The organism is Paenibacillus germinis (genome assembly GCF_013141785.1).
Classification (GTDB): Bacteria; Bacillota; Bacilli; order Paenibacillales; family NBRC-103111; genus Paenibacillus_E; species Paenibacillus_E phytorum.
In genome coordinates, this window is record NZ_WHOC01000045.1 from 1 (window position 1) to 115,343 (window position 115,343).

Here is a 115,343-nt window from a genome sequence, read left to right on the forward strand (position 1 = left end):
ATCCCGCGCGTTCGTTCTGAATAAGCGCGAAAAACGCGCTTATTCAGGAACGCCCGAGCCAATAAGCGCGTTTTCCGCGCTTACAGCGAGAGCTCTGCGAGCCGAAGCTCGTTGGCGGAGTCTGAGAAGCCGAAAACCGACTTCTCAGCAGACTATCCCGCGCGTTCGTTCTGAATAAGCGCGGAAAACGCGCTTATTCAGGAGCGCCGATCCTATAAGCGCACTAGCAAATAAGCGCGAAAAACGCGCTTAAGCTGGAGCGGTCAAATAAAAAAAGGGAAGCTTTCCATCGGTACAACAAAAGCAGCACGCCCTCTGACAAGGAACGCACTGCTTTTTAAATAGCAATCTTGTTCTATCTTCTTGAAGCACCACCCGTATTAAATCAATTAAAGAGATCAGTTAATATAAACACGTATATGCTGTATCGCATTATAGCCATAACCTTTTACGTTCCAATCTGCCATTTCACTCTGAATGTTACCTGCTGCATCCTTAGCCCTGACCTTAATGTCGTACGTTCCGGATTCAGTTACCGTCCATTTCCAACACCAACGCCTCCAAGAATACGCTTCTTGTTGTTCCAACCAAGTTGCAGCATGCCAGGTGTTTCCATTGTCCGTACTTATCTCTACCAGAACGACTGGATCACTACCAGATATTGCTGTCCCCAATACCCAATTCTCTCCTTTTGCCAATACCTCCTGGTCTGTTGGTCGAGCAATAGTCGAATTTAGGCGAATGGTAGTAACCGGTTCAGGGGAGGTTGGAGTTAATTCTTTTCGATCAAACACATAATCTACGACTTGGAAAGGTCCTTGAAAGTGTTCCTCTATCACGACGATACGGTGTAGCCATTTGACTGAAGCCATACCATACCATCCTGGAACAATCAATCTAGCTGGATAACCATGACGGAAGGGCAGCGGTTTGTCATTCATGTATAGGGCTACAATCGTATCGGGATGCAAAGCCTGTTCCAGAGATAAACTTCTTGTATAGGAAAACACGCCTGGCATATCCGTTCGAATTCCCTTATCCATGCCCTCGAACGTCACTTCACGTGCATTCCTTTGAACGTCGGTTACATGCAATAAATCTTGAAGACGAACCCCTGTCCAAACCGCATGACTAATTGCTCCTAGTCCCCACTGCTCGCCGCGAGTTTTCGGTTCAAAAAATGACCTCTTATCTCCAACACACTCAAGTGTTGCAGGTAGTGAAACTTGAGTCATTTTTAAGAGATCATAATACCGAAAATACCTTGGTTTGTTTACACATCCTTCGATAGAAAGTCCCCAAGTACGCATGTCCACATTCGGATAGGGAAAATGGTTTCGGATATAAAACAGATGTTCCGGTGTGATTCGACTGGATAGTGACAGCATGGGGAATTCTTGATTTTCTGGCATGATTCTTCGTGTAATCAAATGAGGTGAATACAACAATTTAACCATCCTTTCGTAAGAACAAGATCTTACTAAAAGATATGGATCACATGTTGAATTGAGACTCCGACAGGCTTTAATAAAAGTCCCACAATTTTAGGGAAAGATAGGAAATATGAAAGCCATTTTAATAAAATAATACCGACAATCTAAAATAGTAAGAATTGTCGGCATCCCCAATAAAGAAATTAGTTTACAACAAATTCGATTACAATTGGAGTCGCAGGATCGAGTGCGTCACCGTTTGGGATGGTAATAGCAGTAGTGGTAGCGGTGGAAGTATCGGCTGCTTGAATCTGGGCATTAATGTAAAGATTATAATACGCAGGTGCAGTTGGAAATGCTGTGGCAGCAACACCAGCGTCATTAGTGGTGGCTGTTGCAAGAATATTATATGCAGCACCGACTCCAGTTCCATCCCCTGCTGTAGCCGTAAATCTTCTGGCAGCCATAAAGGGTTTTGTAATTGGCATTTATATCACCTCGCTTCTCTCAACTAGATTATGCTAATAATAGTAAAAGGGAAGGGCTAAGTAATTGAGTATCATAGATCATTTCAAAGAATTATTTGAGCTGAGAATCTAACGATTTCAAGAATAACTGGTGTACCTGAGTATAAAGTTTGATTGTTGAGATTTATGGTCAAGGCACTTTCATTTAAGCTATATATACTGCTTTCTTGTAATATCCCATTGATGTAAAGATTACTATAGCTATTTTGCCCATAGTCTGTAAATTTGGTTATGAATGATCCCTCATCATTGGTAAATTCATTAACTGGAATAATTACAAGGGACTGAGTATCTGAGTTCATAATATAAAAATATCTTTGAGCAGTTGGCAAAATGATGATGTCAGGGATGATGACAAGTCCTGGAGGGCCTGGAGGGCCTGGAATCCCTTGAATCCCTTGCAATCCTGGAGGTCCTTTATTGCCTTGCGGACCCGGTGGTCCCTGCATTCCCTGTAAACCGGTAACCTTAGGTTTTCTTTTGAAAATAATAACCTTTTTATGTTTTTTTCTTCTTTTTTGAGGGCAAACAGTAAATGTTTTCTTTTTACAATGTTTTGTTCGGCCATTTTTCGAGCACCCCAATTTCAATCTGGTTGTTCTAAGTAATTTCTTTTTAAGTAGTTGTTTTCTTGGCACTGTATTCTTCACCTCCCAGTGAAACATTCTATAATATGATATGGTCTATTAGAGGTATGGACTATAAACCAATAACTATTAGACTGCAACCTATTTTTAATAAAAATAGGTATAAAACTACTCCCCCCTAATTCTTTTTTCTTCCCAAATCCAAGGCTTTCCTCATACATTTTAAAAATAGACTTTAATCTGTAAACTCCGTTACCCGCCATGACGTCTTATTAATAAGGGGGTTAGCAATGAAAATAAAATGGACTGCTGCGACTTTGATCTGTTTGCTTCTGCTATCGGGGTGCCGCTTTGGAACAGTAAGTCATTCCAGTATCGATTGGGTAGATTTTCTTAAGCTTAATGGCATCATTTATCAGGGAACTAGTAATGCTGTGCTAATCGATCCCAGCAAAATCGGCAAAGAGATCGGTAAAGTGCGTTTTAAAGTAGAAGGAAATGTCCTTGACAGTGGATACATTATCAAGGATAGAGATGCTGCTTTTTTAGAAAAAGGAACGGCGATTTTTGAATTGATTGGGTACCCGAATTGGGAAGTGGTCGCTGTCGTGGATCTGTTTGGGGTTAATGGATATCGTATTTTTGTAGAACAAAATAAACAGTTTAACTTTGGTCAACCGGCTGAGGAGAAAGTAAAGAAGGTCCAAATTGCAGAAGTAGACCAACAGGGCAAAGAAGGGAAAGTCATAGCCGATCTTAGCTGGGGGAGCGCGTCTTTTTTTATGTCGGTATTGAACCGAAGCGTCCAATCAGATTCTTTTATACCTAGCCGAGTTCTTGGGGATTCGAAGAGTTATCAGTTATTGCTCGATACAGGAGAAGTGATTGGATACAAAAGCTATATTTATTTTGATGGAGATCACTACTATATGCAGGAGGGCAATCCGGTGATGTTGCCGAACGAAATTGCGTATTATTTCACGGGTGAACGAGATATTATTTTCAGAACAAATGAGATGGAATTTACTGTGCCTGGCAATGCAGTGACTGTTGCAAGCGGAGAAAAGATTAAGCGAGACGGCTCTTCTGATAACATTACGTTGGTCTCAAAGGATGGCAGCGAGGAACGATCATTGCTCTCAATAGTAGAAATTGCTAACCTTTGGGAGCGAATTCGCAAGGAAAAACCAGGTTCCGGCGAAGCCAAAACACTCTTGTATGCGGCAAGCCGTCCTACACCGATAAACGATGGGCACCTAATTGCTTTTGAGTCGAATAAAAATACAATCATGGATACTAAAAATTACTTTGATGTACTACTCATCGATTTAGACGGTCAGGGTGAAAAAGTGTTGATTCCAGGATCCAAATATGGATATTCCATGATCCTTGATGCTTTTGGTGATCGGCTTATAGCTTCGACAGAGAAACGTTCTTTATTGGATGTGAATGTGCAATCGGGAGTGATTCGAGAATATTCGATTAATGCTTATTTAGTAGCGTTGTCCAATGACGGACGGTACGTTCTGTATCGGAACATGGAGAATGACGCTATGGTTGGGAATGAACTATGGGCCTTTGACCTGGAGAAGGTGCAGAAGATTCCGTTAGGCCAAGTTCCTCAAGATTTTATCTACAACAAGGGAATTAAATAGTGCTGCAACGCATTTTCTGTTTCGACAAGTATTGAAAAAGGCCATCCTTTGCAGGATGGCCTTTTTCACACCTTCGATATTACTACTTAAACAAGAATTTTAGTCCGAATATGTCCATACATTAGATTATGCCCTCACTTGAAAGGAGTCCTTCTATGTGCAATTATCCAGTTAATAAGTCGGCCTCTTTTTCCCATTATAAAAGCCCACATACAATAGAAGTCCTAGGTACGGGAACAGCGGCTGCAGCTCCCGACAGGGCGGTAGTGGTGCTGGGAGCCATAACCGAAGGTCCTGTCTTACCTGCTGTCCAAACCGAAAACGCAAAGATCGTAACCACGATCATTCAGTCCTTATTAAAACTAAACATCCCCCGGGAAAAGATACAAACGTACGATTTTGGAATTGAAATTCAGTATGATTATCAAGAAGGGAAGCAAATTTTTCGAGGCTATAAAGTAACCCATCTCTTACAAATCACTAACGATAGAGTAGAACTGACAGGAATTATCGTTGACACTGCCGTTTCCAGTGGTGCCAATAACATCACCGACATTAAGTTTACGACTTCACAACCAGGATTTTACGAAAATCAGGCATTATCGCTTGCCATTCGAAATGCCCATCAAAAGGCAGTGACCATTGCAAATACACTGGGAGTTACTCTTGTCACAGTCCCCAGTCAAATCCAAGAAATTACCGGAACCGCTGAACCTATCCCTTATGCAGCTACCATGCTTTCCAAAAGTACCGTTACCCCGATCCAACCGGGACAATTAACGATTTATGCCAAAGTACGCGTGTGGTATCAGTTCGCAGACCGATAAATTAATCTCAAGATTAACTTACTTGAACTTGTCACTTCGATCCATCTCGCTACAACTTCTGCAAGCTTCTCTCTCTTATCCTCCACATTGCTCATATGACCGGATGGTTTCACTGATTCCACAACCTATCAACAAGCTTTAATTCCTTTTCTTCAAATTCTAGTCTATAAATATCAGGTTTAGAGGTCTGTTTCCAAAATTCGAATCCGTAACTAGAATCAAAATATTTCAATATGATCGTCATGATATTTCCGTGCGTGCCAATAGCGATTTTCTTGCCTTTAAAGTCGGACAGTAATTTCATAATTAATGGAATAGCCCGTTCCTGCGCCTGTCTTGTTGTTTCTCCTTCAGGCAGGCAAAAATCAATATCGACAAAAGATTGTTCAATTCCAATTAATAATTCCTCTTCGGATACTGCGTAATTCAAGCTAGCGATTGGTCTCTCGATAAGCTCTATGTATGGAATAATTTCTTTCTTTATTAGCTCTGCCAATGGACTAACCGTTTCTAATGCTCGAAAATAAGAACTTGAAACAATAACATCAATGTCTTCGTTACTTAATAACTCTGCCACTCTCTTAGCGTCTAATACTCCTTGTTCAGAAAGACTAGTGCCTCCTGATCTTTCATGTTCAATTGAAAATGGGGCTATCCCATGCCGAATAAAATAAATATAGGTTTTCATTACTTCTCCTTTCACTTGCATCTTTTCCCCGTAAATCTAATATTTTAAATCATAAGGAGGTGCCTAACGAAGTGGATAAAAAGAGTACTTGTCGACTTATCCGTTCGTCTCGAACTTATCATGGAAAACAAGGGCTTGATTATGCCGAAGCCATATCAAAGGAAAGCGTTGATGCTCAAGGGATCTGCATGCATTTATTGACTATTCCACCAGGAATAAGAGCGAAGGCTCACCTTCATCAAGATCATGAGACAGCCATTTATATGCTTCAAGGAAAATCCGCAATGTGGTATGGTGAGCAGCTTGAACTGCATATGGAATTGGATACGGGGGACTTTCTTTACATCCCAGCAGGGATGCCCCATCTCCCATATAATCCGAGTGAAACTGAGTCCTGCACGGCTCTGATTGCCCGTACTGATCCTAATGAACAGGAGAGCGTCCTCCTTCTTCCCGAACTCGAAGCAGCATTACAAAAGAAAGGAAAGGATTATTAGCTGATTAGCGATAGAGGCAGCAGATTTGTTAATCTACAATAAATAATTTGGCTCCAGTTTTCGTATAAGATCTGTGTGGATTTGCTTCATCAGCCACTTGATAACTGACTCCTGGCGTGAGTTTAAATTCTCTTCCATCTGAAAGTTCGGTATACAATTCACCTTCTAGTACTAACAGAACGTGACCTCTACTACACCAATGGTCAGCTATATAACCAGGCGTATATTCTACCATTCGCACCCTTATGTTTCCCATTTCAAATGTACGCCAATAAGCATTACCTTCAATTCCAGGATGTTGAGTAGCGCTTATTTCACTCCAGTCAATTGTGCAAAATGGAACATCCGTTATTTTCATAAAATGGTCCCCCTATCCTATATTAAAAATAAGGTTGAACACGACTTGTGTCCAGCCTTATTTCCATTTTTTCCAATAAGCTTTTTAATCAATTACTGTGTAACGGTAATAACCATAGCGGTTAATCCCCTACTATTTATAGAAGCATCAGTTATACCGTTAGCTGAACCTGTAATTGTAAACGAGTAATTATAGGTTCCTGGACCCGGATTATCCACCCAAGTTAGAGAAGTCGTTACAGCTGCTTGCGGAAAAAAGGGCTGACCCTGATTTTGGATCATTACAGCATGATCCGTTGTAACGATGTCTCCTTGATTTCTGGAAATGGCGCTATCCACTGAATAATTTTGAACGATGATAAAATTAATATTCGCAAATGCATCTAATTTGACCATCTGATTAGTCAGCAATGTAATTGGGGGTAAAATTAACTCTGTCGTAGCGTCTCCCGACCCTTGGATAATGATAAATGGGACAGGTGTATTGCTTCCTGCAAATCGAACATCGACAATTCCAGAAGGTCCTGGCATCCCAGTAGGGCCTTCCTCTCCTTGTGGACCCGTTAACCCTTGGACTCCCGCTGGCCCTTGGAGCCCAATCGGTCCCTGGGGACCGGCAGCATCACCTGCTTGACTAGCAGCTGCTGCTACGTTTAATGCACTAGCACCAATCAATTGCACAATGTTCGATGTAATATTGTTGACGACGCTGGGAGCAAGTTTGTCTAGTGTGATGGCCCTCCTTGCTATCTTGGATCCATTAACAGATCTTTGAGCAAGTTCCCTACTCGTTACCGCCCTCCTTCCTAATCTGTCGGATGTTATGGGCTGTTCAAGCTTCTTAACATCTCTCCTCAAAGCTTGCATGTCATTATCTACGCTTGATAACGTCCGTCTTCGGGCCAATGCCATCATCCTTTCTCATATCCTTTAAGGTATAACAAACTACCCACATTATATGAGGAAGGCGATAAGACACGGCACGATGTTTGTCTTGGTTCATTCATCTAATGTTCAAGTCGTTAATTTAGCATATACCCCAAAGAACAGCATCACTTCTCCAATAATCATGTAATTGGGTAAAAGAAAAAACATATCCACCGTGAAAAAAATCCCAAGTAACCCTACCAATAACACTAAGTGATATATACCAAGTCTTTGATGTGCGTGTCGATATTTATGGAAAACCAACGTGGTTGAGAAAAAGTAAAGCAGTACAGATCCAAAAATAAAACTTAGCATAAATGAATAATTTAATTGTTTCAAAAACAACAATTGGATCGATGCTGCAATCATACACATGGATAAATAAATGAATAAATGGCCATAAATGATGGTTTGCCCGGCAGTTTCTAATGTCTTATTCACTTTCTTTTCAACATTATCAAAATACTGCCACCATATAGCAATAATTAATAAAAAAGTGATTGACGCAAATACAATAGATTGCCACGTCCAGTCACTAGACTGCAAGACTGCAAGTATACTGATTACGGATTCACCAAGAAGAATGAGTGTAAACAAAGAGAAGCGCTCTAATAGATGATGCGTATTTATAGGGCTTTTCACCAAGTAGTGCCGACCGATTAATGGGAGCAAAATGTCTACTGTAATTCCCGCATACAATACTGCATAACGAATCCATGAGTCGAAGAAAAGTGAGCAAGAAGATATCACCAATCCAATCCAAAAGCGACTCCCTAAATAACGGGCAGTGATCTTTCGATGTGATTCTTCTTTTTTATGTACGGAAAGATATTGGATCGCCGTCATCGCTCTTAAACCAATATAGCCTATTAAGAAGGGAACATAGTATTGGTCAAAATTAACCGATAGACTGGCCGTCATGATGAGTACAAAAAATAATTGTAGAATCAGAAATATTCGGTGAGATAAGATGTCTCGTCCAAATCGGTTCACAAAGAGGGATTGCCCAACCCAAGCCCACCAAATCGGAACAAATATGAGGACGAATTTGGCTAAATATTCAACTGGAATGGCTCCATTTTCGACATGTAATAAGACATGACTTGCCTTTGAAACTGCCGCTACAAAAAGCAGATCATAGAAAAGTTCCAGCCAGGTAACTTTCTTCTCAGCAAATGCTTTGATTTGTTTCATCATTCTGCTCCTTTGGTTTGGATGTGATTTAATAAAACGCTATCCACATTTTAGCATATAGGCTTATCAAATGATGAAACTTTCTGGTGTTTCAATGTATTTCACGTCATTAAGGTTCCCACAAATTGGAAAGCAACTAACACCCACGCAGATGCGTCTATATATTATCAAAGAAAACTTAGTAAGGGTGTATAAACATGAAAATTAGAACAAGTTTCCTTACAGGCACAGCTATTACGCTGCTGTCTATGATGTTACTCCAGACAACATCAGCACAAGCCGCGGTGAATCCGTCGCCTTCTGTATTTCTAGATGGGCATCCGATGTCATTCCAGACTCCTCCCGTTATCGAAAACGGCTATAGCCTCGTCCCAATGCGTGCCATTTTTGAGGCTGAGGGTGCAAAAATTTCTTGGGATGAGAACACTAGAACAGTTACTGCCAATAAAGATGGCATTCTCCTTACATACCGAATCGGAGAAACATCTGCATATAAAAACCAAGAACGGCTGGAGATACCCGTGCCAGGCAAAATTATAGACGGGTTTACTATGGTTCCGGTGCGATTTATTAGCGAAACGTTAGGCAATCTCGTGAAATGGCATGAATATTCCCGTTCGATTACGATTTCATCAGCTCATGACTATGAAACCACTATCGAATATGGCGTCAACCTACGTGACTCTCCAGGTAAAGATACGGATACCCGCGTCCTCCGTATGCTTCCGAAAAGCGAGAAAGTCCACGTAATCCGAGAAATCGACGGAAATTGGCTGGAGGTACAGACCAAAGACAATACAATTGGCTTCATCTCGGCCACACCGATGTATTCCGATTACACAAGCCCGGCGTTGGCCGAGAAGAAAGCGGATGAGTTGATCACTTTCGGGTCCAAATTTTTGGGAACCCCTTACGAGTTCGGTGCCGCTTCCGGCCAAACTAATACGTTCGATTGCTCTTCATTCGTCCGACATGTTTTTAACGAAGTTCTGTCCATCGATCTGCCACGAGTCTCTTACGACCAAGCCCAGAAAGGAAAAGAAATCGAAATCGACCAAATACGCAAAGGCGATCTGCTGTTCTTCAGCGCTCGTGGGCTCGATATCGGTCACGTAGGCATCTATGCGGGAGACGGGAAAATCCTTCAAACTTATTCGAAAGAGCTCGGCGTTCACATCACTAACTTCGATGAAAAATGGAAAAAGCGTTTTGTTACGGCCAGGAGATTATTCTAAATGAGGGTGAGTCAAGATTAGCTAAGATTGATGCGATTATCATGAACAGCAAAAGTCTTCACCTCATCTCAAAGTAATACCCTCATCCTTGATGGAGATAGTCCATTCATCGCGAGAAATTAGTTACGAAAATAAGCCTAGTTAGTTCAGCAAATTCTGAACTAATTAGGCTTATCTTTTTCACGAAATCATATCGGTGTTTTTATTATTTCGGTACTGAGAGAAGGTTTGGTTGCTTTTTCTTGGCAAAGATCGATTGGTAATCGGCCTGCATGCCCTCCATCGGTAGAACAGAAAAGTGTACAATGTCGAATACTTCACTTACTTTTCTCTGAATGTGCTCATCTTCGTAGAAGGCGAAAAAGCGCTGAGGTCTATACGTGTCATTCTCCCATATCCCTTCGCTTTCGTACCCGCCATACAGGCCCAAGTACAAGAAACCGTTTGGCTTCAGGACTCGCTCCATATTGGTTAGAACTTGCAGGAAACTATCCTTCGGTACATGAAGCAGAGCATTCATCGTCCATATAGCGTCAAACGACTCTGGCTCCACATCCAAGGTGTAGAAATCCATGGCAAAGGCTTCAAGTCCTTTTTGAAGGCAAATGTTCACCATCTCATCGGATAAATCAACGCAAGTGACTTGGCATCCATGATTTTTCAAATAAATCGCTTGATGGCCAGGACCACTTCCAAGATCCAAAATCCGTTGCCCACTTCCCTTAGCAACTGCCTGCAGCCTAGCCAAAAAACGATCCATCTCATCTACTTTCCACGACTGAACTGTATCCCCATCCCGCAATCGAGCCTGTTGATCATAGCTCATCTTGAGCGTTGCCTTTACCTCAGGATCCATCGGCGTTTTCTCCTATCCAAACGATCGATATGTAAGCTGAATGTTTTACATTACAATGGTTTTTTGAGCTGCATCCACGAGCATATCAAACCACTCGTCGTCTTCCAGCAAGTCTTCAACAGCTTCAATATCCTCTTCTTTTCCTGATTCCTGTAAAAAGTGAAGGGCGTAGCTCCAGTCATCTTTACCTCGTTTGCTTTGCAGGGTAATTTCGTACGGATGTTCATGGCCTTCCACCTTGAATTGAACTTGCCCAAGGTAGCCTTCTTCTTTGCTGTGTTCCATGCTCGCTTTAAGTATTTCAATCATGTTCATCATCCTTTTCTATTCGTTGTAACCAAGTCCAAATCGTATTCATCGTGGTCTGCAGGTTCGTTGCTTCATTCCATATATAGGGATTGTGATCTCTGAAATAATCGGCATGTCCACCTATTAACGGTAAAGTTTGTCGATGAGATGGAGCATGTTTCATGCCATTCCAACGGCGTAATCCCAAGCGTATTCTCATCCAGCCACCCCATGTGCCCAGTCTAGGAACTGGATCATTGGATTTATCCAACTGATTAGCAGCATCAAGATAAAGAACACGGCTCTTTAACGATGGAGGAATCGCACATTTCGGCGAGCCAATTTGGACCACACCGAGGATGGAAACCCCCTCTTTCATAAGGGCATCGGCCGCCAGAATAGAAGCCACAGCCCCTGCACTATGTCCGATTAGCAGCAATTGCTGTTTAGGGACCTGGTTGTCTTTGATCAACTTCAACAAGCTTTTGCCACCATAATGAGACCTTTTCCGATGTGCATTGTTCCATAGATCACTGGTAATTTCTCGGAGCTGCACTTGCTTTCGCCGCGTCCAATCGCCATACGGATAATGGATAACGACTTGGACACGTGAACCTGCTTGTTCAAAACGAGCAGCTAGTTCCGCGGCGAAAGCATCGAGGAAATAAGGCGCTGTGGCAAAACCAGCAGATACATAAATGACGAATTCCTCCGGTTCGGAGTGGATTGTCATGGCTTGCTCAGTTCCCTTCTCGTGCAAATTAGGTTAGGAACGCGGTTTAGCTCGATTTGTCGGCATCGCCGCCATCGGATCGTCCGGCCAATAATGCTTGGGGTACCGGCCTTTGAGATCTTTTTTGACTTCGAAATAAGCATCCCGCCAGAAGCTCGCCAAATCCTTCGTCACCTGAACAGGACGCTGAGCAGGCGATAATAAGTGTAAGGTCACAGGTACCCTACCCTTTGCGATCCGAGGGGTATCGGCTAAACCAAACATTTCTTGCAATCGAACCGATAAAGCAGGCGACTCACTGACGCTATAATCAACGGGAATTCGGGAACCGCTAGGTACCTGAATGTGCGTTGGCGCCCATTCTTCTAACCATCGACGCTGCTCCCATGTTAGCATTTCTTCTAATATACTTGTCAAGTTAAGACGCCCTAAAGCCCCCTTGCTTTTCAAACCGTAAAGATGGGGCCCCAGCCAGTCCTCTAAGGAAGCAAGCAAATTGGCATCCCCCATATCTGGCCATTCTACATCAAATCGATGTAAAAACATAACTCGCTGTTGAAGCTGCCTCGCACTACGAGTCCAAGGCAGCAGCTCCAAAGATTCTGCCTGAATTCCGGATATCAAAGCTTGCAGCACCAAGTCTGGGTTTGGATCCTGCAATGGGTTTTCTTTGAGGATAATCGCACCTAACCGAAGGCGCTCTCTTGCTTTAACGGAACCCGTTGCCTGTTCCCATATCACTTCTTGCTCTTTCAGCAAGCGGTCCTCAAAGGCTTCAAGCAGCTCGTCCTCCTGTATCGGAGCAGCCAAATAAATACGGCTCTCCGCTCCGTTATCGTCCAGCTCAGCGGCGACGAGATAACGCTCGTTCGAGAGCGACTGCAGCTCGGGCAGCACAGCACCGCGCCCGCTGCTGAGCAAGAACCGACCTGTCGACCGCCGCTGCGCGACGCGGTCGGGATAAGCGAATGCGAGCAGCAATCCGCTCGCATTCGCTTTATTCCCGCTCGGCCGGATCCCGAGCTGCTGCATGAGCACTTTGGCTTCCGCCGCGATGCGGCGGCATAAGCCAAAGTCAACGTCTGCGCGCTGCTCGCCCTGCGCAGCGCGCCAGAGCACTTCGATGCGGGTGCGAATATCCGCATCTCGACCCTCAGCAGCGCGCATGAAATCGCGCTCGCTCAGCATTACGGCGAGCTCGCACGCTAGCGCGCCGAGCTCAAGCGGTATGGCTTGCAGCACCATGTGCGCAAGCCGCGGGTGCAGCGGGAGCGACGCTAGGCGTTTGCCGTGCGCGCTCAAGCCCCCGTCCTCGTGCAGCGCGCCCAGCTGCACGAGCAGTTCCCGCGCCTGCTGATAAGCAGCAGCAGGCGGCGGGTCTAGCCAGACCAGCGAAGCTGGGTCTGGCACGCCCCAGGCAGCCAGCTCCAGCGCGAGCGGCGCCAGATCCGCTTCGCGGATCTCTGGCGTGCTGCTCAGCGGGAGCTGCCGCTGCTCGGTCTCGGTCCACAGGCGGTAACACACGCCTGGACCGAGCCGACCGGCACGGCCTCTGCGCTGATCCGCAGAGGCGACAGACACAGGCACCGTCGTCAGACGGGTCATGCCGGTGCGTGGCGAGAAGCGGGGCACTCGCATGAGCCCGCTGTCGATAACGACCGTGACGCCTTCGACGGTCAAGCTTGTCTCGGCAATTGAAGTGGCCAGCACAACCTTCCTGTGCCCTGGCGAACATACTGCCAGCGCTTGATCCTGCGCCTCTTGGGAGAGATTACCATAAAGAGGTGCGATCTCTATCTCTTTTCCTAATTTAAGCGCAGCAAGATTGTTAGCAACACGATGAATTTCAGCTGCTCCCGGGAGAAAAACAAGCAAGCTGCCTTCATTCATTTGCAAGGCCCGTTGGATGCTAGTTACTACCACCTGTTCTATTCTACTCGTCATTTTCGCATCCAGATAATGAGTGACAACAGGATACGTTCGTCCTTCACTTTGAATAATCGGTGCATGATCCAGCATGGCCGAAACCGAGTTCGCCTCAATCGTAGCCGACATAATCAGAATTCGCAGATCCTCACGCAAAAGGGTTTGTGATTGCCTGCTAAGCGCCAACCCCAAATCTGCATGTAAGCTGCGTTCATGAAACTCATCAAAAATAACAGCCCCCACCCCTTCCAAGGCAGGATCTGTTTGAAGCATGCGCGTAAGCACACCTTCCGTTATCACTTCAATTCGCGTGTTCGGTCCAACCCTCGAGTCATTTTTCACCCGATAACCAATGGTCTGCCCAACTTCTTCACCACGAAGCTTAGACATATATCGAGCAGCCGCACGAGCTGCAAGTCTTCTAGGCTCAAGCATGAGTATCTTTTGGTTTTGCAACCAAGTCTCTTGCAGAATAGCAAGCGGTACTTGCGTTGTTTTGCCCGCACCAGGCTGAGCGACCAATATTGTGCATGGATTTGTTCGTATGGCTTCTTTCAATTGAGGAAGCACGGTTTCAATCGGTAACGAGTTCATTAGTTTTCACTCCGAGGCTTCTGTCAGTCTTGTTATCGCTTGTTCCATGCGTTTCGTGCGGGTTTCCGTCATTTCAAGTCTGGACTCATTTAATTAACGACATTAATTATAAATGAGGTGAAGTTTATAATGTCGAATATTGTTCGGATTTCTCCTTGCAAAAACTGTTCCTCATCAATTCAATCGTGTATACTAGATTAGAAACTGGTCACTAAAGGAGAACTTTAAGATGAATGTACATGAAGCGATATCCAAACATTCGAATGCACAGCACCTACATCTCGTTAGGTTTGCAGAGCTAGATGCACAGCGTGAGCAAGCTATTGACGCTGCTGTTGATCTGTGCAGAAGCGGGCTCCCTTTTAACGTTGATGCGATCAACGCCGTAACAGCCCAAATCATCGCCCATGCCAAAGAAGGTATTTCTCCGCTCCGTTCTTATGTAACTGAAGATATGGTGCGTGATTACGTAAACAAAGGTTAAGGAGATAAGTATCCGATGGGTGTTCTAACTTTTATTTCAATGCTAATTATGGGATCGGCATTCAGTGCCGGATTCTTGCTTTTGTTTAAGCGAAAAATAGCTCTTGGTATTGTCTGTATCGGACTCTCCATTGTCTGTTATATCGCATATGCTTACATAGCGAACAAGTATTTCGTCTAAAAAATGATATGTACGCTAATAGAGAACCGATTGGGTCACCCGATACGGTTCTTTTTCATTCAGACCATCCATTTTCCCTTAGTGTACGAAACACAAGATCAAAATAAGCGACTGGATGCGGCACCAAATGATCTAGGGTCAGAAGCAGATTTGTTTGATCTAGCTCGCTTTCGATCCCCATTTTATAACCACTTGCCATTATTTCTTTTGTTTCTTGATGAACTAAGCGCTCAAGGTCAACGACACTTACTGCGAACAGACCGCTTACCTCATCTGGCTGAAGAATATAACGATTCAGTGGTTGGTCGCAGCGATATATAAACACATGACAAAACTCACGATCAATCAGTTGATCCGAAATCAGATCTTCTTCTGCAAATACCCCGCAAGGGATTAAATCACTGAAATCGACCTTCAGCCCAAGCTCCTCCTCAAGCTCCCTCACACCGTCTTCTGTGGTTTCTCCGGCTGCAAGATGTCCGGCGCTAGAAATGTCCAGCAAGTTCGGAAACAGATCCTTCTCTGGATGTCTTAACTGGAGTAAGAGACTAGGTTCTTTCCCTTCTAGGCTAACAATCCAACACTGAAAAGTGCGATGCCACAGCCCCTTCGCGTGCACTTCTGAGCGCGGAGCAACCCCAAGCTTATTCATCTTTTCATCATAGATATCAAACAGCTCTTCGGACTTGTTCAAATGACTCATGTTCTCCCCTCAGAACCTTCTATGTACCGCTACCTGCGTGTTATTTTTTTCGTCATTTTCATGGCATAGAGGTCTTCTTCCAATGAACTCATTCTTTCCATCAAGGTCTTGCCTGCATCTTCTATGGCCTGGTTATAAATAGGTGCAGCCAATTGTTGAAGCATATAATCGATTAATTGTTCCGTGGCCAAACGTCCTAATTCAATATTATGGTCCAACTCCAGATGGCCTTGCAAATCCTCAATCAACAATTCCTTCTCTTCTTTCGCTAATTTCAATGGTTTCATAAGAGCACCTCACTCAAAAATAGACAAATCGATTTCTTGAAACCGGCTTACTTCTTTTACCCAACGCTCCGCAACATAATGGGTATGCACCGGATGAACATTGTAAGCTTCATAAGCTGCTTTATCTGCAAATACCATTGAAAATCCGAAATCATAATCTGTCTTTGTGCTAACTTGACGAAACACTTCAAATTGCTCAACCCCAGGTATTGCCGCAAGTTCTTGAGCACTGCTTTTTAGAAATTGTTCGGCTTCCAGCGTATCTTTACCTGCGTGTAAATTAAATATCACCATATGTTTGATACTTGCCTGATTCATAGGTCTCTCTTCTCCTTTTTTCTCCATCTTTCTATCCATTATAGCGGATTTTGTATCAACGAACTATATAACCTCTTTGCTTCTTCCATGCTCGACTCCGACTTGCTTAAAGCTTGCTCTAACTCGTTACATAATCGATTCACTTCCATCGCTTTATCTTCTACTTGTTTTGAAGTTTCGTGAATCTTACCTTGAACCAACCAATCCGTTAATAATCCGTCAAAGAAGTAATCTGAGAATTTGAGAAATTCGCTAATATGGCTATCTATAGATAACGTCATATGGACATCCTTAAGTTCCTTCTCAAAACGGCTTAGTCTACTCTGAGCAGTGTGTACATGATCCATTGCTTCATCAATTTTTCCGTGTTTGATATGCGTTGACAGCATGCCGCCGCCGAGCATATCATAAGTGCCCCAATTGCGTGCAGAACGAAGTGATTCAGCTGCTAATTGCAAATATTTCAGGACTGAGTCTCCTGCGCTTAACGCTTCTTTAAGCTCTTTGATTTGTAATTGAAATTCCGCTATCCGTTCAGAGAGCTCCCGCAGCTGTCCGCTCTTCCCCGAGTCATTAGCATGAATATAGGATTCAATTCGGAGAGTCAGATCTTCCACTTCTAGGTCCCAAAATCGCACGGAATGGAGCTTGTTCCGAATCTCTTGTATCTCTTGCTCAAGATGATCCCTTCGACGAACAGCTTCATTATATCTAAATTTCAATTCCAGCAGTTCTTGTTCCTCAACAGCCAGCTTCTCTGCTTTCTTGTTCATTAAATCATACAGAAAGCTGGTAAAGCTGTGAGTTTTCAATTTTTCTACATCTCTTTTTTCTTTGATGAGCTGTTCTTCCCAAATGACAATATGATCTTTAGAGTTACTCCATTCTCTTTCTAAATCCGCTAAACGAACCGACCAAATGGCTTGCAACCGGCCATTTTCTTTGGCTGCTGCCAATCTTTGCACAAGCTCTCGAATCATATTCCACCATCCCTTACGCGATTCATCTACTCTAATAGACGACGTCCAGCTTTCATTGGTTTCATCAACTTTCCTTTTTATGGAGAATAAAAACAACCATAAGTGTACACGTTAAAGCTGAACGTTAAACTGCCCTTGAAAGGATGAACGACATGGAAAACGAGAAGCATAGAGGCAAATACAAAGGCACAACGAATATGAATGCGAAAAATCAAGATATGGCTTTCGTGAACGACACATTAGAAAATGCACCCAATACAACACCTGTCAACATAGCGGAAGACGACATCAGTGAAGGTAACGAAGAGCGGCAATTGAATCAGAAATAAGGAGACATTCTTCCATGTTGAGCAGTCTGCTATTCCTAAAGTTAGGGATAGCCGTCTGCTTTTTTTGCTTTGTGCAACTTGGCATCTCCCTCAGCTTACGATACTATGGAATGAGTATTTAGTCTTGGGGAGGTTGTTACATTGGAGGAAGTCATCATTATAGGTGCGGGTCCTTGCGGTTTGTCAGCCGCTATCGCCTTGCAGCGCGAAGGCCTTTCACCTTTACTTATAGAAAAAAGCTGCATCGTAAATGCCATTTATTTATATCCTACCTATTTACAGTTTTTCAGCACACCCGAGCTGTTGGAAATTGGCGGTTATCCGTTCACAACACCTCATGAAAAACCTTATCGCCAAGAAGCTTTGGTCTACTACAGAGAGGTTGCGCGCAGAGAACAGCTGCGAATTCGTTCTTATGAGGAAGTTGTTTCTATCGAACAATTAGAGACGGGATTTATGGTGCATACGGAGGATCAATTTGGGAAAAAGGCAGCCTATAACACTCGCAATGTCATCGTAGCTACCGGCTACTTTGATCATCCTAATTTGCTCGGTATTCCTGGTGAAGAACTGCCAAAGACAACGCATTATTATAAAGAAGCCCATCCTTATGCAGGGGCAAAAGTAGCCGTTATTGGCGGAAACAACTCCGCTGTCGATGCTGCCATGGATTTGCTCAGAGTTGGCGCTGAAGTTACGGTGGTTTACCGCGGCAAGGACTTCTCAGCCAACATTAAACCGTGGGTTCGTCCGATTTTTGAAAGTATGGTGAAAAAAGGTCGTATTCGCATGTGGTTCGATTCCCAAGTGGAACGTATTGATGAGCATACCATTGCCGTGCGAAAAGCAACCGAACACGTCACTTTAGACAATGACTTCGTTCTTGCCCTAACCGGATTTCGGCCGGATCGTGGACTTCTGACCTCCATCGGTGTACAATTCCACGAAGAAACCAACGCTCCTCTTGTTCAACCTGACACGATGGAAACGAACATCCCTGGTTTATATGTAGCTGGTGTTGTCGCTTCATCTAAATATGATGCGAACGAAATTTTCATTGAAACAGGCCGTATGCATGGTCTGGCAATCACGAAGCATATCGTTTCCAGAACGAACCTCCAATCCAATTGATTGGAGGTTTTTTTCTCCACATAAGAAAGTAATAGATTTCGGCATTCCGAAAGCAACTTTCTTATTGGCGAATAAACCTTCCTCTAAGCGCGGTCGCTCATCTTCGAATGACTACGATAAAGGTTTATCTCATATGAAAATATTTCCCACTTTTCATAGATTCCTCTTCCATTACGAACACTTGTTTGCTATAATGTAAATAAGAACAAATGTTCCAATTAGATGAGGAGGTAGTTAACATGATGAACACCAGTCACAATTTCCGTTTTATCGAGAGAGATTATTGGTACCACAAGGCATTGTGTGACACTGACCATCTTCTTCCCGGACAGATTGACGCCATGCTTGACGAAGCACACACCCACTACGCCGATTATACGTTCAAGTTTTATGACGATGGTTCGGTGACAATCATAGATAACGACACAAATAATCGCATTAAACCTCGCGAACTAACTGGAGCCGTATATGACTTCTACATTCGCAAGCGTATTTATTTAATTAAAACCAATCTAATGGAGAAGCAACTCCAATACGCCTGATTGAAGCACAAAAAGGCCATCTGATTTGGACAATCGTCCTATCAGATGGCCTTTTCTCTACACTTTATTTATATCGAAAGCAGGTTTGGTTGTGATCGTTCACCATGCCAACCGCTTGCATATAAGCATAACAAATCGTCGAACCTACAAACTTGAAACCACGCTTCTTTAAGTCTTTACTCATGGCATCGGAGATTTCTGATGTAGCAGGAACTTGACTCATATCCGTCCATTGATTGTTGATCGGCTTTCCACCAACGAACCCCCAGATATAGGAATCAAACGTGCCAAACTCTGCTTGCACCTTTAGAAAGGCTTTCGCATTCTGAACAACAGACGCTATTTTCAAGCGATTGCGTACGATCCCTGTATTCTCAAGAAGTTCATTAAGCTTCTTATCGTCATAGTTGACAATAATGTGTGGATCAAACCCGTCGAACGCTTCACGGTAGCCCTCTCTCTTCTTCAGAATCGTATACCAGCTCAGTCCCGCTTGTGCGCCTTCCAGATTAAGCATCTCGAACAAATGGCGATCATCATGGACAGGAACCCCCCATTCATGATCATGGTAATCGATATATAACGGATCTTCATTAACCCAACCGCATCTAGTAGTCATTTAAACACTCACCTTATATAGAAATCGAACATGTGTTCTATATCATTATAAAACCTATACGAATAGATGTCCAGTTAGATTTAATTAGAAAAAGCGAGATGAAGGAATACTGTAGAATTGTTTGGTATTATTCAAAAGCGTTTGTGCCGCTTTTTCCGCTGGCAGTCCTTTTAGAAGAGCTATCTGTTCAATGACAGCATGGATCATGCGTGGATGCGTCTGCTGCCCCTCAAAGGGGCCTTCGAAAGGCCATGGACCATCCGTTTCGACCATTAACAGCGCAATCGGATAATCACGAACAAGTGTACGTATTTCCTCTTCGTACAGAACGTCCGGTGTTATGGAGATAAAGTAGCCAGCTTGAATCATTCGCTCCACCGTTGAATGTGATCCTTTGAACCAGTGAAAATGAGCCTTTTTAATGCCATGCTTCTCAAGTAAGTCGCACACAACATCAGCATCCTCGTACACAGCGTGCAAGACGACCGGTTTATCCAAATCCGCTGCCAGCTTCAAGAAACTCTCAAGCAGCGCAATGTAAGGCGTTAATTCAAAAACACGTCCCTTTGCTTCAGCATCAAGCCTCATATAATAAGGCAAACCAATTTCACCAACAGCGATCATCCTAGACGAATGCTCACGAATCCATCCGATTAAATCTTTCAACTGATCTTCTGTAGGCAATTCTTGTTCAGGATGGAAACCATAGGCTGCAAAAACTTGCTCTGGGGCTTGCTTCAGAAGACGCTCCGTTGCCTTACAAGATTCCAGGTGCCTCGACACTGCTATCAGTGCTTCGATGTGGTGCTCTGCTAATTCCGCTATCAGACTCGTTGCAGCTGTTTCCGTGTACATATCAAGATGAATATGAGCATCAATGGCTTTTATCATACGTAATCTCCTGACGCAAAAGCCCTTGTATATACTGCCGGAGCTCTTGAAATTTCGATTCAAGCATGACGGACTCTTGACGCGGCCTTGCAAACGGAATAACCAACTCTTCTATGATTTTGGCAGGTTTGTTAGACAGTACATAGATACGATCTGATAGAAACAGTGCTTCTTCAATACTATGCGTTACAAATAAAATGGAGTGCTTATTCTGTTCCCATATATTAAGCAGCCACGCCTGCATGTCTTGCCGGGTGAGTGCGTCTAATGAGCCGAACGGCTCGTCCAGACACATGAGTTCCTGTGGACTAAGCAAAGCTCTCAGAAAAGAGACACGCTGCTGCATCCCTCCAGAAAGTACATGCGGAAGCTCTTGCTCATAGCCGCCTAATCCAACCTTTGGCAACCACTCTCTTGCTTTGGCTAACGCGTCTGTTCGCGTTTCTCCTGCAACTTCCTGAGCAAGTGCTACGTTGGACTCAATAGAACGCCAAGGGAACAAGGCAGGCTGCTGCGGCATGTAAGAGATTAGGCCTTTTGAGCCGGTCACATTCACGCCATCCAGCCACACTTCCCCTGAAGTAGGATTTACTAGTCCGCCGATAATGTGAAAAAGGGTGCTCTTTCCGCTACCTGATGGGCCGATAAGTGAAACGAACTCACCCTCTTTGACATGTAAAGAAATATCTGCAAGCACGGATACGCGCTGTTTTTTACCAGGGAACGTTTGATGAATGCCTCTAAGTTCTAATTTACTCATGAACTCATCTCCCCTTTCTTAAGACGACCGTTTCGCGTTCCATCGGATGACGAGCTTCTCAAGCCCTGCGATGAGCCAGAAGAAGAGTAAGCTGAGCGTGACAATCATCAGAATAGCAACAAATTCACGGTCAGCGCGGAACGCCGATTTTTGCAAAATCATATAATAGCCCAATCCAACGCCTCCACCAAGCCACTCGGCAATTACGGCCCCCATCACACTGTATGTAGCCGATATTTTGAGTCCCGTGAAGAGAAATGGCAAAGCATGCGGCAGCTCTAATTTATAAAAGATTTGCTGTTTGCTGGCGCCGATCATCTGCATGTAGTTGTACATACTGCGGTCCGTTTGCATAAAGCCGTCCAAGGTAGACATCGTTACAGGAAAAAAGCAAACAAGTGAGATTAATAGAATTTTAGGTAAAATGCCAAAACCAAATAAAATGATGAGCAGCGGCCCCAGCGCAATAGTCGGGACATTTTGAGATAAAATAAGGAGCGGGTAAAAACCAGCCTTTAACGCAGGCACCCGATGTAAGCAGCTAGCAACAATTATGCCGCCTGTTACACCAACACTAAACCCAATCAACATCAAACGCAGTGTGGCGAATGTGTGCATCCATACTCTTGGCATATCCGTCGTGCCGTCTTTCCATATTTTAAGCGGACTAGGCAGCAGCCAGCTTGCTGTACCTCCCCAAGTCACGGCAAGCTGCCATAAAAGCAGCAGAAGGATGACCACAACAATTGGTGGCCACCCCGCTTTGAACCAGCGATGCTGTTTCATTATCTATATTTCTCCGTCAGCTTGTCCATAGAAGCACCCGACGGATTGAAGTAAATTTTCACCTGCGAAATTACGTTAGGACTGCCCATCTCAATCATCGCGGCATTCATATCTTGAATGATCGCCAGAAGTTGGTCAAGCTCCCCTTCCATCGTCGTTTCCAGCGGAGATACGAAATACTTCACGCCAGACTTGGCAATGACTTCAATTGCACGATCTACATAGGGGATGACATCTTCATTGTTTTTCGTTTTCGGGATGATTTGAATACTGACAAGTGCATTAGCCACTATAAGTGCCTCCTCCAACTAATCGTGTTATTTTGAGTTTTCCGGTAAGAATTTGTTCGTGAATGCAGCATCTGCATCGATATTTTTCTCGAGCAGCTTATGATCTAGCATCCAATTCGCATAGTTTTCCCATACGGATTTTTTTTGTTCTCCCCAACGAGCAGCATCATCTTGATAACGTGGGCTGAGCCATTTTTGACTGGCAAGCACAAGTTTTTTATCTAGATCAGGAACCGCTTTGATCAAAATATTAGCAGCGTCTTCAGGCTTGCTGATAGCAAATTGGTACCCTTTTGATGCGGCAGCCATGAAGGCTTTCACGAGCTCAGGCTTCTCTTTGATCATTTTCTCATTCGTCGCAAGAACCGGTGTATAGTAATCCAGTTTATCCGAATATTTGTTCAAATAAATCATGTTCATCGGCTCGCCGCGCAGCTCGGCATCTACACCTGTCCAAGCATAGTAAATCCAAGCGAAATCAATATCCCGTTTCACGGCTGTGAAATAATCCGCATCACCGATGTTCACAATCTTAACTTTGCTCGGATCCGCTTTCTCGGTTTGCATAAGCGAGTCGATCATTGAACTTTCTACCGGTGCGCCCCAACCGCCATACGTTTTTCCCTCGAAATCCTTAGGTGACTTGATGTTTTTCGCTACCGGCGATGCAAAACCGGATGTGTTATGTTGAATCACCGCAGCAATGGAAACCAACGGCACTCCTTGAATTCGTCCTTGTGTAATGCTTTCTTGGTAGCTGACACCGAATTCCGCAGCACCTGAAGCAACCATCGCATCGGCTCCGCCTTCGCCGGGAGCAATAATTTCTACATTCAGTCCCTCTTTTTCAAAAAAGCCTTGATCCTTTGCGACGTATAACCCTGTATGGTTCGTATTTGGTGTCCAGTCCAGAACGACCTTCACGTTCGTTAACGGCTTGGCCGTTTGTTTTGCTGGCTGTTCTGCCATCTTATTGCCGCAACCTGCCAAGGCGACCGTTAAGCTTACTAGCATAAGTGGTGCAATTTTCTTCCATTTCATTCTTTGTTTCCCCTCTCCACATCTCTTTTTAACCACAAGAAAAAGCCCCCGTTTTCCGGGAGCGCCATGAGTAGAAAATGATAAACCCATTCGATACAGATCGAATGAACGTGCATTTATGTGAGTTCTCTACGCTGGCATTACCCAGATCAGATTAACGGTGAGTGACAATGACGGTCACAATCTCAGCCTGACTTCTCAAGCTCCCGTGGGTTCTTATTGGTTTGTTTATACCATACCTCATGTTCGTACTTATTGCAAACAGAAATGATAACTACCTAACGGTATTATGATGCATGTACAGCTTTTATGAGGTTTTACGAATATTCTTATTTTGTTCAAAAAATGCATGTTGCATTGAAGTTGTTCAAAGTCTATATACATGTAAGTGAGTATCCGTGGTTACCGAAGTTGTATTTTCTGCAACAATTTCCACTCCCAAAGAGTATTTTTTAGTAAAAGTTGTAGTTTGTACAACACTTCTAACCCATTTACTGGAAAATGACCATTATTGGGTCCAAATTGTTGCACTTTATACAATAATCGTTAAGGAAAGGCGCTATATCGGCAGCAATTGTTGTACTTTCTACAACATCATCCATCGAGAGTCTGGATCCAGTCCTTCACCAACCATTAAAACAAGAAAACCGCCATTCACCTTATGAATGCACCCCCCCAGAATTTTCATCGGTTTAACCCAGAGGTTTTTCCAATGTCTATTCTAAGGAGCGCGCTTTAAAGGAACAGTGATCTTTATTAATATGTCTAATTTTTGGCAAGAGTCAATTGCCATGTGACTCCAAAACGATCACCAACCCAACCAAACTTTTCACTAAATGGGTAGGCTCCTAATGGCATGAGCACGGTGCCGTCTTGCGCTAACTTCTCATACACACGATCAATTTCCTCTTCACTATCACATGTGACATACAATGAAATCGCAGGTGTAAAAGTGAAATCATGCTTCACATAGCTATCTATGCACATAAATACCTGTCCATGAAGTGAAAATGTGGCGTGCAGAACACTTCCCTCGGGGCCAGCCTCACCCGCTCCATAGCGCTTTATGGTCAATATCTCAGATTGGTCAAATAAAGAGGTATAGAAATTCATGGCTTCCTCAGCTTGCCCGGTAAACATTAAAAACGTAGTAATTTTTTGATTCGATTTTTCCACGTATACAGCTCCTTACAGTCAATTAAGTAACCATTCTTTCATCTGTGATCCCATTCGTTTCGCATCCTGATACCCAAGCTCGTGCAACGCTTCTAGTTTCTTAGGATCCTTTTCCATACGGCCTACTACTACTTTAGACGAAGGTCGTATAACGATCGCACTTCCATCTGCTTCCATTCGTTCAATGGTTTCTAAGGTTCCATTATAGATTTCACTTCGATTGACAAGTACATTTACAAGTCCGTTATAAGCCGGATAGAAGCTTTTAGCTAGCCACCGTTGTTTAAATGGAGTCTTACGATACCCCTGTTCCTTGGTCAGTACGATGATATGCTTTTTGTTCCCGTCAGCGAGCGACTTCTTCACAGGAATCGGATCTACTAAGCCACCGTCAAACAAGGTCCGACCATCATAATGAATGGGTGTGGCTACAAATGGCAATGAACTTGAAGCTTGAACAATCGGCATGGTCTGCTGCATGAGCTGATGCTTCGTGTAATAAATGGGTTCGCCCGTATGTGCATCGGTTGTACCGATGGCGAACTGCTGCGGCGAGTTATAGAAAGCATCGTAATCAAACGGCACCAACTTATTTGGCAGCTCATTAAAAATGAAATCCATCCCAAATATGCTTTTATGACGGAATAAATTGCGATAGCTTAAATATCGGTGATCCCTAATATAACCAATCGTTACTTTTTTATTACGCCCAGGTTGTTTGGAAATATACGAAACGGCGTTGCATGCCCCTGCGGATACACCAACCACATAAGGAAAATATAAATCCTGTTCCATAAAGTATTCCAAGACTCCTGCGGTGTATACGCCTCGCATACCTCCGCCTTCCAGTACGAGTCCAATTCCTTCCATGGTCACACCTTCTTTCTCTTTCTCTCTGTCTCTAGCCCCTTTCTAGCATACAGGAAATGTCAATTAAAAGAAAAGCTCCTCCATCTCCGTAAAAGAGACAAAGAAGCAGATTTCATACCACTTTATTAGACGGATTCAGGAATTACCCCTGATAATCCACGTTTTTGGCGAATTTTACGGATGATGCCGTTAACGCTGTTCCTTATAGAACTCTTTAATGACCAAGAACTCATCCAAATGCTTAATGAAGAGATCTACGATTACAGGATCGAAATGACGACCTCGTTCCGTTTTAAGCAATTCCATCACACGATCAAGTTCCCAAGCCTTTTTATAAACACGATCACTGCACAGAGCGTCAAAGACATCAGCTAATGCGGTTATACGACCATAGAGATGGATCTCGTCGCCGCGAAGTCCTTGGGGATACCCTGTTCCATCGTAACGCTCATGATGCTGTTGGGCGATGATAGCTGCGGCATTTAGGACTTGCTTGTTCGAATGCTTAAGCATTTCGTACCCAAGATTCGAATGGGTTTTCATAACGTCGAATTCTTCACTTGTAAGCGATCCAGGCTTATTCAAAATCGCATCTGGTATGCCAACTTTACCCACATCATGCATCGGTGAAGCTAAGCGAATGACTTCGGCTTCCTGCTCGGATAATCCATATTTGATGGCCAGTAAACGGGAGTATTCAGCAACTCTTTTTACATGGTGTCCCGTTTCCTTGGATCTCGTTTCTGTGATTTCGCCCATCGTATAAATAATTTCTTGCTGTGTGCTTTCCAGCTCTTCATTCAAATAGATATTTTCGAAAGCCACAGAAACATTCGCACAATAAATATCAACTAAATAATGCTCCCACTCGCTGAGTGCTTTGAATCCATTCATATAGATGACATTTTCCATCCCCATCTTACTTTGAAAATAAATCACAAAGCGATCTGACGCGAAGCTGCTTTTTTTGGAATGAAAGGCATGTTCAATCTCATCCAGTACATCTGCAGGAACAACATCCCTTGCTCGTTCATCTTGATTGGATGCATAATCCCCGCTCGCTGCTAGGATATAAATATCCTCAACACCTTTGGTAACAGCAAAGCTGCAATGAAGCGCATTTTTATGTAAATTAACGATCGATGTCATTTGTGTTAAAACACCAGAAGCGAATTTCTTCATAGATTGCAGCTCGAATAGCGAAGCAGATGATTTAATAATCTCCTCCAGGCCTGATCTGCTTTTCTCAATTGTTTTAATATCACGATAGGAACGCAGCGCCGTTACCACTGTGGTGAACAGCTTCTGTGTTGTGAGTTCTGTCTTTTCTTTATAATCATTAATGTCATAATCCATGATGACCGTGCGTTCAGGCGCTTGACCTGGCTGACCTGTCCTCAAAATAATACGTAGCGCCTGATTATTCAATTCTTCGCGTATGTACTTAACAATTTGCAGCCCCGCATCATCTTGCTCCATGACAACATCTAAAAGAACTAAAGAGGCATTCGGTTGTTGTTTCAATAACTGTTTGGCTTCTAAAGCCGAATAAGCACTATGGAATTCCAGCTTCTTTCCATCAAATTCGAAATCTTGCAGAACCATTTTCGTCACTTGATGGATTTGTTTCTCATCATCAACAATAAGTACGACCCAAGGGTCTTGTTCGATCGTTACTTCCTTAGCTGAATCGGTCTCTTCTTCCTCAGCAAAAAGAAGCTCATCCTGGTCCATTAACCCATCTTGTCCTGTCATTGCACGGCTTCCTCCTCTTTCGGAATTGTAATAGTAAATAAACTTCCTTGTCCCAAGGTACTGGAACCATCGATGGTTCCATTCAGTGATTGTGTAACGAGATTATAGACAATATTCATCCCTAACCCAGTTCCGCCTTTGCCGCGGCTCGTCGTGAAGAATGGATCAAAAATTTGATCTAGAACTTCTTGCGTCATCCCTTTACCGTCATCTGTATAGGAAAGAATTATATAGTCTCGATGATCTTCAACTCGTATGGTTAAACTGCCTTCTTCCTCTAACGCATAGGCATGGTTCAAAGAATTCATAACTAAATTCGTAATAATTTGTGATAAAGCGCCTGGGTATGTGTAAAGCATCAGCTCATTATCGCAATATACATCTACTCGGAGCCTTGTTTTCTTAAGCGTAGGTTTCAAACTTGAAATGATTCCCTCTAAATACTCTTTCAAGTGAAACGTGCGCTTTACTTCAACACTTTGATCAACAGAAATTTGTTTAAAACTGCGCACCAAGGAAGAAGCGCGTTCCAAATTGGCCTGCACCATGGCATTCGTCTCTTGGGTAATGGAAAGGAACTGTTCAAGGTCAGACTTTTTCATTTTCCCTGTCTCATACAGGCTCTTAAATTCCTTCGTCTTTTGATCCAAATAACTAATTGCTGTTACACCGATCCCGATTGGTGTATTGATTTCGTGTGAAACACCGGCTACCAGATTGCCTAAAGCTCCCATTTTCTCCGATTGGACAAGATGGTCCTGTGTCACCTGCAACGTTTTTAGTACCTGTTGAAGCTCTTGGTAACGTTCATCTAAATTTTTGACCATGTCATTAAAAGCTTCAGACACTTCCGCGATTTCGGGGGAAGCTTTGAACTGCAGCGTAGGAAGGTCTCCTCCTTGCTTCACAATAAGGGCGGCTTCACGAAGCCGACTTAACGGACGAATAACAATCCTTCGCAAAATAAGCCATAGCAATGTTGACATAACAATAGCAACGCTAAAGCCCACAATCAGAATAAGTTTCGTTCGTTTTGTCAGCAGCGCGGCTTCCTCGGAGGAATCAAATATAACTTCTACCGCACCTACAACAAGGCCATCTTCCTGAAGAGGTGCCGTTAGACGGACAACCGGTTTATCCGTTTCCGCCATAGGCACTCGGTCAACAATGGTTTGATCTTGCTTAGGAACGACTACCATAGAAAGAGGCATATGATTACCAACTTCAGAACGATTGGAAGCCGCGAGAACAATGCCTTGTTTATCGTATAACTTCATCTCTAGAACACGCGTATTTTTGTATTGAATATAATCAAATATTTGCTGCACATCGGTAACGGAACGAGATTCTTCATAGCGTCCATTAATGGCAATTGTCATGCCGCTTATTTGACTCACATAGGCTTCTCTAATGGATTGATTTAAACTTATAGTATCGAAGATCAACATGGTAGAGAGCATACTCACCGTAACAGCAGTTACGACGAAAACAATTCTTTTCTGTAAGCTCAATCTCTTTTTAAGAAATGGCATGGGATGCTCCTACTTCACTTCAAACGTGATCGTCTTGCTTACATCGTAAGGCGTATGATCGTTATTATGTAAGGAAACTTTTAATTCGTGAGGTCCTTTGCTTAAATGCTCATATTTTTTTTCAGTAGACGTCATGATTTCTTTTTCTGCTTTGTCCAATGAAACATGAACATGCCCTTCTCCTTGCTTGCGCTGCTGATCATAATGCTCTTTGGAAAGCTTAAGGTCAGTTGTAATTCGAAGGGTTGCTGCATCTCCGTTAACTATGGTACTTGCCTCTAAGGTAGGCGTGAACGAATTTGCCGGTGCAGTATTGGTTTTGGATGATCCACATCCGGAAATACTTAGTGAAACAGCTGCAATTATACAAAAACCTTTCCATGTTCTCATCAATTCATCCCCTATTTAGACCCTAATTGTCTAATCATGTCAAAAAAAAGCTATCTTCTCTAGCTTATGAATATTCAAGCGGTTTGTCCACTTTTATTTTGGAAACAATAACCTTTTTGCGCAATTGATTTTGTATTCGAAATTTTCTGACTTTTCATGTCGAATTATCATAAGTGCGCTCACATTTTGCGCTTCCCCAGGAAATAATTTCATTTCCCAAACGAAGAATGATTTCCCCAGCTTTGGAGCAATGTAGTAAAGTCGCTGTTCTTTTTTACCCATAACAATTATCCTTAGGAGGAACTCCCCTATGACAGAAACCCATCAGCATCAGCAGCCGCTTCAGCACGCCATTGACGCAGCAGATCATGCTATACTCCAAGCTCAAGACGCTGAGCATCAACTGCAAGTAGCTATTACACAGGCTAACCCTCGATCTATACAATCCGCACAAGCGGCGCTTACAGAGGCTAAGCAGCAAGTTCACGAAGCACATGAGCAGCTTCAAGCTTTTAATAACGATGAGTATGGGCAGCAGATACAGCAAACCATGGAACAATTGACGCAAGCTTCACAAGATATCGAGGCCAATCAAGAGAAGTTCCATACCCCGAAGCAAATTCGATAAGACTATTATCTAGGTAAAAAGTGATCGAAATTCGATCGCTTTTTCTTTTTATACGAACATTATGTTAAACTACGGAGGAAGGTTTTCAAGTTATTTGGGGAGGCACTACATTTCATGCTCGTTATCGGAATTGCCGGTGGTACCGGTTCAGGAAAAACTACAGTAGCTCGATCCATCATTACCAAGCTAGGGTCCACGAACGTGACTTTAATTTCACAAGATAATTATTATCTTCATCATAGTGGTCTTACTTTTGAAGAACGGGAACGTATCAATTATGATCATCCCCGTGCCTTCGAGAACGCCTTGCTGCTCAAGCATTTAAATGAATTGAAAAGCGGCAATGCCGTGGACATTCCTGTGTACGATTTCTCGCAGCATGCGCGCTCAGAAGAAACGATTCGTATCGAGGTAAAGCCGATTGTGCTGCTCGAAGGCATTCATGTCTTAACAGACGAAGAGCTGCGCGGCGCTTTGAACATCAAGGTGTTCGTTGATACAGACCCGGACGTCCGTATTCTGCGCCGCTTATCCCGAGATATTAATGAACGAGGACGTACACTGCAATCTGTCTTTGATCAATATTTGACGACGGTTAAGCCGATGCATGACGCATTTATTGAGCCATCCAAGAAATATGCTGACATTATTATTCCTGAGGGCGGAGAAAATCAAATTGGCATTTCGATGTTGACTATTTTGACAGAGCGGTATATGACGGATCAAGCTGCGAGCTATGAAATAGGCTAAATGAAAAAGGACACCAAACCTTGTTTTAGGTTTAGTGTCTTTTTTCATACAGTTTGACGTCGAAAAGTAAACCCAGATAAGGCAAATAAGACATAGATAAAGCTTATCAAGTAAAAAATACTGGCTGTGCTTATATAGCGTATAGCTATTCCTCCCATTAAAGGGCCAGCTATACTCCCTAAACTGTACTGGATTGAAGCAAGAACATTCGCAGTAGGTACTAAATGTCTGGGTAGTATGTCAGCTGCATAGGCCAAACCTAGTGAAAAAAACGAGCCCACCATGCCCCCGGCAACGCCGAAACAGAGCCCAATCAACCAAAGATTCGAACCTGCAAACGGAATACATAGAAATGCGATGGAGCCAATGAGGCCACTCACAATAAGGATACTTCTCCGCCCTACACGATCACTCCAAATCCCTAGCGGCAGCTGCATGATGAGACCCCCTACCCCCATGATGGGCAGCAGAACACCAATATTAGATTCCGTGAGACCTGCACGAAGCCCATAAATCGGAAAGTTACTGTTCATCGAAGCTTCCATATAGCCATAGAGTAGGGATGTAATGAGCGGGAACCAAGCGATTGCCAACACCTTTGAAGCACGCTTATGCACCGCCTCCACTTTGTCCAGTTGCTCTGGCTTCTCATTGGTCAACTGCAGTACAAGAGTCAGAACGATCAAGAAAAAGCAGCCGGTTGTCAAAAAGGGAACCCAACTGCCTGCTTTGAGCAAGGTAATTCCTATAGGTCCTAAGCTAAAACCAACGCCATAAGCCATACCGTACAAAGAGATATTACGTCCTCTACGCTCTTTAGGGCTTGATGTAACGATCCATAACTGCGTCGCATAATGCAGGGCGCTATCCCCAATCCCTACAAGCAAACGAAGTACAAACCAGAAACCAATCTGCTGCCATAACGGGAACAAACAAGTTGCCATGATGACCAGTCCCATCCCGACCATGATGACCGGCTTATATCCGTATCTTCGTACTGGCCTCTCTATGAAGAACATCGTGGAGAAAATACCAATATAAAGCGCTGCCGCATTCAGACCATTGGCTTCCGTCGAGACACCCGAACGATCCAAAAGGATCGTTAGCAGCGGCAGGAGCATACCTTGACTCATCCCTGCCACGATAACGACCATAATTAATATGATTAATTTGTTACTAGCGATCCGTTGTTTAAGAGCCATTTCCAAAATCCACAACTTCCCATCTCTCCGCGTATTCATTCAGCTTACCATGGAGAGGGACATGGAATTGGTTGATGATGACGAGTCTTACTTTTTTTATCCATTCCTTGAAGGAAGGATACGTAACGAATAGATTCGCATACCGGTCACTCATGCACACAAAATGAGGAGTGGGCGTTTTATCCGTCAAAAATTTCAAAGATGTATCTATCGGTGTGTACTTCTTACGCTTCCCTTCCCACTTATCCAAGTCCAATTGAAGGGTAGTATCCACTTGTTCCAGAAGGCTTTCCAAATGCTTCACACGGGCATAATAGGGCTGCTGACAAGGGATATCCATTCTCCTAAGCGTTTCCTCATGCTGGGGATAAAAGATAGCTCGAACGAACTTCCTTTCCTCCGCCCATCTGGTAAAAGCGTGCACTTCTGTCTCCGTCCAGTCCTCAAATGTTTCAAATAATAAGACGGTTCCTTTATGAGTCTCCGCCGGAGGTTCGTACCCGAATGGTACTTTAATCTGATCTCTTGCCATTGCGTCCTCCTCTAGTTGTAATTTTCTGTTGTCTGTCATTCCTTGATATATTGTAGCATACCCCACTAAGTTCCACGAAATCATTAGTCATTATTGGCTTAAGAACGCCTGTTGCGATATAATTTGTAAGTACCTATATTCAATTAAGGGAGACCTATAGAATGAGAGATCCAAGACTTCAAACTTTTGCCCGAAATATTATACGTTATTCGGTTAGCCTTAAACCTGGAGAAAACATTCTGATTGAAATGATTGGAGTCAAAGACCCCGAACTCGCCAAATGCTTCATTGAAGAAGTGCATGCCGTAGGCGGCAAACCATTCATCGAGCTGCGTGATCCAGCAATTACTAGAAGCTTACAGTTGACCGGTACGCAAGAGCTGTTTAGCCAATGGTCCGAATTCGAGCTTGCGCGGATGAAGCAGATGGATGCTTATGTAGCCGTCCGCAGTGGTGATAATATTACCGAATCGTCCGATGTACCCGATGATCAAATGAGGCTATATCTGAAATACTTCCAGCGTCCTCTCTTCGACGAACGCATTAATAATACAAAATGGTGCGTCATGCGTTATCCGAATCCTTCCATGGCTCAGCTGGCCGGCAAAAGCACCGAGGCTTTCGAAGATTTCTACTTTAATGTATGTAATCTCGATTACAGCAAAATGGCTGTCGCTATGGAATCGCTTGTCGACCTGATGAACCGTACAGACCGCGTTCGCCTCGTTGCCAAAGGGACTGATATTAGCTTCTCGATCAAAAATATTGGCGCCGTTCCTTGCTCTGGTCTGAGAAACATACCTGATGGTGAAGTATACACAGCGCCTGTGAAGGACTCCGTTAATGGTGTAATCAGCTATAACACTCCTACGATATATTCTGGCACTTCTTTTGAAAACATTGTATTACGATTCGAAAATGGACGTATTATTGAAGCTACCAGCAATGACACGAAGAAATTGAATGATATCCTGGATACCGATGACGGTGCTCGATATATTGGTGAATTTGCAATTGGCGTAAACCCGTACATCCAACATCCAATGAAAGATATTTTATTTGATGAGAAAATTGATGGCAGCATTCACTTCACGCCAGGTCAAGCTTATGAGACAGCGGATAATACGAACCGCTCCTCTGTTCACTGGGATATGGTGCTTATCCAACGTCCCGAATATGGTGGCGGCGAAATCTACTTTGATGATGTTCTCATTCGTAAAGACGGACGCTTCGTCATCCCTGAACTGGAAAAACTCAACCCAGAAAACTTAATGTAGTTAATTTAAAAAAGCAGCTGCTGCTTCCGACTAATCATCGGTAAGCCTTAGCTGCTTTTTTATCCAGTTCGCAAGAAAAATAGGTAATGTCATTAACAAGTGTGATTAACCAAGCCAATGAAACACCTGTTCAGGCGATTCATCAAGGGATGGCAGCTTAATTGGAATTAGCAATAACGTATCCTTCACTTGCTCATTATGGACTGTAGCCCATTTAGCAGGATTTATTTGAACCTCTGTGCCCTTAGGAACAAATTGAAATAATTGCTGCACATCCGGATTCGTCAGTCGTATACAACCCAACGATTGATCCATGCCGATTGAGCTCTCATCGAATGTACCATGAAGCGCGATCGCTCCAAGTCCCAAACCGGCCTCCCCATAAACCTGTGCATGTTTCCCTTTGGGCTGCTGTACACGATCCATCACCCGGAAATCTCCTTGGGGTGTGCTTCCGTTGGCGCCAAGACCAATATCTTTAACCCACAGTAAATAGCTGCCGCTAACCAGTTTCAATTGATGTTCAGCCTTGTTGATTTCAATATGTACAGGCTCATAGGGGACTCGACCAATGCCTTCTGCATTCGCATAAAACATCTGCTCGACATCAGCCGCACTGGAATCATAGACCCATCCCCCTCGTCCGTTATAGTCCGTGGAAATGTCATTTGAACTTGTGACCGCTTCTAATGGAATGAAGCTCAAATAATTATTCGGATAATCTTGTAGGAGAGCATTCAGATTAACGGGGGCCCTTCCATGATCTATGCGGTACGATTCCAAAGCTGTACGAACTAAATTAGCACCAATCGCACTAAGCGGTTGGTGCTTTTCAAATTCAGAATTCAGAAAGCGAATTCTCACTGTGCGATCCGTCGCGGGATGATATTGAGCGATAACAATGGCGCTCTTCGTCAATTCATCATTCGTGAGAAGCATCGTTTTCCCTTTGTTCACGTTATCTTGTGAAACGATGCCATAAATAAGAATGCTGGAATTCGGCATCTCCTTGGCTAATTCCAAAGCTTGCTTATGCAGCGCCGTTTCAATATCTTCATTTTGGGTGTCAGGATCAAGATACATGATAAATGGGACATCCATCGTCTCATACGTAATCTCACTTCCAACGCCCCAGACTTTCATTTTCGAAATCGCTTTATAGATCGGGGCATCTCCAACAAACAAGAAGACTAACATCAAATTAAGTACAAAGAGCACGATAAGCATTGTTTTCATAAAAGGAGGTAACAGCCGCTTCTCCGTCTCTGGGAAAGCCTTTTCCATACTTGCTGCATGTTCCGCTTGTTGCTGATCCAATTCACGAATAGCTCGATTAGCAGCCGAATAAAATGGCGATGGATACGTTCGAAGAACTTCTTTGTAATGAAAAATCGCCCTTTTCAAATTCCCTTTTAAGTGAAATTTTTGCCCGATCTTATAATGAGCTTCCGGTGAATTAGCATCAATATATCGGATCACTTTCTCATAATATTGTGGATCTGAAGGGCTAATGAACAAGTTCTTATGCAGATGAATTAGATTATCGTCGAGATGGTTACGAAATCGTTGGCTTCTGCGTATCATTCGGCTCCTCTCCGTTCAATAGAATAGCTTGTCCATTCTAGATGAATGATACAATTAGTATCTCTGATACATAATGTATCACGCTAAAGATAGAAAGACAACTATTTATTACCACACTGAATGAACGATAATCATTTAGCAAAAGCTGAATCGACGGAGGTGATAAATCATGAGTGGAAGAAATAGTAAACCTAAAAACAATGGACCTGCAGGCAGCCCTTCTCGTTTAGATCAATTCGGAGAAAAAGCGGTACAACAAGAGAAACGAGAAGCTAAGGAACGAAACAGACCGACATGCTAGAGTGATGAAATTCATCGTCTCAGCTAGTATCTTCAGATGATTAGGCTGAGACGGTGTCTTTAAGCATGTTTTTCATCGTTATGGATTCAATTTCAGGTACTACGTGAACTGTAATGATGAATTTCATCGTTTCAGCTGACATCTCTGGTGGATTTAAGCTGATACGGCTTCTATAAGTATGTTTTTCATCGTTACAGAGACTATGTCAGCTACTCCCTGTACATTAGCGATGAATTTCATCGTTTCAGCTGCATCTCCTAAGTTTTGACTCGCCCGAGGAACTGTTGCGGTCAAATACAACAAAAAAAGACGTTCCCACCACGCCAAACGTGGTGAAAACGTCTTTCCTTTTCTTAATGAGCCACTTGATTATAAGTCATAATCCAAATCGAACCGGCCACGATCGTCAGCAAGATCACAAGCCCAAAAATCAGCGCCATGATATTCCAGCGTGCATTCTCGCCCTCTTTCACATGCATGAAGAAGAACAATTGAACACCGAATTGTAGCACAGCCATGAAGAGGATCAAGACGAGCGTGCCTGTTTTGGTTAACATATGGTTCATGACAGCAACGAGTGGAATGATGGTCAGAATGATCGAGAGCGCAAAGCCAATGATATAAGATTTCAATGAACCATGAGCGTCATGGTTTTCATGTGAACCTGTATGCAGTTGACTCATCTTACATCACCCCCATCAAATAAACGACTGTAAATACGAAGATCCAAACAACGTCAAGGAAATGCCAGTACAATGAAATGACAGCCACTTTGCGTTTGGTTACTGCTGTGATGCCGCGGCGTTTTAATTGCAGCATCAAACCGACCATCCAGATCAAACCAACCGAAACGTGCAAGCCGTGTGTTCCTACTAATGCAAAGAAAGCTGATAAAAATGCACTCGTACTAATTGTTGCACCTTCATGATTTACCATGTTAATGAATTCATTTAGCTCGAGTCCAACGAATGACGCTCCCAGAAGCACGGTTACGGCGAGCCAGCCGATTAACTGTTTCATGTTCCCTTTGTGCATGCCAAGCACGGCTAAACCGCTCGTGAAGCTGCTAGTAAGCAAGATAAAGGTTTCCGCAATGATACCTGGCATCTTGAACAATTCTTCCGGGGTTGGTCCCCCGTTCGTATTTTGATGAAGAACCATGTACGTAGCAAATAAAGATCCAAATAATATACAGTCCGTGATTAGAAAAATCCAGAATCCGAACGTTTTGAGCGACTCGTGATCATGTTCATGATCGTGTTCGTGGGCGTGATGCCCACCTTGCGCGGCTGCTTGTGCCATTATACTTTCGCCCCTTTCAATGCGGCTTCCGTACGTTTCACTTCATCAGCAGGAATATAATAATCCGTATCATAGCTGAACGAACGTGCAATCATCGTGATCGCGACACCAATTAAGGCCGGAATCGTTAGCCACATCCAATTAAATACAAAACCAAATCCAGCGAAAAACCAGAGAGCGGACATTAGGAATGGAATGGAAGAGTTCTTAGGCATGTGAATCGGTTCATACTCAATCTTGGCTGGTTGCTTGGTAGATAAGTTTTGCTTCTGCTTTTGTTCCCACCATGCATCTGCCTCATTTACTACTGGCAATACAGCAAAGTTATAAATTGGAGCTGGCGATGGAATCGACCATTCTAATGTTCGGCCATCCCATGGATCCCCGGATACATCCGGTTCTCTGAATTTAATCGAGTGGGCAATTTGCCATACTTGGAAAATGAACCCGACACCCATAAGGAAACCACCAACGGTTGATACGAGATTTAACGGTCCCCAGCCCATATCGAAATCGTACGTGTACGTACGACGTGTCATACCATCTAAGCCTAAGAAATATTGCGGCATGAAACAAACATAGAATCCAATGTTCCACAGCCAGAATGCCCATTTACCTAAGTGTTCGTTCAGCTTAAAGCCGAACATTTTCGGCCACCAGTAGTAAAGTCCAGCGAAGTAACCGAAAGCTACACCACCAATTAAGACTTGATGGAAATGCGCAATTAGGAAGTAGCTGTTATGGAATTGAAAATCAGCTGGCGCAACAGATAACAATACCCCTGTCATACCCCCAACTACGAAACATGGAATGAAAGCAATCGTCCACATCATCGGTGTCGTAAAACGAATCTTACCGCGGAACATAGTGAATAACCAGTTAAATACTTTTGCACCGGTAGGTATCGCAATCAACATCGTACTAATGGCGAAAAAGGCGTTAACATTCGCGCCGGACCCCATCGTAAAGAAGTGATGCGCCCATGTGAAGAAGGACAATAAACTAATGATCAGCATAGCGAATACCATCGATTTATAGCCAAACAATTTCTTTTTGGAGAATGTAGCAACAATTTCCGAGAAAATCCCGAAAGCTGGAACGACAACAATGTAGACCTCAGGGTGACCCCACATCCAGATCAAATTGATGTACATCATCGGATTCCCGCCGCCATCCAACGTGAAGAAATGTGCGCCAAGGAAACGGTCAAGGAATAATAAGGCTAACGTCACTGTTAAGATCGGGAAAGCAAAGATAATCATAATGCAACTTGAAAATACGGACCATGTAAACATCGGCATCTTCATCAACTTCATGCCAGGCGCACGCATTTTCAAAATGGTCACGATAAAGTTAATCCCTGTTGCCAAACTACCGATACCGGATATTTGAATCCCCCAGATATAGAAGTTCTGTCCAACACCGGGACTGTGTGACATTTCCGAAAGCGGCGGATAGCTCAGCCATCCTGCATCCGGTGATCCACCGATGACGAACGATACGTTGAAAAGCATAGCTCCCCAGAAGAACATCCAGAAGCTAAGTGAGTTCAAGAACGGATATGCTACGTCTCGAGCTCCAATTTGCAGAGGGACTACGATATTAAATAAACCGAACATCAATGGCATAGCCATGAATAAAATCATGATCACGCCATGCGTTGTGAAGATTTGATTATAGTGTTCTGCTTGTAAAAATTCGCTGTTTGGCATGGCTAACTGCAAACGCATTAGAAGCGCATCCACACCGCCGCGGAACAGCATCATGATCGAACAAATGATATACATGATTCCGATTCGTTTATGGTCTACACTTGTTAACCATTCACGCCAGAGCCAGCCCCACTTTCTGAAATAAGACAGCACGAATATCATAGCGATCATCGAGAGTCCGATACTAACCTGAGCACCCAGGATGAGTGGATCGCCCGTTACGAAAAACTCAGATGCGAATTGCTTTATTTTATCCAACATGAGCAGATCTCCCTTTCTCAAAAGCTTTGATCGATCATTTTGTCATTTTCATTTGACTATGATCATTATGGTTCATAGGGGCATTTTTGTCCGTTGATTGAGGCTTACTCGTCTCTTTCACGGATTCTGTACTGCCATGACCACTATGAATGGATTGACCATTCGTATATTTCGTTACTATCTTTTCGAAAAGTCCATCTGGCACTGAGGAGAAATATTGCACATCCGATTTACCAGGCTTTGCTAATGCTTCATAGCTTTCCATCGTAAGTTTTGTCGGAACCTTTTTCGTTTTGGCTACGAAAGCATCGAAATCACTCTGCGATGTCGCATTCACATCGAACGTCATATCCGCGAAATGCGCACCGCTGAAATTCGCTCCCGTCCCGAAGTAATGCCCGATCTCATCGGCTTGCAAATAAAGTGTCATCGCCATACCTGACATCGTATAGATCTGTCCACCCAATTGCGGGACCCAGAACGAGTTCATCGGAGCATCAGAGGTCAGCTCAAACTTAATTGGTGTATCCTCTGGAATTTGCAAATAGTTGACTGTTGCTATGCCCTGCTCCGGATACGTGAACAACCATTTCCAATCCAGCGATGTCACTTGAATGGTGACGGGTGGTTTATTGGATTTCAACGGTTTAGAAGGCTCTAGGGCGTGCGTATAACGAATAGTTATAACAGCCAAGGCTGCAATAATAATGATGGGAACTGACCACCAAACGATTTCTAAGGTCGTGCTGTGCGCCCAATTTGGCTTATATGATGCTTTATTGCCTTCTTTATCACGATACCGCCATACGATCCATGCAGTTAGCGCAAGAACCGGAACGAGGATTACCGTGCATAAAATAGTGGAAATCACAATCAAATCTTTCTGTTCTGCACCCACAGGTCCTTTGGGATCCAGTACCATAGCTTGATTACTGCAGCCTGCCAATAAAACAATGATGGCGACCATCATGAAGGGCAGCATAGCTTGTACGAGTGTTCTCTTCTTCATCCTACTTAACCTCCCTATCAACAAATCTGATCTATTATCAAGATATCATCTCGCTGATAAAAGTACACTGTCGCAAACGCAACTTAACAAATACGTCAAAGGATCGACGTTTTACTGTAAAACAAATGTCACAGAACGTTTGTTGACTATTATAAAAATGTATGAAAACTCATGAAAATGAAAAAGCCCTTCAAGTTGTCACTTGAAAGGCTTTTTAACTGCTCATAATACGTTGTACTTATTCGGTCTTTGAAGCTGCACGTGAATGCACCAGGTGGATAGCAGTCCGAATGACATAAATATGAACACTACCTACCATGAAGCCAATTCCAACCATCAAAGAGGCATTGCGATCACTAAAATGATCCATATTCAACAAGCTTAACAGTAATCCTATGCCTAGCAAAGCCCATGCCGCTATTGTCATCATCTTTACTAATGGCATCACATCGCGCTCACTGCGCTCATTACTACTGATTAAAACGGCTCTATTTGCCATAATTATCACTCCAAACCCCAATGTAAGTGCTTTATAAACATAGTATATCACAAATCCGCGATTTGTTCATATTTTATTCACACGTTGATCAAAATTTGGACAAAAATAAATACGTCGAGTTCACAAATAGAAATATATTGACTTTTATTAATTTTTATGTTATAATAAAATATTTGTTTGACAAACATCCAACCTCCTAGGTATGATAGCACTGTTCTTTCACTATCATTTCTCTATGGAGGGATTCGAATGCAGATTGCGAACGGTATTTATATGCTTGAACTGTCAGTTCCTGTTATGGGGCGTATCGATGTCATACACCCAACGCTTTTTTCCGATGATGGAGGCGCCATCTTGGTGGACACTGGATATCCTGGTTTATTACCGCTTATTCAGAAAGCCATGGAGGAACATAACGTTCCATTCCGTCACTTGAAGACGATTATTATTACCCATCAAGATATAGATCATATTGGAAGCTTACCAGATTTCATAAGCAAATCTCCGCATAAGCTTGATATCCTTGCCAGTGAAATTGAGAAACCTTATATTCAAGGCGAGAAGATGTTGATCAAAATTACCCCAGAATCGATCGAACAAGCGGTCGCTAGCTTACCTGCGGATATTTCACCGGAATGGCGAAAAGCTTTTCGATCGGCTTTGGAGAATCCGCCTAAAGGTCCGGTCAATGACATTCTTGATGATGGACTCGAACTTGCGGGCTGTGGAGGGATTGTCGTCATACATACCCCAGGTCATACTCCGGGACATGTCAGTCTGTACCACAAACAGAGCAAAACATTGATTGCGGCTGATGCCTTGGTTGTTTCAGATGGTCAACTTCTCGGACCCATACCGGAATACTCTGTTAACTATGAGTTAGCAATGCAATCACTTAAGAAGTTCAGCGAATACGACATAGAAGCTGTTATTTGTTATCACGGCGGGTTGTACACAGACAACGTAAATCAACGTATTGCTGAATTGGCAGCTTCTTCTATCTAAATCATCACCGTTTCGTTTAAAATCGAAAAAGCAGGCTGCCACAATTGGCAACCTGCTTCTCATATGTATGTCCTGCTACTTCAATAATGTGTAGCCTCCGATAAACGGAAGTGGTTTTACTTGGCCTTGAGCCGCAGCAACAATACCTAGAATGGCTAAAACAAACACGGCCAAATTCGCTAAAGGCAATAGAATCCAACCAATAACCGGAATGATACCCAAAACAACATTCACGATGACAGCGGCCAGTAATAACGTAAGACCTTGGTTAGCGTGATACCATGCAAACTTTGAGTCCTTTGCAGCGATGAGCGGGATAAAAAACAAGATGTATGCAATGATAGCCATTCCCTTATTACTTTGAATATCCGAAGAATCATACATAGACAGCACCTCTTTCATTTTCTCAAAGTATACTATTCCATTATATTCGGTGTTTTCCATCTATTCTATTGAATTTCACACATTTCGAAAAATTATTTTCCAATTTTACACGCGATAACCCAGAAGCCAATCCAATTGCTTCATTTGGACATCATCAGGAAGAAGTCTAAGCACCTGATTACGCAGCATAATAGCAGCCGGATTACTCATTTGCACGATGCGTGCCATTCGTCTAGATTGACGCACAACTTGATTGGCTCGGGGTTTTCGATTACTTTCATAAGAATGAAATGCAGCTGCCACGCTGCTTATTGAGAACATTGAAATTCCCTCAAGAAATCTAGCTAATACTAGAGCATCCTCCATCGCCTGTGCGCCTCCTTGCCCGAGATTAGGCAGCATAGGATGTGCCGCATCACCAAGGAGTGTTACTCTCCCTCGGCTCCATCTTTCAAGTGGTTTACGATCATGAATGTCATGCGTTAATATGGACCCCTCATCGGTTGACTGGATAGCCTGCTCAATCGGATTATGCCAGCCCTCAAATTGCTTAAGAACGTAGTCCTTCTTACGATCCACACCTGCCCCTGAGGCTCCGTTGATTGCAGCGAACCAAAAAACTTGTCCCTCGCCAATCTGGGAAAAGCCGAACCGTCGTCCTCTACCCCATGCCTCAAATCCTCCACCGATCTCAGGAATATATCGCTTATCCAAGAACGCAGTAATACCTCGGAAAGCTCTAAAACCTGAATATCGCAGCTTTTCTAAGCCAAATAATAGATGAGCCACTCGTGAATGAATGCCATCTGCACCGACTAAGATATGTCCGGTATCTTCTGTTCCATCATCAAAATGGACAACAACCTGATGCGGATCCTGTTCAAACGTTTTCAGTTTTTTATTCATATAAACGGTAGTTCGTTCATTTAGTTGTTGAAATAAAATCATTTGAAGCTTAGCTCGATGAATAAGGTAGCTATAAGTTCCATATTGAGCGGCTTGCTTCGAAACAGGAACTGAAGTAATCGGTTTTCCATCCCATGAGCGAATTTCAGCCATGCCAACTTTAGCGCCGGCTACCCTTACCTGTTCGGCCAAGCCAAGCTCCGTTAATACATGCATGGCATTCGCAGCTAATACAATTCCGGCACCGAATTCGGATAGCTCTTTCTTTTTCTCGTAGATGACAACTTCCCAACCTTGCTTTTGTAAGAAAAGCGCTGTCGTTAATCCACCAATTCCAGCTCCAATGACAATGGCTTTCCTAGTAGTAGGTAAGATATTATTCACGCTGCCCTCCATAACCAACAACCATTTCCATCTACTGTAACATAATCCAGTCAAGACAAAAACCTCCTAAAACCACTGGTTAAGGAGGTGCGTTATTATGAGGGTATGAAGTTTATATTATGTTATGTTGCAACTAATTGTTGTTTAACCTCAACGATCTCAAGATTCGAGAAAAATCGGCTTAACTTCATCATTTTCTCATTTGCTGCCAATTTAGAAAGTGGCGGGCACATAGGCTTTCCTCTGTAACATACGATAAATAACAAACTCATCACCTACTCTTCCATTGAAGAATTCACATCTTTGTCTGATACATAATGTATCATACAATAATTTTACTTGAGACACAACAAATAAAGATAAATACCGTCATATTTCGATAGTATATGTAATTTCACAGGACTTTATAACCAAATGAAAGTAAAAAGGAAAGATCTAGAACAACTTCAATTTCTAAACTCAATTAAACTCCTACATAATTCGAAAGACCCCCTAGGTATGAGGGGGTCTTTCGATATTTCCATATTAAACGATGACTAATTCGGAAAGCTTGGCACGTACCTGCTCAACTAATTCAATCGCATCTTCTGAACGATTCACAACATCAACACGATCCATATCTACAATCAACACTTCAGAGGCATGATAATGATTCATCACCCAATCATCATAACCTGACCAAAGCTGCCGATAATAATCAACTAAAGATTGATCTTGCTCGAAGCTTCGTCCCCGCAGTCCGATGCGGTACATAACCGTTTCGAAGGAAGCTTTTAGATAAACCATAAGGTCCGGTGCTTTCTTAGGAAGCTCGGCAAGCTCAGACATCATATTGTCCGCAAGCCCCTCATAAACATCAAATTCCAGTTGTGAAATACGACCTAACTCCCGATTCACTTTGGCAAAGTACCAATCCTCATAGATACTTCTATCCAGTACATTCCGATTATGTACTAACGCTTGTTTAATTGCCTTAAATCTTGTATTCAAGAAGTGTAATTGAAGTAAAAACGGATATCGCTTCTTCTCAATTTCTTCCGGAGTTGCCGTATAAAAAAGCGGAAGTATCGGATTATCATCGACACTTTCATAATAAACATTTGAATTTAATTCTTGTCCAAGCAAAGTCGATACCGATGTTTTACCTAGACCAATCATTCCCCCAACCACGATCACAGCCATTGACCCCTTTCTCCTTCTGCCCATTCCTAATTAACCGTCAGTCAATTCTTGCAAAGCTTCCCTATTATACAAGGAATTCATAGTGGTGGGAACCCTATTTTTTTTAGCTTTATCTATCGTTTTCTTCTTCTCTTGTAATCCGCTCAATGACAGCATGAAGATCATCTGGTCTTAGTAATTCTACTGGTGATACGCCTTTTTCAAAGTGTAAATAATCGCCTTCAATCAGGATGACATACCGTTCACCTTGTCGGGCAATGTGAACCTTGCGCCCATAATCGGCAAGCTGCGCCTTCACACTGATATGATCAAGCTTGATGCGCATTTCCAGATCTGGCTTCTGCTGGGCCAAATAATTGGCGGCATCCATGACCTGAGTCGGTGTCCACTTCTCCTGAAGCTCGCGCTTTTAACTGGCTGCCCAGATTTCCAAATCCTTTTCTTCCTGCTCACGTTCCTCAGGTTTATGCTCATAGTCTCTCTCTAACTGCTGCTGAACGAGCCCTAGAACTTGATGATGCAATATTTCTGGCATGGACTGCTCATATTCTACATATTTTAGGAAATCCTCAAAGTAACGAGCATGTGAAGCCTGGTGAATTTTGAGCTCTGAAGGTTCTAACATGCCTTCCTCAGGCATAAACGGATATTGGATCGATTTCATGTTTTTCGCATTGATCGCCATTTCCACTTGATTCAATAAGCTCTTTTCGTCCTGTCAATCGTATTCAAAATTGAACAACTTTGATTGTACTTGGTATAAAACCGAAACGCTACAAAAAAATAGGAACAGTTTGTGATTATTTGTAAGTTCATGCTGTCACTAGTAATAAGCGCTGCTATTTCAAAATAATAAGACAGAGGTGTGAAGATGATTTACGGAACCAAACTACTGGAAACAGATACAGAAATTTTCATTGCCGCTCTTACAAAAACACCTGTTTATGTTTGGTCATTAGATTCATTAGGCGTTTATTATCAGGTAAATTCGGGTTTTATCGTAAAATATACACCTGATGAAGTACAAATTCATTGTGAACAGGACTCCTCGATGACGAAATGGCATTCTAGAGAATCGAATGAATTTAGTATCCGTTTTTAGAAATGAATAAACCGCCCGTTCCTGTCACCGTACAGGTCTGGCGGTTTTTACATTCATGCTATTCGAATTCACTTATGTCCTTACTTATCGGCTGCGTCGGCAAAAACACATCAATAATAGTTCCTTCTCCAATTTGGCTCTGAATCGACATTGTGCCTTTGTGCGCTTCAACGATCTTGAAACACATCATTAGACCGAGTCCTGTGCCCTTTTCCTTCGTTGTATAGAAAGGTTCACCTAATTGCTTAACCCGCTCCTCTGGGATGCCGCATCCATTATCCTGAGTCCTCACTCGGATCATCTCACTGCCCTGCATGGAAACGGTAATCTTAATTTGTCCATCCTTCGTTATGGCTTCAATCGCATTTTTCACCAAATTAATAAACAATTGCTTAAGATGCATCTCGGAACAAATGAACTCCGGAATATCAGACTCAAACTCGAGCAAAAGCTGAACATTGCAAAGATTAGCCTGTGTATCAAGCAGCGCTATTACGGTTTGTAATATATTTATCAAATCACTTCTTTTGTATTGAATAGCTTCCGGTTTCGCAATGACGAGGAATTCGCTAACGATGAAATTAATCCGATCCAGTTCGGACAGCATGATGTCAAAATAGTGCTGTTTCCCCTTCATATCGTTCTGCAGCAGCTGTAAGAAGCCTCGGAGTGACGTGAGCGGATTTCTTATTTCATGAGCAAGACCTGCGGCTAACTGGCCTGCGACAGAGAGCTTATCCGATTTACGCAACAATTCCTCTGTTCGTTTCCGTTCCGTAATATCTCGCGTAATACCAGCGAACCCGATAATCTCGCCCTTCTCATTCTTAATTGGCGTTTTGGTCACACTTACATGAATGAGTTGTCCATCTTTGCGAACCCGAACAGTCTCTAACCCCGAAATTTGATTACCTGCTTTCAATATGTCATGAATTTCTTTATGATGCTCTTCCAAAAAAACTGGATATATGGGCAATGGTTGATTTAGAAGCTCATCCTGATTCCAACCAAATACTTTCTCATAGGCTGAATTGACAGAAATAACCTTAAACCGTTGATCGAGTACGCAGATGGCATCTGTTGTATTATTAATAAAAGATTCCAGCAGCTCCTTCGTATCTCTAAGCTCCGTTTCCATATGTTTACGTTCCGTAATGTCCACACAAGAGCCGATCACTTCAACCACGCGGCCATTTTCAAAAATGGGACGTAAAGATGTCAAATACGTAATCCCTCGGAATGTGGCTTCATACATGACATTTTCTTCCCCGCTCCATGCCCTGCGGTAATACTTATCGATATTGATAGCCATATAAAATGGCCATATCTCGTATAAGCCGTTGCCAAGGATATGCGATGGCTTATAGCCGAGTCTATACAGAAGTTCACCGTCACATAAGGTATGAATGAATTTCCCTCGCATTTGTCTGAACTTTATGGTCATTCCTTGCTGTCTGCGAACTGTGTCATGCAGGTCCTGCTGCGCAACTCTCAAGGACTCACGGTCTTTATTATGCTGGGTGATATCTCTAGCGATAATATAAACGCCTTCCGTTATCCCATTCACAATAATCGGCACATTTTTTAAGCCTAATTCAATCTTTTCACCACTCTTATGCGTAACCCGAAGCATATAATTATCCGTTTGCAAGAGCGCACTATCGGTCGGGTATTCTGCTTGATCCTCTTGTTCCCAGAAATGATGGATGGACCGTCCCACCATATCCGTCTTCGTGTAACCCAAAATCCGTTCCATAGCAGGATTCACACTTAAGATCAAACCATTCAAATCACTTGTCAAGATCCCCGCTGGATTATGCTCAATTAATGAATTATACCGCTGTTCACTCTCCGCAAGTTTACGTTCCATCTCGGACTTTATCGAGAGATCTTTCATTTGGGCCATATAATAAAGAGGTTCATTATCAGAGTTTCTAATTAGCGAAATCCCGCATTCCACCCTTATAATTGTCCCCTCTTTTGACTTCATTCTTTGTTCGATCTGAAAGGAGCGTAAATCCCCGGACAACAATTGCTCTAAATGTCGAAGCAGTTTGTCGGTCTCTTCGGACAAAAAGATCGCAGTTATATCCGTATATAATAATTCTTCTTCCGAATATCCAGTTATCGCGCTTAGGCTGTTATTCATTTTCATCCACTGTCCATTGAGTGAAATAATCGCCATGCCCATCGTTGTGAATTCGAATACCGTGGCAAATGACGGTTCCGTTCTCGAAAGCATATCCATTCCTTATCCTCCATCTTAAAAATACATGGATGGTTTCCATCACCAAATGTTTGAATTCGACGATGTAAAGATTATTCCTCCCGCAACAGCTCTTGGTTGATCAAATAGTTCATGAAATGTGCCCTTGAAATTCCTCTTTATGATAAAATAAAATGGTTCTTTCATATGTTCGTACATCACTAATTAGGAGGAGCACAATTGCCTAACATCTGGACACATCTGATTTTCGGTCAAGAATCAATGAACCAATTGGGGCATGCCAATATGCTTAGTGATAAGCAGCTGCGACATGTTTTCTCCTTGGGCTGCCAAGGACCCGATTTCTTGTTCTATCATAACTTCTTACCTTGGGAAAAAGACAAGAAACTCAATCAATTGGGAAGTCTCATGCATACGAAAGCATGCGGTCCGTTCTTGATGGATCTACTTTCCCATATGCAAGGCAGGGGCTTGTATAATCCCGCTGTTGTTTATGCACTTGGATTCCTTACACACCATATTCTCGACCGCAACATGCATCCCTACGTTTTTTACAAATCAGGCTTCAAGAAATGGGATCACCAACGATTTGAGATTATCATGGACACACTCATTGTTCGTCGCAAACTTGGACTACAGACATGGAATACGCCTGTATGGAAAGAAATATATGTTGGAGAAACTCTGCCCCTCGGTATTGTTCCAGCGCTTGCCCACGCTGCTGCCATTCACTATCCTGACCATGCATCGCAGGTTTCTGAGAAGGATTGGAACGATGCTTACATCGACATGATTCGAGCTCAACGCTTGTTCCACGATCCGAAAGGAATCAAACGGTTATTCACCTTCGGTCAAATCTCGCCGTTGGTCTATACCAAGCATCCGGCTCCGCTTGATTATTTAAACGAAGCCAAGACGGTTTGGAATTGTCCTACATCATTAGATGAAACATACACATACAGCATTTGGGACTTATGGGATATTGCGATGGAAGATGGACAAATCGTTCTCCAGGCAGCCATACAAGCCTTACAACGAGGTTCTTCGGCTGATTACCAAGCCTTAGAAGAAGTTCTCGGTAATCGCTCCTATGAAACTGGCAAGGACTGTGACAGCGGACTGCAAATCACTCATGTCCAGCCTATGATTTAAAGCTTTGCATCATCAACCTGATCAAGCCATGAATCGATATGACCAATTACCGATGCCACACAGCCTTCTTTGAAGGGCGAGATTAGCTTCGCGACTTGAACAAGCTCTGTGAAATTCAGACTTCCGCCTTGCTGACAAAGTCTTAAGTAATCCTCCCAAGCTAATTCTGGATTTTCATTAGCTCGTTTCCAGAATTGAAACGCACACACTTGCGCAAGTGTGTAATCAATGTAGTAAAACGGGCTTTTGTAAATGTGGGCTTGCTGCTGCCAAAAGCCCCCTCTATCCAAATAGTCGTTATCCTCGTAGACACGATGAGGCAAATATTTGCGCTCAACCTCGCGCCAAACTAGCTTACGCTCAGCGGGTGTCAGTTCCGGCTGCTCATAGATCCGATGTTGAAATTCATCAACCGCAACACCGTATGGAATAAATAAGAGCGATTCACTTAGATGCTTGAATTTATACTTATCTGTATCTTCCTCGAAGAACAACGACATCCAAGGCCAAGCGAGAAACTCCATGCTCATGGAGTGAATTTCACAGGCTTCCAAGGTCGGAAATATGTATTCAGGTACTTGAAACTCTCGGCTGCTATATCCCTGGAAAGCATGACCTACTTCATGCGTTAAGACATCAATGTCACCTGAAGTTCCGTTAAAGTTAGAGAAAATGTACGGTGCTTTGTATGTACTAATATAAGAGCAATAACCACCTACGCGTTTTCCCTTCTTAGCCACTAGATCCATCAAACCGTTATCGATCATAAAGGTAAAGAACTCATCCGTTTCGGGGGATAGCTTTGCATACATCTTACGAGCTTGTTCCACAATCCAATCCGCATCGCCTTTTGGCGTCGCATTCCCTGAGGCGAAACCAAACTTGTCATCATAATAGTGCAGCGAGTCTACCCCGATTCTAGCCTTCTGCCGTTCCTTTAGTTTGGATGCCACCGGTACAATGTGTTCAAGAACTTGATTCCTAAATACTTCCACGTCTTTGGCATTATAATCAGAGCGGTTCAAACGAGCGTACGCGAGTTCAACAAAATTGCTGTATCCGAGCTTCTTAGCGATGAGCGCACGAATCTTCACTAACTGGTCATACAGTTCATCCAATTTCGCTTCATTCTCTATAAAAAAGCTATATTTCACATCATTCGCTTCTTTACGGACTTTTCGGTCTGTTGATAATTGAAAAGGCACGAGTTGGGATAAATTTCGTTCTTCCCCTGCATAAATGAGCTTCGCAGAAGCAAGCAGCTTCGAATATTCACTGGCCAGTTTGTTTTCTTGTACGAGATCTTCAACAATTTCCGGCGAAAACGTTCTCAATGATAAGGAGGCAATCGTAAACAGCTGCTTCCCCCATTTGACTTCTAACTCTGAACGATAAGAGGATTCAATGAGTGCTTTATAAAACTCTGTAATCAACCCTTGATATAGAGGCTCAATTTCATCGAAATACTCTTGCTCAGCTTTGTAAAATTCATCATTTGTATCCACACTGTGACGAATCCGGGCAATAGATTCCATAGATTCCAACTCACTTCGCAGACTAACGATCGCTTCCATCGCTTGGTCTTGATCGCCAAACGAATTTGCTCGTTTAAACGCCTCTAAAAGCTCTTTAAATTTAATTTCAAAAGCGCTAAAATCGGGTCTTTCGTACTTAAATTCTTGAAATTTCATTGGATTCACTCCTTTGATTTTTCGCCAGAAAAACTGGCAGACTAATTACATAACTGCAATACTGTAGGGAAACAATTCACTGGTCATAAGTTGATTAGCAACAGCAGGGTCTTGTTCCATGATCAGTGTAGCTTCTAACTCATTATCCACCCTCAGGATAACAATGCCAAATGTTTTTTCGTCAAAAGTTTGTGTTCTTCCTGCTAAAATGAGTTCCCCCTCCTCTTTCAACTGTAAAAGGTATTGAAAGTGCTCTTCAACAATTTTATCTTCTTTTTCTGTCCAAACACTGCGGTCTAGAAAAGCAGGTTTTAATCGTAAGACATAAATGAATTCTTTATTGTCGCTCATGACTCCCGCTCCTTCACAAATAAATTTGGTATTTGCCAATCAATTTCCGAACTCCCAAGATCTCTAAGATACGCATTCGCTTGCGAAAAAGGCTTACTGCCAAAAAATCCGCGATACGAAGAGAGCGGACTTGGATGAACTGATTTTATGATAACATGCCTCGTTGTATGGATGAGACGCTCTTTGGCCTGTGCATGACTTCCCCAAAGCACAAAAATGATCGGCTTCTCCCGATCACTTAGCGTCGTTATGATTTTGTCTGTAAAACGTTCCCACCCTTTTCCCTTATGCGAATTCGGAATATCTGCTCTTACCGTTAGAACCGTGTTCAATAGCAGCACGCCTTGTTCTGCCCAAGCCTTCAGGTAGCCGTTATCAGGGATAAAGCAGCCAAGGTCAGACTGTAATTCTTTATACATATTTTGCAAAGATGGCGGTGTCGCTATACCCGGTTTAACGGAAAAACTGAGGCCATGGGCTTGGCCTCTACCGTGATAGGGATCTTGTCCTAAAATAACGACTTTGGTATTCGCATAAGATGTTAAATGAAGTGCACTATAAATCTCATCTTGCTCAGGAAAAATGGTTTGTGACGTATATTCATCATTGAGAAATTTTTGCAAAGCATGGAAATAGGGCTCTTGAAACTCTGACCCCAATAAAGAAGCCCAGTCGTTCGTTAAATGTCTCACCATTCTTCCTCCTATCACTCCGTTTCCGTACCGAGCTCACCCGTATCGATGTTTCTCAGCACGATTCGTCCATCCGCAGCTGTACCATCAGCAAGTACGAGCTTCAGCTTCGTCGTTTTCCCTTTATTTACGAGCGCTTGAACTTGAGCGTCCGTTAGATTTCGGCCAAAGCTTTCTTTCCAGATGACGAATTTGCAGCCTTCCTTATAATGCGAGCAGCCGTAACCTTTACGTCCCATGAAAAGGGAGCCTCCGCACCCTGGTCTTGGACAAGTAGCTAGGAACGTACTAGCTCCATCTGTTTGTTTAGCAGGAGCCGCTTTCTTAGCTGCAGCTGCTGTTTTGGTGCCACCTGTTGACGCCGCACTCGATCGTGCAGAACCGCGTTTCGGTGCAGCTGCAGGAGGCGTCTCGCCTTCGAAAGCTGTTTTGGAAGCTCTAGCCTGCACGCGAACCTTATCAACGATAAGCGTTGCGAATCTTTTGACGTTATGCATAAACTGCTCGTCCGAAGCTGTTCCTCGGGAAATTTCGTTCAGCCTGCGCTCCCATTGCCCAGTCATCTCAGGTGAAGTCAACAGCTCAATGCCTGCGCCGCGAATTAATTCAACAACCGTTCGCCCTTTCTGGGTCAGGACGATTTTCTTGCCCTGCATATCGATGTAACCAACCTTCTTGAGACGCTCGATGGTCGCTGCACGAGTTGCCGGAGTCCCGAGTCCCGAATCCTTCATCGCATCGCGGAGCTCCTCATCCTCAATCTGCTTGCCTGCGCTTTCCATGGCTTTGAGCAGCGTTCCTTCATTAAAATGCTTAGGCGGCTGCGTATCTTTTTCCTTCACGATCGCGTCATGGCAAAGGACATTCCCCTGCGGATCGATGGAGAAAGGCTCGTTTACTTCAACCTCTTCGTCTTCTTCCTCTTCCTTCTCCTTGCCCTTCGTGCTCTTCGCCTTTTCCTTTTTCTGATCGGCGTAAATGACCTTCCAACCTAATTGGAGTAGTTCTTTGACCGTTGTTTTAAACATTTCTTGTTCAACTTCAGTCATAACTGTATGAACTTTATACTCAGCCGGTGGGTAGAACTGGGACAAGAAACGCCTTACAATCAAATCGTACAATTTCTGTTCATCCGGACTCAGTCCTGAAGCTTTGCGATTCGTCGGAAGAATCGCATGGTGATCTTCAACTTTGCTCGGATTGCAAATAAACTTGTTATTTTTGTGCACCAGATTTCGGTTTGCCCCTTGCACAAGCTCGTGGTAAGCCGTTCCTTGTAAAGCGGATAAGGACTTGTGCATTTCCGGAATATTTTGCTCAGTCACATAGTTGGAATTGGTTCTAGGATAAGAAATGACCTTATGCTTCTCATAAAGTGCCTGAGCCGTATCCAGCGTCTTCTTCGCCGAGAAGGAGTATTTCCCATTTGCCTCACGCTGCAGCAGCGTCAAATCATACAATTTGAACGGGTATTCCTTCGTCTCTTTCACTTCATAGGAAATAATCCGTGCTGGTTTCCCTTTGACCTTGGCAGCAAGCGCCTCGACCTTCGGTCCGTCCGTCATGCGCTCTCCCTGCCACATGCCTCTATACGTCGTCTCGCCTTGTGTAAAGTGCCCCTCCAGTTCATAAAATTTGAGCGAAGAGAAGGCTTCAATCTGCTTCTGGCGGTCATAAATAAGCGCAAGCACGGGCGTTTGAACTCGGCCAACGGAAAGCAGCACGTTATGCTTCGTTGTGAATGCACGTGAGCCATTCATGCCGATTAGCCAATCCGCTTCACTGCGTGAGCGTGCGGCGCGCGTTAAATTTTCGTATTCAGCACCGTCTTTTAATGTAGCGAAGCCATTTCGAATCGTCTCCGAGGTTAAATCAGAAATCCAGAGTCGCTTAACAGGCTGATTCAGTTTAAGATGCCGCTGAATAAGCGAGAAGATGTGCTGCCCTTCTCTCCCAGCATCGCACGCATTAACAAGCATATCGCATTTCTTCGCAAGCTCAGCAATCACTTTAAGCTGATCGTAAGTCCTTGGGTTTGGAATCAACTTAAATTCATCAGGAATAATCGGCAAGTGATTAATATTCCATTTTTTATATTTATCATCATATTGATCAGGTTCAGCCAACTCAATTAAGTGTCCGATCGCCCAGGTGATGATGTACTGCTCACCCTCTAGATGGGACCTGAGATTTTTGGCTTTGGGTTCTATTGCGGCGGCTATATTACGTCCCATATCGGGTTTTTCCGCAATAATTAATGTCTTCAAGAGAGTATCGCTCCTTAATTGAACTTTCTAAGTAGATCAGAATCTGTCGCCTCAGTGTATCCCACTTTATAAATGGCTGCAATATGGTAACGATCGAAAAATTTTATTTTAACAAGTAGACTTTACTCCAAGTCCCTTCACTTCCTTTGAATATGATAACTAGAAACGTCAAATGAAGCCAAGAGGTGAAGGTTCTTATTATGCATATTCTGATTATTGCTCCTGAACAAATCCCCGTCCCTCCTCCCGTAGGAGGCTCTGTGGAGCATTGTATATACCAAATCGCCAAAAAAATATCTTCCAAGCATAAAGTGACCATAATAAGTCGGTTGCGCTCCAACTACCCAAAGACAAGCAGATTAGGTCATATTACGATTATTCGAGTACCCGGTGCTAATAAAAAAGCTTATTTATCTAATGTACTGAAGACTGTCAAAGGGCATCATTACGATAGGATTCAAATCGATAACCGCCCTAGATTTGTGCATGCCGTGAGAAAAGTATTCCCACATACGCCTATCTCTGTTTTTTTACATTCAACGACATTTATATCCTCGCCGATGACATCCAGAAAGCAAGCAGCAAGCGATCTCAGTGGGGCTAATCGCATCATTGGCAACAGTCTTTCGCTGCAAAATCACCTGAAACGAACCTTCCCAAATATCAGTCATAAGGTTCGTTACGTTCATCTTGGCGTCGATCTCGCTCAATTCCGTCCTCGTAAAGAGAAAAAGTATTCAACTGGCGGTCGCCGGCCATTTGTCATTCTATTTGCAGGCAGGTTGATTCCGAGGAAAGGAATTCCCGTCCTGATGAAAGCTACACAAATCGTTAGAAAATCCATCCCTTCAGCGAGGCTTCACATAGCCGGCGGGACTGGTAAGCCAAGCTACAAGCAATATTTGAAAAAATTAGCTTCCTCACTTCGAATCCCAGTAACGTTCAAGGGTTACGTTTCACGCAGTCAAATGCCTCGTTTCTATCAGTCCGGGGATTGTTTCGTGTGCCCGTCTCAAGGTCATGAAGCGTTTGGCTTAGTGAATGTGGAGGCGATGGCATCCGGCATTCCAGCGATTGCCTCCAGAAATGGCGGGATTCCTGAAATTATTCGGCATGAGCATAACGGACTTTTAGTGGCGAATTATCGAAGCCCAAAGGCTTTTGCCAAAGAAATTATTAAACTAGCCAAAGACCCTTCTAAGGCCAAAAGACTGACCAAGCAAGCCCGACTAGATGTAACGAGAAAATTTAGTTGGCGAGCCACTGCAAGCAAATTAGAAAAGATTTATACGACGAAAAATTCCACGTAGAGGGGCTGTTATGTCCATGAATCGAGCTAGAACAGTAGGCAGCAAATGGGTCAAGACGAAAGTTCTTTTATTAAACAAAGAACTTCGCAAATTTGTTCCGGAAACAAGAATCTATAGTCAAAAGAACCTGCTTGATATGCTAAATAAACATAAGATGGTTTATGTCAAACCAATCAATGGCTCCTTCGGGCAGGGCGTTATTCGTGTAGAGAAAAATGTGACTTATCGATATCAGTCCGGTAAAGTAGCTAAATCCTTTGGAACTTTTTCAGGTTTATTCAGTGCCCTAAACAAAGCCAAGTTAGCTAGATCCTATTTGGTTCAGCAAGGCATTCATCTCTTAACCCATCAAAAGAGAATTTTCGACACACGTATAATGGTACAAAAAAGCCCTAAGAAAGCTTGGGAAGCTACTGGTTATATTGGTCGAGTTGCTCATCCGCAAAAAATAGTAACGAACTTTCATAATAGCGGCAAACCGCTGCCATTAGAATTATTACTTGCTCCTTATTTAAAGAATCCGAAAAAATATAATTATATCAAAAGCTTGCGACATCTAGGATATCAAATCGCAACGCATTACCAGAAGGTTTATCCGGGATTTAAAGAACTTGGTGTTGATATTGGTATCGATAAAAATTTAAAACCATGGGTACTAGAAGTAAATACAGCGCCTGACCCCTTTATATTTAACCAATTAAATGATAAAAAAATGTTTTTCAAAGTACTGCGTTATTCGCGAGCGAACGGCCGATTCTTACCCAAAAAACGTAAGTAACTCTTGTTTCCTAATGTTAGTAAAAACCTCCAATCCCACTTGAATGGGGCTGGAGGTTTATTTGCTTTATGAGGTTAGACGGCGTTGGCGAACCATTATCTTAGTTAACAAGCCAAGACCTATAATAAGAGCCGCGACAATAATCCATATTGGATGATGGAATTGTGTATAGATGTGGTGCCACGCTTTTCCAAGCTTTTGACCAAGAAGAACAATAACCAAAATCCAAGCCAATGCGCCAAAGTATGAGATACTCATAAATTTGGTGAACCGCATTCTCGTAGCCCCTGCAATGAAAGGAGCGGCATGTCTTAGCCCAGCTACATAATAGCCAACTAAAAGTAAAATGGCACCATGCTTTTTAAAAAGTTCTGCCCAATTTTCTAATCTGTTCTCGGAAAGCTTAATCCACTTGGTAACCTTGCTGATACGCTTCAAACCAATGCTTTGTCCAAGCAGGTAATTAAGTGTCATCCCTGCACAAGCACCAAGCCAAGCAAAGCCGATGATGCCACCTATGTGTAAATTAGCTTTTAATGCTATATATCCTGCTCCTAGCAGAATAATCTCAACCGGAAGCGGTATGCCAATAATGCCAATGAAAAGTAACAAAAATATACCCGGATAGCCATAATGGGTGATTAAATTGATCATAGTATGATGATTCATTTTGTTCACCTGCCTCGTAATAATCGTACCATAGGAATGTGAGAAGAGCATGAGAGTAAAATGAGAAGTGGAAAAGACCTTGTCTTTTTCTTGTCAAGGTTTTTGGCCTCATTGGATTCTCATGGTTTTCTAATAAACCTCGTATCCTCCTGATTTGACCTAGTATTCCCCTATCGTTGGTAATCTATAGGTCATTCTGGATGTGTTAAGGTTATCCCAGGTGGAAGCCTAAAACACGATCCTGAAGGAGGACATCAATCATGAACAACATGAGAAAGAACCGCCTAAGTAAATCGCTATTAGGAATTTCACTTAGTGTATCCTTATTTGCAACAGCTAATCTAATAGCGGCGCCACAATCAGCACATGCTGCAAGCGCAGCTTCTATAACAGCAGCTTCAACAGCGATGTCTGGGAAAGCAAATAGTATTATCTCTACAGGTCAACAGTACCTTGACGTGAGATACAAGTTCGGAGCACAGAAAAGCACTACAAGTTCATTTGACTGCTCGTCATTTACGCAATATGTATATGGGAAGAATGGGATTAGTTTGCCCCGTTCATCCAAGCAGCAATCACAGGTAGGTACATTCGTTCCTAGAAATCAGCTACAGCCAGGAGACCTTGTCTTCTTCTATTCACCCATTCATCACGTCGGTATTTATATGGGTAATGGTAAGGTTCTTCACACGTACGGCAAGCCTGGCGTAACAATTTCAGATATGAACTCCGGTTGGTGGAGCAAAAATTACAAAACAGCTCGCCGCGTGTTGAATTAAGCCTTACTTTTGAATTGCTTAACTGAAGCTCTTGATCAATATCCGCTAAGTACGCTGAATCGGCTAGGATAGACGGATTTTTCTCCGAGGAACGTTTCATATCTTTAAGCGTATGTTCCACATTCTGATTCTCGAATAGTCCGATACCAGATCCATATTGATCGCGGATACTTTGGAAATCGCCTTTAAAAACAACGACCAATAGAATAGCTGTAATCATCATCATAACAAGTGGAATTAGCAGCATCGCCGCATAGGATAGCAATAACTTCAGACGAATGGACATGAGTAGATTCCCCGTTTTTATACTTCTTTTCTATCAAATTTATAGTAACCAAGTGCCAAAAACAACATACAACTGGAAATCAGGAGCAGAGACGTAGTCAATAGCTTACCCATGGAAACGGTTTGACTGAGCCATAACATATGCCAATCCGTATAGGAGGCAGGTGAAAACGCAGCAATAGAGCTCATCAAGAATGGAGCAATTTTAGCAGCCGCGTATAGCACGATTGAAAAGACCAAGAAGCTGCTGGCACTTTTGAAGAACTGAGAAACGAATACAAACAAGGCTGCCAAAGCAATCATGGAGACAAATGCAGCGATGTAAGCTTTCAACATATGGAACGAATCCGTGAAACTGGCTGATGTCCCGGCAAATAGGTTGCAGATAAAGGTAACAATGCCGAGTAGAATCAGAATTCCAGCAATACCTGTACCAAGAGCTGCGACTTTTGTTCCATAAACTTGAAAGCGTGAATTCGGACGAAGTAACGCAAGCTTCAGCGTTCTTGATGCCACTTCATTTGGAAATAAATCGCCAGTAACCGTTAAGATAAACAGTGGAATCCATATACTTGTATAAATCGTTAACATCTCAATCGGAAAGGACTGGCTTACAGCAATAAGCCCGAGAATTGGCTGTAAGGCATTGAGAGAAATGGCAAGCAGAACAGGAAGAATCGCTGAAAAGATAGCGAACATAACTACTTTCTTCCGATACAACAACAAGTAAAGTTCATTTAAGTATCCAGCGCGCCATCTATGCACAATCTTTGTCCTCCTTGGAAAGTTGAAGTTCGTCTATATAGAATTGCTCTAAAGATTGATTGCTTTGCAGCAGTTCGGATACATACCCTTCTTTCTTCAAATGTCCTTCTACAACAATCCCCACCCGATTACATAGCTGCTCTAGCTCGTGAATCATATGGCTTGAGATTAAGAAAGACGTTCCCTTCTCATCGGACAGCTGCTTAATCAACTTTCGAAACATTACCGTACCTTCGATATCCAGCCCGTTCGTAGGCTCATCCAGGATGACAAGCTTAGGTTCCGGCAGGATAGCCGCTGCAAGTGCTAGCTTTTGTTTCATACCTGTTGAATAGCCTTTGATTTTCTCCTTACGAACTTTAAACAAGCCCACAAGATCCAAGACTTCTTCTATTCGTTTTGGCGTGACATTCGGATAGAACCGGGCGACAAGTTGTAAGTACTGCCATGCGCTAAGAAAGTCATGAAAATCTGCCGATTCAATCATGCTGCCTACATGCTGCATACCTTGTTCGAATTGTTCTACGAGATTGGCATTAAACAATGTGATCATCCCTTGATCTGGACGAATTAAACCTGTTATCAACTTTAGAAACGTTGTTTTTCCAGCGCCATTTGGCCCCAGTAATCCATATACATCTCCTGCATGCAGCTGGAGACTCATATTACGAATTCCCCGGTCATTGCCATATACTTTGCTTAAATGAGCCGTCTCTAATATGGTGTTCACTAAGATTCCCCTTTTCTTATAAGATAAAGTAGATAGGCTCGGACAGGGAAGCCTATCTACTGTTACCTAATAGGTTTACAAATGCTGATAATTATTCGTTATCGCCTTGTTTACCTTTGTGATCATGTTTTAATGTTTGTACGGTTTTACCAGCCAAATCAATGGTTTCAGGTGCTGTGCTGTTATAACCGGACAGATCCGCTTGAAGGTGAAGGGTAACTTGGTGCACCGCACCACTATCATCTTTACCAGAGACCGTTAAATCTGCTTCTTGATGAGAGATATAATTATTAGCATTTACGGTTGCCTTAATGGATACTTTATCGATTTTGATATCTTGTGTCAGCTGTGGAGCCGCGTTTTTCAAGAAATCTTCTTTGAACGGCAGCTCATTTACTTTTACAGCGTCATCATTAGTCTCACCGTCATTCTCTTCTTTGGTTGCTTCTTTAATAGCAATCGGTGCAAGAGCGTTGACTACAGTAGGAATCTGAGCGTTGTCAAGTTGAATGGCGATCTCTTTAGACCCATCCGCTTTCGTATCAACGGCCACATAGTCCTTCAGATTACCAACTAAAGCGTCGATGACGGTCTCTACTTGCTGAGGAATGTCAGTTTCATTCAGCTTTTTCTCGGGTTTGTGTTTCTTTCCGCCTTCTTGTTTCACGAAATACACATCGCTAGCGTTTGATTTAAATACGGTTTGATCATTTTGCTTATAGAAGCTGAGCGATTGTTGGGTGCCATTCGCTAACACATCTGCACTTCCGCTTGCCGTTTTCGTATCCAGGCTCACTTTGAAGCTTCCATTTGCACTTGCAAGCACATTACCGTTATCTTGTAAGGCTGCTGACGCTTGTACAGCTACATTTTGAACGGTTTTGGTGTTTTTCAGAGCAGATTTATAGGCATCATACCCAGATGTACTCGCCAATGCACTAAACCCAGTCGTCACCATGACAATACTGCTGATTCCAACAGCGCTACCTAACATTAACCATTTCTTTTTCATTTTTTCCTCCTAATATAGGGATCTTTGAGTGGAGCTCAAAGTCTCTCCGCTTTCGGATCTTTGAGTGGAGCTCAAAGTCTGGGCTTACAACTACATCTTAGTCAGCAAAAGTGAAGTGCTTGTGAAGCATTTCTTAAATCTTTCTTAACTCTCTGTCCACAAAAAGAAAAGGGGCTGTCCCAAAAGTAGATAAATCTCTACTTGAGGACAACCCTAAAAGCCTAATGACCTTCTGGGACATTCGAATCTGTATTCAGAACAAAATTCATAGTTCCATTGGATTTTTCCAATGGAATCGACTCTCAGGCTTCGAAATTCGTAATTCTATTGGAATAATCCAATGGAATTGACTTTTAAGGCGCCAAATCCCTACTTCTATTGGATTAATCCAATGGAAGTAGCAGGCAGACTGCGAAATTCCAAAGTGGAGCTGAATTTTCCAAATATGACTATTGGGACAGCCCCTTCCAAACAGCTTCACCAATGGCGGTGAGTTAATTGGTTTTATCTTTACTTCCAAATACCTTGAATAGTAGTAACATCAGCTGTACCGCCCAAATAAGGCAGTTTATACATCTCTTCTAACGTACGTAATACATTCAAATGCGTAATATGCTGATCATATTTGGCAGGTTTGATCATAGGTCCTACAAAGATTGTAGGGATATGATTGTCTTTGGAATTATCATCTTCGTCCCACGTTAGAATGAGCAAGCTGTTATGGCTTTGAGCCCAGGTTACATAAGGACCTATATGTTTTTTCAGCCAATCATCTGCGCCTAGAATGGTCCCGTCATGCATGTCATTATCCAAATTAGGGATGATGAATGAAACCGTTGGCAGTTTGCTAAAGTCTTTTGGGAATTGGTCAAAAGGTTGATTACTCTCTTTGGCAACATTGGAGAAACTCACCCATGGACTGTGTTTTCGGCCATATTGGTGATTCGTACAAGCGGTTGAACCCATCTCAGGTAAATCCTCCGAGTAGCCTGCAAACGAATAGCCTGCCTTAACCAATTCACTTGCCAAATTAGCTGTTTTAAAAGCATGGCCGCAAGAATTATCTTTAACACCTTGGTCTGAACCGGAAAATAGGACGAAATAATTAGGCTGACTTGGATGTGTTACCGCATAGGAATGCGTGAAGAATGCACCTTGTCCAGCCAACGTATTGATATAAGGAGCTGAGGCATTGCCAATCAATTTCTCATAGGAATGATTCTCTTCTACAACTATAACAACATGGTCGGGTTTACCCCCTTCGGAAACTGCCGGATTAGGCACTTTCAATGGAGCTGAAGCCGTGGACGATGGACTAGGTGAAGGTGTTAAGGTCGGTATTGGTACTTCCTGTGCAACAGGTTTATTCGTATTTACAGGGGAAGCCTTTGGCGATGCAGCGGGAGTCGCTGTTTGAGTTTGTGGTTGGGTTGATGTCGCTACATGACCTTGATCCGGATTGGAACAAGCTGTCACCACTAGCATGAGAAGCGATACTGCCATATATGTTTTTTTCAATTGGTGTCCTCCCTTCATTCCCCTCTTATCAAAGGAATGCATGAATCAAAAATAAAACAGCGAAGATTAGCCCTAATCGCAAATGCCATTTCCGATCAAGACCTCGGGATCGAAATACCCCTGCAATCGGTACAGGCAATAGGGCAAGTCCTGCGAGCAGTCCACTGATATTAGCAAAGTCTAGCTTGATACCATATAGAAAAGCACCCACGATATGCAAAAAAATGACACCGATTGCAAGAATGGCGATAGGCGTATGGAATTTCCGAGTTATTCTCAAAAGGGTAATACTACTTCTTTTCAGTATAAGCCATTGTTCTACCCATCGTCTCTGTATAATAGTTTTGAGCACATAATACGCCAGAACGGCAAATAACAAAATTCTTGCTTGTGATCCATAATTTTTGTATAAACCTTTGAAAGCGCGATCGTGCCACTGTGAAGAAGGCGTATGGAACATTGTCCAAACGCCATAAAGTACGATTAACAGTGTAATTCCAAGACTAAGAATCACCCATTTGCGGTCTTTCACCCAGAATGTATTCATCATTTGTTTACCGAAGATTGCGGCGCTTCGTTCCTGCGCCAAATCCTGGACTCAACAGCTTCATACCAATAGATGAAATTCGTCAACCATTTCAGTGCCAGCGACGAACGCTTAAATAACTGATTTATGAGAACCGCGGCAGCAATTCCAATTACAGCACCTGCTATGACATCAGATGGATAATGAACCCCTGTCCATATTCTTGAGAAAGCAATGCCTGCTGCTAATACAAGCCATAACTTCCCATCTTTTCTCCGGTGTATCCAAATGGATGTAGCTATTACGAAAGCGCCGATTGCATGGTCACTTGGGAAGGAGGCATTGGCCGGATGAGATATCAGTTGAATGACATGATGTGTGACAAACGGGCGATCCCGGTAGAAGAAATGCGCAAGTAGACCGCTGAAAGAAACTGCCACACATGCGGATAGAAGGGATTCAGCGACCATTCTACGCTTGTCATCATGCCTAGTAAACCAATAAATGACAATCCCGATGTAAAACACGTACTCCGCATAAGAAGCTAACAAACGCATAATTGGGTTTAGAATGGGTAGGGTACTCCCGTATTGATTAATAAGTTGAAACCAATGATAATCCAACTGAGTAAAGCTCATCTTCATCATTCCTTTATTTATACTGAATGCTCTAAAAAAAGCATTTACATTGACTTTACATGATGAAGATGAGAACTAAATGAGAAATGTACTATTTCATAATTTGATTAATAGGTAATTTAATTATAACTGTGGTCCCTTCGTTTTCCTTGCTTCGGATGTTTATTTCCCCCTGATACTTGTATACGAATTGCTTGGCAATGGACAACCCCAGCCCTGAACCCGCAATCTCTCGATTTCTTGCTTTATCAACACGATAGAACCGATCAAACACATAAGGCAATTCGTCTTGCGGAATGCCTATTCCATGATCTTCTATGGTAATTTGCACTTCATTTATTAATCGTTGTCCCACAATAACGATCCTTCTATCTTGCATGGTGTATTTAACCGCGTTATCCAGAATGATCAGAAGGATTTGCTCCAGGTGCAGCGGACTTATGGATACCAGGGCATCCCTCATTTTCTCCGTATTCACTTGAAATAAAAATTCAGGATTGAGAACCTCAAATCTTTTGAGCGTCTCTTGGATAACGGGTTCTATTTGAATTGGCTCATTGATTTCAGAATCGAGGTGCGTTTCTACCCTTGTTAGGGTCAGAAGCTCTTCGACGATCCCTTTCAAGCGCCTTGTTTCTTGTAGTGAAGCTTGCAAGGATTCATCTAAGACTTCAGGATCCGATTTACCCCAGCGATTTAAGAGGGACAAGTGACCTTCTAATATCGTGATCGGTGTTCTCAGCTCATGCGAAGCATCCTCAACAAATTGCTTTTGTTGGCGAAAGGAGACTTCCAGCTGATTCATCAATTCATTAAATAGCTGCGCTAAACTGGATATTTCATCTCCATTTTCTATGTTGCTAACGCGCTCTGTCAGCCCTTTCTCCTTCACACTTCGAATGGTAGCTGCCAATGCTCGAATAGGGCGCATCAATTGCCTCGCAATAGCTAGACCACTAATTGCACTTATGAAAACAGCCAACACCCCGCCGATCAGCATAACCCAGAATAACGTATGACTAAAATGATCGAACGTTTCTAGATTACTTGCGAACTCTAATGTTCCAACATACTTTGTCGTTATGAATGGACTCCTATAAATGAGAATGTGATCTTCCTGGTGGGTAGTATCAAATAATTCTGGTGCTTCCACTGTCCTAGGTGTAACCCAATTTTCATCAAAATGATTCGATACCGTCAGGAGCGGCTCTCCATTCTTTCCGATAATGCGTACTAATTGATTTTTTCCAATCATTTTTTCTATGTAAGGTCGAGCTTCCGTTATCAGCAAGGTATCCATTGTATTGGATTTTTCATTTAAAAAATCTTGAAGCTGCGCCATACTAACTTGAATTTTGTCTTTCTCTTGATTCATCATCCACTGCTTGAGAACTAAATATTGGGAGAAATTATAGGTTGCAAATAAAAGGAACATGAGTGTTGTTGCTCCTAACATGAGCTTCCATTTGATGGGGAGTTGTCGAATTAAACGAGTTAATCGTTCCATCATCGCATCACGTATCCGATTCCCCGAACCGTTTGAATACAGCTATTCTCGCCAGCTTGATCTAACTTATTCCTCAAATACCTTACATAAACATCGACTACATTCGTCTCCACTAACGAATCATATCCCCATACATGATCCAAAAGCATATCGCGCGTCAGCACGAGATTAAGGTTTTTCATGAACATCACTAATAAGTCGAACTCACGTTTAGTAAGCTCAACGATTTGCTTGTCTTTATAAACCATACGGGCATCCATATCGACATCAATATGTTGAAAAGAAAGCAAAGCATGCGGGTCTTTTCCATCGAGTTCGATACGACGGAAAATAGCCCTTATCCTAGCCAATAATTCCTCAATGGCAAAAGGTTTGGGCATATAATCATCGGCACCACTATCTAAGCCTGATACACGATCGACAACACTATCTCTGGCTGTCAGCATAAGGATTGGGGTCTTTTTCGCTGCACGAATACGGCGGCAAACCTCAATTCCGTTCAGCTCTGGCAGCATAATATCTAACAATATCAAGTCCCATTGATCTTGAAGGGCTAATGCTAATCCGGTTTTCCCATCATAAGCTGTCTGTACTTCAAACGATTCGTGCTCCAGTTCCAGTTGAATAAAACGAACTAGGTTTTTTTCGTCTTCTATGAGTAATACCCGTTTCATCGATATCTCCCTTGTCTCGTTAATCCTCTAAGTATAAGTTATGTAGATGAGAAATGAATGAGAATTTCCCTGTAAACCAGTCACAACCTAGTTTGAAGAACTGGATATTTTCTTATTCAAAAGCCCCAGAATACTGGGGCAAATTAATCATGCAATTAAGTTGATTGATTCAAGAGAAACTTTGCATATCGCATTGGTGTTTCATAAGTACGATAAAAAGTCGTTTCTAAGCCTGCTTTTTTAAAGGTATAGCGTTGGTCTCTGCCGTTTACTTCGATCAATTTGATACGGCCATCCCGATCAACGCCAACATCTAATCCGATGTCAGCCATATGAGGCAATTTAACGCCAATCTGTTGGGCAATTGCCAGAGATACTTGCTGTAACTCTTGCTTCATTTGGGCGGAATTAAAACTACTGGACTCAAACAGCTGCTCGCACCGTTTAACTTTCCCTCCCTTTGCCACATTAGTCACATGGCGGCCTGAAGCTGCGACTTTCCCAATCATACCGGTAACTTGCCATTGCCCACTACCTCCACGCTGCACCGATACACGTAGATCATAAGGCCTTTCCTTATAAGTTGCTAACTGGATTGCTTCCTGAATCATATAGGTTTGTTTACCCACTTTCTTCGCAATGAAAGAAATTACCTGCTTCTTGGATACAAGCTTTGGTTTCCCTTTCATCCAATACAGATTCCAACCCCCACTCTCCTGCCTGGATATTTTAATAATCCCGTCACCTATACTGCTGTTTGTTGGCTTGATGAACAGCGAGGAGTACTTCTTCATGGACTCCTCTAATTTTTCCCGCGAATATTTAATAGAATCAGGAAGATACTTACGCAACGAATGATTGGCGTATAAGAGTTGATGTATGCGATGTTTGTCGTAACGATTTTGCCTATTGAAAACGATGCTCGATTGGGAAAGCTCTTTTAACTTTTTTCTTAAATAGGGAGATAAGCTAATGGCTCGGTTATGTGTCACACGAGGAATAGAACGTCTAACAAGCCTATACGCATTATTTTCATAGTAATAACCCAAAGCAGATTTACCGTTTACACGCTGTAAACACATATAAAAAGGCCTTAATCCATGCATCTTTCCTGCTTTGTTATACAGGGCTAAGCGTTCATTTCCTGTTCTTCCTTTTGCTATACCCAAATAAGTTTCCAAGTCCAATAGGACACCTACCGTAGTACGCATCGAATCACCGCCATTCGAATAATAGAACTATGATAATGTATGTCCCTCTTACTCTAGCAAACACGGTGAACACCTAAGGAAAATGACACATTATAAGAGAAGGAATTATTTGCCATATGTCGAACTTATCCAAGGAGTATGATTATAGGAGGGCACTTATGTCAAAGCGCGTTCAACTGCTCGTCGGCACCAATAAAGGCATTTTCATTTATTCCTCAACGACTGAAAGACGGAACTGGTCCATGCAAGGACCTTTTTTACCAGGATGGGAAGCTTATAGTGTTCTTGGAGATACACGATCAGCAAGTAAATTGTATGCCGGGACTTCTCATGCCGCTTATGGAGCGACCATACGTGTGTCCAGCAATGGCGGTGAAACGTGGGAACAGATTGCGGCTAGTCCAAGGTACTCTGAGGAGAGCAGTTTTTCACTAAACCGTATTTGGCAGTTGGTGCCTGGTCTTGCGTCTCAGCCCGAAACTCTCTTTGCGGGTGTGGAAGAAGCGGGGTTATTCGTTAGCCGTGATAGCGGTCAGACATGGCAAGAGTTAGATGGTTTAACGAAGCACCCCACACGTCCGGAGTGGTTTCCAGGAGCCGGCGGTATGTGCTTGCATACCATTCTCATCGATCCAAGGAATTCGCAGCGCATGTGGATCGGAATATCCGCTGTCGGTGTCTTCCGTACACTTGATGGAGGGATTAGCTGGAAGCCCTGTAACAACGGACTGAACCGAATACCAACAGGTCAACCTGATGAGCGTGTCGGATACTGTGTGCACAAGATGGTGCTCGACCCGGAAAACTCCGATGTTCTCTATATGCAGGAGCATAGTGGGGTGTTCAAATCCATCGACGGCGCTGACAGCTGGCATCCTATCGAGGATGGCCTTACACTACGTGACGGCGATGCCCCGTTTGGTTTCCCGATTAGCATTTCACCAACAGGTGATTTATTTCTTATCCCGCTGGAAAGCAGCGAACAACGCTCTATGCGTGACGGCAAGTTAATTGTTTACAGAATGGCACGCGGTGAAAATACCTGGAAGCCTATTGGGGATGTTCTCCCAGAAGAAGAACGACATGTCAGCGTACTGAGAGATGCAATGGCTGTGGATGCTCTTGAGCCTTATGGACTTTATTTTGGAACAACCTCAGGTGAAATTTACTGCTCATTGGATCGTGGAGAAAGCTGGGAACGCCTGCCAGGACAATTATCACGAATCCTAACTGTGAAGCCAATGATTTTGGAGGACTAGCATGCTTATTACCGTCAGCGTCCCCTCCTTGCTGCGTGATTGCACAGGGGGAAACGTCAAATTTCAATTGGATGCGCTTACGTTACAGGAAGCTCTAAATCAACTTATATCAAGCTATCCCCTGCTGCGCGTTCATCTTTGGACCGAAACCGGACAAGTCCGAAAGCATGTCCTGCTCTATTACAATGATACGAATATCGCATGGCTTGATGACTTAAATATAACGCTGCAGCAAGGTGATCAGCTTATCGTTTTCCAGGCTGTCTCCGGCGGGTAAAGCAGGACTTGGCCAAGTCAAAGGTTAAGCTTTACTGTCATAATAGAAATGCTTCGCATGAATGCTATCACCGAGCTCGATGATGCCGTAGGAATATTGCGGCTGCCTTCTTTTATCCGTAGGCGAGCCTGGGTTAAACATGAGAATTCCGTTAATCTTTTGCTGGTATGGAACATGGGAATGTCCGAAGATGACGATATCCGGCCGCTCGGCCTGAAACGCTTCTCGGGCTCTTTCCTCTGTCGTTTTGCGAAAGCCGTCTCCATGTATAAGACCAATTCGGTAGTCGCCGAGTGTCAGTATTTTCCTCAAGCCGAATCGTTCAATGATGTCAGATCCGTCATTGTTACCGGCTACAGATTCACAGGGTGCGATTCGCTCAACCAATTCAACAACGTGCTCACTCACCCAATCTCCGGCATGAATAATAAGATCTACACCTTGTAAACCTGCAATTAACGCATCAGGTAATTTTTGAACCCGAGGTGATAAATGAGTATCCGAAATCACACCAATCCGCATATGGACCACTCCTTCGTAAAATCTGTTAGCTATGAAATTGCTCAAATTAACTTCCCGTTCCAATAGTAGCTGTCCTCCCGGTATACCCGAAAAGCGATCTCCACCTCAGGAATGCCTAGCGAAAGAACATGTTTGGTCAGCACGCTAGCATACTCGTCTCGTGTTTCTTGCCCTCTCTCGAACCAACCTACTTCAATAAAAGGGTATGTATTGACTTGCTTTCCTTCAAATATAGAGACTGTAGGGAGACATTCCAGCATAAAATTGTCCGTTCCGCACGAGCATACTTGAGCTAGTTCTTCAATTAACGCCGTACTAATGGATTGAATTTGAGGAACACTAATTCCTCTAACGATCATTTGGGGCATAGGTAACGCTCCTTTGTATTTTCTTAGAAGACTGTTAGCTGCAGGCGCAGAGTTTAAAGTATTATAGACACTACAGGTCTTATTGTAGCATATTCGATGTTTACCGGGCAGTTTGATACAATATAATCATACGAGCTTTGATTACGCCAAGGGGGACAACAATGTGAAAGAACCCATCGTCATACAGAACAAATTAAGAGAAGCTATGGGTCATCTCGAAAAACGGTTCATGGAACGGGAAGAGCTCATTCGTGTCTTACTGCTCGCTATCATGAGCGGCGAACATGTCTTATTGGTTGGACCTCCCGGTTCAGCCAAATCTCAATTAGCACGTGCCGCTGCCGAACTATTCGGTAACGAGCCTTATTATGATTATTTATTGACCCGATTCACAACACCAGACGAATTATTCGGGCCTGTCTCCTTACAAAAGCTTAAAAATGATGAGTATGTAAGGCTCACAGACGGCTACTTACCAAGCGCTCGCTTCGCTTTCCTCGATGAAATATTCAAAGCGAACAGCGCCATACTTAATGCGCTTCTTTCTGTCTTGAACGAACGTGTCTTCTTCAATGGACGGCAGAAGCAGCAGTCTCCCCTTCTATTTTTAATGGCAGCATCCAATGAATTACCCGAAGATAACGAACAATTAGCAGCACTGTACGACCGTTTCCTGTACCGATTTGAAGTCGAATATGTCAAGCAAATATCCAGCTTTGAACTCATGTTTCAGGCACCAAACACACCTTTACCTACTCTTTTATCAACGGATTTAGTGAAACAATTAAAATCACAAGCGTCCGAGGTTCAATTGCCAGATGCGCTGGTATACATGCTATTTCAATTGAAGACAGCTCTTGAAGAGAAAGAATATGTACTTTCGGATCGACGCTACCACAAGATTGGCCATTCGTGGAAGATTTCAGCAGCTATCCATGGGCGCAGCGCTGTCAATGTGTGGGATACCGTACTAACCCCGCATATGCTGTGGGATTTCCCAGAAGATTTGGTAGAGCTCAAAGCCATCTTCGACACCTTATTCCAGGACATGCTCAAACGAGAAATGGAACAAGAACTCCCGCTGCTTCAATATAACTTGACGGTTAAGAAATGGTTGGAAAAAGAAGATGAATTACATGCCTTCCAATTCAAAAAAGAAATCGGCGGCGCTTTAAACAAGGATGCAGCCGAGCGATTGAAAGCGACTTTGGAAGAATGCCGAACGGAGCTGGAAGAAACAGCCAGAAGCCTACGCGGCAGACTTGTCTCCTGGCAGGAGAAAGAAAAGAAACTGCCGGAATGGATTGCTTCCCAATCTATCTTTCTGCAGCACCCTGAGCAGTATGCCGTTAAATTTACGCACCTGCGTATTCAGGGAGAGCGTATTTTACAATCCATCCAAGGCTTATATCGCACACTGTTTGACCGGGAAATCCCGGGAATCATATATGACTATACGTTATAAGAGGTTACCTATATGATCATACGCTGCACTCGGGTTGACAGATATGTGTTCGAGGGCTACGTACACTCATCGCGTGTCGCACAAGAATGGATGCGCGAGGCCGTGAGGCAGGCCCCTTGGTTTACGCTTGAACTTTTTGCTGATTTTTTCATGTGCTTCTATTTAACGAAGCCTGAAGTGGACGGCACCGTAGAGGAAACCCCCTTCCACCGCTGGATGGTCTTAACACTGCGCAAACAGTACTTTTATGTGTCCATTCACCCACGTACAATCGGACAAGTGAATGCCTCATTCAAAACAGCGCTTAAGGCGCTGATGTGGCTTACCGAGTCCTATGAGAAAGAAGTCAAACGAAGACAAAAGGAACAGAAAATGAGCGGCTTCGGCTTCGAGAAGAAGCAGCAGATGAGCGGACAAGAGGAGAAGAGCGTCAGTGAGCGACTCACCGAGAAGCAAATCGAGAAGCTGAGGCTCGTTGGCTACACGCTGCAGCAAGGGAAGCGCGCCGTCGAAGACAAGCAGAAAGCCGTCGATTCGCGTCCGCTCATCGCGGAGGAGATACGCGCGCTGAAGCAGCGCATTACAGAGCTGCAAAGCGAGATGCGCACAGAGTTCATGAAGCGCGATAAGCTGAAGGCGAAGCTGCGCAAGGCGGAAGAGGAACTCGAGCGCCGCGAGCGGCAGCTGGACCGCATGAGCGCACGCGACCTCGCGGCCATGAAGGAGATTGAGGCCGAGCTCGGCGACTGGCTCGGACAGGCTTTGAAAGAGACGCTGTCCCTCGAAGAGGCGGACAGCTTCAATGTGCACGAGCTCGTGCAAGCAAGTCAAAGGCTCGCGAACCGGCGCTGGGGCAGCGAGCTGGGGAAATTGCGGCGGCAGACGTTCGAGCACTACGTGCAGTGGATTGAGAAACTGAAGCGCAGCAAGGATCTGGTGTCTTTCCTTCAGGAGGTGGGACGGAACATCCATCACCTTCGGGTGCAGCGTAAGAAGCTGCGCTCGCCTTACGTCCCGGAAGCCTACGATGATTTACGCCAGTCTGGCGACATCGCTCATTTGCTTCCGAGCGAAGCCAGCCTGCTTGCTGATGAAGATTTTGAGCCTTATTTTCTCGTCAAATGGATGGAAAATAAGCTCATGACCTACAACTACACCGGCTCTGTTGAAGAGCCGCAGAAAGGTCCTGTTATCTGCATGCTCGATACCTCCCACTCTATGCGGGGCAGTAAGCTGCGGCTTGCGCAGCTGTTTACGGCGACCTTCGCCTCCTTCTCCCTCCTCGAGCGGCGGGACTTCGTCCTGCTTCTGTTCGGGGCGAAGGGCGAGCTCATCGAGCATGTGCTGTCTTATAAGCGGCCGGATTGGGACCGCTTCTATGGTCTGGCTCAGCTCGCATTCGGTGGCGGCACGAACTTCGACGCACCGCTGAGCAGAGGCATGGACATCGTACAGCACGAGCGGCAGTTTCACGATGCCGACTTCGTGATGGTCACCGATGGTGTCGGCCAAATCTCCAAAGCAACGCTGCAGAAGCTTGGCGCTCTTGGTCAGAAGAAGCAGCTGCGGCTGCATTCGCTCATTATTGGCTCCGCGCGCCAACATCTCGTTCAGAAGTACGAAATTGTCGGCGTTTCTCACCAAGTTAGATTCGCTACAGCCTGGGATGTTCAAGATCCTGTGAAGGATGAGCTTCTGCTGAATGTGTTTGCTAAGCGATAGTGAAAGCTTCAAAATAGCGTAAAAGCCTTCAATCCCACTTGGGAATTGAAGGCTTTTACTTAGGCACAGCCATATAATCCCACATAAAAAACCATGATGATCTTATCTAAGATCATCATGGTTTTTCATTTTCTATGTATTCAAGCTCTCATAAGTTCTTTTATCGTTTTTAAAGATACACCCGTTTGGTGGTAAACCTCAATAAGTGTGGCACGCGGATGGGCCCTAACGAAATCCTTCACTTTGTGCGACTCTTTCAATTGAAGCTGGGAGCAAAATTTACAATGCTTTTCAAATTTCGAAATATAAACTTGTCCGCATGTTTCACAGTTGCAAAGTGACATTTCTCCACACCTTCCTGATCCAATTCTCTATGATAAAGCTCTCTAATATAGATTTCGAGAAGAGGCGCACACTTCTGGGGGTACCTTAAAAAAATAAATATAATTAAATTTGAATCTCGACCAAGTCACCTGGTTTTATTTCGCCTGGACGTTCCACGTAAGCAACAATCCCTCTGCTTTGCCCAGCATGTTTGATAAATTGTTGCGTTAGGCTTCTGTCTCCGTAGTAATTGGCAATCTGCTTACCAGGACCTGCACAGGGCTCGTTCTCACCTTCACACACAATTCCGCCGCCACTTGGAAGGATCATTCGGATTCCCATAGGAAGCTTGGTTAATTCAGGAACGCCGCTCACTACAATATTTGCACCCAACCACTCAGGTTTAATTGTTTCCACACCCAGTCGCTGCGCAATGCCTTGCAGTTCCTCAACGGATACAATGCTAAGTTGGCGACGATTCATAATCTCTTGGCCTCTCTTGTACATGGGCTGCCGCGAGTCCGCCTTGGCGAATAACCCGAAGTGACGGTCGCCTTCAATGCCCCCAAAACTTAATTCAACGCCGTCGATTTCTCTCGTTACAAACGTTGAAGCGTCATCCGCGATAAGTACAGCTTCAATTTTAGCCATAATTGCCATGAAGTCATTCACCAGCCTTGTCCCATATTATACCACTTTACGACCTTATTCTTCCAGTACGTTCGTCAGGTCCTGCTCTGGCCACATCGTACCATCCTGCCAGCCTAGCACAAAAGCTTCCCATCGACGATCTTCCGGAAAAACATCAAGGTCACCGAAATATTTGGCAATAGCCACATGTTGAGTTGCATGAGCCCGCAAGGCTGCTGCCTTTATCGGCCAATCAGCCTCTGTATCTAGTTCTATCGAAGGCTTGTGTCCTTTAGCTCGTAATGAAGCCGCTGCTGCATAATATAACTTACGTACACTCGGACACTTCCCGCTCAATACTGCCGCCGTTGTCGCCTTGGAGATGGTGATATGATCGGGGTGACCATTGCCCCCATCCTCAGGAAATGTGAATAGTACCTCAACCTCATGCCGCTGAATAAAAGTGTTAACACCTGCAACTAGTGCATCGAAATCAATCTCTGCGAGCTCACCATCTGGCCAACCCAGGTGCTCCACGTGAGATAAGCCCAGTACTTTGGCGGCTTCATCCATCTCTTTCTCTCGCAGTTTAGCGAGTTCTGATCTATTGGTTGCCCGCTCTAACCCTTGTCTACCCGCATCACCTCGTGTTGCCAACAACAAAACAGGATTTTCCCCTTGATCGGCAAGCTTTCGAATAATGCACGCACTAAGAAACGTCTCATCATCCGGATGTGCATATATAAATCCATATTGGTTCTTCATCTCTTCACTCCACTCTTCATTATGTAAAAGCTGCTGGCGGATAAATCTTTTCGATGCAATAAATGGCTTGATCCATCGGCATCACTTTCTCATGCAGATCTAGCATATCCATTAACTTCACTTCGTCAGTCGAGCTGTCTGCTAAGCCTACACAGATGATAAAGCGAATTCCAAGCTTTGTCGCAGTAGTTAGCTGCATATCCACATCCAAATTCTCATCAACCATCTTTATACCTATACCAGCTAGTTTCAACTCATTTGTCATTCGACATGCAGCTTCAGAAGCTTTAGGGTCAAGAAGGATTACCATAGCTTGTTCTTCTAACTGCTTTTCATTCGAACTTTCTGATTCCCATCCTACATTTGAGCCTTCCGCGTTTCGCATACCATCCACCCTTCCCTTTCTTAACGAGATAAAAAAACGCGCCGGACCTATGGTCCTGCGCGAATTGCTATCTCGCAGGGAGGCCAACGCGAAATGCGTTAGCCCACCCTGATATGTACAGGTGTGTGCTAACGCCTATAAAAATAATGAATTTGTACGAACCAAGCTGTATTTTTCATATGATTCGTCTCCTTCAACTTCATGATTATTATGATTATAGCGAGCCTCTGTCGTAGATGCAACAGCTTTTTTATTTATCCTATGCTAAAATTGTTTCAATATCCGGAGCGATAGTCGCAGGATCCGTACTAGCGCTGTACTGTTTAACAACAATACCGCTGGCATCAACTAGGAATTTCACGAAATTCCATTCGATTTCTCCTGTACGATACGGTTCAGGTGTATGGCTTAATAAGTAAGTATATAACGGATGAGCATTTTCACCCTTCACATCGATTTTATCAAATAACGGGAATGTCACTTTGTAGTTAAGTTCGCAGAAGTTTTGGATTTCTTCATTCGTGCCTGGTTCTTGACCGCCAAACTGATTACAAGGGAATCCCAGAACAACCAATCCTTTATCCTGATACTGCTCATATAAGCTTTGGAGCCCTTTATAATGCGGTGTAAGCCCACATGCACTTGCTGTATTTACAATAAGCAGCACTTTTCCTTTATATTCGGAAAGTGACTTCGTTTCGCCTGAGATCGTTTGAACCTCAATATTATAGATGGACATAGCTCCGCACTCCTTCAAATTATAATAAGTTCCTATCCATTATAACATTCTTTCCCAGTGAGCCCAAATCACAAGCTTGACAGTTTAGCTTCCCATATACTGACAGGTGTGATATATTGTTTACCTGTTTATTTCATAAAATAGACAACATCTGATCTTAGGAGGTAACTGATCTTGGACACAAAGACTCAAAGTGCCTATCAAGAAGAATTGCAACAACTTGAACAAACGAATGCGGAAATTGACAAACAGCTTGAGCGGCTTAGGTCGACTCCTGTTTATTACGGTCCGGATTTAACGGAGCAAGCGTTGGAGGCAGCACGCGAGAATGGCCGACACAATTTAGCTAAAGCCGTCGATGAACCGTATTTCGGCCGCCTTGACTTCCAAGAGACTGGATCGGCTTCCGCTCTTCCCCTTTATATTGGTAAATCAGGCGTCGAGGACGAGCGAACAGGCCAATTACTTGTCATTGACTGGCGGGCACCAGTAGCTAGCCTTTTCTATTCATTCACCGGCGGACTGGACGCTGCTTCTTACGATTCACCAGACGGCCTTATCGATGGCCTCGTTTATCTCAAGCGCAACCTTGTTGTTCGTAAACAAATTCTCCAGCGAGTCGTTGATACCTATGACCGCAATGAAGACTCTCTTGCCGTCGGCGATGAGTTCTTACTCTACAGACTTGGCGAAAATAAAGACAATAAGCTGCGCGACATTGTATCTACAATCCAAGCTGAGCAAGACCGCATTATCCGCGCAGCTAAGAATACAGCACTGATTATTCAAGGGGTCGCAGGAAGCGGTAAAACAACTGTCGCCCTGCATCGACTTGCATTCTTACTCTATCAATACCGCGAACAGGTTCGTGCAGAACGGATGATCATTTTTGCACCCAACTCCATGTTCCTCGACTACATATCCGGCGTACTGCCTGAACTTGGAGTCGGAAATATCCAGCAAAGCACATTCACGGATTGGGCAATTGATGTGCTCGACCAAGAAGTAAAGCTAGCGGATCAAGCACTTGTTCTTCAAACCTGGTTCTCGCTTGGCAGCAAAAGACCGCCGGTCGATGATCAAGCTCCAGGACGATTTAAAGGGTCCATTGCTTTTAAACAATACCTAGATCACTGTCTCACAAGGTTCGAGGAGTCTTATGTACCTAATTCGGATTTCATCCCGTGGGAGGGTGTCAAGCTTCCAATTGCATCCATTCGCGAATGGTTTTTCGTAGAGAACAAGCATTATCCGCTTATCAAAAGGCGCGAGCGTGTCATTGCTCGGATCAAACGTTGGATGGAAATTCAGCTCGACAAGATTTGGGAGCAAAGTCGGAAGAAAGAGCTGAAAAAGAAAGCTTCTCAGCGCCTGCGCACATATCTGACGGGATGGCCCGATCACTCGGCATTCAGCTTCTACAAAATGCTCTTCACAGACAAAGGTCGTCCGGACAGCTTGCCCGTTGACCTACTGAACCAAATACCAGAACCAATTGTCGCTGCTTCGCTGAAGCTTTTCAAGAAAAAAGAAGTGCAGCTCGAGGATCTCGCTCCACTCCTTTATATTCATACACGCCTTTTCGGCATACCTTCTGATCGGTTATTCGACCATGTCGTAATCGATGAGGCGCAGGACTTTTCACCTTTCCAAGTGGCAGTCCTTGATTCTTACACACGAAATAGCTCGTTTACAATACTTGGTGATTTATCACAAGGAATCCACGCTTATCAAGGCATTACGGATTGGAAGGAATTTTCCAGCTTGTTTGAGGTAGAAGAAACTGGTTATTTCGAACTTGAACGTAGTTATCGTTCCACCATGGAAATCATCTTGTTTGCCAATCAGGTCTTGAAACGAGGCGTTGAGAATCCCCTTCTAGCTGTTCCTGTGTTCCGCAGCGGAAACAAAGTCCGTGTCTTACAGACGGATATCAAAGGTCGATTGCCTCTGCTGCAGCGTGCCATCGCAACCTTGAAACAAGGGAGCTCGAGTACAATCGCTGTTGTTGCCCGTACGGAGAAGCAAGCACAGGAGCTGCATGATGCGTTGACGGATGCTGGTATCGAAACGAATCTTATAACTTCCAAGCAGCGGGTATACCGCGGTGGCATCTCGGTCCTTCCCGTCTTTTTGACCAAGGGACTTGAATTTGATGCCGTTCTACTCATGGATGTTACTGCCGGGCATTACGAAGCCACTTTTATGGATGCCAAACTGCTGTATGTAGGCTGTACACGCGCCCTTCATGAATTATGGCTAATGGCTCCAGGCGAGCTGTCTCCTCTGGTATCAACGGAAGATACAGAGATTGTGGAAACCCATTACCCTGGATAGTTTTAAGCAATATTGTACGTTGTACAACATGCATAAAGACACCTATTCACCGATCATAAGGATCGAGTAAATAGGTGTCTTTTGTCACGTCTCGCCTCACTTTTTTAGTAAGCGATCAACACGCCGCCTTCACCAGCGTAGGTACCAATAACCGTGCCCATGTTAGAGAACAGCACTTTGCGGAACGGATATTTCTCAAGTAGTTGGTTCAAGACTTCACGCGCTCTTTCCTCACAATTACTATGTGCGATGGCAATCACATCTTTATCGAAATCGTGGTGAGTCTCCCCTATTTTGGTGATTAATCGTTTCAAAGCTTGCTGGGTGCCGCGGATTTTCTCTATCACTTCTACGGCACCTTCTTCACTGGCTTTCATCAGAAGCTTAATATTCAAAACAGATGCAACAGCTCCCCGCACTCGGTCGAGCCTGCCACCTTTTATTACATTTTCTAACGTGTCTAGAAAGAAAAAAGTACCTGAAGTCGTTACGGATTGTCCTATCACTTCTACAATTTGTTCAAACGGAACATTCTCTTCCGCCATTTTGGCTGCCTTATAGACGAGAACACCAAGTCCAAGTGAAGTTGTTTTCGAATCAATGACCTCGATACGACCAGCATAACCTTCTTCGAACAGCATCTCTTTAGCCATGACTGCATGATGGTAGGTACTGCTAAGAGCAGATGAAAGACTAATCACAAGAATATCTTGATCCACTTGGGCCTTATGATACTCAGCGAGGAATAGCTGCGGAGCCGGACTTGACGTCTTCGGCAGGACGCTCTCTTTTTTCATTCTCGCATAAAAATCAGCTAGCTCCATGTCAGGTGGCATGCATTCCTCTCCAAAATGTACGGATAATGGAACAATCGCAATCCCTAACTCATTTACGATCATTTCGGGAAGGTCGCAACTGCTATCTGTGATAATCTTGATTGTCGTCATGGTGTCCACTCATTTCTTATTTTTTGGCGAAAACAATACCTACTGTATGCGGTCCGCAATGGCTGGCAACAACGCAGCCCGTTTCAGTTATATAAACTTGTTTCACATTCGTTTGTTGTTCAATTAGTTCTTTGATGTAAGCGGCTTCTTCTGCTGCCGAGGAGTGAGTGATAAACAGGAATTCCGTGTCCATATCATTCTTTTGCGCTAAAGCATTATCCAGAAGCTGATGGAGTGCTTTTTCCCGTTTACCTCTTACCTTATCCGTCGATATCATAGCCCCGTCAATGACTTTAACGATCGGTCTAATTTTCAACAGACTCCTTATAAAATGCTGAACACTTGAACATCTGCCGCCTTTGTGCAAATATTCCAATGTGTCGATGATGAATTCAACTTCCATTCGGGTGATTAAAGGTTCAATCAATGATTTTATTTCAGCGCTGCTCCGACCATCTATTGCCGCTTGCGCAGCTTTTAAAACTAGTAAACCTATTCCTGTTGATAAATTTCTAGAATCAATGACCGTTACCCTACCTTCTGGAAAACTCGCTGCGGCAATGGTCGCATTTTGAATCGTAGATGAGAGCACAGAGGATAGCCCAATAAAGACAATGTCTTCTCAGCTTTGAATAATGGGTTCAAACGCTTGTTCGAAATCAATTGGCGATGGAGCAGCGGTCTTGGGCAGCTTGCCGGTTTCGTTAACTAATTCATAGAGTCTATCAGGTTTTATCGTAATGCCATGAACCCGCAACAACTCTATTAAGATTGTGTAAAGTATAATTGAACTAGTCGGAAAGCTCAATCCTACAAAATTAAACAGCGCCAATTAGAAGCCGTAAATGGTCATCCCACCATCAACGAACAGGGTCTGACCTGTCACATAATTCGCCGCATCCGAAGCGAAAAATACAGCTGGCCCTACCAACTCTTCAAGTTCACCCACGCGCCCTAATGGTGTACGCGCAATAATTTCGGCTAGGTAATCTGGATTAACAAGGATTTTCTCTGTCAAAGGCGTTTTGAAATACCATGGTCCAATACTATTCACATTGATCCCATATTTGCCCCATTCAAGTGCTAACACCTTCGTCATTTGGATCATCGCAGCTTTGGTAGCTGCGTATACAACACCTGTTCGAAGGGCAACCTGTCCTGCAACAGAAGCGATATTGATAATTCTTCCATATTCTTTTTGCTGCATGTGACGACCTGCGATTTGAGAGCACAAGAAAGCAGATTTAAGATTCGTCTGCATGATCGTGTCCCATTCCTCATCCGTAACAGCCAGCGCTTGACTGCGAATATTCATGCCCGCATTGTTCACTAGAATATCCAGTCGACCCGTCTGTTCAATGATTTGTTGGACAGCTTCCTCGATCTGTTCTCTATTCGTGACATCAACCGTAAACGGGTATGCCTTTCGTCCCAAGGCACGAATTTCATGAGCTACTTCCTCTATATCACTAGCTGTACGAGCGAAAAGAGCTACGTCAGCCCCCGCCTCAGCAAGGCCTATTGCTAGCGCTCTGCCAATGCCTCTTCCTGCTCCTGTAACTAAGGCAACTTTATTAATTAATTGAAATGAAGGTAAAAACATCTTTTCATCGTCCAATCTATAAGGTAGTAGGATATTTATGAGTGAAAGAAGGGTTATCTATGGACTATTCCGTTCGGGAAGAGAAGGCCAACGCCATTAGCCACGGCGTAGGCGTGTTGTTAAGCATCGCAGCGCTTGTCCTGCTCATCGTGCAGGCTTCCTTACATGGTACTGTTTGGCACATTGTCAGCTTCAGCATTTTTGGTGTAGCATTAGTCATACTTTATACCTGTTCCACGCTGCTTCACAGTGTGAGCCATCCGCGTTTGAAGGATGTGTTTGAGCTTCTCGATCATTCCGCCATTTATTTGTTAATTGCAGGCAGCTATACACCTTATTTACTCGTCACATTGCGAGGACCTTTGGGCTGGACCTTCTTGGGTGTGATTTGGGGCTTAGCGCTTGCCGGGATCGTCTTGAAAGTTTTCTACGTAAAACGATTCATCTTGGTTTCAACCCTTTGTTATATACTCATGGGTTGGCTGATTGTTTTCGCCTTTAAACCACTGTACTTAAGCCTGCCATTTGGCGGTATCGTGTGGCTCGTCGTAGGCGGACTGTTCTATACGTTTGGTTCCATCTTTTATGTATGGCGGCGCATCCCTTATCACCATGCCATATGGCATGTTTTCGTGCTTGCTGGTAGCGCCTGTCATTTCTTCTCAATATTCTGGTATGTCATACCAGCTTAATTATTGGATCAATTGCTGGAGGTGTTGGAGAGAAACCGCTTTCTCCACTTGACGCGCCAGTTCTTCATAACCAATTTCGTTTGGATGAATGGCGTCTTCTGATAAATAACGGCTATCTTGACCTACGAAAGCATCATACACTTGAACCACAAGAATATGCGGCTGTTCTAATTTGCGAAGAAATAAATTAAAGCGCTGCACCCAATATGCGGCATCCGGCACCTGCGGCAGAGGATTGTAGAGTCCGACTAAAACGATTAAGAAAGGCTCTTCAACCCCTTTCCGCAGCGCCTCAATTTCTCCGATCAATTTCTTATAGTTGGATTCATACATTTGAAGCGCAGATTTTAAGTAAGCAGGATCCCCCTGATAAAAGAAAGGAATTGCCGCCTGGATTAAGTCATTGCCGCCAGCTGTGATCGTGATGAGATTCGCTTCTCTTATATCCCTTTGGATCTGTGGATCTAACTCAATTGTTTGAAGTAATTGACTAGTTGTAGCACCATTCTTGCCTGCAGGCTTTAAGTGAATAGGAACCTTCAGCAATTGCTCCAACTTTTGCCGATAGATAGATACGAATCCGTGACCTTCCGGAGCTCCAAAACCAACCGTTAGTGAATCTCCAAATGCCAAATAATTGATCGTCTTTTCCATTGCTATCCTCTCCCTAAAGCCTGACGTATAATACTATATGCGCCAGCGCCCAGTTTGGGAAGGGACACTCTCACCAGTTCTTTCGTCGTTTTTTTATATGTTTACATGCTGCTTAACATAATTTTCGATTTGTGCCTTTTCCGAAAATGTAAATTGGAACTCACAATCACAGCCCTCGTCGTGAAGGACAATTTGAACAATTTCTCCATCCAGATTACAGATGACGAGTATAGATGGATCGATTAAATCCTCCGGAAACTCCTCGCCAACCTCTTTATGTATCCCTAAGAAAATGTCGCGCCATTGCCCTCTTACCTCTGATTCCGTGAAAGATAATGTAAATCGGTGTTCTTCGTGTTCGGCTCCATATTTCATCATGTGAGAGTCCCCCTAAATATTTCGCAAAAAAACTTGTTTGGTAAGATTGCGTTTATTATCTCTTTTTGTTCATTAATTGTAACCCAGTGAGCTGTAAAGTGGTAGTTCGCCTTCCTTTATACTACAATGGAGCTAAGAACCATTCAACAAAGGAGCCTTCCATTATGAAAACAACCATTACGCAAACCATTGATAACCATGCGGACAGATTCATAGCCATATCCAGCTTTATTGGGGCAAACCCGGAACTTGGGCATGAAGAATTTCAAGCTTCCGATCGTTTAACTGAGGAATTGGTTTATCATGGCTTCCACGTTGAACGCGGTGTATTAGATATTGCAACCTCTTTTATAGCTACCTATGATTCTGGCAAAGCCGGTCCTATCGTGGCCTTCTTAGCTGAATATGACGCATTGCCCGACCTGGGTCACGCTTGCGGTCACCATCTCATCTGCATGATGAGCATTGGTGCAGCCATAGGTCTTAAGTCGGTCATCGATGAAACAGGCGGCAGTATCCGTGTATATGGAACGCCTGCAGAGGAAACCAAGGGCGCCAAAGTCCCCATGGCCGCGGCTGGACTTTTCAAAGATGTGGATATTGCTCTGATGGCTCACCCGTACTATACATATGAGAAGTCAGGCGAATCGCTAGCTATGGACGCTATCCAGTATGAATTCTTTGGTCGTTCCGCTCATGCAGCTGCTCAACCTTATGAAGGCGTCAACGCACTTGATGCTGTTCTTCAACTGTTCAATTCCATAAATGCACTGCGCCAACAAACCAAGTCAGATGCGCGTATTCACGGTATTATTAGCGAGGGCGGCAAAGCTCCAAATATTATTCCGGACTATGCTGTCGCTCAGTTCTATGTCCGTTCAGCATCCCGCACGTATACGAATGAGCTCGTCCAGAAAGTACTTCACTGCGCTGAGGGCGCTGCCCTGCAAACCGGCTGCACGTTGAAAACTTCCTTTTATGAGTATTCGTATGACGAACTTCGAACCAATGAGACACTATCAGCCGTCTTCACTGATCAGTTATTAGCGATGGGAATTGATCCGAAAGAAATCGAAGTTGGCAAGGATCACGGTTCCCTCGACCTAGGCAACGTGTCTACCCAATGCCCGACGATTCACCCTTTCGTCAAAGTTGTAGACGAGAGACATATGCTCCATACCAAGGAGTTCCGTGATCTCGCACTACAGGAACCCGCTCTTAATGCCATGATTTTCGCGGCAAAGCTGCTGGCTTTCACGGCATATGAAGTACTCGCCAGCCCAGAGCTGTTAAGTAGAATCAAAGCGGAGTTTGCTGCAGCGAAGAAATAACTCTTCCCCATACGAAAGACCAGCCGCATGAAACAGAACTCCTGCTCTGTTAATGCGGCTGTTTCATTTGCAGATTATTTGATACTTCGTTTTACATGCTAATCTGAGGGTTACGTGAATGAATTCTTCATTCAGTAGTATGCATGCCTTTACGCCGAAACGCTTGCAGAAGAAGCCTGGTAGCTAACCTCCGCCTTCACTTTACGCTCTTCTAATTGAGCTAGAATCGCATAGAACATGATCATGCCAACGAAGCCGCTAAGCGCGATAAGAGATGCCATCATCCACGAGGGGATCAATCCGCCAAGCATGACACCGAAACCTCCTAAAAGCATGGCCCCTTTATACACCATTCCGAATAATGCCATATAAGAGCTTCTTGCATGATCAGGGGCAATATTGCCCAGATAGGCTTGTTTAATCGGTACATACATGAGCTCTCCAACCGTTGCGATGAACATCGAGACTAGCAGCAGCCCAGGTTGATTGCTATAAGCCAGATAGCTGTACCCCAATATGTAACAAGCGTACCCGATGAACAGTACTTTGCTATCTGAGAACCTTCGCATCATAACGCCCATGAGGACGGAAAGTACAACGACAAGCACCGTATTTTCGGTACGGATAAAGCCTAACATTTTCAATCCGTCAATACGCCAAGATTGTTCATTCCATGGGAAGAATGGCATATTCACCATCTCTTTTACCAGCCTTACACCCACGTAATTACCAAGATGAAACTCAACAGATACAAGCAGCAGAGAAGCTAGTGTAAAAATCAGGAAGGTTTTATCACGCAGAACCATCCGATAATTGGCCCACATCGACGGACTTCCTTTTCGGCTACCTTTACTCTCACTAGCGGCTTGTGGTTGATACACTTCGTCAATAAAGAAATAAGTCACGATCAGAGTGACCAAGCCAATGACGGACAAGCCAATGAACAGTTCGAACAAGTAAGATTTGAATAAGAAAGCGCCCGCAAGTCCTGCAATTGCAAAAGATAAATTGTTCATCCAGTACATGATGGCATACATAAATTTCCGTACATCCGGAGCTGTTACATCGAGCAGCATGGCTTCATTAGCAGGACCATGAATTCCCCAGAACATACTAACAAATATCATCAGAACAAAGGTCATCCCCGGAGATTCAAGCCAAGACGAATTGGCCAGCGCCATTCCAACGAAACAGAGCATCCAACCTAATTCTGCAGTGAGCATCAGCTTTTTGCGCCCAATTCGATCTGCATAGTAGCCGCCTATTATCCCCGCGATGACACCAGCAAGAATACCAAGAATTACGACTAGACCAGCACTGGTATCTCCTAATTTTCCAGAAAAATAAATCGACATGAAGGGAAGCACCATATTATTGGCGGTTCCGGATAAGAAGGAAAGCCCGATTCTTAGTTTGACATTACGATGAAAATCACGAAATCTCACGATATACCTCCGCGTAAGCATGCTTTTGACAATGTTTTATTTAACCTTTGTTCAATAAATAGCAAAAAAAATTACTTCTTTTCATTACTGCGCAAAAACATGCCCACGCCAACTAACAGCAAACAACCGGCTAACAATTGAATCGTTGTGATCGTTTCCCCAAGCAAGAAGTACGCTAATAAAGTGGAACCGAGCGGTTCCCCTAAGACGGTCATTGACACGGAAGAAGCCTTCATATATTTAAGCAGCCAATTAAATACATAATGACCAAATACCGTAGGAACAATCGCCAAAAGCAAGAATATCCCCCACTCTTTCGTTGGGTAAGCTGTAAACGACACACCTGTGAACACATTGGTGATAGCAAGTACCAGCCCTGCAAACAAAAACACGAAAAAACTATAAACAAAAGCTGATATATGTTCTCTCAAGCTTTTGCCTAAGAGCATATGTAAGGCTACAGCAATCGTTCCGACCAAAGATAACAAATCCCCTTTAAGCGCTTTACCGGAAAATTGAAAATCTCCCCATCCGATACAAATAGCACCCACAATTGCAATGCACATAGCAATCAAAGCCGCTCGACTAGTCCGATGTCCATAAAGAAGAAACGCTCCGAGCAGCACAAAAATGGGCTCTAACGTTAGAATAGCCGTCGAACTCGCTACTGTCGTAAAATGAAGGGAATCCATCCAAAATAAGAAATGCAAACCAAGTGATATACCGGATATGGCTGTTCTCAGCCAATCTCTTAGTCGAATTCTAGCAATCTCTTTCCTATAATTCCACAGAAAAGGCAGCATTAAGGCATTCGTCATGAGAAGACGGTACATCGCGATGACAGCTGCTGGCGCATCTGACCACCGAACAAAAATCGCTGAGAATGAAATGGCAATAATGCCGATCAACAGAAATATGGAGATAGGTATTTTGGTCTTATTCATAGCATTCATGATGTGAAACTCCTTGAGATGTTATATCTTACAGTTGCCAAATAAGTATATAGGAGGAAGAACGGCTTGCCAATCTTTTTAAACTTTGTTCAATTATTTGTAAAATATATACAACAAATAAAACGTATAAAAACCCTTAGGTCACCTAAATGAATATAGGCAGTAACCAAGGGTTTCTATTTGCGTTAGGTTATAGGATTAATCTAAAACAGCTGTGATATGTTTGTTTGTAACGGACCAGTGAGATGTATTCCAGATGGATTCTTTATCTTTAAAATAAAGGATTTGCGGGGACGCATGTTTGATTCCTAAGTCCTCTGCAATTTGATTCGATACCGGACGTGATTCGATAACTTTCACTAAGAAATAATCCACATCCGCATTTGGTTTACCGGACAGATATTCCTCATATTCATCGAGTGCGCTTGCACTTACCGGACATGTTGTGCTGTGCTTAAGAATGACAGTGGGTTTCTCGGAGGAGCGATTCAGTACTTCCTGCCACTCTTCAACTGTAGTTAATTCTTTCCATGCTGACATATGAACATCTCCTTCCTATCTAGTTAATAATGATTATAAAGTAAGCTACAATCATATGCAAATCACACAACTCGCAACCCCCTCTATCTTACTGGTATAATAAAATTGTAAATATTCCTAAGGAAGAACAGGAGGAACGTATGCAATCACCACCCCCGATCTCAAGACGCTCTTTTCTCAAGAAAGGTACTGTGCTTGCAGGCTCTTTCATCGCTTCCGGAGGTTTACTTGGCAGTTATGCTAGTTTCTTGGAACCCAAATGGGTCGAGATTACGAGAATAACTCTCCCTTTTGAGCGACTCCCCAATGCCTTCCATGGTATTAAACTCTTACATTTCAGCGATATCCATATTGGTCATCACTTTGACCTTCAGGATTTAGAACGTGTCATGAAGCTCATTCAGAAAGAAAAAGCGGACATACTTTGTTTTACCGGCGATTTATTTGACGCAGATATTAGTGAAGATCCAGATTTAACCAGTCAATTACTGGGCAGCCTAGAAGCACCTTTGGGAAAATGGGCAGTACTTGGCAACCATGATAAGTGGATTGGGTACAACTACACGCTCCCGATCCTGCATAACGGAGGCTTCCAATCTCTCGTTAATGCTTTTCAGACGATCACCTATAAAGGACAAACTATACAAATAGCGGGCGTCGAGGATATGCTGACGGGTAAACCGGATATCGTGAAAACCATGCGCGGGGCCAATGCCCAAATATTTACGTTGCTGCTATCTCATTGTCCTGATTTCGCGGATAAGGCAACTGAACACGCCATCGATTTGCAGTTATCCGGCCACACACATGGCGGTCAGATACGATTACCAGGAGTTGGAGCTGTCATCACACCACCGCGCGGTAGAAATTATGTCATAGGGCTTAGTGAAGTGCCTAATTCGAAAATGCTTGTTTACACCAATCGCGGTATTGGAACAACAACGCTCCCCTTTCGCCTGATGTGCAGGCCGGAGATTACCGTAATTACATTAGAAAAGCGAAAACCCTGAGCGCCTAAAGCGTCTCAGGGTTTTATATTTACTATCTAACGTGTAAAAATTGGCGGAACAAGAAGACGGCCTTCAATTTTAATAGATCGTTTACTTTTTTGAAATCAACCTGTAGGAGATCGCTAATCTTCTCCAAGCGGTACGTAACGGTATTCCTGTGAATAAATAATTGCTTTGCCGCCTCGCTTACTTGACCATCATTACGAATGAACACCTCTAAAGTGCGAATCATTTCTTGCGAGTACTCGGCATCTTTTTCGAGTAAAGGGCGTAGAATTTTGGCACAGTAATCTTCCATCATAGTGGAAGACACGTTCTGAAAGAGATGCGCGAATTCGATGGTTTCATAATGAAGCACACGATCCGGCAGTCCAAGCTTGGACGCCATACGCTGCGTCTCCAAACATTCCATATAGGCTTCCCTTAATGCTGTTGGCTTTAATTTCATAGAGCTTGTAAAGAAAGCAATTTCCCCGGCTTCTTCGATACATCCTGAATCGCCTGCATATTTGGTCAGAAGCTGTGACAGCTCTTCCTCTGGAAAACCGTCTACTTGATTCGTTGAATAGACCGAGAACATCATATCCTTGAACACAAAATGGTGCCCGGTCAAACTGCTTGATTTGGGATGTGATTCCATATATTGCTTTAGGTTTTTGAGCTTTCCTTGGGGCTGCTCCTCCACCAGGTTTTCCGGCTTATTTTTGCTAATCACACATTGATAAGCTCCGGTAAAGATCGATAAACCTCTAGCTTCCGCTTGTTCAAGGAACTCCTCTAGAGATGTTCCTTTTTCTAAGTAGCGCAAGAGATTGTTTTGTAAATCGCGCTGAGCGGATGCTTCAACATGCGATCGGAATGTATAACACATATGGAAGGTCAGGATATCTGCAGCTTGCTGGAATAGGCCTTCCTCCACGTTTGCGAGCAGAACCGCATCCGGTATAATCAACAAATGTCCAAGAGGTTCATCGTCTTGCTGATGCAGCCCTACACGATAAGCGCGTTCTTTACCTGCGTATACCCATCCCGATTTCCGTTTCCACGGCCAATTCTGGGATAGTTGATCGGGACTCCATGTGCTTGTGTTATATAAAATTTGTCCTCTAGCCCCCACTACCGCCATAGGATAACCAAGAATATCACTTATTAATTGGAACATGGAAAGCATATTATCCTGTTTCAACCCGAATTGCATCAGCTTCTTCTGTTTCTCAAGAACAGATTGCAGCAGCTGCGTATTGCGGCGGTATTCTGCGTTAAACAGTGCATTCATTTGATCAGAGAACGTAAATTGAAAGGGCATCTCGATAATCGGAAAATGCAACCGATCTGCTTCATCTGCAACAATCTGCGGCAGCTCCGACCAGAAACGCCCCAGCTTGATCCCTAACCCAGCAGCTCCACGATCATTTAATTTACGAAGTAAATTAACCGTTTCTTGCGGACTATCCTTCATCGCGAAAGCAGTGGTGAAGAGCATCTCACCTGATTTCGTCCAATCCGCAATATCAGGAGCGTCCATCACATTGACTGATTTGACGATGCGGGAATCACCTTGCTTGCCTGCTACTAGCTTCGCTTCCGTTAAAGGATATATGGATAATGCCTCACGAATGGTAAGATGCATTGTGCTTCCCCCTTAGTGCCTTTTAAATGATTATAGGATGATCTTGCCATTTCAGTCAATGAATTAATGTTAACTTATATGACATCGAAATGAATTTTATGAATTTTTTATGATTTTTACCAATTTTATGTAAGATTATATGACATGAAAAACTGAATCTAACACTCACAACAAAGAGAGACATGCTTAGCACATGCCCCCCAATTTAATGAATCAACCCTCAAATCACTCGAAACGTTCCCGTTCCCATCGTACCTAGATTACCTTCACGGTCAACAACACGTCCTTGCGTAGTTATCATTTTACGGGATTGATGAACAAGCTCGGCCGTCACCAACAAGCGGCCCTCATAAAGCGGAGCTACGAAATGAACATTTAAATTCGTCGTAACAACCTTATCCTCAGGTCTGGCCATCATCACAACAATCCCCATCGCATTGTCCAGTAAGGAAGATAGTACACCGCCATGCACGATCCCTAGCGGATTCAAGTGATGCGTTTTTGCTTCCAAAGCAATCGTGATGATGTTGTCCTGCATACTCACAAATTCACAGCCTAGAAAGCCCCAAAACGTAGTCTCCGCTGATGCTGCTAATTGCTGCAGTCTCTTATTCATTCGTTCGTTAGCATCATCCATAGGATTCCCTCCACTCTTCTTGTAAAGGGCTTCCCCTTAATTGTTTGACAGGAAGAGGCTCTCAAACCTTCTTCTCTTCCTCTAGTAATTGCCTACGCAGCACCTTTCCAATCATCGTCTTCGGCAGAGACTGGCGGAATTCGACTTTCCGAGGCACTTTGTAGGCAGCCAAACGCTCACGGCACCACAATTCTAGCTCCTTTTCCGTTAGCGTCATTCCCGGTCTCAGCACCACAAATGCTTTCACCGTTTCTCCCCGATATTCATCCGGTACGCCTGCAACAGCAGCCTCTAGAATGGCCGGGTGCTCGAAGAGAACCTCCTCAATGTCACGCGGATAAATATTGTAGCCTCCGGCTATGATTAAATCTTTCTTGCGATCAACAATCGAGAAGAACCCATCCTCGTCCATACGCCCCATGTCGCCCGTATATAACCAACCATTTCTGATGGTCATGGCCGTTTCGTGCTCGCGTAACCAATACCCTTTCATCACTTGAGGCCCTTTAATGATAATTTCGCCAATTTCCCCAATCGGCAGCTCTTGACCTGAATCCGAATCAACAACTTTTGTAACTGTATCTGGAAAAGGGATACCAATGGAGCCTATTTTCCGAAAACCCCAAATGGGATTCGCATGTGTAACAGGGGATGCTTCAGTCAACCCATATCCTTCGATTAATCTACCGCCTGTCAATGCCTCGAAGCGCTCTTGTACCTCTAACGGGAGTGGCGCTGAACCGCTTACACAAACATTAATAGAGGAAATATCCACTTCCTTCACGCGCTTATGATTGATCAAGGCAATGTACATGGTTGGCGCGCCTGGGAAAATCGTTGGCTTCAGCTTATGAATCGTGTCTAAAATCAAGTTGATATCAAACTTTGGAATGAGGATTAGCATCCCCGCCCTATACATGGATTGATTCAGCAAGACTGTCAAGCCAAAGACATGGAAGCAAGGGATAGCCCCCAAGAATCTCTCTTCACCTAACCGAATACGATAGCACCAATGACTTGTTTGGTACGTATTAGCTATCAAATTAGTGTGAGTTAGCATGACACCTTTAGATATCCCCGTCGTCCCTCCCGTGTATTGAAGAAGGGCAATATCCTCGTCAGCCTCCACATCTACACAAATCGGGGCGCGAGAAGCTGCTCGGAGCAGATTTTTATAAGAATAGACACCATCCCCGTAAGTAACAGCAAGGTTTGCACCATCTTTTTTCATTTTAATCGGATATAAGACGTTTTTAGGAAAGGGCAAATAGTCCTTAATTGAAGTCACAATAACATGTTGAATCGGTGTTTTCCCTTTCGCCTTTTGCACACGATCAAACAGCAAATCCAACGTTACAATAACGGTTGCTCCGGAATCCGAGAGCTGGTGAACCAGCTCTCGCTCCACGTAGAGCGGATTCGTCATAACGACGATCCCGCCCATCATCAGGGTTCCGAAGTACGCAATGATGGCCGAGGGACAATTCGGCAGCATAATCGACACTCGATCCCCCGGGCTAACGCCTAGCTCTTTTAATGCATTGGCAAAACGATAGGACGCTTCCAATACCTCCCGATAACGCACCGTTTTCCCCAAGAAATACAAGGCAGGTCGGTCCGGAAACTTATGCGCGGAATCTACCAACAAACGTGCAAGATTATGCTTCGGGTACTCGTAAGTCGGCGCCACTTCAGACGGATAATGGCGCAGCCAAGGCTTTGCCTCATTCATACAAAACCATCCCCTTCAGGTTCTTGACATCGATGACTATACGATGAATTTCTCACCCTGAATAACACGTGCGGCGATGTCGCGCTTCAGACCTACCGTATTCACACTGCTGCGTCTGGACAGCTTTTTCAAAATAGACAATTGAGTCCGAAGAACATCTCCTTCTTCCATCGTACTGAGCGCTTCCTTCGCATATGCCTCAATTTTGTCAAAGGCTTCATGAACAAAAACCGTCGTGATTTGGATCGCATTCTTTGCCTTCTCTTCCCCTGCTTTTTCAATCAGCTTTTGCGTACGAAGAAGACCGCTTTCAGCAGCGAAAATTTGGATCATGATGTCGGCTAAATTACTTAAAACTTCCTGTTTTTTTTCAAGGGCCATTCCATACTTCTGTACTGCAAGCCCACCGACCATAAGGAATACCTTCTTCGCCATCGAAACCAAATGCACCTCTTCGGCTAGCGTTCCTTCGAACGTTTGACCTGGAACGATAGAGAGCAGTTCCGCTTGCAGTGCTTGAGCTTTTTGCAGCAAAGGCAGTTCGCCTTTCATCGCTTTCTTCACTAATGTACCTGGAATGAGCAGGCGATTGATTTCATTCGTCCCTTCAAAAATTCGGTTAATCCGTGAATCCCGATAAATACGCTCCACTTTGTACTCCTGGATGAAACCGTATCCGCCATGAATTTGCAAGCCCTCATCCGCTACAAAATCCAACACTTCAGACGCGAATACCTTATTAATTGAGCATTCCAGCGCGTATTCAGAAATCCCTTTCGATGAATGTTTACCGGCATCAGGGCTCGTATGATCTATATCTTTGAGAATAGTATCGAACAATCCAGTCGTTCTGTACACCATGCTCTCCAGCATATACGTTTGAATATTCATTTCCGCCAGCTTTTTACCAATCAAAGGAAAACGTGAAATTGGCGTATTAAACTGTTGGCGAGTATTCGCATATTTCGAAGCTAATTCAATCGTCTCCTTGGAAGCACCCAGACAACCGGTAGCCAATTTGTAACGGCCAATATTCAGAATGTTAAAAGCAATCAGATGCCCTTTACCGATTTCACCCAATAAGTTCTCTACCGGCACACGGACATCTTCAAAATAAAGCGGACGCGTCGACGAGCCTTTGATCCCCATCTTCTTCTCTTCCGGTCCCATCGTAAAGCCAGGATCACCTTTCTCCACGATAAAGGCCGTGAAATCAGTTCCATTGATTTTGGCATATACAATGAAAATATCAGCAAATCCGGCATTGGTGATATACAATTTGGATCCGTTTAAAAGGTAATGCTTTCCATCCTCAGACAAACGAGCTGTCGTTTTCGCCCCCAAAGCATCCGAGCCAGATGTTGGTTCCGTTAAACAGTAGGCTGCGATTTTCGCGCCTGTCGCAAGGTCGGGCAAATACTTCTTCTTCTGTTCCGTGGTACCAAAAAATACAATCGGCAGTGTGCCAATCCCGACATGCGCCCCAATGGACAAAGCAAAGGATGAAGCACGGGCGAGATTTTCACTAATCACAGTGGAACTTACTTTATCCAACCCTAATCCGCCATAAATCTCAGGTACATCAGATCCAAGTAATCCGAGATCACCCGCGCTGCGCATCAGTTTTACCGTTAAATCATAATCGAGCTTTTCCAAATGCTCATCATTCGGCATGACTTCACCTGATACGAAATCACGCGTTGTTTCAGCAATCATGCGATGCTCTTCGGTAAAATCCTCCGGTGTCACAATATCATGAAAATCCGTATCCGTTATAACAAAACTACCGCCTACGACTTTCTCCGCCATGGTTCATCTCTCCTCTAAATTAATTGTACAAGGGTAAATTTTAGGATTCATGAGGGCCTAGATTAATAGGAATCCCCGAATAGGGTGCAGTTCAGAAAAATAGACTCCTAAGTAGAAGGCTCCCGCATTTTAACTGGAATTACAGACGCTAATCATGCACTTTCTAACTAAAAGCAAATATTAGATGGAAAAACTACCGCAAAAACTGCTGTTTTTGCGATTTTTAAGTAAATGTTCCGATATTATCGGAAGGAATTCCAGTTAATTCAATAAGTGTGTTAAATTCCGGCTATTTACAGGTAGTTTTTCAAGTTAATCGCAGGATTAGAGCTACTTTTCCTACATGTAACGACCATCACTAATCATTTTCCCACTGTCATTTACGCGGGATGTACTTCAAATACTCCGGCCGCTCCCATCCCGCCGCCGATACACATGGACACTACACCATAGCCGCCGCCACGACGCTGCAACTCATGAATTAAGCTCGTTGTCAGCTTCGCGCCAGTACACCCGAGCGGATGCCCAAGGGCGATGGCGCCACCATTCACATTCACCAAATCTTCATTCAAGCCTAGCTCGCGAATAATATGGACACATTGCGAAGCGAACGCTTCGTTGATTTCAAACAGATTTACTTGGTCTTGTGTGATGCCTGCCATCTGCAAAGCTTTCGGAATCGCCTTCACAGGCCCGACGCCCATAATTTCCGGCTCCACGCCAGAAAGCGCGAAGGCCTTGAACGTCGCCAGCGGCTTCAACCCGAGCGCTTCCGCGCGCTCGCGGCTCATCAGCACGGCCGCCGCTGCGCCGTCCGACGTCTGTGACGCGTTCCCCGCCGTCACAGAGCCGCCCAAGCTGAACGCAGGCTTCAGCTTGGCGAGCCCTTCCACGGATGTATCGGGGCGAACGCCCTCATCCATGGCAAACTCGAACTTCCGCTCGAACGCTTTGCCGCGTTCGTCAACGCCCTTCACGCTCGTGCTCACCGGCACGATCTCGTCTACGAACTTGCCGGCTGCGATCGCTGCGGCCGCCTTCTGATGGCTCCGCGTTGCGAAGCCATCCTGCGCTTCGCGCGAGATGCCGAAGCGCTGCGCGACTTCTTCGGCGGTGTGGCCCATGCCCATGTACACCTCAGGCATGCTCTCAACCAGCCCCGGATGCGGCGAGAGCTTGAAGCCCGTCATCGGGACGTGGCTCATGCTCTCTACGCCTCCGGCGATGATCACCTCCGCGTGGCCAAGCATAATGCGCTCCGCCGCATAAGCGATGGCTTGCAGCCCGGAGGAGCAAAAGCGATTGACCGTGATCGCCGGCACGGTCACCGGGAAGCCCGCATACAGCGACATCGTGCGGGCGAAGTTCAGCCCTTGCTCGCCTTCGGGCATCGCGCACCCGATGATGATGTCCTCGACATCACCTTTGTCGAGTCCAGGAGCACGCCGCACCGCTTCTTCTAAGACGGCTTTACCCAGATCCTCCGCTCTAGTTTGAGCGAAACTGCCTTTCTTCGCGCGACCGACTGCCGTGCGCGTTATCGATACAATGACTGCTTCTTTCATCGATTTCACCTCATTATGAGTAATAGGCACGCACCATTCGGGGCTTTCTAATTAGAAAGTCAAGTTCTTCTCCCTTAGTTCCGCAGTGCTTTCCCTTTGGAAAGCATGTATTGCATGCGGTGCTGTGTTTTCAGCTCTCCACAAAGACTAAGGAAGGCTTCACGCTCTAGATCAAGCATATACTGCTCTGTGACTAACGTTCCTGCTGGCACATTACCTCCTGCAAGCACGTGCGCAAGCTTATTCGCGATTAATTGATCGTGCTCGCTGATATATCCGCCTTGGCGCATCGTATAGGCAGCAATTTGCATGACCGCTTTGCCGTTCTCGCCAACGACGCGGATTTTCTCTTGCACAGGAGGTGTGTATCCCGCTGCTTCCAAGCGAAGAACCGCTTGCTTTGCTTCATAAATACGATGATCCGGATTCACAACGACCGTATCCCCAGCACGCATATAGCCAAGACGTTTCGTATCATGACCGCTCGTCGACACCTTTGCCATAGCCACCGTTTCAAAAATCGCATTGATCCACGGCTGAAGATCAACTTCCGGGTCGCGAACCTGTTGACTTGCTAAAAGTGCTAACTCCTTACATCCGCCACCGGCAGGAATTAAGCCAACTCCTACCTCAACGAGTCCATAATACGTTTCCGCCGAGAAAATGATTTGGTCGGCCGGCATACAAGCCTCAACGCCACCACCAAGCGTCATCTTATGAGGCGCAGCAACAACTGGCTTTTCCAGCCTTTTGAGCTTCAGCATGGAGTTTTGGAATAAACGAATGATGCCGTCTACTTCATCCCACTCGCCATCCTGCGCTTCCATTAACAACAGCATCACATTGGCACCCACACAGAAGTTTTTGCCTTCGTTAGCAACAACCAATCCGCGATAGTTACTGCGCACTTCGTCCACGCTTTGCTGAATCATTGTGAGAATATCAGCCCCAATGGCATTGTTCGGCGAGTGAAATTCTAAGCAAGCAACTCCGTCTCCGATGTCTATCAAGCTCGCGCCGCTATTGGAGCGGATGACTTTATTTTGCTGATTTAAAGAAGCAAGTGAAATGAGTTCTGGCCTTGTTTCAACGCCGCGAAACTCGTTTTTCAGATAGTAAAAACTTTGGCCTTCCCTGTTCTCATAAAAGCTGTCATGACCCGCGGCAATCCAAGCTTTTACCCACTCAGGCACCTTACTGCCTTCCGCTTCCATTCGTTCCACAGAACGTTTCAGCCCAATGGCATCCCACGTTTCGAAAGGACCGAGATCCCAGTTAAAGCCCCATTTGAGCGCATTATCAATCTCGACAATTGAATCTGCAATCTCATCTAATTTCTCCGCGGAATAGAGGAGCACTGGCTTCAAAATGTTCCACGCCAGATCCGAATAGCGATCTTTGGCGCCGAGTAAAGCCTTTAACTTCCCTACCGTACCTTTGGCCTGCTTCGAAGCTTCCAAAGAGCCTGAACTGATTTTTCGGCTTGCCGAATATTCCATGGTGTTTAAATCTAGGGATTGAATTTCTTTGCCAGCTTCGGACTTCACTTTTTTATAGAACCCTTGGCCCTGCTTCTCTCCGATCCAGCCTTTTTCTACCATCGTTTTTAAAATGGCCGGTGTATTGAAAATCTCCTTCTCTGCCGGATCGATCACAAGATCAAACACATTATTAGCCACATGGACGAATGTATCCAGTCCCACCAAATCCAGCGTACGGAACGTTGCGCTCTTAGGGCGGCCCATTGCCGGACCCGTTACAGCGTCTACTTCTTCGACGGTATATCCACTTGCTAGCATTTCACGCAAAGTAATCAAAAGCCCATAAGTGCCAATTCGATTGCCGATAAAATTCGGGGTATCTTTCGCTTGAACAACACCTTTTCCCAGCTTCTTCTCACAAAAATCAGTCATAAAAGCGACAATTGCAGGGTCTGTCTGTTCATTTGGAATCACTTCCAATAATTTCATATAGCGAGGCGGATTAAAAAAATGAGTACCAAGGAAATGCTTTTTAAACTCAGGGCTGGCGCTTTGGACCATGGCATTAATTGAAATGCCAGATGTATTCGAGGAAACAATGGTTCCCTTCTTCCAAACGGTTTCAATACGGCTGATGAGCTGCTGCTTCGCTTGCAAATTTTCCACAATAACTTCAATAATCCAATCCACGCTTCCAAGCTTCGCTAAATCATCCTCCAGATTTCCGGGTGTAATACGTTCAGCGAAAGCTTCACTATAAAGGGGAGCTGGGTTCGTTTTCTTGAGCTTATCCATCGCATTAAGAGCAAATCGATTCCGCACCTTGGGATGATCTAACGTAAGACCGGCTGCTTCTTCTTGCGGCTGCAGCTGGGTAGGCACCATATCGAGCAGTAACACGGGAATGCCTACATTTGCCAAATGGGCAGCAATGCCGGAGCCCATCACACCGGAGCCGATAACGGCCGCTGTACGAATCTTTGTCATATGGAAATTTCCTCCTACATGATTTTTTCAGTTTTCGCATCAACACTGACTTTAAAATGCACGCCTTTAGGGCTACGAAGTCGATTATCTAAGGCGTTCCAAACACAGACAAGGCAAGAATTTCAGCGATATCTCTCGCTTTAACCTGTTCCTCGACCTCCTTAAGCTTCGTACCATCCTCCACCATCGTTAAGCAATAAGGACAGGCAGAACTGATAACGGTGGGTTTCACACTCAAAAGCTGCTCAGTGCGCGCTACATTAACGCGTGTACCTGCGGTTTCTTCCATCCACATCATGCCGCCTCCGGCTCCGCAGCACATACTGTTCTCGCGAGAACGGTCTTGCTCAACCAACTCAACCCCTGGAATTGCTCTCAGTACATTGCGTGGCTCCTCATACACTTCGTTGTAGCGGCCTAGATAACAAGAATCGTGGTACGTAATACGCTCTCGCACTTCATGTTGCGGCTTAAGACGCCCCTCTTTCACCCACAGATCCAACAGCTCAGTGTGATGGAAAACGTCTGCCGTAAGGCCAAATTCAGGATATTCATTTTTGAATGTATGGTACGTATGCGGGCACGTCGTTACGATTTTCTGAACCTTATACTTTTGAAAAGTCGCAATATTGTCCGCACACAGCTGTTGGAATAAAAATTCATTGCCCATACGGCGAGGTGTATCACCTGAATTCTTCTCTTCATTACCCAAAATGGCAAAGGAGACGCCGGCTTCCTTCATCAATTTCACAAAAGAATGCGTGATCTTACGGCTACGATTATCGTACGCCCCCATGGAACCCAAGAAAAACAAGTACTCGAATTCCGGATTTTCCTTCACCGTACGCACACTGAGTTCATCATCCGGATCTACTTCTTTGACCCATTTCACGCGATCATTCCGGCTAATCCCCCAAGGGTTTCCTTGTCTCTCGATGTTTTGCAGAGCCCGCCTGCCATCATGCGGCATGCTGCCTTGCGTCAATACAAGATGTCGGCGCAGATCGATAATCTTATCCACATGCTCATTCCCTACAGGACATTGATCCTCACAATTACGGCAGGTAGTACAGGCCCAGAGCTCTTCTTCCGTTATAACGCCGCCAATGAGCTCAACTTCAAGCGGGTTATGGGTACTTGGACCAGCGAAAGCAAAAGCTGGCACCCACGGTGACTTCGAGGTGATGGCGGCGCCTTTTTCCGTCAAATGATCACGAAGCTTCGTAATCAAATGCATCGGCGACAGCATCTTGCCTGTTGTATTCGCGGGACAAACATTCGTGCAGCGACCGCATTCCACACAAGAGTAGAAATCAAGCATTTGCTTCTGCGTGAAATCCTCGATTTTGCCTACACCGAACGACTCCGCCTCTTCATCCTCCAAATCTAGAGAAGCCAATTTACCTGTAGGCTCTGTGCGGCGAAGCAAGATATTGATAGGTGCTGTAATAATGTGAAAATGCTTCGACTGCGGTACATAGATCAGAAATGAAAGTAGGATCAGCAAATGCATCCACCAACTTATATAGAAACCAACCGTAGCCGCTGTATGCGACATACCGCTAAAAGCTGCTGCGAACAGAGATGAAATTGGTGCAAATGCGGATGTCTCCATCCCTTCCTTAACCCGTTCAAACCCACCGCTGACTACAACAGATAGCATCAAGAAAAAAATGAAAAATATAACGATACTAGGCTTCCAACCGCGCTTCAGCCGTTTCAGCTTTTCTACATAACGACGATAGGTCGCATAGCCCATGGCCAGAAGAATCAGCGCTACCGTTACTTCCTGCATCAAAGTGAAATAATCGTAACCTGGTATTGGTAACCCATGGCCAATTAATCCCTTCAGAATGAGATCGAGCGCCCCAAGCTGCAAAATAATGAACCCATAAAAGATCACAATGTGCATGATGCCGCTCTTCTTATCCTTCAATAGTTTGGTCTGGCCAAATACCTGAATCACAAACTCCTTCAGCCGCGCCTTCGCTTCCGTTTTCAAATTCACTGACTTGCCAAGTCGAATGTACAAATAGCGGTGATACACAACTCGGACGAATAAATACACTGCAAACCCCGTAACCGCCAGAAATAATAGAAACTGAATGAGTGAACCGGTCATTGAGGACCCTCCCTAGCGTTTTGCTTGAGCAAAACTTTCTTCTTAAGCATGTTCTGCGTTTTCGTAAGACATCGTGAGATTTCGTGAGATTCGTGAGATTTCGTAAGTATGAACTTAGCAAGTTCCCCTACTAATCCATCCAAAATCCACGAAAACTCGATTGTTTTGAGTGATTACCAGATAATATGAGCCTTTAGAGACTGCTATTTCCTCATTTTCATTATTTTCAATGGATTTAGGAGTCTTTAGGGACTCTTATTCCACATGAATCACACCAATTTGTTCGAAATTCGGATGAATAAGAGCCTTTAGAGACTGCTATTTCATCATTTCCATTGCTTTCAATGGATTTAGGAGTCTTTAGGGACTCTTATTCCGAACGAATCTCACCATTTTGTTCGAAATTCGGATGAATAAGAGCCTTTAGAGACTGCTATTTCATCATTTCCATTGTTTTCAATGGATTTAGGAGTCTTTAGGGACGCTTATTCCGAACGAATCTCACCATTTTGCATGAAATCATGACAAAGCCAGAACCACTCTTCACCTTATGAAATCCGGAGCGCCACTCTTCTAGATAAGTAACCGCTTACATTCGCATATCGTAAAAAAGCAAGTTCCATTTGACCCTATTTCCAGAGTTGAAAACTGCTTCATTGTGAAGTGTAAGCCGGCAAACCTTCCTACTTGCTTTAATAAGCTGAATAAGTCGTTGACAAGGCGTACTACGTATTTTATGATGAGATTACAAAAATGAATGAGTATTCATTCACTGATATTTGTATTCTAACACCGAGGTGATCTCCTTGACAAGTGGCAAAAAACCAGACAAGTATTACGCAATACTCGAAGGCGCTCTGAAAGTGTTTGCTGAGCATGGCTTTCACAAATCCCAAGTATCCCGAATCGCCAAGGAAGCTGGCGTGGCCGATGGTACCATCTATCTTTATTTCAAGAAGAAGGAGGATATTTTGACCAGCCTGTTTCAGGAGAAATTAGGCGAGCTTGTAGAGAAGCTCAATAATGGGCTGAATGACCAAATGACAGCTAGAGAAGCGCTGAACAAAGTATGTGAGATTCATTTCAGTGTACTGGAAGGGAATATTCATCTTGCTTACCTCACCCAAATCGAGCTCAGACAAAGTGATCTCGAGCTTCGCAAAGAGATTGGCCTTGCACTAAAGAGATATATTATCCTCATTGAAAATATATTAGAAAAAGGTAAGAAAGACGGCAGTTTCCGTCCTGATTTTGAAGTGAAGCTTGTGAGGCTTCTCATTTTTGGCGGCATGGATGAAGTCGTTACTTCTTGGCTTATTTCTGGGCAGAAGTATTCTTTAACCGCTCAAGTTGGACCTACCATTGATTTTTTCATGAAAGGCATCGAGTCTTAAGGTCTGTATAACATGTATATTCAGGAAGGAGCTTGACTATGGACATTTTTGTATTATTGAAGCAAACGTTTGATACGGAGGAAAAAATCGTCCTGCATAACGGGGCCGTTCAAGAGGATGGCGTGAAATTCGTCATCAATCCTTACGATGAATACGCGGTTGAGCAAGCGATTCAAATTCGTGATGAGCTGGGCGGCAAGGTTACCCTGCTCTCCGTTGGTCCCGAACGTACCGCTGAAGCTCTACGTACTGCACTGGCGATGGGGGCTGATGAAGCCGTTCTTATCTCCGATGAGCGCATTAAGGGAGATGAGTTCGAAGTCGCTGAGATTTTGGCCAACTATTTGCGTGGACAGTCCGTCGATCTTCTATTGGGCGGTAATTTCTCCGTCGACAATGGGGCTGGGCAAGTAGCTATCCGACTCTCCTCCCTCCTAGGCTTACCTCATGTTGCCTCTATTACGAAATTGGAAATTTCCGGAGGAAAAGCGATTGTCCACCGCGATGCAGAAGGCGACATTGAAGTGATCGAGGTGCCTCTCCCTGCTCTGTTCACAGCTCAGCAAGGTTTGAACGAGCCGCGCTATCCTTCACTACCTGGGATTATGAAAGCTAAGAAAAAACCATTCCAGCACTTATCACTTGATGATATTGAAGGCGCCGATTCTGCAGTCGCCAAAACAGAACGCACGGAGTTGACCTTGCCACCTGAGCGTAAGGCAGGCCGCATTCTAAAAGGCGACCTTCCACAGCAAGTTACCGAACTCGTGCAAGCATTACGCAGCGAATCCAAAGTGATCTAAATAAGGGGAGGCTACATTTATGGGCAAAACATTTCTCGTTGTTGCAGAAGCACGCGGTGGCAAGCTGCGTCAAGTATCCTTTGAAGCATTACGCGCAGCTCAGCTTTCCGCTGCTGATGGCGATGCCATCGCTGCCGTATTGATTGGCGGCGCAGGAAGCAAAGCACTTGCTGGTGAGCTTGCGGCTTATGGCGCAGACACCATCTATGTTGTCGAAGACAACCAGCTGGAGAGCTACAGCTCGGAAGCCTACTTGAGCGCTCTGCTGGCTGTCACGGATACCGCCCAGCCAGGCGCGCTCTACTTCGGCCACACGGCAGCTGGCCGAGATCTCGCACCGCTGGCCGCGGCGAAGCTCGCAGCTGGCCAGCTCTCGGACGTAACGGCTATCTCGCGCAGCGGGGATAGCGTGCAGTTCACGCGACCGCTTTACGCAGGCAAAGCCGTCGAAAAGAAAGCGTTTACCGACCCGGATGGCACATGGGTCGTCACGATAAGACCGAACAACATCGCAGCCTCCGAGCCTGACGCATCGCGTCAAGCTGAGATCATCGATGTGGCTTACCCCGCTCCCTCCCTGCGCAGCATCATTAGGGAGGTCGTCAAGAAAACGTCCGGCACCATCGACTTGGCAGAAGCCAAGATCGTTGTCTCCGGCGGACGGGGCGTGCGCAGCGCCGATGGCTTCCAGCCGCTCGAAGAGCTGGCTGCCGTCTTGGGCGGCGCTGTCGGGGCTTCCCGCGGAGCCTGCGACGCGGGCTACTGCGAGTACGCGATGCAAATCGGCCAGACCGGCAAGGTCGTGACGCCGGAGATCTACATCGCGTGCGGTATTAGCGGCGCCATCCAGCATCTTGCCGGGATGAGCTCATCGCGCGTCATCATCGCGATTAACAAGGATGCCGAGGCGCCGATCTTTAAAGTCGCCGACTACGGCATCGTCGGCGATCTCTTCGAAGTCGTGCCACTGCTGACCGAGGAATTCCGCCGTTTACTCCAGTAACAGCAACGAAAACAGCCTGATTACAGATCATTAAAGATCTGCAACCAGGCTGTTTTTTCTATCCTAGAATTTCCGCATCACCATTTCCAAAGGTCCTCGCTTAAATTTATGTTTCCAGATTAGGGAAATTACAATTGCGAAAACGAAGTAGGCCACAGCATACAGCGTAGAGAAGATTAGAGAACCGTTTTCGAGAATACCGAATATTTCAAGAATACCCAGCCCCACAACGACATGCATGACATAATGTGTCAATGTCATCTGTCCTGTCTCGATTAACGCTTGCACGATGCCACGAGCACATTTGCTTTCAACAAGATAAATACATAATAAGATAACTAGAATTGCCGAACTCGTTGCTGAGAACATGTAAAGCAGATTCGGCGGCATCGGCTTTGTTTGAAAGAGATACACGGCTATTTCCGTCCCGAGATAAGTACCTCCTATTTTCAGAGCAGCTAAGGAGATCAATTCACTCCCCACCCATGCAATTAGCGAAATAAGAAGCCACTTTTTCCGAATCGACGTATCTGTAAAGTTTAGCCTACCGAACCACATTCCGACTAGAAAGAAACAAAACCAGGGCATCGCTGGATGAAAACCGTTGAACCATGTATTCCGTAAAAACCCATTCACTGTCCAGAAATCCAAATAATTATGAAAAGATGAGTCCCAGCCTGCTGTATAGTCATATTGCAATAGGAACCATTGTGCACTTAACCAAATAATAACAGCAGCACCCAGCAGCATTTTACCAGAAGCTCGTATTAGAAAAGAGGCTATAAACAAAAACAAAGCATAATAATGCAAAATGTCAGCGCTCCATCCAAAAAGGATCAATAGAAAACCTAAGAAAATTAGGTATAACGATCTTTTCCAGATAATAACTCTTTGCTTTCGCAGTAGTCCCGGATCTCCTCCTCTTGCCTTTCGTGTCATAATTGTAAAGCCGATCCCTGCTAACACAACGAAAACGGCAGATGCCCTTCCCTCGAATAAACTAGTGAACCAAGATAACCACTCTGGGCCACTGCCCTCTGCCCCCATTGCGATTTTGTAATTGACAAACATCATACCCAGTATGGAAATTGCTCTTGCAAAATCAAGCCCTGTTATTCGTTCTCCACTCACGTATTTATCTCCCCATTCCACACTTGCTCCACACTGTATTGCCATATTCGTTCGTAATCAAAAGCAAGTCCAAGCGTCATATAGTTGTCGATTTGGTCGATAACTAGTGTCAACATCTCGGCTCTTACGCCTAGATTTTCCCCTCTCATTACACCAAGTTTCACCCCGTGCATAAGTAAGGCAGTAAAGCCCTGAACATACGTATCGATGACAGCTTTAACAGCTTCGAGTATCTTCTCATCTCTTGTACTTTGAATCATGAATTCTTTCATTAACAATGAGTAATGCGGATCGTTTCGCTGCTCTTGAATCATTTTCAGGCCGCATGTAATGAAATGCTCTTTGAAGTTTTCTGTTGAAAATTCCTTTATCGGGAAAAAGGTATCAAACCGAATTTCCTTGCACACCTCTTGAAGCAGCGCATGAAATAAGGCCTCTTTCGAAGAAAAGTGGTAATACAATGCTGGTTTTGTTATGCCAACTTCCTTCGCAATCATGGACAAGCTAGTCTTCTCAAACCCATTTCGGGCAAATAGACGATAGGCTTCATTTAGAATTAGTTCGTAGGTCTGCATCGTTTTTCTCCTTTTTTTTACTTACCGTTAGGTAAAATAATAACCATATTTTTCTAATAAAGCAAGCTACTTTTGTAACATAGTAAAAAAAACTACGACAGCAAGATTAACTAGCTATTCAAAAGGTTCCCTTTGTGCTCTAAGTCGTCGAGGTAGCCCTACGTATTACGATTATATTTTTCACGTAATATGACGCTTGTTAAATGCTAGTACACAGTGCTTTTCGGGATTTATAGCGACTAAAGGAAACGGACGCAGTCGTGAAAGAAACATGTAGGATTATTTCACCCGTTTCAGTAACATTGAAGTCTAATGACAAGAAAATAGCTACAGTGGTTTGATTTATCCCAATTTTCCAAACTAAAACTTGCCAAGATTCACATGATAAAAAGCCACGTCTACATGAGAGTGGCTTGTTGTTAGATATATATAGATGGCCGTATCTAGGCCATCACCTTTCTTCCTCCGTTCGGATCAGTTCGTAAATCGCTTGCGTACAAATTTCGCCGTGCAGCATCATATCTTCGATTCCGACGAATTCATCGGGCTGATGCGCCTTCGTGTCCGTTCCGCGGAAACCGGCGCCGAAGGCCACTCCCCTGTTCTGCAGCTTCCGGGCGTAGGTGCCGCCGCCGATCGAGAGAAGCTCCGCCTTCTCGCCCATGATCGCTTCATATGCACGGCCCAGCTTACGAATCAGGGTGTGATCAGGTGGCACGAAAAGCGGCGCCATAAAGGCTGTCACCTCCACCTCCACGCCATAGCCCGCTGCTTTCTGGCGCAGCTTTGCGAGTACGGTCTCCCCGTCTGTTGTAACCGGATACCGCACGTTCAATATCGCTTCCGCCGTCTTCTCATCCAGACGAACCTGGGCTAGATTAACGGTAAGCCGGCCATGCACGGGATCGTTGCAAGCTAGCCCCAGTGATTCGCCGAACGCTTCGAAACCGATGGCTGTGCGGATGAACCTCCAGAATTCGTCCTCAGGCACGATTCCACCGATCATATGCAGAAACGCTGCCATATGGGAAATCGCGTTGATGCCCGACGGCGGATAAGAGCCGTGGCCGCTTTTTCCTACTGCCGTTATTTCCACTCGTCCCTCTTTCGTGAGGATTGCATCAATTTGCGGATTCTCCTCTGCAAGGAGGACGATCCGCTCCAGCTCCTCGGGTTCCGCATCTGTCACTGCTATTATGGTGCGGCAGTGCTCAGGCACGACGTTCGGCGCTACGCCTCCCGCCATCTCCAGAATTCGACGATCCCTCTCGGCGACGGTGTGCTGTCTCTTCATGCGGAACACATAATATCCTTTCTCCGCATGAATAATGGGATAGGCGGCGTCAGGTGTGAATGCATAATCGGGAAAGGGCTCCCTGGCAAAGTAATAGTCCATATCGGTCATCCCGTTCTCTTCGTTCGTACCGAATATGATGCGAATCCGTTTCTTAGGATTTATCCCCAGATCCTTAATCGCTTTAAGCGCATACAAAGCAACAACAGCCGGTCCCTTATCGTCGGAAGCGCCTCTGCCATAAATGCGGCCATTATGGATTTCCGCACCGAAAGGATCATAGGTCCAGCCGGTCCCTTCAGGCACGGTATCGAGATGGACAAGCACTGCGACCAGCTCCTCGCCATCGCCGTATTCGACATGACCCGCATAACCGTCCACATTGGCGGTACGGAAGCCCATAGACGCTCCCAAATCGAGCATGTAATGCAGCGCTTGGGCTATCCCTTCGCCGAACGGCCACCCCGGCAAGCTTTCGGAAGCTACGCTTCGGATCCGGATGAGTGCTTGAATATGCTTGACAATTTCCGGCTGGTAGCTCCGAATTGCACTCCCAATAGTCACTGGCTTTCCCCTTCGCAGGCATAAGCCTGAAACCGGATCGTCACGTCGGTCGGTGTTACGTAATTCATCGTAACGTTGAGCGCATCACGGTTCACTTTCTCGTTGCGCATGGAGACGTCTATGTGCTCCTTCGCTCCGGAAGACACCCGGATGCAGTCCCCCTCGAGGGAAAATACGGCATCCCCATTTACCAGCTGTTTCATATGCGGGGCTACCTGCTCCAGTCCGTCGCCAGACAATTCACCTAATGAATCGAACATGCAGACAGCTTGCAGATAGATGCCAGGAATCGTTTTCGACCGGATGCTTACTTCCACGCCGTCAGTTAGCAGCTGGAATTCCAAGGCCAGCTGCAGATGCTGGATGTTCGTTTTCTCTCGAAGATGATTTGGCATATTCACATAAATGCCGTTCTTATCGGCGAAGTGTTCTTTGGGAAGGGGTTGAAAGTAACAGCCCTCAAGCTCGATGTCCATGCTGTAACGGTCCATACCCGTCTGCTTGATCGAAGGAAACGCAACCGCACCTATGCCGAACCACCCAGCAGCCAGCTTCAAACCGAACATACGCGCTTTACCATGCTGGATGTACATCAATTCCGGTTGGGCCGCCATCAACGTTACGCTCAGTTTCCCCTTGCGATGGCGCAGAACGGATGCGCCGTGCGGATGCTGCACCAGCTTGCCGAGATAAGGGATATTGCGGGGAACCAGCGCTTCGTTTCCCTCCCCAAGCAGGATGGTATAGTTCTCCGATAATGCCGGTACGTTATCTGGCAGACACATAGCTTCCGGATACAGCATCCAATGAATAAGCGCGCTTGCACCTTTCGGAGACGTCTCTTCCGTTATTTGTGCCATGGATAGGAACACAGGATTTTTGTCGAGCGATGCCATCAAGTGATAAATCACATAATACCAATCGTTCATCATCATCGTCTGGCCAAGGTCCTGGCGACCGGAATACTCAGTCGCGACAGATTGATCAGGGTGCAGCATATATTGCATCATGCCCAGGTTTTTGCGTATTGCCTCGAATGCAGGTTCATACCCAAAGATAACCCCTACATCATACAGATGGATCGCACATGCCCCGTTATAAATCGCGTTGCTGCGCTCCGTCCATTCCCCATATTCGGTCATATCAAAGCCTTCGTCCAGAAATTGAAAAGCTCTCTCCCTATAAGCTTCATCTCCGAAAATTTCATACATTTTTGCCAATGCGCCAGCCATGACCCAGCGATGGTTTGGTGTATGAATGCCTCCAGTCAGCAAGCAAGGACGAGCTCTTACCATGAACGTAAACAACCCGTCCTGGATTCCGCGAATTTGCTCGAGTCCCGAACGTTCGGCTACCTGATAGACGAGCGATACCAGGTGGATCATAAATGCTGTGTCCGGCGGTGAGTCGATATTGCAGTTAACGAGCGAAATACACCCGCTTTCCAGCTGTCTCAGAAGAAAATGATCAACCGCCTCCCGCATCAGTGTATTGATACCGGCATCCAAGTAATATCGGGATGCCGGCTGACAATATAGCGGCACGGTCATCGCAAGAGTGCCAATACCTAGCGGGTCGGGTTCACGACCCGCTGCCAAATCAGTTCTGCGCTTCACGAGAAATTGGTCCAACCGTTCATCCTGCAGGTGGATAAGTTCTTTCAATGGGTCGCGAAGGGGTGTATTCATCAGCTTCATCTCCAGTGATTTATTGTCCGGCAAGGACATGTGTCAAAAAAATACATAAGCAAATACAAAAGAGCGAACCACAGATCGTTCGCTCCTTGTGCAGTCGGTTTACAACCTATTACTTTTTCATCGTTTTATAAGCGTCGCCAATCTCTTTGTCGTAATCTTTTCCTCCGGCTCTTTCCCATCCGGCAACCATCTCGCTATACGTCTTCTCGAAGTCCGTAGAAATAATAACTTTGGAGATTCCTTCATACAGGTGCTTCTCAATTGCCGCAACGGTCTTCTGGGCTACTGGCCGAGGTGAATCGATTACGGTGTTCGGTTTACCGAATTTCTTGAAAACATCATAGAACGCAAGATAAGAATTGGCGTACTCTTCACGCTGCTTATCGTCCGGAAGCGAAATCGCAACAGACTTAATCAGTTGTTCTTTGTTGTATGCCGGTACCCCTTGCTGAACAATGGCAAGGTCTCCCTGAGCGGATACCCATGTGGTCTTCTTATTCGCTTCGGGATCAATCTGAACTCGAACGCCGCCGTCATTTTTCCAGTTCACGCCCTCAATTCCGCTTTGTACGGTCGCAAGATTTTTCGGTTCAACCATCCAGTTCAAATATTTCATGACGACATCCGGGTTTTTGCTCGATTTCGGAACGGCTACGAACATGGCGTAATCTCCCACTACCGTCATAACCTGCGATCCATCCGCACGCTTGAATGGTTCTACCGGTACCCAGTTTGCTGTCGGGACGGATTTGCGTGTATTCGTAGTCATGGTATAAGGCACGTCGTTGGAATCGACGAAACCGGCAACACCGCTGTTAACTTGCTGCGTAAATTGCTGAGAACTCACGTCGGTGACGAATTCCTTGGAGATCAAGCCCTCTTTGTACAATTTGTTCATCCATTGGTAGTAAGCTTTTCCTTCAGGCGTAGCAACTGCGGATGTGAAGACACCATTCTTATAGTTGCCGTCCGGCGCATAGAATTGGTTGCTGGGACCGTCCATATTGACGCCGAAGCCGAACATGGGGCCGAAGAAAAATGCTTTCATGGATTGGTTGATCGCAGGGATCGCCCATGGGATGACTTTGTCTTTGCCTACGTTGCCTGGGTCTTTCTCTTTAAAGGCTTTCAGCACCTGATACAGCTCTTCGTTCGTCGTCGGAATTTTCATGCCTAGCGCATCAAGCCAGTCTTTACGGATCTTCATGTTGGGACCAGCGTATGTGTTCGCCTTAAGTGCAGGAATCGCATACCTCTTGCCTTTGTACATTCCCACTTGGTCAAGCGCCTTTTTGTTATTCTTAATCAAGTCTGGATACTTGGCGAGATAGGAATCAAGCTCCCACAATCCGCCTTGTTCAGCATATTTGAAGATCGTATCCATCGAGTAGGTCAGAATGACATCCGGCGCTTCGCCGGAAGCCATCCAAACGTTTAGCTTCTCCGACTCCTGCGCTCTAGGCAGGGAGACGAATTCCACATCGAGACCGATTTTCTTCGTTTCGTCGATCACGTATTTAATGATCGGGTTATTGCCCAGGTTTTGACCCTCCGGCGCATTGGCGCGGTCCCACAATGATACGCGGATTTTTGCCGGTTTTTCAGGTTCTTTGCTTGGAGACGGTGAGTTACTGCCGCTAGGTGACGTTGTTGCAGCGCTTCCCCCCTCATTCTTGGAACAAGCAACCAAGAAACCTGAAAGCATGAGAACGATAGCCATGCTTCCTAAAACCCCTTTTTTAAACACCTTTGCCATACTGCTTCCTCCCTAGTGTTTATTACAGGAATATACGCTCTAATGGGATTTCACCCATATCCTGTAGATAATCCATGACTCCTAAGCGCTTTCATTGAAACATAGATCCTTTCATTCATTGTTTCTATTCTATAATTTTGACATTTTGATAGTTTTTTTGTTATCTAACCGTACTCTTTATCCTTTAACAGACCCTAAGAACGATCCCTTTACGAAATACTTTTGCAGGAACGGGTATACGATTAGAATCGGAACCGTGGCGAAAACAATCGTGGCCGCTTTCAGGGACTCCTCAATGATGTGGAGATTATCCAAAGATTGCATAGTCTCCAACGACGTATCCATTTGTGCAAGCAGCAAAATGTTCCTCAATTTCACCTGCAGCGTGTAGAGAGCCGAATCATCGATGAACAGTACCGCTGTAAAGTACGAGTTCCAGTGGCCGACGGCATAAAACAGACTTATCGTTGCCAAAACTGCACCCGACAGGGGAAGCACGATCTGCACCAAATAACGCAAATTGCCGCAGCCATCCATAACGGCCGCCTCGCGCAGCTCATCCGGGAGATCCTGAAAAAATGTTTTCATGATAATAACGTTAAAAGCACTGATCAAACCGGGAATCATTAACGCCCATAAGCTATTCAGCATACCTAGCGACTTGATCAACAAGTAACCTGGAATCAAACCGCCGCTGAAAACCATGGTCACAATCATGAAATTCATAAAATATTTGCGTCCCTTCAGATCCTTTCTGGAAAGTGGATAGGCCGTTGTAATCGTGAACAGCATATTAAGCGCAGTACCGACTACCGTAATATAAATGGTTACCCCTAACGACCTGATGATATTGGAATCCGTTATTACCGCTTTCATCGCATCAAACTGAAACTCTACAGGCCAAAGCACAACTTTACCCGTCTGTATAGCATGACTGCTGCTGAAGGCATTAGCTAACGTATTGAGGAAGGGAAAGACACATATGAAGGTGAATACGATGAGCAGGGTATAATTCATGATGTTAAAGCTTACGTCCCAGCCGGAATACTTGCCGAATAAGCTGCGTTTATATCCTTGTTTGCGCGCAGTAGCCGCCATATCTCTACTCTCCTATTCGTTCGAATTTTACCAAAGTCCTTCCTTGCCAAATCGCTTGGCAAAATAGTTCGCACCAAGCACAAGAATAAGGTTAATGAAGGATTGCGACATCCCGATTGCAGTCGTAATTCCGAATTGCCCCTGCTTAATCCCCGCGGAGTAAACGTATGTGCTGATTACATCCGAAATATTCGTAACGACAGGGTTCTGCAAGGCGAATGGATGCTCGACACCAATGGATACCATATGACCGATGTTAAGAATCAACAGCACGATGATAGTTGGCATAATGCCCGGCAGCGTAATATGCACGATCTTCTTCCATCTACCCGCGCCGTCCATGACAGCAGCTTCATACAAAGAGGGATCGATCGTAGTCATGGCCGCCAGGTAAATAATCGTTCCCCAGCCCGCTCCCGCCCATACGCTGGACAGCGTATACGTGATGACCCACCACGTTTCTTCGATCATGAAATAGATCTCTTTCATCCCCATGAATCTCATTAGATCATTAACGATCCCATATTTCGGGGAAAGCAGGTTATAGATAATCCCGCCCATAATGACCCAAGACATAAAGTGAGGCAGATACAGAAGCGACTGCGAAATTTTCTTGAAATATTTAGCTCTGATTTCATTCAGCATAAGCGCCAGAATAATCGGAGCCGGAAAACCCACGATCAGACCTAGAACATTAAGCAGCAGCGTATTGCGGACGATCCTATAGAAATCCTGAATCTGCAGCATATCCTTGAAATGCTGAAGCCCTACCCAATCGGAATCGAAGACGCCTTTGAAAATGTTATAATCCTTAAAGGCAATGACAAGACCGAACATAGGGATATAACAAAATACAAAGAAGAATATGACGCCCGGGGCAAGAAGTAAGTACAAATCGTAATTTTTGAACAGCTCTTTCGTAAAAGTGCTTCTTGGTTTACTGTCCGTCTGTGCAATTACAGGAAGTTTTTGAGATTGTGCTTCCATACTCTCGCTCCTTTTCTACAAATGCTATTCCAACACGCGAAAGCGCTTTCCAAAATACTACGAACCCATTGTTTCTTAGAAGAAAGAGAGGATCCACATCTCCTAGCCGATAAAAGGGACAGCTAAGCCGTTTCTTCTAGGCGTATTACAAGTATACTCGCTTGTGAAAACGGTTTACATGTTAGGATTTTTACTTTTTATTAGTTTTCTTTACCTCCAGCTGAATATCTCTTACTTTCTGTTAATCGATCAGCAATTCATACATGCCCTGCAAGCAGATTTCGGCATGCTGCATCATATCGTCGATAAAGATGAACTCGTCGGCCTGATGCACGCGGGTATCGACGCCGCCGGGCAGTCCCGCACCGAATGCGACTCCATTGTTGCGCAGCTTACGGGCATATGTACCGGCACCCATACGCAGCATCACAGCTTCCTCTCCGGTGATTTTCTTATAAGCCCGGCTTAACCGGACAATGACCGGATGGGTCTCTGGCACATACACGGGAAGCAGATGCCGCAACTGTTCGGTCTCGATTCCATTCATGCGCGCAAGATGGTCGAGCGTAGATAATATGCCAGCGCCGTCATAGCTTATGGGATAACGTATATTGCACAGTGCTTCCGCACGCTCCTGATCACAGGAAATGGTACGCAAATAAACGACCAACCCGCCCGATACGCTATCGCTGCAGGCGATACCGAGCGACTGTCCGTCTGTCTCCGCGCTGATCTTGCTGTGTAGGAAGCGCAGGAAGTTATCCCAATTTGTATCCATTCCTTGCGCAAGCAGGAAAGCAACTATATTAGCGATTGCATTTCGCGATCCCGTCGGACTGCCTTCTACAAGCTCGCTACCGGCTGTTAGTTCCAGCACCCTGTCGGCAGAGTATGCTGCCGACAGATTCGCCTGGAGGTTGACCGAATGGCGGATGTTTTCCACCTGACTGTCGGTCAGAAACGACAGAGAGAGCGACGCCGTGCAGGTCTCCGGAATCAGCGTAAGCATACTGCCGCCCTTCAGAGACAAGAGAGGAAGCAGCGGCTTCTCTGAAACAGCCTCCTGCTTACTCGAGAACACCACGTTCATGTTGCCCATCTCCACATTATAAATCGGGTAGCCCGCGTCGGGCGCAAACGCCATATCCGGAAGCTGTTCCCTCTCGAAATAATAGTCGAGGTCCTTCATTCCACTCTCTTCATTCGTGCCAAAGATCAAGCGGAGACGGCGATTGCCGGTAATGCCCAGATCCATCAGCGTTTTCAGCGCATAAAGAGCGACCACAGCAGGTCCTTTGTTATCGGATGCTCCTCTTCCGATAATCTTGCCATTCTCGATGAGGCCGCCGAACGGGGGAGACATCCATCCTTCCCCTTCTTCTACTGTATCAAGGTGGACAAGCACCGCTGCTATCTCGTCGCCTTGGCCGTATTCGACATGGCCTGCATAGCCGTCCACATTTGTCACATCGAACCCTAACGATTCAGCCAAACCGAGCATATGCTGCAAAGCGCAGTCAACTCCAGCCCCGAACGGTTTTCCCGGCTCCGGGGCGGCCATAATGCTTCTTATTTGTACGAGCTCCGAAATGCCAGCCGCAATCGCATTCCGATATTTGCGAATTTCGTTTCCAATGACCATGTGCATGCATCCCGCCTTTACGTTTATCATGAAGCCATAAAGCGATACTGCGCCTCAAGCAATCCATGGTAAATGCCCTGGTTAGCCAGTAGCTCTTCATGGGTGCCCTGCTCCAGTCAGTCGACATGATGCAGGCTTTCCACCAGCATCAGCAGCGTCATGGATTGCCCGTAGGGCATCGGACATACCGCAATTTCGCGGTAAAACTGCAGCGTGCGTCCCATGCGCGTTCCGTAAGATACCCCGTGAACGGCTCCCTTTTCGTCAATCTTATTAATGACAGCTTGCAGCGCCTTCAACCCGACTTCTTTGTAAACTTCGCTGATATAACCTTTGCGAACAGCCTTCAGAATACCGTATGCGAAACCCGCAGTAGCCGATGTTTCCTCGTACGATGTCGGATCGTTCAGCAATGTCGTCCACAATCCGCTCGGTCTTTGCAGCTCAGTCAGCTTCTGAATCTGACGTTCCAGAGAAGAAAGCAAGAACACTTCCACGCCCAGCGGTATCTTGACGATATCTAGGTAGTCGACCAACCCGGCCGTGTACCACGCATTACCACGGCCCCAGAGTGCTTCCGCGAAATTATGGCCCTCCACGAATGTCCAGCCATGGAAAAACAGTCCTGTTTTCTTATCGGTCAAATACTTAAGATGGACGAGGAACTGACGGATGCTTTCTTGTACGTAGTGATCCTTTTCCAACAAAATGCCCATCCGGCCCATGAACAGCACCGTCATATAGAGCGTGTCGTCCCACAGCTCGCCTTCGTTCGCATTGTCAATGGTCTCGTGCGTGATCCCAAACTCAGGCGTGCGCGGCATCTCATCGGCCGCATAGCTAGCCCACTCTTCGCAAATCCGCAGATACTCCGGATTAAGCGTTTCTTCGTAAATGTAGCTGAGCGTAAGCAGCGGACACATCGTGTTGACGTTCTTCGGTGGGAGCCCTTCGCGAATCCGGCTGTCGAACCAATCGGTCAAATACGTGAAAATATCGCGGTTTCTGGTTTCCTTGTAGTACAAATATAGAGAGAACAACCCGACTCCTTGGGACCAGTCCCATTTGTCCATCGTAATGATGCTTATCGGCGTGTCTTCTTGGATCGTTACCTCCAGATTTTTCATGCCGCTGATGACTTTCTGAATCATGCTCTCTATATCTTGCCTCTGCATTTGCGCTAGAGTCATGGTAAGCACCTCCCAATACGCACTATAAAGTGCTTGTAACAACAATGTAACGCACGCTCAAACCAGTTTACATACGAGATTTTTACGCTTTTATTAGTTTTCTTTACTTCTGTTCTTATACTCCTTTGGCGACAAGCCTTCAAGTCTCTTGAAAACCTGATAGAAATAGGCATATTCCTTATACCCTACCATTTCTCCGACTTCATTTACCTTATTCTTGGGATCCATGAGCAGACGCTTAGCAGTCTCAATTCGCGCCTTAGACACAAGATCCACGAAATTAATACCGGTTTCCGTACGCAATAGCCTGCTTAAGTAGCTCGGGCTCAGACCAAAATGATCGGCGGTTGACGTCAAGTTGATCGTGTCGGCTATATGGCTGTTGATGTGATCGATGACCTTCTTCACAACGAGGCAGTACACCTTTTCCCCACCTTCAAGCTTCTTCTTGATATTCCCAATAAACGATGTGAGGTAGGAAGAGGCCTCCCTCATACTCGTCAGCCGATATACATCCCCGAGAATTTGATCGACGCTTTTACCGAGACCGAACTCATCGCCGGTTACCCGGAAATAGTAGCGGGCCACCGCAAGACATACTTCTGAGAGCAAGCCCTTCACTACGAGAATATTACCTTCACTATAGGCGGTAATTTGTTTCAGAAACCGCTCCAAATGGGTAATCACATCTTCGCTCGACTTGTTCTCCAGCATTTGGTTGAACTGCTCCAAATCCTGAATGATCGAGAATTTCCCCAGTTCCTTCTCTTGCTGGCTATGATCCGGGAATAACACACTTTCCTCCGTCCTGAAAAAGCTTGAATCCATAATCAGGGACGCTTCATGGAAAGCCTCCGGCAGCTCAAGAAGCGATTTGTACACGGAACTGACCGCAAAGCAGCAGGATACTTGGTTCCTCACGCTTGCCTCATCGATGAACTCGCTGCAGAAGCTCTGCAGCTTCATCCTGATTTCCCGCTGCGGAAGTGCCTTTGGGAAAAGGCATACAAATAAAAGGTCGTTATTACGCAGGGATTCAATAAGATAGAAATCGCGCTTGGCAGTCAGCTGGTGCGCTTGTTCTGAAAGGCGGAGCTGCATCTGCTGCTTGAGCTTGGCGGCGTTCGTTGCACCGGATTGGCCCGGCTTCTCTTTCGTACGGACGATTTGCAAAACGTACCGGCTAAACGGGATCTCGAGATTCTTCACTTGCTCCTGCATATTGTCTGTTCCTGCGATCAAATCACCGATCAGCTTGCTTCTAAGCGAGGGAATTGAACTGGTATGCTGTTTCTCCAACTCGACGAAAGCAGAGGTGATCTTAACCGTGTTCTCACGCTCCTTGCGCTTGTTATCGAGCTCTGATACGGCACTCCCTATCACTCTGCTTAGCTCTTCGTGATTGATTGGTTTGACGATAAAATCGTATACACCGAGTCGGACGGCCCGCTTGGCATATTCAAAATCCTGGTAGCCGGTAACCAGGATTGTTTTGGCCATAGGAAAGTCCGCGCTCATCTGTTCGGCTAAATCGAGCCCGCTTAAGCCGGGCATTTTGATATCCGTCACGAGAATATCCGGCTGCAGCTCCATGATCAAACGCTTGCCTTCAATTCCGTCCTCCGCTTGACCAACCACTGCGCAATTCAGCTTCTCCCAGGCGATCATCTGTACAATCGCTTGCCGGATCAGCGGTTTATCGTCTATAAC

114 protein-coding genes and 1 pseudogene (1 of these 115 running past the window's edge) are annotated in these 115,343 nt (G+C 44.6%); 30 read left to right on the forward strand and 85 right to left on the reverse strand.

The window, feature by feature from the left end:
- Window positions 1-398: 398 nt before the first annotated feature.
- The 3 genes from GC102_RS08325 to GC102_RS40295 form a co-directional block, all read right to left on the reverse strand.
- Complete coding sequence (locus GC102_RS08325; protein ID WP_171689082.1) at window positions 399-1,445, reverse strand: sulfite oxidase; 1,047 nt, start codon at window positions 1,443-1,445, stop codon at window positions 399-401.
- Between the two features lie 191 nt (window positions 1,446-1,636).
- Window positions 1,637-1,921 carry a DUF4183 domain-containing protein gene (locus GC102_RS08330; RefSeq protein WP_047677634.1) on the reverse strand — a complete coding sequence of 95 codons (285 nt, stop codon included), beginning with the start codon at window positions 1,919-1,921 and terminating at the stop codon, window positions 1,637-1,639.
- Window positions 1,922-2,004: 83 nt separating this feature from the next.
- Window positions 2,005-2,598, reverse strand: a complete 594-nt coding sequence (locus GC102_RS40295) for a DUF4183 domain-containing protein (protein WP_216627992.1) — start codon at window positions 2,596-2,598, stop codon at window positions 2,005-2,007.
- A 239-nt stretch (window positions 2,599-2,837) separates the two neighbouring features.
- Here GC102_RS40295 and GC102_RS08340 point away from each other — a divergent pair, with 239 nt between their 5' ends.
- Both GC102_RS08340 and GC102_RS08345 read left to right on the forward strand, forming a co-directional pair.
- The gene (locus GC102_RS08340) at window positions 2,838-4,202 is read left to right on the forward strand and encodes a TolB-like translocation protein (RefSeq protein WP_171689084.1); all 1,365 of its coding nucleotides are present in this window, start codon (window positions 2,838-2,840) and stop codon (window positions 4,200-4,202) included.
- Window positions 4,203-4,357: 155 nt separating this feature from the next.
- The gene (locus tag GC102_RS08345; RefSeq protein WP_171689085.1) at window positions 4,358-5,029 is read left to right on the forward strand and encodes an SIMPL domain-containing protein; all 672 of its coding nucleotides are present in this window, start codon (window positions 4,358-4,360) and stop codon (window positions 5,027-5,029) included.
- 109 nt (window positions 5,030-5,138) lie between these two features.
- Here the strand turns inward: GC102_RS08345 and GC102_RS08350 are convergent, their stop codons facing one another.
- On the reverse strand, window positions 5,139-5,717 hold the full coding sequence (locus GC102_RS08350) for a histidine phosphatase family protein (RefSeq protein ID WP_171689086.1): 579 nt from the start codon (window positions 5,715-5,717) through the stop codon (window positions 5,139-5,141).
- Between the two features lie 71 nt (window positions 5,718-5,788).
- Between GC102_RS08350 and GC102_RS08355 the strand changes: the two genes are divergently transcribed.
- Complete coding sequence (locus GC102_RS08355; protein ID WP_171689087.1) at window positions 5,789-6,214, forward strand: cupin domain-containing protein; 426 nt, start codon at window positions 5,789-5,791, stop codon at window positions 6,212-6,214.
- 28 nt (window positions 6,215-6,242) lie between these two features.
- Here the strand turns inward: GC102_RS08355 and GC102_RS08360 are convergent, their stop codons facing one another.
- From GC102_RS08360 to GC102_RS08370, 3 genes are all read right to left on the reverse strand, one after another.
- Complete coding sequence (locus GC102_RS08360; RefSeq protein ID WP_171689088.1) at window positions 6,243-6,572, reverse strand: DHCW motif cupin fold protein; 330 nt, start codon at window positions 6,570-6,572, stop codon at window positions 6,243-6,245.
- A 92-nt stretch (window positions 6,573-6,664) separates the two neighbouring features.
- The gene (locus GC102_RS08365; RefSeq protein ID WP_171689089.1) at window positions 6,665-7,486 is read right to left on the reverse strand and encodes a collagen-like triple helix repeat-containing protein; all 822 of its coding nucleotides are present in this window, start codon (window positions 7,484-7,486) and stop codon (window positions 6,665-6,667) included.
- Window positions 7,487-7,585: 99 nt separating this feature from the next.
- Window positions 7,586-8,692, reverse strand: a complete 1,107-nt coding sequence (locus GC102_RS08370; protein WP_171689090.1) for a low temperature requirement protein A — start codon at window positions 8,690-8,692, stop codon at window positions 7,586-7,588.
- A gap of 197 nt (window positions 8,693-8,889) precedes the next feature.
- Here GC102_RS08370 and GC102_RS08375 point away from each other — a divergent pair, with 197 nt between their 5' ends.
- On the forward strand, window positions 8,890-9,927 hold the full coding sequence (locus GC102_RS08375) for a stalk domain-containing protein (protein WP_171689091.1): 1,038 nt from the start codon (window positions 8,890-8,892) through the stop codon (window positions 9,925-9,927).
- 205 nt (window positions 9,928-10,132) lie between these two features.
- Here the strand turns inward: GC102_RS08375 and GC102_RS08380 are convergent, their stop codons facing one another.
- The 4 genes from GC102_RS08380 to hrpB are packed head-to-tail and all read right to left on the reverse strand — an operon-like array spanning window position 10,133 to window position 14,324.
- Entirely contained in the window at window positions 10,133-10,783 is a 651-nt protein-coding gene (locus GC102_RS08380) for a class I SAM-dependent methyltransferase (protein ID WP_171689092.1), read from the reverse strand.
- Window positions 10,784-10,828: 45 nt separating this feature from the next.
- Window positions 10,829-11,092, reverse strand: coding sequence for a hypothetical protein (locus tag GC102_RS08385; protein ID WP_312883199.1), 264 nt, complete (start codon window positions 11,090-11,092; stop codon window positions 10,829-10,831).
- Window positions 11,085-11,804: a lipase family protein gene (locus tag GC102_RS08390; RefSeq protein ID WP_171689093.1), complete on the reverse strand. Its 720-nt coding sequence runs from the start codon at window positions 11,802-11,804 to the stop codon at window positions 11,085-11,087. Before GC102_RS08390 ends, GC102_RS08385 begins: the two co-directional genes overlap by 8 nt.
- A gap of 33 nt (window positions 11,805-11,837) precedes the next feature.
- Complete coding sequence (gene hrpB / locus GC102_RS08395) at window positions 11,838-14,324, reverse strand: ATP-dependent helicase HrpB (RefSeq protein WP_171689094.1); 2,487 nt, start codon at window positions 14,322-14,324, stop codon at window positions 11,838-11,840.
- Between the two features lie 229 nt (window positions 14,325-14,553).
- Here hrpB and GC102_RS08400 point away from each other — a divergent pair, with 229 nt between their 5' ends.
- Both GC102_RS08400 and GC102_RS08405 read left to right on the forward strand, forming a co-directional pair.
- A complete protein-coding gene (locus tag GC102_RS08400) occupies window positions 14,554-14,808 on the forward strand; it encodes a YpbS family protein (protein ID WP_057302708.1) in 255 nt (84 codons plus the stop codon).
- A gap of 15 nt (window positions 14,809-14,823) precedes the next feature.
- A complete protein-coding gene (locus GC102_RS08405; protein ID WP_171689095.1) occupies window positions 14,824-14,988 on the forward strand; it encodes a hypothetical protein in 165 nt (54 codons plus the stop codon).
- Between the two features lie 55 nt (window positions 14,989-15,043).
- Here the strand turns inward: GC102_RS08405 and GC102_RS08410 are convergent, their stop codons facing one another.
- From GC102_RS08410 to GC102_RS08425, 4 genes are read right to left on the reverse strand one after another with little or no spacing between them, the layout of a single operon-like run.
- Window positions 15,044-15,691, reverse strand: a complete 648-nt coding sequence (locus GC102_RS08410; protein WP_246320804.1) for an NUDIX hydrolase — start codon at window positions 15,689-15,691, stop codon at window positions 15,044-15,046.
- Between the two features lie 29 nt (window positions 15,692-15,720).
- A complete protein-coding gene (locus GC102_RS08415; RefSeq protein ID WP_047677672.1) occupies window positions 15,721-15,978 on the reverse strand; it encodes a DUF2164 domain-containing protein in 258 nt (85 codons plus the stop codon).
- A gap of 9 nt (window positions 15,979-15,987) precedes the next feature.
- Complete coding sequence (locus GC102_RS08420; protein ID WP_171689096.1) at window positions 15,988-16,296, reverse strand: Dabb family protein; 309 nt, start codon at window positions 16,294-16,296, stop codon at window positions 15,988-15,990.
- Between the two features lie 38 nt (window positions 16,297-16,334).
- Window positions 16,335-17,276, reverse strand: a complete 942-nt coding sequence (locus GC102_RS08425) for a hypothetical protein (RefSeq protein ID WP_171689097.1) — start codon at window positions 17,274-17,276, stop codon at window positions 16,335-16,337.
- 152 nt (window positions 17,277-17,428) lie between these two features.
- Between GC102_RS08425 and GC102_RS08430 the strand changes: the two genes are divergently transcribed.
- From GC102_RS08430 to GC102_RS08440, 3 genes are all read left to right on the forward strand, one after another.
- Window positions 17,429-17,605: a hypothetical protein gene (locus tag GC102_RS08430; RefSeq protein WP_164826781.1), complete on the forward strand. Its 177-nt coding sequence runs from the start codon at window positions 17,429-17,431 to the stop codon at window positions 17,603-17,605.
- A 141-nt stretch (window positions 17,606-17,746) separates the two neighbouring features.
- Window positions 17,747-18,736 (forward strand): YpdA family putative bacillithiol disulfide reductase, encoded by a 990-nt coding sequence (locus tag GC102_RS08435; protein WP_171689098.1) that lies wholly within the window; start codon window positions 17,747-17,749, stop codon window positions 18,734-18,736.
- A 239-nt stretch (window positions 18,737-18,975) separates the two neighbouring features.
- Window positions 18,976-19,278, forward strand: coding sequence for a hypothetical protein (locus GC102_RS08440; protein WP_235550974.1), 303 nt, complete (start codon window positions 18,976-18,978; stop codon window positions 19,276-19,278).
- A gap of 64 nt (window positions 19,279-19,342) precedes the next feature.
- On the opposite strand, the gene GC102_RS08445 is transcribed toward GC102_RS08440, so the two are convergent.
- The 12 genes from GC102_RS08445 to GC102_RS08500 all read right to left on the reverse strand — a co-directional run bounded on the left by GC102_RS08445 (window position 19,343) and on the right by GC102_RS08500 (window position 29,670).
- Entirely contained in the window at window positions 19,343-19,897 is a 555-nt protein-coding gene (locus GC102_RS08445) for a DNA-3-methyladenine glycosylase I (RefSeq protein WP_171689099.1), read from the reverse strand.
- An 84-nt stretch (window positions 19,898-19,981) separates the two neighbouring features.
- The gene (locus GC102_RS08450) at window positions 19,982-20,788 is read right to left on the reverse strand and encodes a TatD family hydrolase (protein WP_171689100.1); all 807 of its coding nucleotides are present in this window, start codon (window positions 20,786-20,788) and stop codon (window positions 19,982-19,984) included.
- Window positions 20,772-21,548 carry an ABC transporter ATP-binding protein gene (locus GC102_RS08455; RefSeq protein ID WP_171689101.1) on the reverse strand — a complete coding sequence of 259 codons (777 nt, stop codon included), beginning with the start codon at window positions 21,546-21,548 and terminating at the stop codon, window positions 20,772-20,774. The genes GC102_RS08450 and GC102_RS08455 overlap by 17 nt, the downstream gene beginning before the upstream one ends.
- Window positions 21,549-21,566: 18 nt before the next feature.
- A complete protein-coding gene (locus tag GC102_RS08460; protein WP_171689102.1) occupies window positions 21,567-22,334 on the reverse strand; it encodes an ABC transporter permease in 768 nt (255 codons plus the stop codon).
- A complete protein-coding gene (locus GC102_RS08465; protein WP_029194191.1) occupies window positions 22,334-22,624 on the reverse strand; it encodes a thiamine-binding protein in 291 nt (96 codons plus the stop codon). Before GC102_RS08465 ends, GC102_RS08460 begins: the two co-directional genes overlap by 1 nt.
- 27 nt (window positions 22,625-22,651) lie before the next feature.
- Window positions 22,652-23,665: an ABC transporter substrate-binding protein gene (locus tag GC102_RS08470; RefSeq protein WP_171689103.1), complete on the reverse strand. Its 1,014-nt coding sequence runs from the start codon at window positions 23,663-23,665 to the stop codon at window positions 22,652-22,654.
- Window positions 23,666-24,430: 765 nt separating this feature from the next.
- A complete protein-coding gene (locus tag GC102_RS08475) occupies window positions 24,431-24,841 on the reverse strand; it encodes a VOC family protein (RefSeq protein ID WP_171689104.1) in 411 nt (136 codons plus the stop codon).
- Between the two features lie 18 nt (window positions 24,842-24,859).
- Window positions 24,860-25,711 carry a patatin-like phospholipase family protein gene (locus GC102_RS08480; protein ID WP_171689105.1) on the reverse strand — a complete coding sequence of 284 codons (852 nt, stop codon included), beginning with the start codon at window positions 25,709-25,711 and terminating at the stop codon, window positions 24,860-24,862.
- 189 nt (window positions 25,712-25,900) lie between these two features.
- The gene (locus GC102_RS08485; protein ID WP_216627993.1) at window positions 25,901-27,466 is read right to left on the reverse strand and encodes a DUF3369 domain-containing protein; all 1,566 of its coding nucleotides are present in this window, start codon (window positions 27,464-27,466) and stop codon (window positions 25,901-25,903) included.
- A complete protein-coding gene (locus GC102_RS08490) occupies window positions 27,463-28,998 on the reverse strand; it encodes a sensor histidine kinase (RefSeq protein ID WP_171689106.1) in 1,536 nt (511 codons plus the stop codon). Before GC102_RS08490 ends, GC102_RS08485 begins: the two co-directional genes overlap by 4 nt.
- A gap of 9 nt (window positions 28,999-29,007) precedes the next feature.
- Entirely contained in the window at window positions 29,008-29,388 is a 381-nt protein-coding gene (locus GC102_RS08495) for a hypothetical protein (protein WP_171689107.1), read from the reverse strand.
- A gap of 93 nt (window positions 29,389-29,481) precedes the next feature.
- On the reverse strand, window positions 29,482-29,670 hold the full coding sequence (locus GC102_RS08500) for a hypothetical protein (protein WP_171689108.1): 189 nt from the start codon (window positions 29,668-29,670) through the stop codon (window positions 29,482-29,484).
- Window positions 29,671-29,698: 28 nt separating this feature from the next.
- On the opposite strand from GC102_RS08500, the gene GC102_RS08505 reads away from it, so the two are divergent.
- Both GC102_RS08505 and udk read left to right on the forward strand, forming a co-directional pair.
- On the forward strand, window positions 29,699-30,016 hold the full coding sequence (locus GC102_RS08505; protein ID WP_060646781.1) for a hypothetical protein: 318 nt from the start codon (window positions 29,699-29,701) through the stop codon (window positions 30,014-30,016).
- A 114-nt stretch (window positions 30,017-30,130) separates the two neighbouring features.
- The gene (gene udk / locus GC102_RS08510) at window positions 30,131-30,766 is read left to right on the forward strand and encodes a uridine kinase (RefSeq protein WP_171645552.1); all 636 of its coding nucleotides are present in this window, start codon (window positions 30,131-30,133) and stop codon (window positions 30,764-30,766) included.
- 44 nt (window positions 30,767-30,810) lie between these two features.
- On the opposite strand, the gene GC102_RS08515 is transcribed toward udk, so the two are convergent.
- Together GC102_RS08515 and GC102_RS08520 are read right to left on the reverse strand one after the other, a co-directional pair.
- Window positions 30,811-31,983, reverse strand: a complete 1,173-nt coding sequence (locus GC102_RS08515; RefSeq protein WP_312883201.1) for an MFS transporter — start codon at window positions 31,981-31,983, stop codon at window positions 30,811-30,813.
- Window positions 31,958-32,500 (reverse strand): hypothetical protein, encoded by a 543-nt coding sequence (locus GC102_RS08520; protein ID WP_171689109.1) that lies wholly within the window; start codon window positions 32,498-32,500, stop codon window positions 31,958-31,960. Before GC102_RS08520 ends, GC102_RS08515 begins: the two co-directional genes overlap by 26 nt.
- A gap of 161 nt (window positions 32,501-32,661) precedes the next feature.
- Here GC102_RS08520 and GC102_RS08525 point away from each other — a divergent pair, with 161 nt between their 5' ends.
- Window positions 32,662-33,777, forward strand: a complete 1,116-nt coding sequence (locus GC102_RS08525; protein WP_171689110.1) for an aminopeptidase — start codon at window positions 32,662-32,664, stop codon at window positions 33,775-33,777.
- 105 nt (window positions 33,778-33,882) lie between these two features.
- Here GC102_RS08525 and GC102_RS08530 read toward each other — a convergent pair whose 3' ends face one another.
- Window positions 33,883-35,361 (reverse strand): L,D-transpeptidase family protein, encoded by a 1,479-nt coding sequence (locus tag GC102_RS08530; protein WP_171689111.1) that lies wholly within the window; start codon window positions 35,359-35,361, stop codon window positions 33,883-33,885.
- 169 nt (window positions 35,362-35,530) lie between these two features.
- Between GC102_RS08530 and GC102_RS40005 the strand changes: the two genes are divergently transcribed.
- Window positions 35,531-35,662: a hypothetical protein gene (locus GC102_RS40005; protein ID WP_268796061.1), complete on the forward strand. Its 132-nt coding sequence runs from the start codon at window positions 35,531-35,533 to the stop codon at window positions 35,660-35,662.
- 353 nt (window positions 35,663-36,015) lie between these two features.
- Here the strand turns inward: GC102_RS40005 and cyoD are convergent, their stop codons facing one another.
- The 5 genes from cyoD to GC102_RS08555 all read right to left on the reverse strand — a co-directional run bounded on the left by cyoD (window position 36,016) and on the right by GC102_RS08555 (window position 40,445).
- Entirely contained in the window at window positions 36,016-36,345 is a 330-nt protein-coding gene (cyoD, locus tag GC102_RS08535) for a cytochrome o ubiquinol oxidase subunit IV (RefSeq protein ID WP_171689112.1), read from the reverse strand.
- Between the two features lies 1 nt (window position 36,346).
- Window positions 36,347-36,964, reverse strand: coding sequence for a cytochrome o ubiquinol oxidase subunit III (gene cyoC / locus GC102_RS08540; RefSeq protein ID WP_171689113.1), 618 nt, complete (start codon window positions 36,962-36,964; stop codon window positions 36,347-36,349).
- Complete coding sequence (locus tag GC102_RS08545) at window positions 36,964-38,937, reverse strand: cbb3-type cytochrome c oxidase subunit I (protein WP_171689114.1); 1,974 nt, start codon at window positions 38,935-38,937, stop codon at window positions 36,964-36,966. Before GC102_RS08545 ends, cyoC begins: the two co-directional genes overlap by 1 nt.
- A 34-nt stretch (window positions 38,938-38,971) precedes the next feature.
- Window positions 38,972-39,946 (reverse strand): ubiquinol oxidase subunit II, encoded by a 975-nt coding sequence (gene cyoA / locus GC102_RS08550; RefSeq protein ID WP_171689115.1) that lies wholly within the window; start codon window positions 39,944-39,946, stop codon window positions 38,972-38,974.
- Between the two features lie 238 nt (window positions 39,947-40,184).
- Window positions 40,185-40,445, reverse strand: a complete 261-nt coding sequence (locus GC102_RS08555) for a hypothetical protein (protein ID WP_171689116.1) — start codon at window positions 40,443-40,445, stop codon at window positions 40,185-40,187.
- Between the two features lie 249 nt (window positions 40,446-40,694).
- On the opposite strand from GC102_RS08555, the gene GC102_RS08560 reads away from it, so the two are divergent.
- Window positions 40,695-41,450, forward strand: coding sequence for an MBL fold metallo-hydrolase (locus GC102_RS08560; RefSeq protein ID WP_171689117.1), 756 nt, complete (start codon window positions 40,695-40,697; stop codon window positions 41,448-41,450).
- A 75-nt stretch (window positions 41,451-41,525) separates the two neighbouring features.
- On the opposite strand, the gene GC102_RS08565 is transcribed toward GC102_RS08560, so the two are convergent.
- From GC102_RS08565 to GC102_RS40935, 4 genes and pseudogenes are all read right to left on the reverse strand, one after another.
- Window positions 41,526-41,834 (reverse strand): DUF4870 domain-containing protein, encoded by a 309-nt coding sequence (locus tag GC102_RS08565; RefSeq protein WP_171645562.1) that lies wholly within the window; start codon window positions 41,832-41,834, stop codon window positions 41,526-41,528.
- A gap of 105 nt (window positions 41,835-41,939) precedes the next feature.
- The gene (locus GC102_RS08570; RefSeq protein WP_246320805.1) at window positions 41,940-43,178 is read right to left on the reverse strand and encodes an FAD-dependent oxidoreductase; all 1,239 of its coding nucleotides are present in this window, start codon (window positions 43,176-43,178) and stop codon (window positions 41,940-41,942) included.
- Window positions 43,179-43,649: 471 nt separating this feature from the next.
- Complete coding sequence (locus tag GC102_RS08575; protein ID WP_171645564.1) at window positions 43,650-44,306, reverse strand: deoxynucleoside kinase; 657 nt, start codon at window positions 44,304-44,306, stop codon at window positions 43,650-43,652.
- Between the two features lie 109 nt (window positions 44,307-44,415).
- Window positions 44,416-45,009 (reverse strand): annotated as a pseudogene (locus tag GC102_RS40935) (DUF3900 domain-containing protein); the annotation flags it as partial.
- A 168-nt stretch (window positions 45,010-45,177) separates the two neighbouring features.
- Here GC102_RS40935 and GC102_RS08585 point away from each other — a divergent pair.
- The gene (locus GC102_RS08585) at window positions 45,178-45,408 is read left to right on the forward strand and encodes a hypothetical protein (protein ID WP_171689119.1); all 231 of its coding nucleotides are present in this window, start codon (window positions 45,178-45,180) and stop codon (window positions 45,406-45,408) included.
- 58 nt (window positions 45,409-45,466) lie between these two features.
- On the opposite strand, the gene GC102_RS08590 is transcribed toward GC102_RS08585, so the two are convergent.
- Entirely contained in the window at window positions 45,467-47,656 is a 2,190-nt protein-coding gene (locus tag GC102_RS08590) for a PAS domain S-box protein (RefSeq protein WP_171689120.1), read from the reverse strand.
- Window positions 47,657-47,854: 198 nt separating this feature from the next.
- On the opposite strand from GC102_RS08590, the gene GC102_RS08595 reads away from it, so the two are divergent.
- On the forward strand, window positions 47,855-48,787 hold the full coding sequence (locus GC102_RS08595) for a zinc dependent phospholipase C family protein (protein WP_171689121.1): 933 nt from the start codon (window positions 47,855-47,857) through the stop codon (window positions 48,785-48,787).
- Here the strand turns inward: GC102_RS08595 and GC102_RS08600 are convergent.
- The 4 genes from GC102_RS08600 to GC102_RS08615 are packed head-to-tail and all read right to left on the reverse strand — an operon-like array spanning window position 48,784 to window position 53,788.
- Window positions 48,784-50,478 carry a M3 family oligoendopeptidase gene (locus tag GC102_RS08600; RefSeq protein ID WP_171689122.1) on the reverse strand — a complete coding sequence of 565 codons (1,695 nt, stop codon included), beginning with the start codon at window positions 50,476-50,478 and terminating at the stop codon, window positions 48,784-48,786. The genes GC102_RS08595 and GC102_RS08600 overlap by 4 nt on opposite strands.
- 45 nt (window positions 50,479-50,523) lie before the next feature.
- Entirely contained in the window at window positions 50,524-50,829 is a 306-nt protein-coding gene (locus tag GC102_RS08605) for a YciI family protein (protein WP_171689123.1), read from the reverse strand.
- On the reverse strand, window positions 50,826-51,524 hold the full coding sequence (locus tag GC102_RS08610) for a uracil-DNA glycosylase (RefSeq protein ID WP_171689124.1): 699 nt from the start codon (window positions 51,522-51,524) through the stop codon (window positions 50,826-50,828). Before GC102_RS08610 ends, GC102_RS08605 begins: the two co-directional genes overlap by 4 nt.
- An 11-nt stretch (window positions 51,525-51,535) precedes the next feature.
- Window positions 51,536-53,788: a type IA DNA topoisomerase gene (locus GC102_RS08615; protein ID WP_171689125.1), complete on the reverse strand. Its 2,253-nt coding sequence runs from the start codon at window positions 53,786-53,788 to the stop codon at window positions 51,536-51,538.
- Window positions 53,789-53,988: 200 nt separating this feature from the next.
- Between GC102_RS08615 and GC102_RS08620 the strand changes: the two genes are divergently transcribed.
- Both GC102_RS08620 and GC102_RS08625 read left to right on the forward strand, forming a co-directional pair.
- Window positions 53,989-55,098 carry a glycosyltransferase family 4 protein gene (locus GC102_RS08620; RefSeq protein ID WP_171689126.1) on the forward strand — a complete coding sequence of 370 codons (1,110 nt, stop codon included), beginning with the start codon at window positions 53,989-53,991 and terminating at the stop codon, window positions 55,096-55,098.
- 16 nt (window positions 55,099-55,114) lie between these two features.
- Window positions 55,115-55,876 (forward strand): YheC/YheD family protein, encoded by a 762-nt coding sequence (locus tag GC102_RS08625; RefSeq protein ID WP_171689127.1) that lies wholly within the window; start codon window positions 55,115-55,117, stop codon window positions 55,874-55,876.
- A gap of 66 nt (window positions 55,877-55,942) precedes the next feature.
- On the opposite strand, the gene GC102_RS08630 is transcribed toward GC102_RS08625, so the two are convergent.
- Window positions 55,943-56,545: a DedA family protein gene (locus GC102_RS08630; RefSeq protein ID WP_171689128.1), complete on the reverse strand. Its 603-nt coding sequence runs from the start codon at window positions 56,543-56,545 to the stop codon at window positions 55,943-55,945.
- A gap of 269 nt (window positions 56,546-56,814) precedes the next feature.
- Here GC102_RS08630 and GC102_RS08635 point away from each other — a divergent pair, with 269 nt between their 5' ends.
- A complete protein-coding gene (locus GC102_RS08635; RefSeq protein ID WP_171689274.1) occupies window positions 56,815-57,324 on the forward strand; it encodes a C40 family peptidase in 510 nt (169 codons plus the stop codon).
- A gap of 303 nt (window positions 57,325-57,627) precedes the next feature.
- Here GC102_RS08635 and GC102_RS08640 read toward each other — a convergent pair whose 3' ends face one another.
- From GC102_RS08640 to GC102_RS08680, 9 genes are all read right to left on the reverse strand, one after another.
- The gene (locus GC102_RS08640; protein WP_171689129.1) at window positions 57,628-58,374 is read right to left on the reverse strand and encodes an ABC transporter permease; all 747 of its coding nucleotides are present in this window, start codon (window positions 58,372-58,374) and stop codon (window positions 57,628-57,630) included.
- The gene (locus tag GC102_RS08645) at window positions 58,367-59,104 is read right to left on the reverse strand and encodes an ABC transporter ATP-binding protein (protein ID WP_171689130.1); all 738 of its coding nucleotides are present in this window, start codon (window positions 59,102-59,104) and stop codon (window positions 58,367-58,369) included. The genes GC102_RS08640 and GC102_RS08645 overlap by 8 nt, the downstream gene beginning before the upstream one ends.
- Before the next feature lie 91 nt (window positions 59,105-59,195).
- A complete protein-coding gene (locus GC102_RS08650) occupies window positions 59,196-60,116 on the reverse strand; it encodes a hypothetical protein (protein ID WP_171689131.1) in 921 nt (306 codons plus the stop codon).
- A 510-nt stretch (window positions 60,117-60,626) separates the two neighbouring features.
- A complete protein-coding gene (locus tag GC102_RS08655) occupies window positions 60,627-61,634 on the reverse strand; it encodes an alkaline phosphatase family protein (RefSeq protein WP_171689132.1) in 1,008 nt (335 codons plus the stop codon).
- Window positions 61,635-61,662: 28 nt separating this feature from the next.
- Complete coding sequence (locus GC102_RS08660; protein ID WP_171689133.1) at window positions 61,663-62,223, reverse strand: hypothetical protein; 561 nt, start codon at window positions 62,221-62,223, stop codon at window positions 61,663-61,665.
- Window positions 62,181-62,798 carry an undecaprenyl-diphosphatase gene (locus tag GC102_RS08665; protein WP_171689134.1) on the reverse strand — a complete coding sequence of 206 codons (618 nt, stop codon included), beginning with the start codon at window positions 62,796-62,798 and terminating at the stop codon, window positions 62,181-62,183. The genes GC102_RS08660 and GC102_RS08665 overlap by 43 nt, the downstream gene beginning before the upstream one ends.
- Window positions 62,799-62,889: 91 nt before the next feature.
- Window positions 62,890-64,233, reverse strand: a complete 1,344-nt coding sequence (locus GC102_RS08670) for a HAMP domain-containing sensor histidine kinase (protein ID WP_171689135.1) — start codon at window positions 64,231-64,233, stop codon at window positions 62,890-62,892.
- Window positions 64,234-64,304: 71 nt separating this feature from the next.
- A complete protein-coding gene (locus GC102_RS08675) occupies window positions 64,305-64,979 on the reverse strand; it encodes a response regulator transcription factor (RefSeq protein WP_171689136.1) in 675 nt (224 codons plus the stop codon).
- A 155-nt stretch (window positions 64,980-65,134) separates the two neighbouring features.
- Window positions 65,135-66,190 (reverse strand): YheC/YheD family endospore coat-associated protein, encoded by a 1,056-nt coding sequence (locus GC102_RS08680; protein WP_171689137.1) that lies wholly within the window; start codon window positions 66,188-66,190, stop codon window positions 65,135-65,137.
- A gap of 158 nt (window positions 66,191-66,348) precedes the next feature.
- Here GC102_RS08680 and GC102_RS08685 point away from each other — a divergent pair, with 158 nt between their 5' ends.
- Together GC102_RS08685 and GC102_RS08690 are read left to right on the forward strand one after the other, a co-directional pair.
- On the forward strand, window positions 66,349-67,449 hold the full coding sequence (locus tag GC102_RS08685; RefSeq protein WP_171689138.1) for a WD40/YVTN/BNR-like repeat-containing protein: 1,101 nt from the start codon (window positions 66,349-66,351) through the stop codon (window positions 67,447-67,449).
- Window position 67,450: 1 nt separating this feature from the next.
- Complete coding sequence (locus tag GC102_RS08690; RefSeq protein ID WP_171689139.1) at window positions 67,451-67,726, forward strand: MoaD/ThiS family protein; 276 nt, start codon at window positions 67,451-67,453, stop codon at window positions 67,724-67,726.
- 24 nt (window positions 67,727-67,750) lie between these two features.
- Here the strand turns inward: GC102_RS08690 and GC102_RS08695 are convergent, their stop codons facing one another.
- The gene (locus tag GC102_RS08695; protein WP_171689140.1) at window positions 67,751-68,248 is read right to left on the reverse strand and encodes a metallophosphoesterase family protein; all 498 of its coding nucleotides are present in this window, start codon (window positions 68,246-68,248) and stop codon (window positions 67,751-67,753) included.
- Between the two features lie 41 nt (window positions 68,249-68,289).
- Entirely contained in the window at window positions 68,290-68,616 is a 327-nt protein-coding gene (locus tag GC102_RS08700; RefSeq protein ID WP_171689141.1) for a DUF1904 family protein, read from the reverse strand.
- A gap of 163 nt (window positions 68,617-68,779) precedes the next feature.
- Between GC102_RS08700 and GC102_RS08705 the strand changes: the two genes are divergently transcribed.
- Window positions 68,780-70,081, forward strand: a complete 1,302-nt coding sequence (locus GC102_RS08705) for an AAA family ATPase (protein ID WP_312883202.1) — start codon at window positions 68,780-68,782, stop codon at window positions 70,079-70,081.
- Window positions 70,082-70,093: 12 nt separating this feature from the next.
- Window positions 70,094-71,803, forward strand: a complete 1,710-nt coding sequence (locus GC102_RS08710) for a vWA domain-containing protein (RefSeq protein WP_171689142.1) — start codon at window positions 70,094-70,096, stop codon at window positions 71,801-71,803.
- A gap of 447 nt (window positions 71,804-72,250) precedes the next feature.
- Here GC102_RS08710 and GC102_RS08715 read toward each other — a convergent pair whose 3' ends face one another.
- The 4 genes from GC102_RS08715 to GC102_RS08730 form a co-directional block, all read right to left on the reverse strand.
- The gene (locus GC102_RS08715; protein WP_171689143.1) at window positions 72,251-72,787 is read right to left on the reverse strand and encodes an MOSC domain-containing protein; all 537 of its coding nucleotides are present in this window, start codon (window positions 72,785-72,787) and stop codon (window positions 72,251-72,253) included.
- 45 nt (window positions 72,788-72,832) lie between these two features.
- Window positions 72,833-73,522, reverse strand: coding sequence for a PIG-L deacetylase family protein (locus GC102_RS08720; RefSeq protein ID WP_171689144.1), 690 nt, complete (start codon window positions 73,520-73,522; stop codon window positions 72,833-72,835).
- A 19-nt stretch (window positions 73,523-73,541) separates the two neighbouring features.
- Window positions 73,542-73,907 (reverse strand): His/Gly/Thr/Pro-type tRNA ligase C-terminal domain-containing protein, encoded by a 366-nt coding sequence (locus tag GC102_RS08725; protein WP_171689145.1) that lies wholly within the window; start codon window positions 73,905-73,907, stop codon window positions 73,542-73,544.
- A 259-nt stretch (window positions 73,908-74,166) separates the two neighbouring features.
- Window positions 74,167-74,646 (reverse strand): glutathione peroxidase, encoded by a 480-nt coding sequence (locus tag GC102_RS08730; protein WP_171689146.1) that lies wholly within the window; start codon window positions 74,644-74,646, stop codon window positions 74,167-74,169.
- Window positions 74,647-74,820: 174 nt separating this feature from the next.
- Between GC102_RS08730 and GC102_RS08735 the strand changes: the two genes are divergently transcribed.
- Window positions 74,821-76,983, forward strand: a complete 2,163-nt coding sequence (locus GC102_RS08735) for a HelD family protein (RefSeq protein WP_171689147.1) — start codon at window positions 74,821-74,823, stop codon at window positions 76,981-76,983.
- A 104-nt stretch (window positions 76,984-77,087) separates the two neighbouring features.
- Here the strand turns inward: GC102_RS08735 and GC102_RS08740 are convergent, their stop codons facing one another.
- The 3 genes from GC102_RS08740 to GC102_RS08750 all read right to left on the reverse strand — a co-directional run bounded on the left by GC102_RS08740 (window position 77,088) and on the right by GC102_RS08750 (window position 79,533).
- Window positions 77,088-77,930 carry a DegV family protein gene (locus GC102_RS08740; RefSeq protein ID WP_171689148.1) on the reverse strand — a complete coding sequence of 281 codons (843 nt, stop codon included), beginning with the start codon at window positions 77,928-77,930 and terminating at the stop codon, window positions 77,088-77,090.
- Window positions 77,931-77,946: 16 nt separating this feature from the next.
- On the reverse strand, window positions 77,947-78,546 hold the full coding sequence (locus GC102_RS08745) for a DegV family protein (protein ID WP_312883211.1): 600 nt from the start codon (window positions 78,544-78,546) through the stop codon (window positions 77,947-77,949).
- A gap of 216 nt (window positions 78,547-78,762) precedes the next feature.
- Window positions 78,763-79,533 carry an SDR family NAD(P)-dependent oxidoreductase gene (locus tag GC102_RS08750; protein ID WP_171689149.1) on the reverse strand — a complete coding sequence of 257 codons (771 nt, stop codon included), beginning with the start codon at window positions 79,531-79,533 and terminating at the stop codon, window positions 78,763-78,765.
- Between the two features lie 59 nt (window positions 79,534-79,592).
- Between GC102_RS08750 and trhA the strand changes: the two genes are divergently transcribed.
- On the forward strand, window positions 79,593-80,225 hold the full coding sequence (gene trhA, locus GC102_RS08755; protein ID WP_171689150.1) for a PAQR family membrane homeostasis protein TrhA: 633 nt from the start codon (window positions 79,593-79,595) through the stop codon (window positions 80,223-80,225).
- Here the strand turns inward: trhA and GC102_RS08760 are convergent, their stop codons facing one another.
- Complete coding sequence (locus GC102_RS08760) at window positions 80,226-80,879, reverse strand: GDSL-type esterase/lipase family protein (RefSeq protein WP_171689151.1); 654 nt, start codon at window positions 80,877-80,879, stop codon at window positions 80,226-80,228.
- A 93-nt stretch (window positions 80,880-80,972) separates the two neighbouring features.
- Window positions 80,973-81,257: a hypothetical protein gene (locus tag GC102_RS08765; protein ID WP_171689152.1), complete on the reverse strand. Its 285-nt coding sequence runs from the start codon at window positions 81,255-81,257 to the stop codon at window positions 80,973-80,975.
- Between the two features lie 164 nt (window positions 81,258-81,421).
- Here GC102_RS08765 and GC102_RS08770 point away from each other — a divergent pair, with 164 nt between their 5' ends.
- Window positions 81,422-82,588, forward strand: coding sequence for a M20 family metallopeptidase (locus GC102_RS08770; RefSeq protein WP_171689153.1), 1,167 nt, complete (start codon window positions 81,422-81,424; stop codon window positions 82,586-82,588).
- A 149-nt stretch (window positions 82,589-82,737) separates the two neighbouring features.
- Here the strand turns inward: GC102_RS08770 and GC102_RS08775 are convergent, their stop codons facing one another.
- The 3 genes from GC102_RS08775 to ytxJ all read right to left on the reverse strand — a co-directional run bounded on the left by GC102_RS08775 (window position 82,738) and on the right by ytxJ (window position 85,526).
- Window positions 82,738-84,033 (reverse strand): MFS transporter, encoded by a 1,296-nt coding sequence (locus GC102_RS08775; RefSeq protein WP_171689154.1) that lies wholly within the window; start codon window positions 84,031-84,033, stop codon window positions 82,738-82,740.
- 71 nt (window positions 84,034-84,104) lie between these two features.
- The gene (locus GC102_RS08780) at window positions 84,105-84,986 is read right to left on the reverse strand and encodes a DMT family transporter (RefSeq protein ID WP_171689155.1); all 882 of its coding nucleotides are present in this window, start codon (window positions 84,984-84,986) and stop codon (window positions 84,105-84,107) included.
- A 198-nt stretch (window positions 84,987-85,184) separates the two neighbouring features.
- The gene (ytxJ, locus tag GC102_RS08785; RefSeq protein ID WP_171689156.1) at window positions 85,185-85,526 is read right to left on the reverse strand and encodes a bacillithiol system redox-active protein YtxJ; all 342 of its coding nucleotides are present in this window, start codon (window positions 85,524-85,526) and stop codon (window positions 85,185-85,187) included.
- Window positions 85,527-85,666: 140 nt separating this feature from the next.
- Here ytxJ and GC102_RS08790 point away from each other — a divergent pair, with 140 nt between their 5' ends.
- Window positions 85,667-86,536: a metallophosphoesterase gene (locus tag GC102_RS08790; RefSeq protein ID WP_171689157.1), complete on the forward strand. Its 870-nt coding sequence runs from the start codon at window positions 85,667-85,669 to the stop codon at window positions 86,534-86,536.
- Between the two features lie 31 nt (window positions 86,537-86,567).
- Here the strand turns inward: GC102_RS08790 and GC102_RS08795 are convergent, their stop codons facing one another.
- The 7 genes from GC102_RS08795 to GC102_RS08825 all read right to left on the reverse strand — a co-directional run bounded on the left by GC102_RS08795 (window position 86,568) and on the right by GC102_RS08825 (window position 98,499).
- On the reverse strand, window positions 86,568-88,166 hold the full coding sequence (locus GC102_RS08795; protein ID WP_171689158.1) for a PucR family transcriptional regulator: 1,599 nt from the start codon (window positions 88,164-88,166) through the stop codon (window positions 86,568-86,570).
- A 220-nt stretch (window positions 88,167-88,386) separates the two neighbouring features.
- Window positions 88,387-88,803, reverse strand: a complete 417-nt coding sequence (locus GC102_RS08800; RefSeq protein WP_246320809.1) for a PaaI family thioesterase — start codon at window positions 88,801-88,803, stop codon at window positions 88,387-88,389.
- Window positions 88,804-88,864: 61 nt separating this feature from the next.
- Window positions 88,865-90,535: a long-chain-fatty-acid--CoA ligase gene (locus tag GC102_RS08805; RefSeq protein ID WP_171689159.1), complete on the reverse strand. Its 1,671-nt coding sequence runs from the start codon at window positions 90,533-90,535 to the stop codon at window positions 88,865-88,867.
- A gap of 36 nt (window positions 90,536-90,571) precedes the next feature.
- Entirely contained in the window at window positions 90,572-92,344 is a 1,773-nt protein-coding gene (locus GC102_RS08810) for an acyl-CoA dehydrogenase FadE (RefSeq protein ID WP_171689160.1), read from the reverse strand.
- A 380-nt stretch (window positions 92,345-92,724) separates the two neighbouring features.
- Window positions 92,725-93,909: an acetyl-CoA C-acyltransferase gene (locus GC102_RS08815; protein WP_171689161.1), complete on the reverse strand. Its 1,185-nt coding sequence runs from the start codon at window positions 93,907-93,909 to the stop codon at window positions 92,725-92,727.
- A gap of 74 nt (window positions 93,910-93,983) precedes the next feature.
- Window positions 93,984-96,377 carry a 3-hydroxyacyl-CoA dehydrogenase/enoyl-CoA hydratase family protein gene (locus tag GC102_RS08820; protein ID WP_171689162.1) on the reverse strand — a complete coding sequence of 798 codons (2,394 nt, stop codon included), beginning with the start codon at window positions 96,375-96,377 and terminating at the stop codon, window positions 93,984-93,986.
- An 88-nt stretch (window positions 96,378-96,465) separates the two neighbouring features.
- Window positions 96,466-98,499, reverse strand: coding sequence for a (Fe-S)-binding protein (locus GC102_RS08825; protein WP_171689163.1), 2,034 nt, complete (start codon window positions 98,497-98,499; stop codon window positions 96,466-96,468).
- An 806-nt stretch (window positions 98,500-99,305) separates the two neighbouring features.
- On the opposite strand from GC102_RS08825, the gene fadR reads away from it, so the two are divergent.
- From fadR to GC102_RS08840, 3 genes are read left to right on the forward strand one after another with little or no spacing between them, the layout of a single operon-like run.
- Window positions 99,306-99,893 carry a fatty acid metabolism transcriptional regulator FadR gene (gene fadR / locus GC102_RS08830; RefSeq protein WP_171689164.1) on the forward strand — a complete coding sequence of 196 codons (588 nt, stop codon included), beginning with the start codon at window positions 99,306-99,308 and terminating at the stop codon, window positions 99,891-99,893.
- 38 nt (window positions 99,894-99,931) lie between these two features.
- Complete coding sequence (locus tag GC102_RS08835) at window positions 99,932-100,696, forward strand: electron transfer flavoprotein subunit beta/FixA family protein (protein WP_171689165.1); 765 nt, start codon at window positions 99,932-99,934, stop codon at window positions 100,694-100,696.
- A gap of 19 nt (window positions 100,697-100,715) precedes the next feature.
- Window positions 100,716-101,699, forward strand: coding sequence for an electron transfer flavoprotein subunit alpha/FixB family protein (locus GC102_RS08840; protein ID WP_171689166.1), 984 nt, complete (start codon window positions 100,716-100,718; stop codon window positions 101,697-101,699).
- 63 nt (window positions 101,700-101,762) lie between these two features.
- Here GC102_RS08840 and GC102_RS08845 read toward each other — a convergent pair whose 3' ends face one another.
- The 10 genes from GC102_RS08845 to GC102_RS08890 form a co-directional block, all read right to left on the reverse strand.
- The gene (locus GC102_RS08845; RefSeq protein WP_312883203.1) at window positions 101,763-102,830 is read right to left on the reverse strand and encodes a DUF418 domain-containing protein; all 1,068 of its coding nucleotides are present in this window, start codon (window positions 102,828-102,830) and stop codon (window positions 101,763-101,765) included.
- The gene (locus tag GC102_RS08850; RefSeq protein WP_171689168.1) at window positions 102,827-103,405 is read right to left on the reverse strand and encodes a TetR/AcrR family transcriptional regulator; all 579 of its coding nucleotides are present in this window, start codon (window positions 103,403-103,405) and stop codon (window positions 102,827-102,829) included. Before GC102_RS08850 ends, GC102_RS08845 begins: the two co-directional genes overlap by 4 nt.
- Before the next feature lie 451 nt (window positions 103,406-103,856).
- Complete coding sequence (pepV, locus tag GC102_RS08855; RefSeq protein ID WP_171689169.1) at window positions 103,857-105,263, reverse strand: dipeptidase PepV; 1,407 nt, start codon at window positions 105,261-105,263, stop codon at window positions 103,857-103,859.
- Entirely contained in the window at window positions 105,260-106,951 is a 1,692-nt protein-coding gene (locus tag GC102_RS08860) for a hypothetical protein (RefSeq protein WP_171689170.1), read from the reverse strand. The genes pepV and GC102_RS08860 overlap by 4 nt, the downstream gene beginning before the upstream one ends.
- Before the next feature lie 118 nt (window positions 106,952-107,069).
- Window positions 107,070-108,716 (reverse strand): extracellular solute-binding protein, encoded by a 1,647-nt coding sequence (locus tag GC102_RS08865; protein ID WP_171689171.1) that lies wholly within the window; start codon window positions 108,714-108,716, stop codon window positions 107,070-107,072.
- A gap of 177 nt (window positions 108,717-108,893) precedes the next feature.
- Window positions 108,894-109,814: a carbohydrate ABC transporter permease gene (locus GC102_RS08870; protein WP_171689172.1), complete on the reverse strand. Its 921-nt coding sequence runs from the start codon at window positions 109,812-109,814 to the stop codon at window positions 108,894-108,896.
- Between the two features lie 27 nt (window positions 109,815-109,841).
- Window positions 109,842-110,801 carry an ABC transporter permease gene (locus GC102_RS08875; RefSeq protein WP_171689173.1) on the reverse strand — a complete coding sequence of 320 codons (960 nt, stop codon included), beginning with the start codon at window positions 110,799-110,801 and terminating at the stop codon, window positions 109,842-109,844.
- Window positions 110,802-111,042: 241 nt separating this feature from the next.
- Window positions 111,043-112,443 (reverse strand): Sapep family Mn(2+)-dependent dipeptidase, encoded by a 1,401-nt coding sequence (locus tag GC102_RS08880; protein WP_171689174.1) that lies wholly within the window; start codon window positions 112,441-112,443, stop codon window positions 111,043-111,045.
- Between the two features lie 116 nt (window positions 112,444-112,559).
- Complete coding sequence (bglB, locus tag GC102_RS08885; RefSeq protein ID WP_246320810.1) at window positions 112,560-113,633, reverse strand: beta-galactosidase BglB; 1,074 nt, start codon at window positions 113,631-113,633, stop codon at window positions 112,560-112,562.
- 93 nt (window positions 113,634-113,726) lie between these two features.
- A protein-coding gene (locus tag GC102_RS08890) for a response regulator transcription factor (protein WP_171689175.1) crosses the window boundary here: on the reverse strand, window positions 113,727-115,343 show its 3' portion. The gene runs 18 nt beyond the window's last position; 1,617 of the gene's 1,635 nt are visible here — the last part of the coding sequence; its start codon lies off the right edge, out of view — the gene reads right to left on this strand; the stop codon is at window positions 113,727-113,729.

Bases quoted from the DNA above. Each gene is read 5' to 3' on its own strand.
- GC102_RS08750 (WP_171689149.1), bottom strand. From the start codon at position 79,533: ATGTTTTTACCTTCATTTCAATTAATTAATAAAGTTGCCTTAGTTACA.
- GC102_RS08490 (WP_171689106.1), bottom strand. From the start codon at position 28,998: ATGCCATTTCTTAAAAAGAGATTGAGCTTACAGAAAAGAATTGTTTTC.
- GC102_RS08765 (WP_171689152.1), bottom strand. From the start codon at position 81,257: ATGATGAAATATGGAGCCGAACACGAAGAACACCGATTTACATTATCT.
- GC102_RS08665 (WP_171689134.1), bottom strand. From the start codon at position 62,798: ATGAGCTTTACTCAGTTGGATTATCATTGGTTTCAACTTATTAATCAA.
- GC102_RS08630 (WP_171689128.1), bottom strand. From the start codon at position 56,545: ATGAATCATCATACTATGATCAATTTAATCACCCATTATGGCTATCCG.
- GC102_RS08635 (WP_171689274.1), top strand. From the start codon at position 56,815: ATGAGAAAGAACCGCCTAAGTAAATCGCTATTAGGAATTTCACTTAGT.
- GC102_RS08670 (WP_171689135.1), bottom strand. From the start codon at position 64,233: ATGTTCCTTTTATTTGCAACCTATAATTTCTCCCAATATTTAGTTCTC.
- GC102_RS08600 (WP_171689122.1), bottom strand. From the start codon at position 50,478: ATGAAATTTCAAGAATTTAAGTACGAAAGACCCGATTTTAGCGCTTTT.
- GC102_RS08650 (WP_171689131.1), bottom strand. From the start codon at position 60,116: ATGAAAAAGAAATGGTTAATGTTAGGTAGCGCTGTTGGAATCAGCAGT.
- GC102_RS08330 (WP_047677634.1), bottom strand. From the start codon at position 1,921: ATGCCAATTACAAAACCCTTTATGGCTGCCAGAAGATTTACGGCTACA.
- trhA (WP_171689150.1), top strand. From the start codon at position 79,593: ATGGACTATTCCGTTCGGGAAGAGAAGGCCAACGCCATTAGCCACGGC.
- GC102_RS08825 (WP_171689163.1), bottom strand. From the start codon at position 98,499: ATGACCGGTTCACTCATTCAGTTTCTATTATTTCTGGCGGTTACGGGG.
- GC102_RS08560 (WP_171689117.1), top strand. From the start codon at position 40,695: ATGCAGATTGCGAACGGTATTTATATGCTTGAACTGTCAGTTCCTGTT.
- GC102_RS08605 (WP_171689123.1), bottom strand. From the start codon at position 50,829: ATGAGCGACAATAAAGAATTCATTTATGTCTTACGATTAAAACCTGCT.
- GC102_RS08385 (WP_312883199.1), bottom strand. From the start codon at position 11,092: ATGATTGAAATACTTAAAGCGAGCATGGAACACAGCAAAGAAGAAGGC.
- GC102_RS08790 (WP_171689157.1), top strand. From the start codon at position 85,667: ATGCAATCACCACCCCCGATCTCAAGACGCTCTTTTCTCAAGAAAGGT.
- GC102_RS08440 (WP_235550974.1), top strand. From the start codon at position 18,976: ATGATGAACACCAGTCACAATTTCCGTTTTATCGAGAGAGATTATTGG.
- GC102_RS08430 (WP_164826781.1), top strand. From the start codon at position 17,429: ATGGAAAACGAGAAGCATAGAGGCAAATACAAAGGCACAACGAATATG.
- GC102_RS08795 (WP_171689158.1), bottom strand. From the start codon at position 88,166: ATGCATCTTACCATTCGTGAGGCATTATCCATATATCCTTTAACGGAA.
- GC102_RS08505 (WP_060646781.1), top strand. From the start codon at position 29,699: ATGACAGAAACCCATCAGCATCAGCAGCCGCTTCAGCACGCCATTGAC.
- GC102_RS08815 (WP_171689161.1), bottom strand. From the start codon at position 93,909: ATGAAAGAAGCAGTCATTGTATCGATAACGCGCACGGCAGTCGGTCGC.
- GC102_RS08870 (WP_171689172.1), bottom strand. From the start codon at position 109,814: ATGGCGGCTACTGCGCGCAAACAAGGATATAAACGCAGCTTATTCGGC.
- GC102_RS08530 (WP_171689111.1), bottom strand. From the start codon at position 35,361: ATGATACGCAGAAGCCAACGATTTCGTAACCATCTCGACGATAATCTA.
- GC102_RS08500 (WP_171689108.1), bottom strand. From the start codon at position 29,670: ATGGGTAAAAAAGAACAGCGACTTTACTACATTGCTCCAAAGCTGGGG.
- GC102_RS08840 (WP_171689166.1), top strand. From the start codon at position 100,716: ATGGGCAAAACATTTCTCGTTGTTGCAGAAGCACGCGGTGGCAAGCTG.
- GC102_RS08865 (WP_171689171.1), bottom strand. From the start codon at position 108,716: ATGGCAAAGGTGTTTAAAAAAGGGGTTTTAGGAAGCATGGCTATCGTT.
- GC102_RS08780 (WP_171689155.1), bottom strand. From the start codon at position 84,986: ATGAATGCTATGAATAAGACCAAAATACCTATCTCCATATTTCTGTTG.
- GC102_RS08685 (WP_171689138.1), top strand. From the start codon at position 66,349: ATGTCAAAGCGCGTTCAACTGCTCGTCGGCACCAATAAAGGCATTTTC.
- GC102_RS08365 (WP_171689089.1), bottom strand. From the start codon at position 7,486: ATGATGGCATTGGCCCGAAGACGGACGTTATCAAGCGTAGATAATGAC.
- GC102_RS08730 (WP_171689146.1), bottom strand. From the start codon at position 74,646: ATGTCCATCTATAATATTGAGGTTCAAACGATCTCAGGCGAAACGAAG.
- hrpB (WP_171689094.1), bottom strand. From the start codon at position 14,324: ATGAACTCGTTACCGATTGAAACCGTGCTTCCTCAATTGAAAGAAGCC.
- GC102_RS08770 (WP_171689153.1), top strand. From the start codon at position 81,422: ATGAAAACAACCATTACGCAAACCATTGATAACCATGCGGACAGATTC.
- GC102_RS08695 (WP_171689140.1), bottom strand. From the start codon at position 68,248: ATGCGGATTGGTGTGATTTCGGATACTCATTTATCACCTCGGGTTCAA.
- GC102_RS08410 (WP_246320804.1), bottom strand. From the start codon at position 15,691: ATGAGTCATTTGAACAAGTCCGAAGAGCTGTTTGATATCTATGATGAA.
- GC102_RS08850 (WP_171689168.1), bottom strand. From the start codon at position 103,405: ATGCAGACCTACGAACTAATTCTAAATGAAGCCTATCGTCTATTTGCC.
- ytxJ (WP_171689156.1), bottom strand. From the start codon at position 85,526: ATGTCAGCATGGAAAGAATTAACTACAGTTGAAGAGTGGCAGGAAGTA.
- GC102_RS08400 (WP_057302708.1), top strand. From the start codon at position 14,554: ATGAATGTACATGAAGCGATATCCAAACATTCGAATGCACAGCACCTA.
- GC102_RS08700 (WP_171689141.1), bottom strand. From the start codon at position 68,616: ATGCCCCAAATGATCGTTAGAGGAATTAGTGTTCCTCAAATTCAATCC.
- GC102_RS40005 (WP_268796061.1), top strand. From the start codon at position 35,531: ATGAGTGGAAGAAATAGTAAACCTAAAAACAATGGACCTGCAGGCAGC.
- GC102_RS08340 (WP_171689084.1), top strand. From the start codon at position 2,838: ATGAAAATAAAATGGACTGCTGCGACTTTGATCTGTTTGCTTCTGCTA.
- GC102_RS08450 (WP_171689100.1), bottom strand. From the start codon at position 20,788: ATGATAAAAGCCATTGATGCTCATATTCATCTTGATATGTACACGGAA.
- GC102_RS08680 (WP_171689137.1), bottom strand. From the start codon at position 66,190: ATGCGTACTACGGTAGGTGTCCTATTGGACTTGGAAACTTATTTGGGT.
- GC102_RS08565 (WP_171645562.1), bottom strand. From the start codon at position 41,834: ATGTATGATTCTTCGGATATTCAAAGTAATAAGGGAATGGCTATCATT.
- GC102_RS08760 (WP_171689151.1), bottom strand. From the start codon at position 80,879: ATGGAAAAGACGATCAATTATTTGGCATTTGGAGATTCACTAACGGTT.
- udk (WP_171645552.1), top strand. From the start codon at position 30,131: ATGCTCGTTATCGGAATTGCCGGTGGTACCGGTTCAGGAAAAACTACA.
- GC102_RS08415 (WP_047677672.1), bottom strand. From the start codon at position 15,978: ATGAAACCATTGAAATTAGCGAAAGAAGAGAAGGAATTGTTGATTGAG.
- GC102_RS08350 (WP_171689086.1), bottom strand. From the start codon at position 5,717: ATGAAAACCTATATTTATTTTATTCGGCATGGGATAGCCCCATTTTCA.
- GC102_RS08810 (WP_171689160.1), bottom strand. From the start codon at position 92,344: ATGGCGGAGAAAGTCGTAGGCGGTAGTTTTGTTATAACGGATACGGAT.
- GC102_RS08425 (WP_171689097.1), bottom strand. From the start codon at position 17,276: ATGATTCGAGAGCTTGTGCAAAGATTGGCAGCAGCCAAAGAAAATGGC.
- GC102_RS08470 (WP_171689103.1), bottom strand. From the start codon at position 23,665: ATGAAATGGAAGAAAATTGCACCACTTATGCTAGTAAGCTTAACGGTC.
- GC102_RS08715 (WP_171689143.1), bottom strand. From the start codon at position 72,787: ATGGCAATTATGGCTAAAATTGAAGCTGTACTTATCGCGGATGACGCT.
- GC102_RS08860 (WP_171689170.1), bottom strand. From the start codon at position 106,951: ATGAATACACCCCTTCGCGACCCATTGAAAGAACTTATCCACCTGCAG.
- GC102_RS08720 (WP_171689144.1), bottom strand. From the start codon at position 73,522: ATGAAGAACCAATATGGATTTATATATGCACATCCGGATGATGAGACG.
- GC102_RS08545 (WP_171689114.1), bottom strand. From the start codon at position 38,937: ATGTTGGATAAAATAAAGCAATTCGCATCTGAGTTTTTCGTAACGGGC.
- GC102_RS08345 (WP_171689085.1), top strand. From the start codon at position 4,358: ATGTGCAATTATCCAGTTAATAAGTCGGCCTCTTTTTCCCATTATAAA.
- GC102_RS08875 (WP_171689173.1), bottom strand. From the start codon at position 110,801: ATGGAAGCACAATCTCAAAAACTTCCTGTAATTGCACAGACGGACAGT.
- GC102_RS08360 (WP_171689088.1), bottom strand. From the start codon at position 6,572: ATGAAAATAACGGATGTTCCATTTTGCACAATTGACTGGAGTGAAATA.
- GC102_RS08800 (WP_246320809.1), bottom strand. From the start codon at position 88,803: ATGGATGATGCTAACGAACGAATGAATAAGAGACTGCAGCAATTAGCA.
- GC102_RS08820 (WP_171689162.1), bottom strand. From the start codon at position 96,377: ATGACAAAGATTCGTACAGCGGCCGTTATCGGCTCCGGTGTGATGGGC.
- GC102_RS08370 (WP_171689090.1), bottom strand. From the start codon at position 8,692: ATGAAACAAATCAAAGCATTTGCTGAGAAGAAAGTTACCTGGCTGGAA.
- GC102_RS08520 (WP_171689109.1), bottom strand. From the start codon at position 32,500: ATGGCAAGAGATCAGATTAAAGTACCATTCGGGTACGAACCTCCGGCG.
- cyoA (WP_171689115.1), bottom strand. From the start codon at position 39,946: ATGAAGAAGAGAACACTCGTACAAGCTATGCTGCCCTTCATGATGGTC.
- GC102_RS08460 (WP_171689102.1), bottom strand. From the start codon at position 22,334: ATGAAACAGCATCGCTGGTTCAAAGCGGGGTGGCCACCAATTGTTGTG.
- bglB (WP_246320810.1), bottom strand. From the start codon at position 113,633: ATGACTCTAGCGCAAATGCAGAGGCAAGATATAGAGAGCATGATTCAG.
- GC102_RS08375 (WP_171689091.1), top strand. From the start codon at position 8,890: ATGAAAATTAGAACAAGTTTCCTTACAGGCACAGCTATTACGCTGCTG.
- GC102_RS08805 (WP_171689159.1), bottom strand. From the start codon at position 90,535: ATGAATGAGGCAAAGCCTTGGCTGCGCCATTATCCGTCTGAAGTGGCG.
- GC102_RS08610 (WP_171689124.1), bottom strand. From the start codon at position 51,524: ATGGTGAGACATTTAACGAACGACTGGGCTTCTTTATTGGGGTCAGAG.
- GC102_RS08710 (WP_171689142.1), top strand. From the start codon at position 70,094: ATGATCATACGCTGCACTCGGGTTGACAGATATGTGTTCGAGGGCTAC.
- GC102_RS08455 (WP_171689101.1), bottom strand. From the start codon at position 21,548: ATGAGTAAATTAGAACTTAGAGGCATTCATCAAACGTTCCCTGGTAAA.
- GC102_RS08405 (WP_171689095.1), top strand. From the start codon at position 14,824: ATGGGTGTTCTAACTTTTATTTCAATGCTAATTATGGGATCGGCATTC.
- GC102_RS08880 (WP_171689174.1), bottom strand. From the start codon at position 112,443: ATGGTCATTGGAAACGAAATTCGCAAATATCGGAATGCGATTGCGGCT.
- GC102_RS08625 (WP_171689127.1), top strand. From the start codon at position 55,115: ATGAATCGAGCTAGAACAGTAGGCAGCAAATGGGTCAAGACGAAAGTT.
- GC102_RS08740 (WP_171689148.1), bottom strand. From the start codon at position 77,930: ATGACGACAATCAAGATTATCACAGATAGCAGTTGCGACCTTCCCGAA.
- GC102_RS08390 (WP_171689093.1), bottom strand. From the start codon at position 11,804: ATGACAATCCACTCCGAACCGGAGGAATTCGTCATTTATGTATCTGCT.
- GC102_RS08495 (WP_171689107.1), bottom strand. From the start codon at position 29,388: ATGAGAACATGGAAAGGTTTTTGTATAATTGCAGCTGTTTCACTAAGT.
- GC102_RS08690 (WP_171689139.1), top strand. From the start codon at position 67,451: ATGCTTATTACCGTCAGCGTCCCCTCCTTGCTGCGTGATTGCACAGGG.
- GC102_RS08480 (WP_171689105.1), bottom strand. From the start codon at position 25,711: ATGGAAGGAATTGGACTCGTACTGGAAGGCGGAGGTATGCGAGGCGTA.
- GC102_RS08620 (WP_171689126.1), top strand. From the start codon at position 53,989: ATGCATATTCTGATTATTGCTCCTGAACAAATCCCCGTCCCTCCTCCC.
- cyoC (WP_171689113.1), bottom strand. From the start codon at position 36,964: ATGGCACAAGCAGCCGCGCAAGGTGGGCATCACGCCCACGAACACGAT.
- GC102_RS08445 (WP_171689099.1), bottom strand. From the start codon at position 19,897: ATGACTACTAGATGCGGTTGGGTTAATGAAGATCCGTTATATATCGAT.
- GC102_RS08835 (WP_171689165.1), top strand. From the start codon at position 99,932: ATGGACATTTTTGTATTATTGAAGCAAACGTTTGATACGGAGGAAAAA.
- GC102_RS08555 (WP_171689116.1), bottom strand. From the start codon at position 40,445: ATGGCAAATAGAGCCGTTTTAATCAGTAGTAATGAGCGCAGTGAGCGC.
- GC102_RS08380 (WP_171689092.1), bottom strand. From the start codon at position 10,783: ATGGATCCTGAGGTAAAGGCAACGCTCAAGATGAGCTATGATCAACAG.
- GC102_RS08590 (WP_171689120.1), bottom strand. From the start codon at position 47,656: ATGGATATGCTTTCGAGAACGGAACCGTCATTTGCCACGGTATTCGAA.
- GC102_RS08525 (WP_171689110.1), top strand. From the start codon at position 32,662: ATGAGAGATCCAAGACTTCAAACTTTTGCCCGAAATATTATACGTTAT.
- GC102_RS08575 (WP_171645564.1), bottom strand. From the start codon at position 44,306: ATGGCTGTGATCGTGGTTGGGGGAATGATTGGTCTAGGTAAAACATCG.
- GC102_RS08675 (WP_171689136.1), bottom strand. From the start codon at position 64,979: ATGAAACGGGTATTACTCATAGAAGACGAAAAAAACCTAGTTCGTTTT.
- GC102_RS08485 (WP_216627993.1), bottom strand. From the start codon at position 27,466: ATGACAGGACAAGATGGGTTAATGGACCAGGATGAGCTTCTTTTTGCT.
- GC102_RS08420 (WP_171689096.1), bottom strand. From the start codon at position 16,296: ATGAATCAGGCAAGTATCAAACATATGGTGATATTTAATTTACACGCA.
- cyoD (WP_171689112.1), bottom strand. From the start codon at position 36,345: ATGAGTCAACTGCATACAGGTTCACATGAAAACCATGACGCTCATGGT.
- GC102_RS08725 (WP_171689145.1), bottom strand. From the start codon at position 73,907: ATGCGAAACGCGGAAGGCTCAAATGTAGGATGGGAATCAGAAAGTTCG.
- GC102_RS08585 (WP_171689119.1), top strand. From the start codon at position 45,178: ATGATTTACGGAACCAAACTACTGGAAACAGATACAGAAATTTTCATT.